Origin of the sequence: Burkholderia cenocepacia, assembly GCF_900446215.1 — a bacterium.
Classification (GTDB): domain Bacteria; phylum Pseudomonadota; class Gammaproteobacteria; order Burkholderiales; family Burkholderiaceae; genus Burkholderia; species Burkholderia cenocepacia.
Genome location: NZ_UAQZ01000012.1, coordinates 681,197 through 792,188, shown reverse-complemented (window position 1 = coordinate 792,188; position 110,992 = coordinate 681,197). Strand labels below are relative to the sequence as shown.

The following is a 110,992-nucleotide window of genomic DNA, read 5'->3' as shown; positions in this document are numbered from 1 at the left end:
GCACCGGCCAGAGCGGCAAAACCTTCGTGACGGCGAAGGTGCGCGCCGCCACCGGCGAGGGCGAATCGCTGTTCGTGAACGTCATCACGTTCAGCACAACCGCGGCCAACGCCCTGCTCGCGCTTGACGACGGCGACTCGGTATCGCTGGCCGGCTCGCTGATGCCGAAGGTATGGACGGACAAGCACGGCGACGCCCGACCAGCGCTCGACATGGTAGCGCACGCGGTGCTGACGGCCTACAACGTGAAGCGGAAGCGCGCCGCCGTGCAGGGCCGCCCATCCGCGCCCGAGACGACGAACGGTGCCGAGCAGGCCGGTCGCATGTACGGCGGAGCGGATGACATGAACGATGATCTGTGAGGTAACCATGAACGGACAACCACGAAAGTGCTGCGCAAACTGCACCTCGTTCGATCAAGCCGAGGGCTGCTGGAACGCCGTGAGCTTCATCGAGCTCAACGGCGAGCGCCGCCGTGCGATGGCCGACGACTGCTGCCACGACCACGAATTCAAACTGCCTGAGTTCCACATCGTCGGCCATCGCCCGCAAGGGGGTAGACATGGCCTGCATTGAACCCGAGGCAGTTGAGCCGCAGCGCCTCGTCCCGCTCGACACGTGGATTTACGAGAACCGCTACATGCAACGGAAGCGGGAGCCGTGACGAGCAAGGGCAATGCATGGCGACTGATCGAACCGGGTTGCACGGAAGCATTGCGGGCCATCCTGACGGATGAGTGCGTGCGCCCAAGCCGCAAGAGGCGTAAGTGATGCCCGCGCACGACGATGCGCGACGCCGGCAGTTCCGCGCCCACTATGCCGAGTGCGAGCGGGTGCGGGCCGAGCGTGAGGCGATCGAGCTCGAGGAACATGAGCGGCTGATACGGGAGGGAACGCGGCGGCGCGCGCCGCCGCCGATGCTTCCGCCGCTCCCATCATTTCCCGATGAGCTGCGCGGTCTCACGTGCGGGGCGAAAACCCGCGCCGGCACGCCCTGCAAACTCACGGCGCTGTACCGCAATGGCCGGTGCAAGCTGCACGGCGGGCTGTCCACCGGGCCGCGCACCGCTGAAGGGAAGGCACGGGCCGCGCTGAACGGGCGAGCGCTGAAACGGAAGCAAACCCCATGAACAGGTGGAAAAAGTTGTCCTGCGCACGTCGCTTAGGTTGCTGGGACGTTGAAGATTCCGCGGCGGCCACTTTCCGGACAGCCTTGCTATTGCGACCGCAAGCCTCCGGCCAGGCGTTTCTTGAGCCCACAAAAAGGCGGCACAACCGCCAGATGTTTGAAAAAGAATCAACGGAAATCAATGCCGGCGGACGGTCATGCGCATACGCAAATCGACATCGCCACCGCCATGCTGACCGGAGCGTCTTGCTCGGATTTCAAATCTGATTTTCCCGAAGCGCTCGAAGCGCTTCTCGTAGCGACGGATCAACTTGATGACACTGGCGTGCTGCTGCTCGACACCTCGCGCGATGATTTCTGACGAAGCGCGTGCCTCTCCTTCGATCGGCACGGCCAGAGGAAACGGAAAATCTTTCGTGGGCCTCTCCCTGCGAAGCGCGGCCCTCGAGTTGCGACCGCGGTATCCGGGCCGGTGTCCACGGAAACCGGGTTTACCACGTGATGGTTACCACCGTTTGGGCCTGTTTTGGGCGGTGCGGTGCGGCGCGACGCCACTCCCACGAGAACGGTGCGTGCGAGCCCCGATGCCGGCACGATCCGCGCCGAATTAAGCCGCGGCCGCGCGTTCGAAACGCCAATCCGCCTTCCCACTCCCTCGAAAGGAACTGCATGACAAAACGTCACGACGCATCATTCTTCGAGCGGCTTACCGCGCCCATGCTTCGTCACCTCCGGTATATCGCCAAGCTGACCCAAGGCGAACACACTGTCGACGACCTGAAAAGCGAAGCCTGGATCATCGCTGAGGAAATCAAGGCTGAACGGGGCGGAGAGGTCGAACCGGAGGACACCGATCTTCAGGAAACTGTCGTCACTCGACTCCACAAGCTGTTCGGCCAATTTGTGAACCGCGCGATGCGTTTTGCCGCGAGGCTGGACCAGGAGGATCAGGACGACGACGGGGACACTCGGGAAAACGCCCTTGCCGCCCGCTTAGCCGGCCCGGCCCACTATGAGCCGCACTCCGCGCTCGAGCGCGAAGAGGAAATCAAGGAAACCGCGCAAATCGTCGCTGCGCAGTTCTCTGAAGCGGTCGCGTACTTCCACATGTTCGACCAGTTCGACGGCGATAGCGCCGCGCTGGCGAACCACTTTGCGGTGAAGGGACGCACGCTACGCACACGTCTCCGGCGGGCAGAAAGGACCGCGCGCAATCAGCCGTCAGTTTTCGACCGGGTAGCAGCTATCCCGCCCGACTTCATGGCGCCCCGCGGTACATGGGGCCGACAGCCTGCCCTCAACCAGTTCCGCCGTATCTGCGGATCCGCTCGCCCTGCGCAGTTGCATCTCTTTCTGCGATTCGGGACGGTGTTTGGGCCGACGACACGCCGCTATGCGGGCCGCGCATCAACCGTGGCGATCGAGGGGTAGCATCGAGAGTCTGGGGGTATTTCTGGGGGTACATTTCAAAGCATAAATGCCTACACCCTTTACTGACGTGGCCTATACGCCACAATTCGAGTGACGCCGCCCCACCAAATTCCGCGCTCGTCGCACGAACCCCGCAAGACGCAAGTCTGCGGGGTTTTTTGTTGCCGACGAAACGCACTCCGATCCCTTCCAAAAAAGCGCCCAGCCACGGGCGGGCCGGGCGGAATGCCGCCGGCGTTCCGGCGACAGGAGGTGACGGATGTTCTGCCGCGCCCGCGGCATCATCGCTTGCGCGGGGCAGCGGCCGGCCCGGCGGTCAGGCGTCGCGCCTGCCCGCACCGGGCGATGTACGACTTAGCTGCCGCGATACAGCGACTTCATTTCTTCCGCGCTGGCCGGGCGCACGCCCATCGCACGCGAACCCGATGCCGATGCGCCCTGTGCCTGCGCACCGTAGCCGCTGACGTCGGCGCCTTGCGCTTGCGCCAGTGCACTGCGCTGCTGCTCCGCGATACGCGCCGTTGCGGCCTGGATCGCTTCCGGATAATGCGGATCTTCGCCACGGGCGGAGTTGTAACCGGCCTGCTGGAGCTGAACCAGTTCGGCACGGACCTGCGCACGGGTGATCGTCGAACCCGACTGGGCGAACGACACGACCGGGGCAACGAGAGCGGCAGCAACGACAACAGCTTGAACGAGCGACTTCATGATGACCTACCTCCAGGTTTGTCTGATTCGGCGGTGAACACGTTGATCAGCGCCGACAAACCGAAGTTTATGTAGGTGGATGCTTAAGAATAAGGCAGGTTTCAGGAAGACATCCTTCCTGATTTACGGGTTAACCCTGAATCACCGTCGATATGGCAATGCGGGCGAACGGTCGCTTGGTCCGTCCCCGCATTGCAGGAAATGCCTGCCCCAAAGCACGAGCCCCGCGAAGCGGCAGGCTTCGCGGGGCTCGAACAAAGCGGAACGGGCGCAATCGGTTGTCAGTTGATCCTGCTGCTGTCCTGAAGACAGGCGCCCCGCCCGGGCGCAAACACACAGCCTGCGCGTTACCGGCTATCCATCGGGCACTTCAGGTTGCAGCCGTTCGGATCGCCCAGGTCCCCCTTGCGGCGCAATGCCGACTTCTTGCTGCCCTGGTATTTCTGCGACGGCGCCGACGCCGCGAAAGGCATCTGCGGATGTTCGTTCAGGCGAAACTGTTCGCTCAGGATCCCGCCGGGCACACCCGGGGAATTCTGCGCGAACGCAAACGGCGAAGCGACGACCAGCAGCCCCGCGGTCAACGCTGCCGCGGCAAGGGGAACGGAAAATTTCATGGCGGATGACGCCTGAACGGCGTGCTTGTTGGAACGTTGATCAAGCGGCAAGCGTAGCGCAAATCCCCCACTGCTGCAGCGCGGTTCGATCGCGTCTTCGTTACCGGGCATTGCCGTCAGACGCGCTCGCGCCGTCGCTGCCGGCCAGCCCGGTCGCGATGCACTCCAGCGCGCCGCACGCGGCCGGATCGTAGCCGTCGAGATGCGCGACCCGTTCGACGAACCGTGCGTCGCGCAGCAGCGCCAGCACGTCGGCGAGCGGCCGCACATCGAGCCGGGCGCGCTCGCAGGCGAAGTAATAGTCCTCGTCGACGACCGGAATGAAGTCCAGCCCGAAATGACGGGCGGCCGGCTCGACACCGAAACCGAGATCGGCCATGCCGCTCGCGACGAACGCCGCGATCGCGGAATGCGTGAGTTCGGCCGACGCATAGCCGTCGATGCGCTCCGGATCGATGCCGATCGCGCGCAACGCGAGATCCAGCAGCATGCGCGTGCCCGACCCCGGCTGGCGATTGACGAAGCGGATGTCGTTGCGTGCCAGATCTGCCAGCCCGCGGACCTGCTTCGGATTGCCGCGCGGGACGAACAACCCCTGCTGGCGGCGCGTCAGATGAATCAGCACGTGGCGCGTGTCGTCGAGCCAGGGCCGGTAGATTTGCGCGCACTGCGCGCGAAACGCGCCGCGCGGCAAATGAAAGCCGGCGAGGTCGCATTCGCCGCGGACGAGCGCCTGCACGGCCTCGACGCTCTCGCGATACTTGATGTCGACGGCCGCCTGCGCATCGACGAGCGCGGAGACGAGCGCCGCGACCGCGTAACCGTGCGACGCATGAATGCGCACGGCGCCATCGCGCTGCGCGAGCCGCCGGTTGAGCTCGCTGGCCACCTCGGCCGCCAGCGTACGCAGGTTCCCGTCGAGGCGGCTGCGCGCCAGACGCTGCGCATCGACGACCGCCTGCCCGAGCGCCGACAGCGTCGAACCCTTGCCGCGTGCGGTTTCGATCAATTCCCCGCCGATGCACGACTCCAGCGCGCGCAGCATGCCCCACGCGTGCCGGTACGACAGTCCCTTCGCTTGCGCGGCCTGTGCAATGCTGCCCGTATCGGCCACGAGCTCCAGCAGCGGCGCGACCTCGGACAGACTGGCCGAGCGGCCTTCCGTGTCGCGTACGGTCAGATACGCGTCGCATTCGATCCGAATCAATTATGCACTCCGATTTCCTATTGCGACCGCGAAATCTTCCGCTTATCGTTGATCAAAATCAATCAGAACGAAGTCCCGATGCGCACTATATGAATTTCGAGCACATATGAGACTTTGGAGGAGCATAACCGATGTCCCCGAATTCCCCTGCGCCCGACGCGCTCGTCGGGCGCCATGCGCGCGCCGGCCGGTCGCTCGTCGCGATCCTGCACGCGATCCAGAACGACGCGGGCTACGTGCCGCCGGGCTGCGTCGCGCCGCTCGCCAAAGCGCTGAACCTGTCGCGCGCGGAAGTGCACGGCGTGCTGACCTACTACCACCATTTCCGCACCGCGCCGCCCGCGCGCGTGACGATCCAGATGTGCCGTGCCGAAGCGTGCCGCAGCATGGGCTGCGAAACGCTCGCCGCTCATGCGGAAGCCCGCACGGGCTGCCGGTTCGATGCCGCGCACGGCGATGCCGCCGCGCCCCACGCGCCGGACGACGTCGCGCTCGAATCGGTCTACTGCCTCGGGCTATGTGCGCAATCGCCGTCGATGACGGTCAACGGCGTGCTCCACGCGAAGGTCACGCCGGAGAAGTTCGACGCGCTGCTGGCCGACGCGGTCGCCCACACGCAGGAGCTGGCATGACGACCCGCATCTACGTTCCGCGCGATTCGTCCGCGCTGGCGCTCGGCGCCGACGCGCTCGCCGCCGCGATCGTGGCCGAAGCCGAACGGCGCGGCGTCGCGATCGAACTGGTTCGCAACGGTTCGCGCGGGCTGCTGTGGCTCGAACCGCTCGTCGAGGTCGGGACGGCCGCGGGCCGCGTCGGCTATGCGAACCTGTCGGCCGCCGACGTGCCGGCCCTGTTCGACGCCAACTGGCTCGACGGCGGCACGCATCCGAGCAGTGTCGGCCTCGTCGACGCACTGCCCTACCTCGCTCGCCAGCAGCGACTCACGTTCGCGCGCATCGGCCTGACCGATCCGCTGTCGATCGACGACTATCTGCAACACGGCGGCCTCGCCGGCCTGAAGAACGCACTGGCGCTCGACGGCGATGCCGCCTGCGAAACGCTGATCGAATCGGGGCTGCGCGGCCGCGGCGGCGCGGCGTTCCCGGCCGGCATCAAGTGGCGTACCGTGCGGCAAGCACGCGCCGCGCAGAAATACATCGTCTGCAACGCGGACGAAGGCGATTCGGGCACGTTCTCCGACCGCCTGCTGATGGAGTGCGATCCGTACTGCCTGATCGAAGGAATGATCATCGCGGGCGTCGCCACCGGCGCGACGGTCGGCTACATCTACGTGCGCAGCGAATACCCGCACGCGATCGCCACGCTCGAAGCCGCGATCGTCCGCGCGCGTGAAGCCGGCTGGCTCGGCGAGCACGTGCTCGGCTCCGCGCATGCGTTCGAGCTGCAGGTCGCGAAAGGCGCGGGCTCGTACGTGTGCGGCGAGGAAACGGCGCTGCTCGAATCGCTGGAGGGCAAGCGCGGCGTCGTGCGCGCGAAGCCGCCGCTGCCCGCGCTCGCGGGCCTGTTCGGCCAGCCGACCGTCATCAACAACGTGATCACGCTCGCGACGGCGCCGGTGATCTTCGCGCGCGGCGCCGCGTTCTATCGCGATTACGGGATGGGCCGCTCGCGCGGCACGCTGCCGTTCCAGCTGGCAGGCAACATCCGTCACGGCGGCCTCGTCGAGCTTGCGTTCGGCGTCACGCTGCGCGAGCTGCTGTTCGACTTCGGCGGCGGCACGGCCAGCGGCCGGCCGGCTCGCGCCGCGCAGGTCGGCGGCCCGCTCGGCACCTACCTGCCCGACCATCAGTGGGACGTGCCGCTCGACTACGAGGCGTACACGGCGATCGGCGCGGTCGTCGGCCACGGCGGCATCGTGCTGCACGACGACACGTCGAATCTCGCCGAGCTGGCCGAATACGCGATGAAGTTCTGCGCGATCGAATCGTGCGGCAAGTGCACGCCGTGCCGGATCGGTTCGACGCGCGGCGTCGAGACGATCGCGCGGATTCGCGACGGCGACACGTCGGAGCGGCAGGTCACGCTGTTGCGCGACCTGTGCGACACGATGCTCGCCGGTTCGCTGTGCGCGATGGGTGGCATGACGCCGTACCCGGTGCTGTCCGCGCTCGACCATTTCCCCGAAGATTTCGGGCTCGCAGCCGGCAAGGATGCCGCGTCGGGCCCGGTCAAGGCTGCGGCCTGACCCAGAAGGAGCCCTGCATGTCCCTCGACACGAACAACGTCCGCCAAGGCGGCTGCGGCTCGGGCCAATGCGCGTGCAAGAGCGCCGCGCAGGCGCGCGCATTCGACCCATTCGACGAAACCGACTACGGCACGCCGCAACGGCATGCCGACACCGACGTCACGCTCGAAATCGACGGCCAGCCGGTCACGGTGCCGGCCGGCACGTCGGTGATGCGCGCGGCGATCGAAGCCGGCGTCAACGTCCCGAAGCTCTGCGCGACCGATTCGCTCGAACCGTTCGGCTCGTGCCGGCTGTGCCTCGTCGAGATCGAAGGCCGGCGCGGCTATCCGGCGTCGTGCACGACGCCCGCCGAGGCCGGCATGAAGGTGCGCACGCAGTCGGACCGGCTGCAGTCGCTGCGCCGCAACGTGATGGAGCTGTACATCTCCGACCATCCGCTCGACTGCCTCACCTGCCCCGCCAACGGCGATTGCGAGCTGCAGGACATGGCCGGCGTGGTCGGACTGCGCGAAGTGCGCTACGGCTTCGATGGCGCGAATCACCTGAAGGACGCGAAGGACGAATCGAATCCGTACTTCACGTACGATCCGTCGAAGTGCATCGTCTGCAACCGCTGCGTGCGCGCGTGCGAGGAAACGCAGGGCACGTTCGCGCTGACGATCGCCGCGCGCGGCTTCGAATCGCGCGTCGCCGCCGGCGAAAGCGAATCGTTCATGGCGTCGGAATGCGTGTCGTGCGGTGCGTGCGTCGCCGCCTGCCCGACGGCCACGCTGCAGGAAAAATCCGTCGTGCAGCTCGGCCAGGCCGAACACTCGGTCGTCACGACCTGCGCGTACTGCGGCGTCGGCTGCTCGTTCAAGGCCGAGATGAAGGGTACGCAGGTCGTGCGCATGACGCCGCACAAGAACGGTCTCGCGAACGAAGGCCACGCCTGCGTGAAGGGACGTTTCGCGTGGGGCTATGCGACGCACAAGGACCGCATCACGAAGCCGATGATCCGCGAGAAGATCACCGACCCGTGGCGCGAAGTGAGCTGGGACGAAGCCCTCACCTACGCGGCGACGCAATTCCGCAAGCTGCAGCAGAAATACGGCCGCGATTCGATCGGCGGCATCACGTCGTCGCGCTGCACGAACGAGGAAACCTATCTCGTGCAGAAGCTCGTGCGCGCCGCGTTCGGCAACAACAACGTCGATACCTGCGCACGCGTGTGCCACTCGCCGACCGGCTATGGCCTCAAGACGACGCTCGGTGAATCGGCCGGCACGCAGACGTTCGCATCGGTCGGTCAGGCCGACGTGATCGTCGTGATGGGCGCGAACCCGACCGACGGCCATCCGGTATTCGGCTCGCGACTGAAACGGCGCGTACGCGAAGGCGCGAAGCTGATCGTGATCGACCCGCGCCGCATCGACGTCGTCGACGGTCCGCACGTGAAGGCCACGCACCACCTGCAGTTGCGCCCGGGCACCAACGTCGCGATCGTCAATGCGCTGGCGCACGTGATCGTCACCGAAGGGCTGGTGGCCGACGCATTCGTCGCCGAGCGGTGCGAGACGCGCGCGTTCGAGCAATGGCGCGACTTCGTCGCGCAGGCCGACAATTCGCCCGAGGCGACCGCCGACGTGACGGGCGTGCCGGCCGAGTTAGTGCGCGAGGCCGCGCGCCTCTATGCGACGGGCGGCAACGCCGCGATCTACTACGGCCTGGGCGTCACCGAACACGCGCAGGGCTCGACGACGGTGATGGGCATCGCCAACCTCGCGATGGCGACCGGCAACGTCGGCCGCGAAGGCGTCGGCGTCAATCCGCTGCGCGGCCAGAACAACGTGCAGGGTTCGTGCGACATGGGCTCGTTCCCGCACGAATTGCCCGGCTACCGGCACATCGGCGACACGGTCGTGCGCACGCAGTTCGAGCAGGCGTGGTCGGCCACGCTGCAGCCGGAGCCGGGGCTGCGCATCCCGAACATGTTCGACGCGGCGCTCGACGGCAGCTTCAAGGGACTCTACTGCCAGGGCGAGGACATCGTCCAGTCGGACCCGAACACGCAGCACGTCGCGGCCGCACTGTCCGCGATGGAATGCATCGTCGTGCAGGACATCTTCCTGAACGAAACCGCGAAATACGCGCACGTGCTGCTGCCGGGCTCGACGTTCCTCGAAAAGGACGGCACGTTCACGAACGCGGAACGCCGGATCTCGCGCGTGCGCAAGGTGATGCCGCCGCTCGCGGGCTACGCGGACTGGGAAGTCACGCTGCTGCTGTCGCAGGCGCTCGGCTACGACATGCACTACACGCATCCGTCGGAAATCATGGACGAGATCGCGCGGCTCACGCCGACCTTCTCGGGCGTGTCGTACGAGAAGCTCGACGCGCTCGGCAGCATTCAATGGCCGTGCAACGAACAGGCGCCGGACGGCACGCCGACCATGCACATCGACACGTTCGTGCGCGGCAAGGGCCGGTTCGTGATCACCAAGTTCATTCCGACGCCGGAGAAGGTCACGCAGCGCTATCCGCTGATCCTGACGACGGGCCGCATCCTGTCGCAATACAACGTCGGCGCGCAGACGCGCCGGACCGAGAACGTTCAGTGGCATGAAGAGGATCGCCTCGAGATCCATCCGCACGACGCGGAAGATCGCGGGATCCGGACCGGCGACTGGGTCGGCATCGAGTCGCGTGCCGGTCAGACCGTGTTGCGCGCGCGGGTGTCCGACCGCATGCAGCCGGGCGTCGTGTACACGACGTTCCACTTCCCTGAATCGGGGGCGAACGTGATCACGACGGACAGTTCCGACTGGGCGACGAACTGCCCCGAATACAAGGTGACGGCCGTGCAGGTGATGCCGGTTGCGCAACCGTCCGACTGGCAGCGCTCGTATGCGCGCTTCAACACGGAGCAGCTCGACCTGCTCGAGCGCCGCGCCGCCGCGCCGGCCGCCGTGACGACAGGCAAGTGAGGCAACCATGGACAACGACCACCTGATCGACATGGCCAACCAGATCGGCGCATTCTTCGAATCGATGCCCGATCGCGACGAAGCGCTGACCGGGATCGCCGAGCATATCCGGCGCTTCTGGGAGCCGCGGATGCGTCGCGCATTCCTCGCCGCGCTCGACGATCCGTCGAGCGAAGCCGGGCAACGCGCGGCGCCGATCGTGCGCGACGCGATCGCCGCGCATCGCGCGGCGCTCGTCCCCGCGGCGGCGCCGGCCTGAGCGCGGCTACGCGGACACCGACATGCCCGCGAACCAGCTTTCGCAGTGGCGCAGCAACGCGTTCGCGTCGGTTGCCGTACGCCCGCGCGCGGCGACATAGCCGTCGGGCCGCAGCAGATAGAACGACGGCCGCGAGCGGCCGTATTCCTGCGCGAGCCCCGCCGCCCCGTCGCCTTCGGCATCGGCGACACGCCACACGCGCACCGCTTCCGGCATGATCCGCTCGAGCCCCTGCACGAGCACCTGCGCGTCGGCCGAGATCGGCGGTACCTCGCCGGCGTCGGTATTCACCGGCTCTTCCAGCAGCAACAGCGTGAAGCTCGCCGGATCGTGAAGATCGTATAGCCGCGCCGTGCCGGGCGCGCGACCGAGCGGCCCGTCGAGCACGTGCACGAGTGCATCGGGCGCGCGTTCGCCGGCGCGCGGGCCGCCGTCGAGCACGCGCTCGAGCGTGAGCGGACTCTTCCGGTACTGCACGCCGAGCTCGCTGACCGTGCGCCTGACCGCGTCGCGCATCGGCCCGAACGACGCCAGCAGCGGCACGACATGATCGCGCAGCAGCTTCATCGCGCCGCGCTCGGCTCCGACGACCTGCGTGACGAAACCGGTCTGCCGCAACACGTCGCGCTCGATCGGGTGGCGCTCCGCGTGATACGTGTCGAGCAATCGCTCGGGCGCGCCTGCACGGAGGACGCGGGCGAGCTTCCAGCCCAGGTTGAACGCCTCCTGGATGCCGGTGTTCATGCCCTGCGCGCCGGCCGGACTGTGGACGTGCGCGGCGTCGCCCGCGAAGAACACGCGGCCGTGACGCAGCCGGTCGACCATCCGGCTGTGCAGGTGGAAATAGGACGACCATGCAAGATCGCTCGGCGCGATCGATGCGCCGACGCGCGCGCGGATGATCGCGTCGCATTCGTCGAGCGACGGCGCCGGCGCGTCAGGCGACGCATCGCTGCCGGGCGGCCGGTCCGCGACGAGCCGGTAACGACCGCCCCCCATCGGAAACAGGCCCGCGATGCCCGCGGATGTCGTAAACAGGCGGATCTCTTCGTCCGGCCAGTCGGGTATCGCCGCGAAATCGGCAAGCAGGAACGTCTGTTCGAACGCATGCCCGGCAAAGCCCAGGCCGAGCAGATGCCTGACCGTGCTGTGCGCGCCGTCGGCCGCAATCAGGTACGACGGCGTGAACGACTCGTCGCGGCCGTCGGCGCGGCGAAGCGTCACGTCGAGCGACGTGCCGCCCGCGTCGCAGGCGGTCAGCGTCGTACCGCGCTCGACGCTCACGCCCATCCCGGCCAGATGCTCGGCGAGCAGCCGCTCGGTGATGCTCTGGTCGAGGAACATCAGATATGGATAGCGCGTTTGCAGCGGATCGAAATCGAGCCGCGCGATCACGCGGCCGTCGGCATGCAGCTCGGCCGCATGCGCGCGATGACCGAGCGCGAGAAACGGCTCGACCGCGCGATGCTGCTCCAGCAGTTCGAGCGTGCGCGCCTGGATGCCGATCGCACGCGAAAACGGCGCGGGCGCGACGAGACGATCGATGATGCGCACCGGCACGTGGGCCCGCGCGAGGCTCATCGCCGCGGCAAGGCCGGTCGGTCCCGCGCCGACGATCAGCACGGGCGGGATATCGGACAGTGTGTCAGCCATGAGGACCTCGATGACACGCGATCATGCAAGTCTACGCCGCTCCGCGTGACGGGGCCATATGCCGACCGGCCGATCCGCGGCCCCGCCGCGCGGTGTGGGAAAATACGCGCTTTCCGCCAGTTTTCGCGTCATGGATTCCGCATTCGACCAGGCGTACGCCGCACACCGTGCGGGCCGCCTCGCCGAGGCCGAGCACGGCTATCGCAACGCGCTCGCCTCCAACCCCGCCGACGCCGACGCGCTGCACCTGTTCGGCGTGCTGCGGCACCAGCAGGGCCAGCACGCCGAGGCGGCCGATCTCGTCGGCCGCGCCGTCGCGCTGCGTCCGGACGATGCGGCGCTGCAGCTCAATCTCGGCAACGCGCTGAAAGCCCTCGGCCGGCTCGACGAAGCGATCGACCGCTTTCGCAACGCGCTGACGCTCGCGCCCGAATTTCCGCTCGCGCACTACAACCTCGGCAACGCGTATGCGGCGCTGCAGCGCCACGACGATGCGATCGACGCCTTCCGCCGCGCGCTGCGGCTCACGCCCGACGACGCGTCGATCCACAACAATCTCGGCAACGCGCTGAACGCGCTCGGCCGCCACGACGACGCGCTCGCCGCGTTCGGTCGCGCGCTCGAGCTCCGGCCCGGGCACGCGGGCGCGCACAACAACCTCGCGATGGCGCTGAACGCGATGGGGCGCGCCGACGATGCGATCGCACACTTCCAGGCCGCGATCGCCGCGCAGCCGCGGTTCGTCGCCGCGCATTTCAATCTCGGCAATACGTTCGATGCGGTCGGCCGGCATGCCGAGGCGGCCGCGGCATTCGAAGCCGCGCTCGCGCTGCATCCGCCGTTTCCGCTCGCGCTGTTCGGGCTCGCGAATGCGCTCTGCGCGCAGGCGCGCCACCGCGACGCGCTGCCCTACTACGAACGCGCCGTCGGGCTCGATCCGTCGTTCGGGCTCGCGTGGCTGAATCTCGGCAACGCGCATCACGCGCTCTGCGCGCACGAGATGGCGCTGCGCGCATACGACCAGGCGCTGCGCGTCGCGCCCGATCTCACGCTCGCGCGGCTGCACCGCGCGGTCACGCTGCTGACGCTGCGCGACTTCACGCGCGGCCTGCCCGCCTACGAAGCGCGCCACGAGACGCCCGGCGCGACGCCGCTCGGCACGCTGCCGCGCTGGCAGGGCGAGCCGATTGCGTCGCGCACGCTGCTGATCCGCGCGGAACAGGGGTTCGGCGACACACTGCAGTTCGTCCGCTTCGTGCCGCTGGTCCGCGCACGCTGCGCGCGCGTCGTCCTCGAAGTCCAGCCGGAGCTCGTCGCGCTGCTGGCGCCGGCCGCGTCGCGCTGGCGCGTGACGCTCGTCGCGCAGGGCGCCGCGAAGCCGCCTGCAGCGGACGTCGCCTGCACGCTGATGAGCCTGCCGTTCCTGCTCGGGCTTCAGCTGGACGACATCGCCGGCTCGCGCTACCTCGACGCCCCCGACGGCGCCCGCCGGCGCTTTCGCGGCTCGCTCGGCGGACAGTCGAAGCGCAAGTTCGGCCTGGCCTGGTCGGGACGCCGCCAGGCGCAGGAAAACCGCTCGATGCCGTTCGACGCGCTCGCGCCGCTGCTCGCGCTGCCGGACATCGACTGGATCGTGCTGCAGCCCGCGCTCGACGACGACGAACGGGCGCGCGTCGACGCGCATCCGCGCGTGCATCGTCTCGACGGCCGGCTGGACGACTTTGCCGATACGGCCGCGCTGATCGAGCGCCTCGACGGCGTCGTCACGATCGACACGGCGGTCGCGCACCTCGCGGGCGCGCTCGGCAAGCCACTGTGGGTCATGTTGCCGTTCGCAGCCGACTGGCGCTGGTTCACCGGCGACGACTGCCCGTGGTATCCGCGGGCCAGGATCGCGCGCCAGCCTGCACCGGGCGCGTGGCGCGACGTGGCGGCCGCGGTGGCCGACCTGCTGCGCGAAGCATGACCGCAAACGAAACAGGGAGCGCATCGCGCTCCCTGTTTCGATGTGATGCGCGGCCGACGCCGCGCGCTAGCCCTGCCGCCGTCAGACCGACTTGTACTGGTTGCGCGCGTCGGCCGTGCGGTACAGCACGAGCGTCGCGATCAAGCCGCAGATCGCGGCCACGCTCAACCACAGCCCCGGCGCCGCCTTGTTGCCCGTCTGGTGGATCAGCAGCGTCGAGATCGCCGGTGTGAAGCCGCCGATCGTCGTGGCCAGGCTGTACGCGAGCGAAAAGCCGGCCGTACGCACGTCGGCCGGCATCACTTCGGTCAACGCGACGACCATCGCCCCGTTGTACGACGCGTACAGGAACGACAGCCACAGCTCGACCGCGAGCAGCCGCAGGAACGACGGATCGCCGACGAGCCACAGCACGGCCGGGTAAGCCGACAGCAGCGTCAGCACGGTGAACGCGATCAGCACCGGGCGGCGGCCGATGCGGTCGGACAACGCACCGGACAGCGGCAGCCACACGAGATTCGAGATCCCGACACAAACGGTCACGACGAGCGCATCGAGCGACGACAGGTGCAGCACTTCCTTGCCGAAGGTCGGCGTATAGGCGGTAATCATGTAGAACGACACCGTCGTCATGATCACCATCCCCATGCCGGCCACCACGACACCCCAGTTGTCGAGCATCGAGCGCATGATCTCGCCCATCGTCGGACGGTGACGCTTCGCCAGGAATTCGTCGGTCTCCTTCAGCGACCGGCGGATCAGGAACAGGAACGGCACGATCAGGCAGCCGATCAGGAACGGAATGCGCCAGCCCCACGCGGTCATTTCCTCGACCGGCAGCGCGCGGTTCAGCACGACACCGACGAACGCGGCGAACACGACGGCCACCTGCTGGCTGCCCGACTGCCACGACGTATAGAACCCCTTGTGCCCCTTCGTCGCGATTTCCGACAGGTAGACCGACACGCCGCCGAGCTCGACGCCCGCCGAAAAGCCCTGCAACAGCCGGCCGAGCAGCACGAGCACCGGCGCGAGCACGCCGATCGTCGCATAGCCCGGTATCGCGGCCACCGTGAGCGTGCCGATCGCCATCAGCCCGAGCGTCAGGATCAGCCCCTTGCGGCGGCCGTGATGGTCGATGTACGCGCCGAGCACGATCGCGCCGACCGGCCGCATCAGGAAACCCGCGCCGAATACCGACAACGACAGCATCAGCGATGCGAAGGCGTTGCCGCTCGGAAAGTACGTTTTCGCGATGGCCGACGCGTAATACCCGTAGACCATGAAGTCGTACATTTCCAGGAAATTGCCGCTGACGACCCGGAATACGGTGCGGACTTTCGATTCCTGCGCGATGGCAGGGGACGCTGTGGACATGTTTTCTCGCTCAGCTCGGATGGCGCGAATACCGCGCCGCATGAATCCGGCGATGCGCGACGCGCCGGGTTGACCCCCGCGCACGGGCATCGCTGCCCGCCGACGGCACGGCGCGTAACGACGCGCCGCCGGCATGATTCGCGAATCATGCCACGCCAGGCCGACATTTGCCTTGTGGCGCGCCCGTCCCGGCTGTCGCGGCACCCACCTCGTACCAGTCGCCCTCAAACGGGCACAAGAATCAGATTGATCTGATCGACCTGCCTTCGCCGGCTGACCACAATGTCACGATTTGCAACGACATTTCCGCGGCGCGCCGGCACGGTTGCCCGTATCGCACGGTGTACCCCTTTCATGACCCCATCGCCCCTCGTCCCGATCGAAGGCGCGCTCGCCCGCCCGCGCGTCAATCCGCTCGATCACGTCCCGCCGTTCGGCCGCGAATGGCGGTTTCTCGGCGCACCCGGCGCACGGCCCGGCAAGCACGGCCTCGCGACCCTGACGACGTCCTGCGTCGATGTCGGCTCGCCGCACCGCGCATGCCGGTGGCAACCGCTACCGGCGGCCGCGCTGCCGGCTTCGGGCGGGCGGGCTGTCGCGCCGGCTGCGGCCCCTGCCCGGCGGTTGCGCCATCCCGCGCGCCGCCCTCGCGACCGGCGCGCGATGTACGCGGTCTGCTGGAGCATCGGCGCGCTCGGCATCATCGGCTGGCTGATCGGCACGTACGACCCGCCTGCGGGTTTCGGGCCCGTGCATGCGATTCAAGCGACCGGCCGTACGTCCGATCACGTCACGACATCGACCGGCTCGATACGTGTCGCCTCGGCACAGCCGGATACATCGACGCGCGTCATGCCGCAGCACAAGATGGCGACGCCCGTCGCGCACACGGTCGAATCACCGCCAGCCAGGCACCGCGTCGCGCTTCGACCGGCAACGCTTCACCCGCAAGCGACGGCCGACGTGCGGCACGTCACGCCTGCTTCACCACGTCGAGCAACCGGCCTGCGCACGACGAAGTCACCGACCCGCACACCGGTCGTGCCGCGGCTCGCTGCGCATCCGACGATTCCGCATCCGCCGATCCCGCGCGACGCGGCCGGCACCGGCACACGCGATCGACTCGCTCCGCCGCCGCGCATCGCCAACACGCGCGATGCACGCGGCTCGCTCGACGATCCGGCCACGTTGATCGCAATGGCGAACGCGCTGCGCGCCACGCAGCCGGCCCGCCCGGCACACCCGAGCGCGGCCGGTTTCGACTGGACGTCGCAACTGTCGCACCGCCGCGTGACCGACACGCCGGACGCGTTCACGCACTGACGCCCGCGCAATAAAAAACCCGGCGAAGATCGCTTCGCCGGGTTTTCGCTCGTCTCGCTCCGTCCGTTCGACGAACCATTACTTGTGCGCGGGCAGCCCCGTCTCGGTCTGTCTCTCGAGTTGCCGCACCTGCTCCTGCAGATCGCGCAACTGCAACTGCGCAGCCCGCTTCTCGACCTGCAGCACCTGCGCCTGCTCCTGCGCCGACTTCTGCCGCTGCGCGACTTCTGCCTGCTGGCTGCGCGCGACGCTCAGATCGGCCTGCAACTGTTGCGCACGATTCGCCTGCAGCGCGATCACGCGCTCGAGAAATGCCTTCTGCGCCTGCAACTCGGTTCGGCGGATCTCGATATCGGCGAGCTGCGCGGTCTGCTGCACGAAGTTCGCGTACACCGTCTCCGCGCGATTCTTTTCCTGCGAACGGATCACGCGCCACAGGTTCTTGTCCTGGAACAGCGCGACGTAATACGTCATCTCGCGCGGATCGAACATCAGGCTCGCGCCGTAGCTGCCGTTGTACGTGGTGCGCATCTCGACGATCCGGCCGTCGTGCAGCATCTGCGTCAGCTCGGCGACGTTGCCTTGTGCGGCGGCGTCCGTCGCGACCGCGCCCGATGCCGCCGATGACGCGCCGCCGCTTAGGCTCGTGACCGCCGGACGCGTGCCGGCAACAGGTGCGCTCGCGTCGGCGGACCAGGCCGCGCCCGCTTGCGCGCAGGCAACCAGCGCAACGATCCACGTTGCGCATCGTGCAGGGGAAAAGTTTCGGAAAACCAACGTCAGACTCCGGCGAACGAATCGGAACTCGCGATTATCGTTCAAAACGAAACGGCCCCATCTCGAATTTATCGGGATGCGGCCGGCCTTCGTGCAACACGGAAAATGCGGCGTGCTACAGACGCGTTTCACGCGCCGCGCGCAGGAACGCATCGAGCAGCGGCGTGCAGTCGAGCAGTTCCGAGCCGCCCGCGCGATGGAACTCCGGATGCCACTGCACGCCGACGACGAACGGCGAGCGCCGATGGCGAATGCCTTCGATGATTCCATCGCCGGCCGATACGGCCTCGATGTTCAGATCGCGGCCGAGATCGCGAATCGCCTGGTGGTGAATCGAGTTGACGATCGCTTCGCTGCGCCCCGGGAACATGCTCGCGAGCGTCGACGAGTCGGGGAAGCGGATCGCGTGACGATGCTGGTCGTAATGCTCGCTCACGTGCGCATTCGCGGTCGGCACGTCGGTGGCGATGTCCTGGTACAACGAGCCGCCGAACGCGACGTTGATCAGCTGGCAGCCGCGACACACGCCGAGCACGGGTTTGCCGGACTCGACGAATTCGTGCAGCAGCTCGAGCTCGTACATGTCGCGCACGCGATCGCCGGGCCATTCGGGACGCGCATCCGACGCCGCGTAGGTCTGCGGCGACACGTCGGCGCCGCCTTGCAGCAGCAGGCCGTCGAGATGCTTCGCGTAATCGCGCAGGCGGATGTTGCTCGGATGGATCATGCCTTGATGGCCGACGGTCGGAATCATGAACACGAGCACGTCGCGCGACATCACCCAGTGAGCGATCGATTCCTCGAGATACTGCAGCGTCTTGCCGCGCAGCCCCTTCGCGCCCGGCTCCGGATGGAAGATCCGCGCCGACACGCCGATGCGCAGCGTGCGCTGCGTGATGCGCTGGCCGGCGCGGTCGAACAGCCGCCGCGCGCGCGCCGCGACGATCCGGCCGAACACCGACCACGGCGTGTCGCTCTGCTTCAGGTAGGCCGGCGGCGCATTCTGCGCGTTCGCGGGCGGCGGCCGCGGCGTGTCGAAATCGGGCTGCGCGCCGAATCCGGGCGGCGGCGCGCCGGGCTTCGGCGGCGCGGCCGCGGCAGCGCCATCGCCTACGGCGCCTGCCGCACCGGGCGCGCCCGGCTCGGACGCGGCCGTGACGGGCGACGCGCCGTCGTCGGCGACGTTGTGCGCGGCGGCCTGCGTGGCCGGCGCATCGGGCGTTTTCTCCGGATCGGGGCGGGGGGAATCGGAAGAAGCGGAAGAGGTGCCGGGCAGACCGGCCGGGGAAGGCGTGGTTTCGCTCATGACGATGGTCTGGTACGTCGCTCGCGCGTATGGATTGACGAAGATTCATTATGCTTCAGTGCACGATCGCGCGGCAAACCTGCAACATCCTGTCGATATTGTTGCAAGTCGGTGGCAAGTCGTGCCGCGGGGCGGCTCCGCTCACGCGCCGGCACCGGCTTTCCCGATATCTTCCGCAGTGGACATCCGTGATATATCACAATAATATCCAGAGATCGTCCACGCCTTCCGAGCCTCCGCGTCATGATCGCGCCCCCTCCGGCCCCGCTGCCGCCGCCCGCATGAGTACGCTGACCGACGTCGCACGCGACCGCCCCGCCGCATCGCCGGCCAGCCTTGCCGAGCGCGCGTACGCGCTGATCCAGCGCGACATCATCACGATGCGCTTGAAGCCGGGCGCCGCGCTCAACGAAGCCGACCTCGTCGCGCGCACCGGGATCGGCCGCACGCCGGTGCACCAGGCCGTGCATCGGCTTGTGCTCGAAGGGTTGCTGTCCGTGATGCCGCGCAAGGGCCTGATGGTGCAGCCGCTGTCGCTCGACGACATCGTCGCGGTGATCGACGTGCGGCGCATCAACGAAGCGCACTGCGCCGAACTCGCCGCGCGCCATGCGACATCCGACGATCTCGCGCACCTGGCCGCGCTGCTCGACGACGGGCAGGCCTGCGTCGACACGCACGACGTCGAAGGCATGATGGAGCTCGACCGCGCGTTTCACCAGACGATCGCCGCGGCCGCGCGCAATGCGGTGCTCGCCGACATCCTGCGCGCGCTGCACGAGCGCTCGCTGCGCTTCTGGTTCGTCACGCTGTCCGAACCGCACCATCTCGCCGACGTCCAGCACGAGCACCGCGCGCTGTTCGACCGGCTGTCCGCCCGCGACGCCGCCGGTGCGCGCGCAGCCGTCGAAAGCCACATCGATTCGTTCCGCTCCACGCTTGTCCAACATCTTCGCCCCTGAGCCGCCATGACCACTTTCACGCCGTTCCCCCCGCTCGCCCAGCTCGCCGCCGACCTCGCCGCCGGCCGGACCACGAGCCGCGCGCTCGTCGACACCGCGCTCGACCGGATCGCCGATCCGGCGGGCCAGGGCGCGGTCGTCTTCACCGAAGTCGATGCCGACAACGCCCGCGCGGCCGCCGACGCGCACGACCGGCTGCGCGCCGCGGGCACCGTGCTGTCGCCGCTCGCGGGCATTCCGGTATCGGTCAAGGACCTGTTCGACGTCGCGGGCCAGGTGACGCGCGCGGGCTCGCGCGTGCTCGACGGCGCACCGGCCGCGCGCACCGATGCGGTCGCCGTCGCGCGGCTCAAGCGCGCGGGCGCGGTGCTGGTCGGCCGCACCAACATGAGCGAATTCGCGTTCTCGGGGCTCGGGCTGAATCCGCACTTCGGCAATCCGCGCTCGCCGTACCACCGCGACGTGCCGGGCGACGCGCGGATTTCGGGCGGCTCGTCGTCGGGGGCGGCCGCGTCGGTCGCCGACGGGATGGCCGCCGTCGCGCTCGGCACCGACACCGGCGGCTCGATCCGCATCCCGGCCGCGCTGTGCGGGCTCACGGGCTTCAAGCCGACCGCGAGCCGGATCCCGACGCAAGGCGGCGTGCCGCTGTCGACGACGCTCGACTCGTTCGGCCCGATCGGCCTCACGGTCGCGTGCTGCGCGCTCGTCGACCGGATGCTGGCGGGGCTCGAGCCGCACGTGCCGGCCGCCCGGCCGCTCGAAGGCGTACGGCTCGGCGTGCTGACGAACTACGTGACGGACGGCGTCGATGCCGATGTCGCGGCCGCGCTCGACACCGCGCTCAAGCATCTGGAAGCCGCCGGCGCGATCGTCACCGAAGTGCGCTTCCCCGCGCTCGACCGGCTGCCGGAGATCAACCGTTTCGGCTTCTCGCCGATCGAGGCGTACGCGTGGCATCGTCCGCTGCTCGCCACGCACCGCGACCAGTACGACCCGCGCGTGCTGACGCGGATCCTGAAGGGCGAACCCGCGAGCGCCGCCGACTATCTCGACCTGCTCGCCGCGCGTGCCGCGATGCTCGACGAAGCCGCGCACACGGTCTGGTCGCGCTTCGACGCGCTCGTCGCGCCGACGGTGCCGGTCGTGCCGCCGCGCATCGCCGAACTCGAAACGGACGACGACGCGTTCACGCGCACCAACGCGCTGATCCTGCGCAACCCGAGCGCGTTCAACTTCCTCGATGCGTGCGGGCTGTCGCTGCCGTGCCATCCGCGCGACGCGGCGCCGGTCGGCCTGATGCTCGCGGCGGCGCCGCATCGCGACGACGCGCTGCTCGCGATCGGCCAGTCGGTCGAGGCCGTGCTGAACACGATCCGCTGACCGCGCCCGCCGATCGTCGGCGGACCGAGCGCGGTGCGGCAGGGTGCCGCACGCGCGCTGTCAGTTTCGTGCCAGACCGTTCGCGCTAAAATCGCGCGATTGTTTTCCGGACCGACCGACGAGGAACCCCGCCGACATGAACGACTACACGCTTGCACTACGCCGCGAACGCCGCCTGCTGATGCTGCTCGGATGGGTGTGCATCGCCCTGCTGGCCGGCGCGCTGTACCTGCAGTACGTGAAGAACGAAGACCCGTGCCCGCTGTGCATCATCCAGCGCTACTTCTTCTGCGCGATCGGGATCTTCGCGTTCCTGGCCGCCGGGATCCGCAACTGGCGCGGCGTCTGGGTGCTCGAGCTGCTGATCGCGATCGCCGCGGCCGGCGGTGTCGGCACGGCCGCACGGCACCTGTCGATCCAGATGAATCCGGGCTTCAGCTGCGGCTTCGACACGCTGCAGCCGATCGTCGACAGCCTGCCGCCCGCGCAGTGGTTCCCCGGCATGTTCAAGGTCGCCGGGCTGTGCGAGACCGTCTACCCGCCGATCTTCGGCATCCTGCTGCCCGGCTGGGCGCTGATCGGCTTCGCCGTGATCCTGGTCGCGGTCGTCGCGAGCCTCTGGCGCCATCGCCGCAAGCTCGCGGGCTGACCGGCCGGCCGCGTTTTGGCCCATGGCCTGCGCGGCCCCGCCGAACGGGCCGCGCGCCGCCGGCAAGTCGTCGCCCGGCTGCAGCCGACGCCTCCGGCGGCCCTGCCCGGCCGCCGCGCGTAAACACCTACCCCGCCGTCGCCTGGATTTCCGGGCGAGCGCGTGTCGCGCGATTGCCGCGCCCCCGCCCCGCCACGCATGCGTTTCGGCCCGATGTGCATGCATCGGTCCCCCGATCCCGCGCGGCGGGCCTATGATCGACATGATCGCCTCCTGATAGCCCGGATCACCGCCCGGCCATGTTCCGGCCGCGTGGCGATGCTATCTTCGGGACTGGATGGCGATCTACGTGCGCGAGGCCAGGCGGTCTCACCGCTCCCTGCGTAACGCGCGCCCGATCCGCAATGTCGACTGGATTCATCATGACAACGCAAACCATCCGCATCCGTCACCCTCATGGCGTCCGCGCGTCCGGCGGCGCCGCACGCGCACGCCGTCAGTCCGCGGCCACCGCACGGCATCGGCCCTGCAGCCGGCCGGCCCCGCTCCCGTCCGTCCTCGTTGCCGCCGCGCCCGCCAGCCCGCGCCGCGTGTCGTGCCGCGTCGTCCCGAACGGAGCGTGCTGATGGAAGCCTGGCTCGGCGATCTGCAGCAACTGCTCGCGCACGGCGAAGCGGCCGTGCTCGTGACGGTCGCGCACACCGACGGCTCCGCGCCGCGCGAAGCCGGCACCAAGATGCTCGTCACGCGCGACACGGCCCGCCATACGATCGGCGGCGGTCATCTGGAATGGAAGGCGATCGAGATCGCGCGGCACCTGCTGAAGGACGGCGCGCACGTGCCGCACGCCCGCCGGCTCGAGCGGCTCGCGCTCGGCCCGAGTCTCGGCCAGTGCTGCGGCGGCGCCGTGGTGCTCGCGTTCGAGCGGCTCGACGTCGGCGATCTCGGCTGGATCATGTCGCTCGCGAAGCGCGTCGCGGCCGGCGCCGCGACCGTGCGTAGCGTATCATTCGGCCCCTCGCCGGGCGCGCCGCTGTTGAGCGAGCCCGAATCGGAAGCCGCGCGTGCCGACTGCCTGCTGTGGGAAACCGGCGGCGTATCGCTGATGACCGAGACGATCGCGCCGTATGCGTTCCCCGTCGTGCTGTTCGGCGCCGGGCACATCGGCACCGCGCTCGTGAAGGTGCTGGCGACGCTGCCGTGCCAGGTGCGCTGGATCGACGGGCCCGATGCGGTGTTCCCGCCGGCCGACGCGCTCGCCGGTATCGGCAACCTCGTGATCGACGCGGCTGCGTCCCCGGCGGACGCGGTCGACGCCGCGCCGCCGCAGTCCTACTTCGTCGTGATGACGCACGACCATGCACTCGATTTCGTGCTGGCCGAGCGCATCCTGCGACGCGGCGACTATGCGTACTTCGGGATGACCGGCTCGCACACGAAGCGCGTGCAGTTCGATCACCGGCTCGCCGCGATCGGCATCGACCCGGCCCAGGTCGCGCGGATGCGCTGCCCGATCGGTGTCGAAGGCATCATCGACAAGGCGCCCGAAGTGATCGCGATCTCGGTGGCCGCGCAGTTGCTGCAGGCCGTCGAGGCGAATGCGTCCGCGCAGGCTTCCCCTACCTACTGACCGACCAAGAACGACGCCATGACCCCGACATTCAAGGACAAGATTGCCCGCGCGCCGAAAGCGGAGCTGCACATCCACATCGAAGGCTCGCTCGAGCCCGAACTGATCTTCGCGCTCGCGCAGCGCAACGGCGTGAAGCTCGCCTACGACTCGATCGATGCGCTGCGCGCCGCGTACGCGTTCACCGACCTGCAATCGTTCCTCGACATCTACTACGCCGGCGCGAGCGTGCTGCTCACCGAGCAGGATTTCTACGACATGACGGCCGCGTACTGCGAACGCGCGCTCGCCGACAACGTCGTCCACACCGAACTGTTCTTCGACCCGCAGACGCACACCGAGCGCGGCGTGCCGATCGAGACGGTCGTCGCGGGCATCGAGCGCGCGCTCGCCGATGCCGAACGACGCGGGCTGTCGAGCAAGCTGATCCTGTGCTTCCTGCGCCACCTGTCGGAAGAGGATGCGCTCGCGACGTTCGAATCCGCGTTGCCGCTGTTCGAACGCTATCGTCATCGCCTGATCGGCGTGGGCCTCGATTCGTCTGAGCTCGGCCATCCGCCGACGAAGTTCGCGCGCGTGTTCGAGAAGGCCCGCGCACTCGGGCTGAAGCTCGTCGCGCATGCGGGCGAGGAAGGCCCGCCCGCCTACATCTACGAAGCGCTCGACGTGCTGAAGGTCGACCGGATCGACCACGGCGTGCGCAGCATCGAGGATGCCGCGCTCGTCGAACGCCTCGCCCGATCGCGCACGGCACTCACCGTCTGCCCGCTGTCGAACCTGAAGCTGTGCGTGTTCGACGACATGGCGAAGCACACGCTGAAGGCGCTGCTCGACCGCGGCGTCGCGGTGACGATCAACTCCGACGATCCGGCCTATTTCGGCGGCTACGTCAATGAAAACTACTTCGCGACGGCCGAAGGGCTGCAACTCACGGATGCCGAAGTCCATGCGGTGATTCGCAACGGCTTCGAGGCGTCGTTCATCGAACCGGCGCAGCGCGACGCACTGTACGCGCGCCTCGACGCGTACTGGCAGGCCGCGTGACGGCCCGCATCGAGGAACGCTAGACAGATGAAACACGGCAACGGCATCCGCTTCGCGCTCACCGGCTCGGCCTGGCGCCGGGCCGGTGGGCTGCGTGCATGCGGCGCGACGGCGCCGTGCGTCGGCGCTTGTGCGCACCGGCCGTCGCGGCTTGCCGTGCCGTTCGCCGCCGCACCGGATGCGGGTGCAACGGCCGCGAGGTGCGCGGGCAACCACTTGCGGGCGGCTTCGGCCGCCACGTTCGCCCATGCCATCGCCGCCGGCCGCGCCGCACGCCGCGTGCCGATGCCGCTCGCGACGCACCGTCCCGCCGCCGTGCTGCGCCGATCGCTTTCTTCTGTTCGCCTTACCTTGATGCAGGACCATTCGTCATGACGCAAACCGCTTTCCGTTCCCAGCTGCTGACCTTCAACGGCGACCCGGCGCAATCGAGCCAGGCCGCGAACCACGAGACCGACGGGCTCCTGATCGTCGACGACGGCAAGGTCGTCGCGGCCGGCCCGTATGCGGCGCTCGCCGCGACGCTCGCGCGCGATGCGGTGGTCCACGACCTGCGCGACAAGCTGATCGTGCCCGGCTTCATCGACACGCACATCCACTATCCGCAGACGGACATGATCGCGTCGCCGGCGCCGGGCCTGTTGCCGTGGCTCGACAAGTACACGTTCCCGACCGAGCGCCAGTTCGGCGACCCCGAGCATGCGCGCGAAGTCGCCGACTTCTTCGTCGACGAACTGCTTGCGTGCGGCACGACGAGCGCACTCGTCTACTGCACGGTGCACAAGCAATCGGCCGATGCGCTGTTCGCCGCAAGCGACGCGCGCGACCTGCGGATGATCGCGGGCAAGGTGCTGATGGACCGCAACTGCCCCGAATTCCTGCGCGACACCGCGCAGTCGGGCTATGACGACAGCGCCGAGCTGATCGACCGCTGGCACGGCAAGGGCCGCCAGATGTACGCGCTCACGCCGCGCTTCGCGCCGACGTCGACCGAGGCGCAGCTCGAGGCGTGCGGCGAACTCGCGCGCCGCCATCCGGACGTGTTCGTGCAAAGCCACGTCGCGGAAAACGTCGACGAGGTGAAATGGGTGGCCGAGCTGTTCCCCGGCCATCGCAGCTATCTCGACATCTACGACCGCTACGGGCTGCTGCGTCCGCGCGCGGTGTACGGTCACTGCATCCACCTCGACGACGAGGATCGCCGCCGGATGGCCGAGACGCGCACCGTCGTCGCGCACTGCCCGACGTCGAACTTCTTCCTCGGCAGCGGGCTGTTCGACTTCGACAAGGCCGGCGAACACGACGTGCCCGTCACGCTCGCGACCGACGTCGGCGGCGGCACGTCGTTCTCGATGCTGCAGACGATGAACGAGGCGCACAAGGTCGCGCGGCTGTCGGGCCACCACCTGACCGCCACGCGGATGTTCTGGCTCGCGACGGCCGGCGCCGCGCAGGCGCTCGACCTCGCCGACACGGTCGGCACGCTCAAGCCGCGCACCGAAGCCGACTTCGTCGTGCTCGATCCGCAGGCGACGCCGCTGCTCGCGCGCCGTACGAAGCGCGCGGAGTCGCTCGAGGAACTGCTGTTCGCGTTCGCGCTGCTCGGCGACGACCGCGCGGTATACCGGACCTACGCGGCCGGCGAACTCGTGCACGAACGCGGCGCCGCGCGCCGCCCGGCCGCCGCGTAACGACCCGCGGCCGGCACGTTCCGACACGCGCGGCAGCTTCGCCGCCGTGCATGTCGGCAATCGAAGCCGCTTCAGTGCGCCGCACGGCGGCCCGGCCGCTTTCCGGCGCGCAACGCGCCGTGCTAGAATGCGCCGCTCATTGGGGAGTAGCCGCTCCGCTCGATGTCCCGCGCCCCCGGCGCGCATCGTGACGGAGGCGTCCGTCAACAGACTTGGCCGTTCGGCCATGGCGGACGCAGCCACGTTGGCCTGGCGAGACCGATGGTTCACTGCGCGCCGCATCAGGGCCCGGCGCGCGGTGGATCGTCGCTCGCACGCACAACAACGGCCCGCGGAACCCCATTCGTGTCTCAAGCCTTCCTGATCTCCACCGGCGCCGTCGCCCTCGCTGAAATCGGCGACAAGACCCAACTGCTTTCCCTCGTGCTGGCCGCGCGCTATCGCAAGCCGGTGCCGATCATTCTCGGCGTGCTCGTCGCGACGCTCGTCAACCATGGTTTCGCCGGCGCGCTCGGCGAATGGCTGGGCGCGCTCGTCACGCCGTCGATCATGCGCTGGGCGCTCGCGTTCTCGTTCATCGCGATGGGGCTGTGGATTCTCGTACCGGACAAGCTCGACGAGGACGAAGCCAATGCGACCCGCTCGCGGCTCGGCGTGTTCGGCGCGACGCTCGTCGCGTTCTTCCTCGCGGAAATGGGCGACAAGACGCAGATCGCGACCGTCGCGCTGGCCGCGCGCTTCCAGGACTACATCGGTGTCGTGGCCGGCACGACGTTCGGGATGATGCTCGCGAACGTGCCGGCGATCCTGCTCGGCGACCGCTTCGCGCACCGTCTGCCGACGAAGCTCGTGCACGGGATCGCAGCCGTGCTGTTCGTCGTGCTCGGCGCGCTGGCGCTGCTGGGTATCGGGGTCTGACGGAAAGGAAAGTGGCCGGCGCGGCCGGGCGGCCGCGCCGGAGTGGATGCCGCTTTACTTCGCGACGGCCGCGCCCGAGGCGGGCGCCGCCGGCACCGCGCGCTCGTTGGCGGCCGGCGCCGCCGGCCCGCCGCGCTTGTCGACCGGCAGCCGAACCGAGCGGACCGCGCCGTTCGACAACGGGAAATCGGCGAGCGCGCTGCGCGCGAGGAACGGCATCGCGTACAGCAGCGTGCCGTTGTCGCCGGTCGTGCGCGCGGACACGTTGTAGACCTCCTTGCCCGTCGCGCGCTCGGTGATGCGGATACCGAGCATGTAGTCGAACACCTGGTACGTCTGCGCGACATAGCCGGCCGGCATCGGCCCCCAGGGCCCCCACGGGCCCCAGGGATTCCACGGCCCGCGCCGCCAGTACGGCCCGGGCGCGAACCACGGATCGTAGTAGACCGGCTGCGGCACCGTCACGAGATCGCTGCCGACCGCATAGGTCAGCCCGACGAGATAGCGGGCCTGCGACTGCGGCACCTGCCGGAACGCGTACGCGGACAGCTCGTTCGCGACGATCGGCTCGTAGGTCGACTGCTCGATGCTGTTCTTCTGCGCGTCCGTGCGCGTGAACGCATAGGTGCGCGTCGCGTCGCTGCCGCTCCAGTCGGAGAAGGCCGTGACCTGGGTGGTCACGTAGCTGGTGCAGCCGGTCAGCAGCGCGACGCACAGCGCCGCCGCCCAGCCCGCACCGCGAAAAATCCAATCGCGTTTCATGTTGATCCTCGTCGATCCGTCACCCGTTCGTCGCACCGCGCGAACCACAACGGGATGCCGATAATACGCGGACTGGCGGAAGCGGTAAAAAGTTCGCCCGACACGCAGCCGCAAGCCTTTGTACAATGGCCCGGTTCGCCTGGCCCGCGCGACGGGCCCGTCCCCCACTCCACCGATCTCGACGACCATGTCCGACAACGCCTCCTCCACCGTGATCCGCCGCGCCGACTACACGCCGCCGGCCTTCCTCATCGATTCCGTCGCACTCGAATTCGATCTCGCGCCGGCCCGCACGATCGTCAGGAATACGATGCGCGTGCGCCGCAATCCGGATGCCGCGCCCGCACCACACCTGGAACTGATGGGCGAGGCGCTCGAATTCCTCGGCGCGCGGCTGGATGGCGCACCGCACGGCGCGGTGCGCGCGCACGAGCACGGGCTGACCGTCGAGAACGTGCCCGAGGCATTCGAGCTGACGCTCGAAAGCGCGTGCGCCCCCGACCAGAATACGACGCTGTCGGGCCTCTACGTGTCGAGCGGCAACTTCTTCACGCAGTGCGAAGCCGAAGGCTTTCGCCGCATCACCTACTTCCTCGACCGCCCCGACGTGATGGCGTCGTACGTCGTCACGTTGCGTGCCGACAAGGCCGCGTACCCGGTGCTGCTGTCGAACGGCAATCTCGTCGATTCGGGCGACCTGCCCGACGGCCGCCACTTCGCGAAATGGGAAGACCCGTTCCGCAAGCCGAGCTATCTGTTCGCGCTGGTCGCGGGCAAGCTCGTCGCGATCGAGGAAACGATCACCACCGGCTCCGGCAAGGAAAAGCTGCTGCAGGTGTGGGTCGAACCGGCCGATCTCGACAAGACGCGTCACGCGATGGATTCGCTGATCCACTCGATCCGCTGGGACGAAAAGCGCTTCGGCCTCGAGCTCGATCTCGACCGCTTCATGATCGTCGCGGTCGGCGACTTCAACATGGGCGCGATGGAGAACAAGGGGCTCAACATCTTCAACACGAAGTACGTGCTGGCGAACCCCGAGACCGCGACCGACACCGATTTCGCGAACATCGAATCGGTGGTCGGCCACGAATACTTCCACAACTGGACCGGCAACCGCGTGACCTGCCGCGACTGGTTCCAGTTGAGCCTGAAGGAAGGCCTGACGGTGTTCCGCGACCAGGAGTTCTCGGCCGACATGGCCGCGGGCGACGCGGTCGAATCGGCGGCCCGCGCGGTCAAGCGCATCGAGGACGTGCGCGTGCTGCGCCAGCTGCAGTTCGCGGAGGACGCCGGCCCGATGGCGCACCCGGTGCGCCCGGAGAGCTACGTCGAGATCAACAACTTCTACACGATGACCGTCTACGAGAAAGGCTCGGAAGTCGTGCGGATGTACCAGACGCTGTTCGGCCGCGACGGCTTCCGCAAGGGGATGGATCTCTACTTCAAGCGCCACGACGGCCACGCGGTGACCTGCGACGACTTCCGTCACGCGATGGCCGACGCGAACGGGCGCGACCTCGCGCAGTTCGAGCGCTGGTACAGCCAGGCCGGCACGCCGCGCGTGTCGGTACGCACCGCGTACGACGCGGCCGCGCGCCGCTATACGATCACCCTCGCGCAGGGCTACGGCGACGCGTCGCCGGCCGCGCGCGAAACGCAGCAAGGGCCGCTCCTGATCCCGTTCGCGATCGGCCTGATCGGCCGCGACGGCCGCGACCTGCCGCTGCGTCTGGACGGCGAAGCCGCCGCATCGGGCACGACGCGCGTGCTCGAGTTCACCGACACCGAGCAGACCTTCACGTTCGTCGACGTGCCGGAAGCGCCGCTGCCGTCGCTGCTGCGCAACTTCTCGTCGCCGGTGATCGTCGAGTACGACTACAGCGACGACGATCTCGCGTTCCTGCTCGCGCACGACAGCGATCCTTTCAACCGCTGGGAGGCCGGCCAGCGCCTCGCGACGCGCGCGCTGCTGACGCTCGCCGCGCGGGCGGCCGCCAACGCGCCGCTCACGCTCGGCGAGAACTTCGTCGCCGCGTTCCGCCGCGTATTGACCGATGAAAGCCTGTCGCCGGCGTTCCGCGAACTCGCGCTGACACTGCCGTCGGAAACCTATCTCGCCGATCAGATGGCCGAGGCCGATCCGGCCGCCGTGCATCGCGCGCGCCAGTTCGTGCGCCGCCAGCTCGCGACCGCGCTGCGCGCCGACTGGCTCGCTACGTACGAGCAGCACCAGACGCCCGGCGCCTACGAGCCGACGCCTGAAGCCTCGGGCCGCCGCGCGCTGAAGAACCTCGCGCTCGCGTATCTGGCCGAACTCGACGATCCGGCCGATGCGGTACGCCTCGCCACGGCCCAGTACGATGCGGCGAACAACATGACCGATCGCGCGGCTGCGCTCGGCGCGCTGCTGTCCGCGGCCGCCGCGGGCGCGAACGGGCCGGCCGAGCACGCGCTCGACGACTTCTACCGCCGCTTCGAGAAGGAAGCGCTCGTGATCGACAAGTGGTTCGCGATGCAGGCGGCGCAACGCGGTACGCCCGCGCAGCCGACGCTCGCGAAGGTGCGCAAGCTGCTCGCGCACCCGGCGTTCAATCTGAAGAATCCGAATCGCGCGCGCTCGCTGATCTTCAGCTTCTGCGCGGCCAATCCCGCGCAATTCCACGCGGCGGACGGTTCGGGCTACGCGTTCTGGGCCGAACAGGTGCTCGCGCTCGACGCGATCAACCCGCAGGTCGCCGCACGCCTCGCGCGCTCGCTCGAACTGTGGCGCCGCTTCACACCGGCGCTGCGCGACCGGATGCGCGAAGCGCTCGAACAGGTCGCGGCCGGCGCGAAATCGCGTGACGTGCGCGAGATCGTCGAGAAGGCGCTCGCGTAACTTGCGCGTTCGACCTGTCGCGTCCGCGCGATCGAGCCGGTGCCGCCTCACGCGGCGCCGGCTTTTTTATTGCACGAGCACGGCTGCAACCGCACGCGCTCGCGGGGTCGGACCGCTCGGGCGGCCTCCGCGGCGAGGCGCACCCCGCCCGGCGTCGCCGCCCGATACCGCGCCGCTTCGGCCACCCGGCCATGTAACCGGACGAAAAAAGCCGGCGGCACCGGAGGCGCGACGGGTAAAATTGCGGCCATTCAAGGATTCTTTGGCCTTTCGGAGTCTGTCATGTCCATTGCCCGCCGCACCACGCTGTCGAAGTTCCTGATCGAACAGCAACGTGAGACCAACAACCTCCCCGCCGACCTGCGCCTGCTGATCGAAGTCGTCGCCCGCGCGTGCAAGGCGATCAGCTACAACGTGTCGAAGGGCGCGCTCGGCGAAGCGCTCGGCACCGCCGGCAGCGAGAACGTCCAGGGCGAAGTGCAGAAGAAGCTCGACATCCTGTCGAACGAGATCCTGCTCGACGCGAACGAATGGGGCGGCAACCTCGCCGCGATGGCGTCGGAAGAAATGGAAACGTTCTTCCCGATCCCGGCGAACTACCCGCGCGGCGAATACCTGCTCGTGTTCGATCCGCTCGACGGCTCGTCGAACATCGACGTGAACGTGTCGATCGGCACGATCTTCTCGGTGCTGCGCTGCCCGGACGGCAAGCAGGCGACCGAGGAATCGTTCCTGCAACCCGGCACGCAGCAGGTCGCGGCCGGCTACGCCGTCTACGGCCCGCAGACGGTGTTCGTGCTGACGACCGGCAACGGCGTGAACTGCTTCACGCTCGACCGCGAAGTCGGCTCGTGGGTGCTCACGCAGAGCAACATGCAGATCCCGGCCGACACGCGCGAATACGCGATCAACGCATCGAACGCGCGCCACTGGTACGACCCGGTCAAGCGCTACGTCGACGAGCTGAACGCCGGCAAGGACGGCCCGCGCGGCGACAACTTCAACATGCGCTGGATCGCGTCGATGGTGGCCGACGTGCACCGGATCCTGAATCGCGGCGGCATCTTCATGTACCCGGCCGACAAGCGCACGCCCGATCGTCCGGGCAAGCTGCGCCTGATGTACGAAGCGAACCCGATGTCGTTCATCGTCGAACAGGCAGGCGGCGCCGCGACGACCGGCACGCAGCGCATCATGGAAGTTCAGCCGACCGGCCTGCACCAGCGCGTGCCCGTGTTCCTCGGTTCGAAGAACGAAGTCGAGCGCGTGACCGGCTATCACGACGAAGCAAAATAATTGCACTGCAGCACTGGACGAGGGTGCGAGACATCAGTACAATCGCGCCTTCGCGATGTGGCCCTAACGGGTTGCATCGCAGTGAAGTGAAAGCGGAAAGTCCGCCGGATCGAGGGTTTCGCGAAGCAGCCGCAGCAAGCTGAAAAAAATTCGCAAAACCTATTGCCAAGATCGCGGATTTCACCATATAATTTCATTTCTCTGCTGCCGGTGTAGCTCAGTTGGTAGAGCAGCGCATTCGTAATGCGAAGGTCGTAGGTTCGACTCCTATCTCCGGCACCAAGACATAAAGGTCTGACAAGCATCGCTTGTCAGACCTTTTCTATTTTCCGGCGCCGAAATCGTGCGCCCGTCCGCTTTCCGACTCACCCTCGTTTGCGGGCATCTCCCGACTCCCGCGCCGCGTCCCGCCGATTACAATCGCCGGACCATTCCGCCCTCTCCCCGCACCATGCGCACCTGGCGTCTCGAGCGACCGACTTTCTCCGCGCAACTGGACGTGTCCCGCGCGACGCGCCTCGTCGCCGCGATCGGCGGCAACGAACCCGACGCGTTCGCCGGCGAAATCCTGAGGCTGTTCGACGATGCACTGTCGATCACGCAGTGCACGATCTTCGCGTACGAGTTCGGCAACCGCCCGCGCACGCTGTCCGTCGCCGATCATCGCGGCGGCCGCTATCTGCGCGACGTCGCCGACACGTACGCGCGACACTTCTACGCACTCGACGGCAACCAGCCGATCGTCTCGGCCGCCCGGCGCGGCACGCACCGGCACGGCGTGCTGCTGCACCAGCAGGCCGGCGACGAAATCGATCACGAAGCGTATCGCGCGGCGTGCTATCGCGGCCCCGACGTATCCGACCGGCTCGCGTTGCTGATGCAGCCCGACGATGCAACCTGGCTGTCGATCAACCTGTATCGCGCGCATCGCAGCGGCGCATTCCAGCCGCGCGAGATCGCGACGATCGAGGCGCTCGCGCCGCTGATCGCGCAGGCCGCCAAGCATCACTACGCGCTGGCCGGCGCGGCGCAGATCGGCATCCCGCAACGCATGCTCGCGCGACTGCGTCATGCGTGCCCGGCATTGTCGAAGCGCGAACTCGACGTGTTGCGCGGCGTGCTCGAAGGCCAGACCGCGCATGACATCGGCGAGACGATGGGCGTAAAGGCGTCGAGCGTCGTGACCTATCAGAAACGCGCGTATCGGCGCCTCGGCATTTCGAGCCAGCGAGAACTGTTCGCGCTGTGCATGCAGCCCTGAAACGCGTCGGCTCGCACCGGGCGTAGCGCGACCGCCGCCGTACCCGAAATGGGGACAACGGCGGCACGACCGGCTTCCATACTGGATCGACCAGCTGCCCACATCGCTTCACCGATGCGGGCACGTCGAACCGGACCACCCTGGAAGCCAACGATGGATATCGACTTCAAGCCCTACCCGTTCGTCGCCGAGCGCCATCCCGCGCATCTGCCGGAGCGTGACGGCGGCATCGACACGCGCCGGCATCGCGTCGCGATCGTCGGCGGCGGCCCCGTGGGCCTCGCCGTCGCGCTCGGCCTCGCGAATCACGGCATCCGCAGCGTGCTGATCGAAGCCGACGATTCGGTCTGCCACGGCAGCCGCGCCATCTGCATCTCGCGCCGCAGCCTCGAGATCGTCGAGCGGCTCGGCGCGCTCGACGATTTCCTGCGCACGGGGCTGCCATGGACCGGCGGCCGCAGTTTCTACCGGCGCGACGAAGTGCTGCATTTCACGATGCCGCAGGACGCGAACCAGAAGCTGCCGCCGATGGTGAATCTCGCGCAATATCACATCGAACAATTCCTGCTCGATGCCGCGCTGCGCCAGCCCGACCTGATCGAGATCCGCTGGCAGACGAAGGTGACCGGCGTGACGCGGCTGCCGGACGGTGTGCGCATCGACGTCGACACGCCGCTCGGCGGCTACGCATTCGATGCCGACTGGGTCGTTGCGTGCGACGGCGGCCGCAGCACGATGCGCGACGCGCTCGGCCTGTCGCTGCGCGGCACGACCTACGAGGGCCGCTACGTGATCGTCGACATCGCGCTCGACAGCGACCGGCCGACCGAACGCCTGGCCTACTTCGATCCGTCGTCGAATCCGGGCTCCACCGTGCTCGTCCACAAGCAGCCCGACAACGTATGGCGGATCGACTACCAGTTGTGTGACGACGAGGATCCCGCAGCGGCCGTGAAGCCGGAGAACGTGATCCCGCGCGTGCAGGACCTGCTCGACATGATGGGCGAGCGCGGCGCGTGGTCGCCCATCTGGATTACGATCTACAAGGCGAACGCGCTGACGCTCGAACGCTACCGGCACGACCGCGTGCTGTTCTGCGGCGATGCCGCGCATCTCGTGCCGATCTTCGGCGTACGCGGCGCGAATTCGGGCATCGACGATGCCGACAATGTCGCGTGGAAGCTCGCGTACGTGATCCGCGGCATCGCGTCGGACGCGCTGCTCGACAGCTACTCGGACGAGCGCGTGTTCGCGGCGCACGAGAACCTGCGCTACGGCACGAAGAGCACCGAGTTCATGGCGCCGCCGTCGTTTGCGTTCGCGCTGATGCGCAAGGCCGTGCTGACGCTCGCGGTCCGGCATCCGGCACTGCGTTCGCTGATCAACCCGCGCCAGACATCGGCCATCGCGTATGCCAGGTCGCCGCTCAACACGGCCGAACGCGACACCTTCGCGGCCGGCCCGGCGCCCGGCACGGTGCTCCCCGAGTGTCCGTTGACGCTGTACGGGGCGCATGGCGACGATACGCACCGCGGCCACCTGACCGATCTCGTCGCGCCGCGCTTCACCGCGTTCTGCTTCACGGCGGACAGCGTGCCCGATCCATCGCTCGCCGCGCTCGAGCCACGCCTGCAGGCAGCGCACATACCGTTCGCGCTCGTCACGCTCGCCCGGCATGCGGCGACCGTGCGGCATCCAGCCTGCCGCGGCCACGACGACGACGGGCGGCTGTTCGACATGTACGGCGCACGCGACGGCACCGTCTATCTCGTGCGTCCGGACGGGCACGTGCTCGGCCGCTGGCACGATGCGCGGGCCGACGACGTGAGCGCCGCACTCGATCGCGCGCTCCATCCGCACGCCTCGATCGAAACCGATCTTCAGGAGACCGCATGATGACGGACACCGAACGCGACACGCTCTACACCGCTCTGTGCCACACGATGACCCGGATCGGTGAAGCCGATGCGTCGCTCTTCCTCGCCCGTTTGGCGCTGCTGTCGATCGAGGCGATCGACGATGCCGCGACCGTCGCGCGGCTGATCGCCGACGCAGCCGATGGACTGCCGGAGGCCACCCTGTCCACGACGACGCACGAGAGATAACGCGTTCGACCGATCAGCCGCAGCGGCGACCCGATTCTTACAAATTCATTTCGCCATGCGTCGCATGCGCACGAATCGTGCCGTACGCAGACAAATCACCTGGAAAATCTGCTTAAGGGTGCATAACATTACTTAACGATTCTGACCCGTCTATCGCGTTACATTGCGTGGGCGGCGCGGCGGTCGCAGCCGCTTTCAACCAGCTTGCGGCGCGCGGCGGCCGGTACGCGGTCATTTCGACTCAACCCAAGGAGAGGACCACCATGACTCATGGCTTGATTATGTGGCTCATCATCGGCGCGATCGCCGGCTGGCTTGCCGGCTTGCTCGTGAAGGGCGGCGGCTTCGGGCTGATCGTCGACATCATCGTCGGGATTGTCGGCGCGGTGATCGGCGGCTGGCTTGCCGGGTTGCTCGGCATCAGCATCGGCAGCGGCTTCATCGGTTCGGTGATCGTCGCGGTCATCGGCGCGGTGATCCTGCTGTTCGTGATCCGGCTATTCAGGCGAGCGGCCTGACGTTTCTCTCCACGCGCCTTCGGGCGCGTTTTCGCATCGGGCCGGCGCGCGGCCGGTTCGCCGCGCGCCGGCCCGATGCGTCACCGCTTCGCGTGCTGCAGCCAGCCGTCGAGCACGTCGGCCGTCAGCAAGCCGCTGCGCGCGTCACGCACGCCCTCGCACCCGATCCACACGGTGCGCGGCATCTCCCCTCGCCATCCCGCATCGAGCGCCGTTCGCAGCCGCTCGGGCATCGGCTCCGCGTTCGCATACTGCGCGACCTGCGGCGGCAGATTCATCTGCGCCAGCGCCTGCGCGATCGCCGCACCGTTGTCGTCGTACGCATCCATCGCGACCATCGCGAGCTGCACGCCCGGATGACGGCGCTGCCACGCGACCAGATGCGCGGCGTTCTCGCGACAGTATCCGCAATCGAGCGACCAGATCTCGACCGCCAGCGGCCGCTCGCGCGCCGCCGCGTACAGGCGCGCGACGTCCGCCGCGCGCAACGGCTGCAATGCACCGCCGCCCGCCCATGCGGGCAGGCTCGCGAGCACGATGCCGAGCCATGCCATCAGCCGCTTCATTGCACTCCCTCCACGGCGATCAGCCGATAGCCGTCGTTGCGCGTGCGCCACGACAGGTAGATGCGGCCCGCATCGTCGAGCAATTGCGGGTTGTCGCTCGCGCCCGCCGTCGACGCGATCACGCGCGGCGCCGACCAGTGCTCGCCGCGGTCATCCGACCGACGCAGCTTGATCTGCATCGTGTCGCCGTCGAACGCCTTCCAAGCGAGCCACACGACGTCGCCGTGCGCGACGAGCGCCGCATGCGACGCCTGCTCGCCGGGCACCGCGGGATTCGCGCCGAATGCCCACGGTGTACCGCGCGGCTGGCCATCGGCGCCGATGCGCGAATAGAACACGTCGGCGCGACCGTCGACGACGCCGAACCACGCCACATGTCGCGTGCCGTCCGGCGTGATCGCGAGCGCCGGCCCGTGTTCGGGGCACGCCTCGACGTGCCAGTTCGAGAACGTCGCGCGTATGGGCAGGACCGGCTCGGACGCCGATACGGGCAGCACCGCGAGCGCGTGATCGCGGATCTGCCCCGGAAACACGTTGCGCCACACGGCCTCGATGCGCCCGGCCGGATCGATCGCCATCGCGATCCGGCAGCATTCGCAGGTGTGGTCGGTCACCTTGCGCTCGGGGTCGAACGACGCGCCGCCGTCGCGTGACACCGCGTAGTAGACGGCCGCGCCTTCGTACGTCTGCCCGGCCGCCTTCGCCGCGACGAGATCACGCTTGTCGATCCATGCGATCGCGATGTTGCCGGCGGGATCGACGGCCATCATGTCGAAGCGGTGCGTGATCGCCTGCCGGTCGCGATGCACGGTCACGGGCACGCTCCACGTCGCGCCGCCGTCGAGCGAGCGCGAGAAGCGCACCATGCCGGTGTACGGCGCATCGAGCGGCATCGACCACGACACGTACACCGCGCGCCCGTCCGGGCTCGTCGCGAGCTTCGGGCGATTCTCGGCGCTCGTGTAGATCGGCTCGGGCATCGCATTGACGGTGACGGGCGCGGACAGCGTGCGCCCGGCGTCGTCGGAATGCGCGACGACGACATGCGCGCCTTCGACCCATGCGACCCACAGCCGATGACGCGTATCGAACGCGGCGCCCGTCGCGAGCGGCTGCTTCTGCTGCGCGGGCGTCGCCTGCATGCTCGTGTGCGCGGCGTGCGGATCGGCGGCTTTCGCCACGCTGGACGCATCATGCGCGCCGGCGGTCGAGAGCGCCGCGAGCCACAGCGCGCAGCCCGCCGCGAACGATCTCACAGCGACCATTTCAGTTCTCCATAGAAAGTGCGGCCCGGATACGGGTGGAACGTGTAGTAGCGGCGGTCCGTCAGGTTGTCGATGCCGGCCGACGCGGTCCAGTGACGATCGAAGCGGTAGCGTGCCTTCAGATCGACGACCGTGAACGAGCTCGTGCCGCCGTAGACGTCCGGATTCACGTCGCTGTTGTCGAGCGTGTTGTACTGGCGGCCCGAGTAGCGCACGCCGACGCTCGCGAGCCAGTGCTCGTCGAAGCGATACGACGCGAGCAGGTTCGCGCGCATGCGCGGAATGCGGGGGAAACGCGACCCGACGTAGGCCGGGTTCGCGGCGTCGGCAAGGATCTGCGCGTTGCTCGCCGACACGTTCGCGTCGAGGTTGAGCCCGCGCAGCCCGACGTTCTCGCCGCTGAACGCGAGCTCGACGCCACGCACGCGCACGCGGTCGACGTTCGAGATGTTGGTGACGGTCGTCGCGCCCGACGCCGTCGTCTGGCTGTAGATCGAATCGCGCAGGTCGCTCTGGAACACGCTGGCGCGCACGACGCCGACGCCCACGTCGCGTTCGGCCGTGAAATCCCAGTCGATCGCCTTTTCGGGCCGCAGGTTCGGGTTGTTGTTGACGATCGCGTTGTTCGAAATCGTGCCCTGGAACAGCTCGCCGACCGTCGGAAACCGCGTGCCGGTCGCGAACGACAGCCGGAAGCGCCAGACCTCCGTCGCGTCCCACTGCAACGCGACTTTCGGCGACAGCGCATTCGCGCTCCGGTCCGCATAGCCGAGCGTGCCTTTCGCATTGCCGAGCGCGCCGCCGTACGCATCCCAGCGCTCGTAGCGCAGCCCGAGCGTCGCGAGCCAGCCCGGCGCGAAGCGCCACGCGTCCTGCCCGAACAGCGCCTGCGTGCGCGTGTCGCCACGATAGACGCTCGCGAGCGACGTGGTCGGCCCGGCCAGCCAGTCGGCGGTGTTATACGTGACGTTGCGCAGGAAGTAGTTGTCGTAGTGATAGCCGAACGTGAACGTATGGCCTTTCACTTCCGGCGCCTCGGCCTTCAGGTCGAGCGTGCGCCAGCCGGTGCCGTCGCCCTGGAACAGCGTGCCTGCCCCACCCTGCACGGTCGAGGCCGCGCGCAGCACGTCGCGCGACACGTCGTACGCGGATACCACGCCCGACAACCGCCAGCCGGAATCGAGCCGGCCGTTCAGCCCGAGCGCGTACAGCCAGTTCTCCTGGTCGCCGCGCTGCGGCGCGAACGCGTTCGGCGCGACGGTCATGTTCTGCCCGCCGATCGACACGTTGCCGCCGTAGACCGGATTGCCCGTCGCATCGCGCAGGAAGGTCTCGCCGTGCTGCCGGTAATGGTTCTCCCAATGCCCGAGCGTCAGCGTCGCATCGACGTGATCGGTGAACGCATAGCCCATCCGGACCGTCTCGTTGAGCTGCTCGGTCCGCTCGATCGTCTGCGCGCCGACGATGGTCCGCGGCTTGCCGTTGGGGCCGATGTCGGTCGCGGCGCCCGTCACGGGCACGGCGGCGCCCAGCCTCGGGTTGTAGGCCGAAGCGGGGCTCGCATACTGCATCGGCTGGCCGTTGTTCTCCAGCCGGTCGAGCGACAGCGCGAACCAGAACCGGCCGACGCGGTTCGCGATCCGCGCGGTCTGATGATTGCCGCCGAGGCTATCGGCAAAGCCGTAGCCGTCGTGGTAGCGCTGCGTGAAAAACTGCGTCGACAGCGACGCCTCGAGCTGTTCCGGGCGGCGCGTGGTGAGCAGCACGGTCGAGCCGATCGAATTGCCCGGATACAGCGCGGAAAAGGGGCCATAGAGCACGTCGACGCGCGCGATGTCGTCGGGCGGAATCAGCGACCAGCGCGGCGGGTACGCGTAGCTCGACCCGAGCAGGTTCGACAGCAGCACGCCGTCGGCATAGACGAGCCCGCGCGCGCTCTGCAGTTCGTTGAAGTCGCGGCCCGCGAAGATGCTGTTGCGGTCACCGATGTAGCGCTTGCGGACCATCAGGTTCGGCGCGTACTTCAGCGCGTCCTCGGTGGTGACGTTGGTGTGCGCATCGATCTGCTCGCGGGTGATCGACGTGACGACGGCCGGCGTATCCGGGTCGACCGGTTGCCGCTGCGCGGTCACGCTGACGGCGCTCAGCGTGTCGCCGGCCGGTGTGGCCGATGCCGCGACACCGGCGGAAGCCGGCGTGGCGATGGCGGAACGATCGGCGCCGCCGCCGCGGGCGGCCTCGGCGCGTGCATCGTCGGTCGAAGCCGCGTGAGCGGCCGGCCATGCGAAAGCGGTCGCGCATGCGAGCGCGAGCCGGCCGCGCGACGGCCGCGCGGCAAAGGTAGACGACATGAGTGAATTCCTGAAAACGTGATCGGACGCCGCCGGACACGGGTGCGCGAGCCGCGCACGAACGACGCGACGCGCGGACCGGGGCCACGGGCGGCTCGCGCGCCACCAGGGCGCGCGGACGACATCAATCAGATCGGGAGGTTTTCAGGCGGGGCGCGCGGCTGCGCGAGACGGATGCCCTTGCGGGGTACATCGGGAACGACCGGCGCGGCCACCCGATACGCGAACGTCCGCACGAAGCCCGGCATCGCGGGCAGGCTCGTGCCCAGCGCGACGTTCGCCGCGAAGCCGGGGCAGTACACGCAGTGCGGGACGCCGGCATGGTCGAACGACGACGTGTCGCGGTCGTCGCCCGCTTGTGCGAGCACGACCTGACGGGCGCCCGCTGCACTGCACAACTCGAGCGTGAGCGCGCCGGAGCCGCTCGACGCGAGACGCGCGTAGCCGACGACGGGCGACAGTACGTTCAGTACCAGCGCCAGCCATACGAGGCCGATCCATCGCGTCGTTCGTCTCATCGCGGTCCAGGAAAAAGTGCGCGCAAGTATAACAAGCGGCCCGATTGTTGCCGATCGTGCAGCGTGCAATACCGGGCATCGCACCGCGCGCCGGAGCGCATGTGCCGTTAATACAACAGAGACAAAATCTAACGATTCGCCGCTGGCATAAATCCGAGCGCGAGGTTGATAATCATTGAACCTGCTGGAGAAACGATCATGGACGAAAGACCCACTCGCATGCCACCGCCCGAGCAAGTGATGAGCCCGGATCCGGAACCCGTCGGCGTGGAATTCCTCGCCGAGCTGCCCGAGCACGTTCGGGCATTCTTCGACGAGCAGCACAAGCTGTACTCGCCGAAGTGAACGTCAGTTCGGTTCTGTAACCGCCACGTGTCGATCATCGCTATCGTGCGGTTCATCCGTGCGCTTCGCGCGCAATTCGCCTCGCACACGGGCCGCAACAGCCTGACGGTGCCGGATCAGCTCGCCTGCTGATTCTCCTGTCGCGACGCTACGCCGCGCGACTGTCTTCGTCTATCCTTCTGGTTTTCCACGTCCGGCCCGCCCGGGTCTCCCGATCGTTCCGATGAAGCAAGCCATTCGTGCCAGCCTCGCTGTCGCCGCGCTCGGCGTCGCCCTCCTTTCGTCTCCGCATCCCGCCCGGGCAGACGGCGACGACACCGCCCTCACCAACATCGTGGCGCTCGCGTCGCAGCGCCTCGCGCTCGCCGAACCGGTCGCGCGCTGGAAATGGGCGAATCACAAGGCCATCGAGGACCGGCCGCGCGAAGCGGCCCTGCTCACGGCGGTCGAACAGCGCGCCGTTCAGGCCGGCATCGATCCCGCGTTCGCCCGTACGTTCTTCGAGGACCAGATCACGGCGAGCAAGGACGTGCAGAATGCACTGTTCGCGACCTGGCGCACGACGCGGCCGCCGGAAGGCACACCGCCCGATCTCGCGACCAGCACGCGGCCGGCGCTCGATCGGCTGACGCAGAAAATGCTGACCGGTCTCGCGCAGGTCGCCCCGCTACGCGCGGCGCCCGATTGCCAGGCGCGGCTCGCGCGCAGCATCGCGAACTGGAAGACGCTCACCCGCTACGATTCCACGCAGACGCAGGCACTCGATACCGCGCTGTCGCACGTCTGCTCCGCCGGCGGAGCCAGCGCGATCGGCTGACGCGCCGTGGCGCTCAATCCGCCGGCGTGAGCGCCATGAGCGGAATCACCTGCAGGCCGCGCGCGAGATGCGTCTGCAGCAGGCGATGGGTGAAGGGTTCGAACACACTGGCCGCCGCGTCGGCCACGAGCCGCGCGGCCGCATCGAGCGATTCCGCCGAACCGAGATAGCACCAGCCGTCGATCACATGAAACAGGCGGCGCTCGCCGTTCGCCTCGAACGCGACGGCGCCTTCGAACGGCCAGGGCGCGCCACCCGCGCGGGTAGCGTCGGCCGTGGGGCGCCGGTTGTACGACGGGCGCAACCGGGCAATCCATTGCGCTTCGGCGAGCATCGCCCCCAGCTCATTGCCGGTCTCGCGCCATTCGACACGGCGCACCTGCTGCGCCAGCCGCATTTCCTTCGACGACCGGCGTTCGCCGGTCAACAGCGCGCGCAGCCGCTGCCGCACGCGCACGCTGCGGCCGACATACAGCGCTTCGTCACGCTCCCCGAACAACGCATACGCGCCGCACCCTGCCGGCGCGGTATCCAGCCACGCCTCGGTCAGATCGCCGCCCAGACGGAAGTGACGCGTCGTCCGCGCGATCTGGTCGCGCAGCCGCTCGAGCGGCACGATCTCGTGCAACTGGCGCCAGAACTGCCAGAGCAGGTCGGCATCGGCCAGCGCCCGGTGGCGCGCGGCCGGAACGAGCCCATGCCGTTCGATCAGCGCATCGAGCCCGTGCCGCGATTCGCGCGGAAACAGCGCGCGCGACAGCCGCACCGTGCAGAGCACATCGGGATTGAAGGTCAGCCCGGCGCGCTCGAACTCGGCGCGCAGGAAACCGCGGTCGAAGCTCGCGTTGTGCGCGACGAACAGCTTCCCGTCGAGCCGCTCGAACAACGCCGGCGCGAGCGACGCGAACGTCGGCGCGTCGCGCACCATCGCGTCGGAGATGCCCGTCAGTTGCTGGATGAACGGCGGGATCGCCTGCCCCGGATTGACGAGACTCGTCCACGTCGACACGCCGAGCGGTCCGATTTCGACCACGCCGATTTCGGTGATGCGGTGGTCGGCGGACGAGCCGCCGGTGGTTTCGAGGTCGACGAAGACGAGCGGCTGTTCGCTGGCGGGATCGGACGGACGGGAATCGGACATGAAAAGACTGGGAAACGATGCTTCCGTGAGTATGCACCGGCGGGCGTACTCGCGGCCAGCCCGGACCGGTTTGCTCCGTCCCCGGAAAACAAAAAGCCCCCGCGATGCGGGGGCCGGACGTGATCGGCGATGCGTGGCGCGTCAGACCGCCTGGATATTCGCTGCCTGCTTGCCTTTCGGGCCGACCTTGACGTCGAACGAGACACGCTGGTTTTCCTTCAGCGTCTTGAAGCCGTCCATCCGGATTTCGGAAAAGTGCGCAAACAAATCTTCACCGCCATTGTCCGACGTAATAAAGCCAAAACCTTTAGCATCGTTAAACCATTTCACGATACCGGTATCCATGTCTTCGTTCCCCACTCGATAAGATCAAAAAAGCTATTTTTATAGCCGTTACCCGAAATCCCGAAACATTGCGCCAGCACCCGCACCAGCACGCCGCCCGAGGACGGAGTGCTGACTTTATAAATTGGACAATCCGGGTGCGTCAAGAAAATTTTTGGCGACCGTTTTATCGAAAAGACGCTAATAGCACTGGAATCGGTACACCATCGCCTTTGATTAATTGATTCGCATCAAAAACCTGTCAATATTACCGGGACCGGATCGCCAATAATCCGGGGCGTGAAATTCCTACCGGGGACAAATCGATTCGGTAAAATCCTCGGGTTTTTTCCGGGTTGCAGAAATGCGGGGACGTTGCGATCCTGAATCAACACCGAAAGGAAGGAGAGGGTCATGTGGCTGGACGGAATCAAGCGCTTCGCGAGCCGGCTCGGACGCGTACGTCGCAAGTCCCGCGCCTTGGCCGAGTCCGCGCGCGAAGCGCCATGCGACACCGAATTCGATATGACGTGGCACGGCGATCACTGGCAGAACCTGCTCGCATCGCCCCTCGACGCCCGTCACTACGTGATGGAAGACTGGACCTATACGCCGCCGCCGATCGAGGCAGAAGAAGCCGTGCCCGCGGGCAAGCGCAAGCGCCGCTCGTACACGCAGTAGCGCACCGGGCAGCAGGGCAAAAAAAAAGCGCGACTGGGAAGTCGCGCCGACAAAGGTTTGGAGATCTTTTCCGTCAACGAAAAAGTCTGCTTCGGAAAGCAGAGATCGCAGTATAACGAGAGAACTACCTTTCATTATCCATGCTCCACACAAACCTCTATTGCCGATGTGTCAATAATCGCGCTATAGCTGCCGCCGCCCGTTGCTGACCGTCTGTCGCAATCGCGCAACGCCCGTTACGTAGTCCTGAGTTCCATTTCATTTCGCTGCACTGCCGCAAACCCTTGCGGAGCAACCGTTTGCGCGCTTTTTTCGATTTTTGCGGATTCCAAAATACATTGTTTCTTAAAGTGCGAGCCGTCCCCGCTTCGCGCCCTCCGTACACTGCACATGGCTTTCTGATAAGCGCACCGCCGTTCTGCGGGACCGGCTACAGCGTCAAGCAAAACACGGCCAGTCCGCCGCAGGTTCGATCGACATCATCCTGTTTGGAGACAGATCCATGAAAAAAACCCTGATCGTCACCGCGTTGTCGGGTGTATTCGTTACCGCAGCCCATGCTCAAAGCAGCGTTACGCTGTACGGCCTGATCGACGCAGGCATCACCTATACGAACAATCAGGGCGGCCACAGCTCGTGGTCCGAACGCAGCGGCCAGATCAACGGGAGCCGCTGGGGTCTGCGCGGCACGGAAGATCTCGGCGGCGGCCTGAAAGCGATCTTCGTGCTGGAAAACGGCTTCAACATCGCCAACGGCACGCTCGGCCAGAATGGCCGCGAGTTCGGCCGCCAGGCATTCGTCGGCCTGTCACAGGAGCAGTTCGGCGCCATCACACTCGGTCGCCAATACGATAGCGTCGTCGACTATATCGGCCCGCTGTCGCTGACCGGCACGCAATTCGGCGGCACCCAGTTTGCCCACCCGTTCGACAACGACAACCTGAACAATTCGTTCCGGATCAACAACGCCGTCAAATATACGAGCGTCAATTTCGGCGGGCTGAAGTTCGGCGCGTTGTACGGCTTCTCGAACAGCAGCCAGTTCTCGAACAACCGTGCATACAGCGCGGGGGTGTCGTACACCTACGCCGGCTTCAATATCGGCGCCGGCTATCTGCAGTTGAACAACGACATCTCGGGGCTCACGTCGGCCGCGGTCACCAACGGCGCCGGCGCGGTGGCAGGCGACAACACGTTCGTCGGCAAGCGTCAGCGCGTGTTCGGCGGTGGCCTGAACTACACGTTCGGTCCGGCAACGGCCGGCTTCGTCTTCACGCAATCGCGCGTGAACCGGGCGCTCGGCATCTCTGCCGGTGCGTCGGGCGTGTCGACCGGCCTGGGTCTCAACGGCACGTTTGCCCGCTTCAACAACTACGAAGTGAACGCGCGCTACGCGCTCACGCCGGCGTTGTCGCTGGCCGGGTCGTACACGTACACCGCGGGCTTCCTGGACGGCCGTCATCCGGGCTGGAATCAGTTCAACCTGCAGACCGACTATGCGCTGTCCAAGCGGACCGACGTGTATGTGCAAGGCGTGTATCAGCGCGTCAGCACGGACGGCCTGGGCATCGGCGCCTATGTCAATGGCCTCGGTGGCGCTTCGTCGAGCAACAAGCAGATCGCCGTGACCGCCGGCCTGCGTCACCGTTTCTGAGCCACCGGCACCGCACCATACACCGGAACGGAAAAGCGCCCCGTCGGGGCGCTTTTTCTTTGCCGTGCCGCACCGTCGACGCTCAGGCGTCGCCCCGTGCCGGATACCGGACGTCGAGTATGTCGATCGGCTGGGGGCCCGCCGGCGTCATCAGCGTGACGGTATCGCCGATCTTCGCCTTGATCAGCGCACGCGCGACCGGCGAAATCCAGCTGACGCAGCCGCGGTCGAGATCGACCTCGTCGATCCCGACGATCGTCACCGTATGATCCTCGCCGTCCGGCGTCTCGTAATCGACCGTCGCGCCGAAAAACACCTGGTCGACATTCTCCTGTCGGCTCGCGTCGACGACTTCCGCGAGGTCGAGCCGCTTCGTCAGGAAGCGGATGCGGCGATCGATCTCGCGAAGCCGCCGCTTGCCGTAGATGTAGTCACCGTTCTCCGACCGGTCACCGTTCGATGCGGCCCACGACACGAGCCGCACGACTTCGGGACGCTCGACGTCGATCAGGTTCAGCAGCTCGTCCCTCAGCCGCTTGTGGCCGGCCGGCGTGATGTAGTTCTTCGCGCCCGCCGGAATCGCGGGTTGAGCCGGGTCGAGATCGTCGTCGTCACCGTCCGACTCTTTGACAAACGCCTTGTTCATGATGCAGATTCAACGTGGATGACTGATCCCCCCAAGGGTACACGAAGGGGGCCGGCCAAGGTCATGCGCCCTAATTCGCGAATAAGGCTTCCCTTTTTATACGACTCTGCTATACTTCCGCTTCTGCGTGCGGCTGTAGCTCAGTTGGATAGAGTACTTGGCTACGAACCAAGGGGTCGTGGGTTCGAATCCTGCCAGCCGCGCCACTTTTTCGAGGGCCTTCCCAACCGAAGGCCCTTTCAGTTCGAAGCAGTAGAAGTTTGTTGTTGCGTGCGGCTGTAGCTCAGTTGGATAGAGTACTTGGCTACGAACCAAGGGGTCGTGGGTTCGAATCCTGCCAGCCGCGCCACTTTTTTGGGGGCCTTCCCATCGCAGAAGGTTCCGACAGTTGAAGCAGTACCGTTTTGCGTGCGGCTGTAGCTCAGTTGGATAGAGTACTTGGCTACGAACCAAGGGGTCGTGGGTTCGAATCCTGCCAGCCGCGCCACCTTAAAAGGGCTTTCCTCCGGGAAAGCCCTTTTTCTTTTTGCGCCCCTCCTTCGTTCGCGCCATCATCCGCACGCCTTGGGCAAAGCACCGGCAACGTCGCGCGCGCTTTCGCCGGCCCCAATGAAAACGGCGGCCATCGGCCGCCGTCCGTCGATCAACGCATTCACCCGCGAGGGTGCGCGTCAGCGTCAGTAATCCTGCCGCTCGCGCTCGATTCGCATCCCGCCGTCATGGCGCGCATGCGCACCGTCGTCAGTCCAGCGCTCGCGCATGATCCGCATCACGTCCGGATTGGTTCTCACGCGCCGCATCACGTTCGCGAGGTGCACGCGGTCGCTGACCTGGATCACGAAGCGCAGCACCGTCGATTCGTGCGTCAGATCCTCGTCCATCGCAATATGGACGATGTTCGCGTCGGCCGACGTGATGTCCGCGGCGACGCGCGCGAAGATGCCCTTCGTATTCTTCACGAGCGCCTTCACCGCGACATCGAACAGACGGCCCGGCTGCGGCGCCCATTCGACGTCGATCCAGCGGCCCGGATCGCGGCGATGGATGCGCTGCGCGACCCGGCAATCCGTCGTATGAATCGCCATGCCCAGACCGATGCCGATGTAACCCATGATCGCATCACCCGGAATCGGCCGGCAGCATGCGGACAACTGCACGGACATCCCTTCGGTGCCGGTGATCACGACCGGCGGCGCATGATGCGCGGGATGCCGCTCGGACTTCGGCAGATCGTCGTCCGCATCGCGGCCGCTCATCAGCACCTCGATGCGCTTGGCCATCACCGCGGCGACGCGACGGCCGAGACCGATATCCGCGAAGATTTCCTGACGGCTCTTGTTGCCCGTCCACTGCACGAGCTTCTCCCACACTTCCGGCTCGACGTCGGCCAGCGCGAGACCATAGCCCTTCAGGCTCTGGTCGACGAGCCGCTCGCCCAGTTGCACGGACTCGTTCAGGCGCATCGTCTTCAGGTAGTGACGGATCGCCGAGCGCGCCTTGCCGGTACGCACGAAGCCCAGCCACGCGGGGTTCGGCTTCGAATACGGCGCGGTGATCACCTCGACGATGTCGCCGCTCTTCAGCTCGGTGCGCAACGGCAGCAGCTCGTTGTTGATCTTCACGGCCACGCACTGGTTGCCGAGATCGCTGTGGATCGAATACGCGAAATCGAGCGCCGTCGCGCCGCGCGGCAGCGCCATGATCTTCGACTTCGGCGTGAACACGTAGACCGCATCGGGGAACAGGTCGATCTTCACGTGCTCGAGGAATTCGCTCGAATCGCCAGCCTCGCTCTGGATGTCGAGCAGCGACTTCAGCCACTGGTGCGCGCGCTTCTGCACGTCGCTGAGATCCGCGCTGCCGTTCTTGTACAGCCAGTGCGCGGCGACCCCCGCCTCGGCGATCTCGTGCATCTTGCGCGTACGCACCTGGAACTCGATCGGCGCGCCGAACGGGCCGACGAGCGTCGTGTGCAGCGACTGATAGCCGTTGATCTTCGGGATCGCGATGTAATCCTTGAACTTGCCGGGCACCGGCTTGTACAGCGCATGCAGCGCGCCGATGCACGTGTAGCAGTCGAGCGGGCTGTCAACGACGACACGGAAGCCGTACACGTCGAGCACCTGCGAGAACGACAACTGCTTGTCGCGCATCTTGCGATAGACGCTGTAGATGGTTTTCTCGCGGCCGGTGATCTCGGCGTCGATCTTCGCGTCGGCCATCGCGCGCTGCGCGGCCTCGAGGATCTTGCTGATCACTTCGCGGCGATTGCCGCGCGCGGCCTTCACGGCTTTCTCGAGCGTCGCGTAGCGATGCGGGTTGAAGTTCGCGAAGCTCATGTCCTGCAGCTCGCGATACGTGTTGTTCAAGCCGAGCCGGTGCGCGATCGGTGCGTAGATGTCGAGCGTTTCCCGCGCGACGCGGCGGCGCTTTTCCATCGGCACCGCGCCGAGCGTACGCATGTTGTGCAGGCGATCGGCGAGCTTGACGAGAATGACGCGCACGTCGCGCGCCATCGCGAGCAGCATCTTGCGGAAGTTTTCCGCCTGCGCTTCCTCGCGGCTGCGGAATTCCATCTTGTCGAGCTTCGACAGGCCGTCGACCAGCTCGGCGACCTTCGGGCCGAATCGCTCGGCCAGCTCGTTCTTGGTCACGCCCTGGTCTTCCATCACGTCGTGCAGCAACGCGGCCATCACGGCCTGCGCGTCGAGCTTCCAGCCGGCGCAGATTTCCGCGACGGCGACGGGATGGGTGATGTAGGGCTCGCCGCTCTGGCGATATTGACCGAGGTGGGCTTCGTCGCTGAAGTGGAACGCCGCCTTGACCTCTTTGATTTCGTCCGGACCGAGATACTCGGCAAGCGCGGCGGTCAGTTTCGCGATCGAAACGACGCCGTGCTTGCGCGGCTGCTCCGGCGTGGCGGTCGGCCCGAACAGATGCCGGAAGGACTGTTCGAGGACCGCGTCGATGTACTGGCGCGCAGGCGACTGGGCCGTGGCTTCGGTGGTCGAATCCGCGGAGGCGGACGATGGGGTGGTGCTCATATTCGCCTCCAGGTCGAGTCGTTGCGCGCGTGGACTACATGGCTGGAACGGGCCGGATGCGCGTTACACCGGCACCTTCTTCAGCATCTCGACGCCGACCTGGCCGGCAGCGATTTCGCGCAGCGCGACGACGGTCGGCTTGTCGCGGCTTTCGATTTTCGGCGTATGGCCTTGCGCGAGCTGCCGCGCGCGATAGGTGGCGGCGAGCGCCAGTTCGAAGCGGTTCGGGATTTGCTTCAGGCAGTCTTCGACGGTAATGCGAGCCATGTTGGTAATTCCTTCTGAATATAGTCCTTATTCTACCTTATGTCCCTCGTGCCCCGCGTCATTCCGCGTGGGGCAGATGGACGCCGAGGTCGATGAACAGCTCCGTGTGTCGCGCGTACTGCGAAGCAAAACGCAGGCGCGTCGCCGCGACGATGCATTCGAGTTCCGCGAGCGCACGCTCGAAATTCTCGTTGATCACCACGTATTCCGCTTCCGACGCGTGCGCGATCTCGCTGCCGGCGGCCAGCAGGCGTCGCGTGATCACGTTCGGTTCATCCTGGCCGCGCTTCTTCAGGCGCTCCTCGAGGGCGTCGAGCGACGGCGGCAGGATGAAGATGCCGACCGCGTTGCGGAACTGCTTCTTCACCTGCAACGCACCCTGCCAGTCGATTTCGAGCAGCACGTCGTGACCGTTCTTCATCTGCTCTTCGATCCAGACGCGCGACGTGCCGTAGTAGTTGCCGTGCACTTCCGCGCTCTCGAGGAATTCGTGCGCCGCGTGACGCGCGCGGAAATCCTCGACGGTCGTGAAGTGGTAGTGCTGGCCGTCCTGCTCGCCCGGGCGCGGCTTGCGCGTCGTGTACGAGATCGACAGGCAGATGTCGCTGTCCTTCGACAGCAGCGCGTTCACGAGCGTCGACTTGCCGGCGCCCGACGGCGCGACGACCATGAACAGGTTGCCGGGATAGACGCCGCCATGCAGCGAATGCGACGCGTGGCCGTCGCGGTTAAGGTCGGTCATGTTGCTGTTACTCCAGGTTTTGCACTTGCTCGCGCATCTGCTCGATCAGCAGCTTCAGCGCCATCGACGCATCGGCGAGTTCCTTCGCCGCCGCCTTCGAGCCGAGCGTGTTCGCTTCGCGATTCAGTTCCTGCATCATGAAGTCGAGACGCTTGCCGACGCGGCCGCCCTTCTCGATCACGTGACGCGTTTCGTTCAGGTGCGCGGTGAGCCGCGACAGCTCTTCCGCGATGTCGATCCGGATCCCGTACATCGTCACTTCCTGACGGATGCGCTCCGCGGCTTCCTCGCGCGTGACGACCGTCGAGCCGCCTTCCGGCGCCGCGAGGCCGAGCGCTTCCTGCAGCCGCTCGACGATCTTCTGCTGATGCTTCGCGATCAGCTCCGGCACGAGCGGCGTGATGCGCGCGACGATCGCCTCCATCTCGGTAACGTTCGACAGCAGCATCGTCGCCAGTTGCGCGCCTTCGCGCGAACGCACGACGACGAGCTCGCCGATCGCTTCCTTGCCGCAGGCGAGCACCGCGTCGCGGATCGCTTCCGCGGACACGCCGCTCTCGGCGAGCACGCCGGGCCAGCGCAGGATTTCGCCCGCGCGCAGGCGGCCGACGCCCGGGAACGAATCGAGCACCGCGCGCTCGAGCTCGGCAAGCTGGCCGAGCGCCGACTGGTTCAGCGCGCCCGCGCCGATGCTCTGCTCGCCGCGCTGCAGGTTGATGCGCACGTCGACCTTGCCGCGCGACAGCTTGTTCATCAGCATTTCGCGCAGCGCGGGTTCGCACGCGCGCACGTCGTCCGGCATCCGGAAATTGAGATCGAGGAAGCGCGAGTTCACGGTGCGCAGTTCGACCGACACGCTGGTGCCGCCGTTGCCGGTGGCCGTCACGAGTTCGCGCGTCGCGCTCGCGTAGCCCGTCATGCTGTAGATCATGGTTCGTCTCGCCGTCTGGTGCCCTCGCGGGCGGGGGGGATATGTCGAGGCGCCCGGCGCGTCGGAAAGCGCGGGGCGGCAAGCGCGCATTATCCCATTTTTGCGGACCACCCCGCCGGGCGCGCCCGCCGTTCGGCGCTAAAATCGGGGTTTCCTCTTCTTCCGCGATTTCCCCATGACGTCTTCCGTTTCCCGCCCGAGCGGCCGCCGCGCCGACGAACTGCGCAAGGTCGCCCTCACGCGCCACTACACGAAACACGCCGAAGGCTCCGTGCTGGTCGAATTCGGCGACACCAAGGTGCTCTGCACCGCGAGCGTCGCCGAGCGCGTGCCCGAATTCCTGCGCGAGCGCGGGCAAGGCTGGCTGACCGCCGAATACGGGATGCTGCCGCGCGCGACCCACACGCGCAGCGACCGTGAAGCCGCGCGCGGCAAGCAGACGGGCCGCACCCAGGAAATTCAGCGCCTGATCGGCCGCGCGCTGCGCGCGGTGTTCGATCTCGAGGCGCTCGGCCCGCGCACCCTCCACATCGACTGCGACGTGATCCAGGCCGACGGCGGCACGCGCACGGCCAGCATCACCGGCGCGTTCGTCGCCGCGCACGACGCCGTGTCGACGCTGATCGCGGCCGGCAAGCTCACGCGCTCGCCGATCACCGATCACGTCGCCGCGATTTCGGTCGGCGTGTACGAAGGCGCACCGGTGCTCGACCTCGACTACGCGGAAGATTCGCGCTGCGACACCGACATGAACGTCGTGATGACGGGCGCGGGCGGCTTCGTCGAAGTCCAGGGCACGGCCGAAGGCGTGCCGTTCTCGCGCGCCGAGATGAATGCGCTGCTCGACCTCGCGCAGGGCGGGATCGCCGAGCTCGTGCAGTTGCAGAAAGACGTCCTGGGTGCGAGCCATGCCTGACGACCGCACCGTCGCGCCGCTGTCGCGCATCGTTCTCGCGTCGAACAACCCGGGCAAGCTGCGCGAATTCACCGCGCTGTTCTCGACGGTCGGCATCGAGATCGTCCCGCAGGGCGACCTCGCGGTGCCCGAGGCGGAAGAGCCGTTCGGCACGTTCATCGAGAACGCGCTGACCAAGGCGCGTCACGCGTCGCGGCTCACCGGGCTGCCGGCGATCGCCGACGATTCGGGCCTGTGCGTGCGCGTGCTGCGCGGCGCGCCGGGCGTCTATTCGGCCCGCTACGCGCAGCGCGCGGGCCGCGACAAGGGCGACGCGGCGAACAACGCGTATCTCGTCGAGCAACTGCGCGGCATCGACGACCGGCGCGCATACTACTGTTGCGTGCTCGCGCTCGTCCGCCATGCGGACGACCCGGAGCCGCTGTTCGCCGAAGGTCGCTGGGCCGGCGAGATCGTCGACACGCCGCGCGGCGAACACGGATTCGGCTACGACCCGTATTTCTACCTGCCGTCGCTCGGCGCGACGGCCGCCGAACTCGAACCCACCGTGAAGAACACGCACAGCCATCGCGCGCTGGCGCTGAAGGCGTTGCTCGCGCGGCTCGCGGAGGAAGCATGACCGTACCCGACACCCATTCGCTGCGGGAGGCCGCATGAGCCAGGCTGCGGAAACCGGCGCGCGCGTCGTCGCGACCTTCACGTCGCCCGGCCAGGTGCGCCTCACGTCGCTGCCACCGCTCGCGCTGTACGTGCATTTCCCGTGGTGCGTGCGCAAGTGCCCGTACTGCGATTTCAACTCGCACGAATGGAAAGGCGAGCGGTTTCCGGAAACCGAGTATCTCGACGCGTTGCGCGCCGATCTCGAGCAGGCGCTGCCGCTCGTGTGGGGCCGGCAGGTGCATACCGTGTTCATCGGCGGCGGCACGCCGAGCCTGCTGTCGGCGGCCGGTCTCGACCGGATGCTGTCCGACGTGCGCGCGCTCTTGCCGCTCGACGCCGATGCCGAGATCACGCTCGAGGCGAATCCGGGCACATTCGAAGCCGCGAAGTTCGCGCAGTTCCGCGCAAGCGGCGTGAACCGCCTGTCGGTCGGCATCCAGAGCTTCAACGAGGGGCATTTGAAGGCGCTCGGCCGGATTCACGACACCGCGCAGGCACGCGCGGCCGTCGAGATCGCCGCGAAGAACTTCGACAACTTCAACCTCGACCTGATGTTCGCATTGCCGAACCAGACGCTCGACGAATGCCGCACCGACATCGAGACCGCGCTGTCGTTCGCGCCGCCGCACCTGTCGCTGTATCACCTGACGCTCGAGCCGAATACGCTGTTCGCGAAGTTCCCGCCGGTGGTCCCCGACGACGACGCGTCAGCCGACATGCAGGAATGGATCCATGCGCGCACGGCCGAAGCCGGCTACGGGCGCTACGAAGTGTCCGCGTACGCGAAGCCGAATCATCAGTGCAAGCACAACCTGAACTACTGGCGCTTCGGCGACTATCTCGGCATCGGCGCGGGCGCCCATACGAAGCTGTCGTTCCCGAACCGGATCCTGCGGCAGGCACGCTACAAGCATCCGGCGACCTTCATCGAGCAGGCGAAGGCCGGCGCGGCCGTGCAGGAAGAGCGCGAAGTCGGCGCGCGCGACCTGCCGTTCGAATTCATGCTGAACACGCTGCGGCTCGTCGAGGGCTTCCCCGTGCACAGCTTCGCGGAACGCACCGGCCTGCCGATGAGCACGATCGAGCCGGCGCTGAAGGAAGCGGAGCGGCGCGGACTGATCACGCGCGATTTCACGCAAATCGCGCCGACGCCGCTTGGCCAGCGTTTCCTCAACGACCTGCAGGAATTGTTCCTGCGCGACGACTGAACGCATGAACGAGGCGGCATTTCGGTTACAATGCCGCCTCGTGTGGAAGCGTGGCCGAGCGGTTTAAGGCACTGGTCTTGAAAACCAGCGACGGGAAACTGTCCGTGAGTTCGAATCTCACCGCTTCCGCCAGGAAGTTCGCCGAACCCCGTCCATTCGCAGAATGACGGGGTTTTTGTTTGTCCGCGCGCGTGCGCCCCGCACTTCCCGACGCGCCCCGCCGGATGCCGTTACAATCCGGCGCTCCGATTCGCGAAACGGGAAATCCACGTCATGAAGCCCTTCCTCGTCTCGTCGCTCGTCGCCGTGCTGGCCGCCGCCAGCATGCATGCAGCGGCCGACACCGCCTCCGGCAGCGACGCGCAGGCGTCGTGCGCGATCGCGTACGTGACCGGCGTCGGCGGCTCGCCGCGCGGCCTGAGCGAATACCTCGCGAGCCCGTCGCCCTACAACTACCTGAAGGACAACGACCTCCAGTGCAAGGTCGGCGACGACGGACGCACGTCGAACTGCACCGGCGTGACCTATCTGCGCAACGAACAGGTCAGCGTGTACGACGATTCCGATCCCGCGACGCTGACCGTCGTGGCGCGCGTGGAGCTCGATCATGGCCAGAAATACCCGGTGATCATCGTCGTGCAGCGCAAGAACGCGCGCTGCAAACAATGACGCAGCGCGGCGCGCGAACCCGTCCATCGGAGCTGCACGCGCGTTCGTGCCGAACCTCGCGCGGCATCTGAGCCACGGGCCCGGCAGCGGCCCGTCGTTGCGTCGCACCGCGCCGGACGCCTCCCGGCCCGCCCCGCCATCGCCTAGAATTCGTTCAACACGGCGACACGAACGCCGCCGCGTATTCGATGCCGCACGCGTCACCCTGCGCGCGGCACACGGAGATCGCCATGACCGACCTGTCGAGCGCGACGGAACCCGTCGATTACGAAGGCTTCGAGATCCATGTCGTGCCGGCCGCGATGCCCGGCAGCGACACGCGCTATACCTACACCGGCTACGTGTGCCATCCGGGCGTGAATCCCGCGCTGCCCGGCCATGCGGTGCCGTTCCACGCGGACGGCGAGGAAAGCTTCGCGAGCCTCGACGAGGCCACCCGCGAAGCCGTGCACATCGGCAAGAGCATCATCGACGGCACGCATCCCGACCTGTCGGTACTGTCGCTCGTCACGCACGGCTTCTGAGCCGGCCGGCATCGCTTGCCAGCGTGCGCGCGGCAAGCCGAGGTTGCCGCATCAGATGACCGCGTCGCCCGGCCGGACGAACGCTGCACGCCATCGCTTTCAATCTTCCAACAGGCGCGTCCACCGCGCACGCTGTCACCTGGCGCGTCACATCGCGATGTGCAAGGTACGACGCGGCACCCGGCCGTCATCATCAGCAATAGCAGCGACCGGTCCCGCGCGTTATGCGTTTCTCCCCATATCGCCGCGCGCCGGTACGCCTATCATTTTTTTATCGTCCCTCCTGGCCATCACCTCATGCGCCCCCTTCTCCGTCCGCGCGTCGCGCGGCTTCGTGTTGCGACGCTGGCCGTCGTCGCCCTGCTTGCCGCGTGCACGATCACGCCGCCCTCGTCGCTACGCTCGGTCCTGACGATTCCGTCGGTCACCCGCAGCGGCAGCCTCGACCAGTATCGCGTCGAGGTTGCCCATCGTGTCGCCGAACGCAATCCGTCCGGCATGCTGCACGGCACACCGCAGGCGATGCTGCGTTCGCTCGTCGTCGTCGCCTTCACCGTCGATGGCAGCGGCCGCGTGGTGAACGCATCCGTCTACCGCAGCAACGGCGACAGCGAAGCGGAAGCGCTCGCGCTCGCGTCGCTGCGCCGCTCGGCACCGCTGCCGGCCCCGCCGTCGCGGCTGCTCGACGGCAACGGCCGGCTCGAACTGATGGAAGGCTGGCTCTTCAACGACGACGGCCACTTCCAGCTGCAAAGCACCGCCTCCGCGCAGGCGCAATCGATCGATTGACGCGCCGCCGCAGCCCGATTGCCGGTGAGCGGCGGCGCTGGCTATAATTTTCCGCACTCGCGCGGCCATCACGCCGCGCGTGCGTTCGCGCGCCCCACCCGGCAAGCGAGCCGACCACGCCGGCACCGGGCGGCGGCGACGTACCCGTCTCCATCGTCGACCGGCGGGTGACGTCCGCGCCACGGCGCGCGTCCACGCCGCCACCGCGTCATCCGCATCATCCTCTGCTCGGCTGCGCCCGGCAGGTCGTCGCCTGCCCGAGCGCACGCTCAGCCGACCGCCCCAACGACAAAACGGAGACATCCATGTCCGCATCCCCCCCGGCCGTTGCACACGCAACCGGTTCGGCCGGCGCCGTCAGCCACCGGCGCATCGTGTTCGCGAGCTTCATCGGCACCGCGATCGAGTTCTACGACTTCTACGTGTACGCGACGGCCGCCGCGCTCGTCATCGGCCCCGTGTTCTTCCCGCACGGCTCCGCGACGGCGCAGGCGCTGTCCGCATTCGTCACGTTCGGCATCGCGTTCATCGCACGCCCGATCGGCTCGTTCCTGTTCGGGCACTTCGGCGACCGTATCGGCCGCAAGTCGACGCTCGTCGCCTCGCTGCTCGTGATGGGCGTGTCCACCACCGCAATCGGCTTCGTGCCCGGCTACGACGCGATCGGCGCGCTCGCGCCGGTGCTGCTGTGCGTGCTGCGCTTCGGTCAGGGGATCGGCCTGGGCGGCGAATGGGGCGGCGCGGCGCTGCTCGCGACCGAGCATGCGCCGCAGGGCAAGCGCGGCTGGTTCGGGATGTTCCCGCAACTGGGGCCGTCGGTCGGCTTCCTGATGTCGAACGGGCTGTTCTTCGCGCTCGCGCTGTCGCTGTCCGACGAGCAGTTCCGCAGCTGGGGCTGGCGCATTCCGTTCCTCGTCAGCGCGGTGCTCGTCGCGCTCGGGCTGTACGTGCGGCTCAAGATCACCGAAACGCCCGCGTTCCAGGCGGCCCTCGAGCGCAACGAGCGCGTGCGCGTGCCGGTCGCGACGCTCGTCACGCAGCACTGGCAGCCGACGCTGCTCGGTGCGCTCGCGATGGTCGTCTGCTACACGCTGTTCTACATCTCGACGGTGTTCTCGCTGTCGTACGGCGTGTCGGCGCTGCATATTCCGCGCCAGAGCTTCCTCGGCCTGCTGTGTTTCGCGGTCGTCTTCATGGGGCTCGCGACGCCGCTGTCCGCATGGGCGTCGGACCGCTTCGGCCGCAAGCCGGTGCTGGTCGTCGGCGCGATCGCCGCGCTGCTGTCGGGGTTCGCGATGGAGCCGCTGCTCGGCAGCGGGTCGATGCCGCTCGTCGCGCTGTTCCTGACGATCGAGCTGTTCCTGATGGGCGTGACGTTCGCACCGATGGGCGCGCTGCTGCCGGAACTGTTCCCGACCAACGTCCGCTATACGGGCGCGGGCGTCGCGTACAACCTCGGCGGGATTCTCGGCGCGTCGATCGCACCGTATATCGCGCAACTGCTGGCTGCGCGCGGCGGCCTGTCGTGGGTCGGCGGTTACGTGTCGGTCGCGGCGGCGATCAGCCTGATCGGCGTACTGCTGATGCGCGAAACGCGCGACGCATCGCTCGTCTGACCCTCCGGGGCGACCCGGGTTGTGCGGCGGCGGGCGATGCCTATACTCGATCCTGGGCGCGTCGTCGCGCGCCCGGTCCCGCCCCGACAAGGAGCCGCCGCGATGAATATCCGCCTCGCCAATGCCGACCTCGTCCTGATCCTCGCGCTCGCGCTGGGTGGCGCGTTGCTGCTCGCGCTGCGGTTCCGGCCAAAGACCTGGCGCGGCCTCGTGTTCGAGGCGCTGCTGGCGAATCTCGCGGCGATCGCCGCCGTCGTCACGGTCGAGGCGCTGCTGGCGTAACTCCGCCCGGCAGCCGTCAGGCTACCGCCCGCACCGGCAACACGTCGTAGACCGGTCCCACGGTATCGATTGCCTTCATCGCGTCGTCCACGCTCGGCGCGGCGCCGGACTCACCGATCGACAGCGCGTGCGGTGCGCCGCCGATGCCGAAGTGGGCGCGCGAGGTGGCCACGAAAATCATCACCGTCGGACGCCGCAGCGCGTGCGACAGATGCACCATCCCCGTATCAACACCGATGACCAGCGCCGCCCGGCTCATCGTCGCGGCGAGTTCGCCCAGCGACATGGCCGGCAGCACGACCGCGCCAGGCGCCTGCATCGCGATCTCCTGCGCGTCGCGGTGCTCGGACGACGAGCCCCATGGCAGCAGCACGCGCAAGCCGCGCGCCATCATCCGGGTAGCCAGTTCAACCCAATGGCCGGTCGGCCATTTCTTGTCGGAATTCGACGTCGCGTGGAACAGCAGCATGAACGGCGCACCCTCGTTAACTGCGGGCGGCAACGTGACGTCGGGCGGTTCGATCCCGTACGAGGCGATACCCTCGGGCGCATAGCCGAGCGCTTCGCCCGCGCTGATGCGCATGCCGTGCCACGCATCGCATGCAGGCTTCGGGCCAAAACGATGCGAATACGCAAAACGCGCCCCTGTCTCGCCGAGATCCGGGGTCCGGTAACCGACGCGGCGCCCGGCGCGCGCCAGCGCCGCAATGATCGCGCTCTTGTAGACGCCGTGCAGATCGATGACCGCGTCGTAGCGGTGCGCACGCAGCGCACCGATCGACGCCGAGATCGCCTTCAGGTCGCCGGCGTTGCGCATTTTCTTGAAGCGGCGCAGCGGCGCGCACAGGACGGTGCTCACTCCCGGATGCCAGCGCACGATCTCCGCACACGATTCGTCCACGGCCCAGTCGACCGACACGCCGGGAAAGGCGCGATGCAGGTCGGCGACGACGGGCAGCGTCTCGACGACGTCGCCGAGCGATGTCACTTTTACGATAAGAATGCGTTTCACGATGTGCGGTATTCCTGACTGGCCATTCGGCATGCTAACGACGGTTGCGGTGCGCATACATTACGTCAACATTACATTTGCAACAAATTGCATCTCTTTTGTGAATTTTTGTCGCGCCTTGCGGGCGTTTGTCGTCCCCGCTGGCATCCGGTTCTTTTTATAATTCATTCTTTGCCTCCGGCCCGAGCCAATGCCGCGCCCCGCCCTTCCCTCGCTGTTCCCCGCCCTCACCCGCCGCTCGCTGCGAATCTGGCGCCAATATGGTGTTTTCTGGCTCGGCGCGATCGTCGTCGGCCTCGCCGCCGTACTGTACGCCCGGTTGATCGACTGGGGCTACGAGACTTTCCGCGCGATGCGCGATCACGCCGTCTGGCTGCCGCTGCTGCTGACGCCGGCGATCGCCGCGATGTCGGTGTGGGTCACGCGCCGTTTCTTCCGCGGCGCCGAGGGCAGCGGCATCCCGCAGGTGATCGCGACGCTGCATGCGCGCCCGAGCGCATTCGGCGCCCGGCTGCTGACGCTGCGCATCCTGTTCGGCAAGATACTGATCTCGTTCCTCGGCATCCTCGGCGGCTTCACGATCGGTCGCGAAGGGCCGACGGTACAGGTCGGCGCGGCGCTGATGTTCAACCTGCGGCGCTTCTACCCGCGCTCGAACGCGCAGATCGAACGCCAGCTGGTGCTGGCCGGCGCGGCGGCCGGGCTGTCGGCCGCATTCAATACGCCGCTCGCCGGCATCGTGTTCGCGATCGAGGAGCTGACCCGCAGCTTCTCCGCGCGCGCCAGCGGCGTATTGATCACCGCGATCATCCTCGCCGGCGTGGTCGCGCTCGGCCTGAACGGCAACTACACGTATTTCGGCACCATCGACACGGGCCTCCATTTCCCGAAACTGCTGGCGGTCGCGGTGCTGGTCACCGCGATCGTGACGGGCATCGCGGGCGGCCTGTTCTGCTGGCTGCTGCTCAACACGGGGCGTTGGCTGCCCGCGCAACTGCTGGGCCTGTATCGCGAGCGGCCGGTCACGTTCGCCGCGCTGTGCGGCTTCGCGATCGCCGTCGTGGGGCTCGTGTCCGGCGGCACGACGTTCGGCAGCGGCTACGCCGAAGCGCGCGGCCTGCTCGACGGCAGCCAGCAGTTGTCGGTGTTCTATCCGTTCCTGAAGATGGTGTCGATGGTCGCGTCGTACCTGCCGGGCATCCCGGGCGGGATCTTCGCGCCGTCGCTGTCGATCGGCGCCGGCTTCGGCAATCTGCTGCATGCGGTGTTCACCAACATGAGCCTGCCGATGCTGATCGCGCTCGCGATGGTCGGCTATCTGGCCGCCGTCACGCAGTCGCCGATCACGTCGTTCGTGATCGTGATGGAAATGATCAACGGTCATGCGCTCGTGATTTCGCTGATGGCGACCGCACTGGTATCGAGCCGCGTCTCGCGCTTTTTCGCGCCGCCGCTCTACGAAACGCTCGCGCAGCGCTATCTCGCGCCGCCCGTCGCGGCCGCCGCACCGGCCGCGGCAACCGCGGCGGCCGCTGCGAGCAACGTGACCGATGTGACCGAACCCCAAGACGCGAACGCGGCCCCTGCCGATCCGCTCGATACGCTGCGCGACGAAGATGGCAGCGAGCCGGCCGCTACTGCGGCAGCCGACAGCGCCGCGCATGCGCCGGCGCCGGCGCCGCACGATGCCGGACCGGCTGCGACCGACGCGAACGGTCCGGCGCAACAGCACGGCCCGCGCGACGCTCAATAGATCACGACGGGCGCCGGCCGGTAGTAGACCGGCCGCGCCGGCACGACGATGCACCCGGCCAGCGTGATCGCGACGAGCACGATGGCGATTGCGGTTCTTTTCATCGCGCGCCTCCATCAGGCCCAGTGGCCACGCGTCCAGAACCAGTTCGGACCGCGCTGGTCCCAATGCCCCGGCACCCATTGCATGCCGACGCGCTCGGTTTCCCAGTGGCCGCCGATCCATACGTAGCGGCCATGATCCCAGCGCCAGTGTCCGCGCTCCCACACATAGCCCACGCGCATGGCCGGTACGACCTCGTAGCGCACGGGCGGTGGCGCATTCGGCGCGACGACGACGATTTCCTCGGTGCGCACGGCAACCGGCTCCGCGATCACCATGCGGCCCTGCGGCGCGACCACGGGCGTGCCGACGAGAATCTCGTCGGCCTGCGCGGCAAACGGGGCGACGACGGCCGACAGGCCCGCGGCGAACAGCGCGAGCGAAACGATACGACGGGAAACGGTAGGGACAGCCATCGGAACCTCCTGGTTGAACAAGTCACGCGAGCGTATTCGTTCAATGCGGGAAGGTCGATTACGGCCGACAGGCGCCGTGTTACGGCGTGCCCGAAAATGCAACAGGGCGTAAGACGCGCACGGCGGCGGACGCCGCCGTGCGGAGGGACACGCGCCAAGCGTCAGGCTTGCGGGATCTCGATCTTCACTTCGAGGACTTCGAGATCGTCCTGGCGCTCGAGGCTCACGCGGATGTCATCGTTCGAAATATGGACGTACTTCGAGATGACCGCGACCAGCTCTTTCTGCAGCGCCGGCAGGTAATCGGCCGGCGGCCGGCCGCCGACCCGCTCGTGCGCGATGATGAGCTGCAGGCGCTCCTTCGCGACCGATGCGGACTTCTTCTTCTCGCCGAGGAGAAACGAAAGGATGGACATGGGCGGCCTCCGTTACTTGCTGCCGAAGAGGCGCTGCAGCAGGCCCGGCTTCTGGTAATCGGTGAAGCGCAGCGGCTTGTCCTCGCCGAGGAAGCGCGAGACGACGTCCTTGTACGCTTCCGCGACGTCGGTGCCGTCGATATGCACGGCCGGCAGACCCTGGTTCGACGCGTGCAGCACGGCTTCCGACTCGGGCACCACGCCGATCAGCTTGATGCGCAGGATCTCGCTGATGTCCTCGAGCGACAGCATCTCGCCTTCGCTCACGCGCTTCGGGCTGTAACGCGTGATCAGCAGGTGTTCCTTGATCGGCTCCTTGCCTTCCGTCGCGCGTTTCGTCTTCGACGACAGGATGCCGAGAATGCGGTCCGAGTCGCGCACCGACGACACTTCCGGGTTCGTGACGATCAGCGCTTCATCGGCGAAGTACATCGCGTGCAGCGCGCCGGCCTCGATACCGGCCGGCGAATCGCAGACGATGTATTCGAAGTCCATCGCGACGAGGTCGTTCAGCACCTTCTCGACGCCGTCGCGCGTCAGCGCATCCTTGTCGCGCGTCTGCGACGCCGGCAGGATGAACAGGTTCTCGCACTTCTTGTCCTTGATCAGCGCCTGGTTCAGGTTCGCTTCGCCCTGGATCACGTTCACGAGGTCATACACGACGCGACGCTCGCAGCCCATGATGAGATCGAGGTTGCGCAGGCCGACGTCGAAGTCGATCACGGCCGTCTTGTGGCCGCGCAGCGCGAGACCCGACGCGAAGCTCGCGCTCGTCGTCGTCTTGCCCACGCCGCCCTTGCCCGAGGTCACCACGATGATTTTTGCCATTTACCCAATACCCTGTGTTCGTCAATGAGAGCCGACCGATCCGGAGCGCACCGCGTGAATCACGTCAGGCGCAGCGGTTCGATCATCAGTTTTTCCTCTTCGAGCCGGATCTGCACCGATTTGCCCAGTACGTCGGCGGGCAGCGGGTTCTCGGTCGTTCGATAGATACCCGCGATCGAAATCAGTTCCGGTTCGAGACACGTGCAGAAAATGCGCGCGTCGTGATTGCCGTGCACGCCCGCGAGGGCGCGGCCGCGCAACGGCGCGTAGATGTGGATATTGCCTTCCGCGATGATTTCCGCGCCGTGACTGACCGGCGCGAGCACCACGAGGTCTCCTTTCGCGTAAATCTGCTGCCCCGAACGCAACGGCCGGTCGATCACCAGCGTCTGGCCTCCGGCCTGCAAGAGCGTCGGCACGGGGTCCGACGACTGTTCGGGCGCCGCTGCGGCTGCCGGAGCGGCGGCGGCCTCGACGGCTAGCACAGCCGCCGGTTCCGCTTCGTCGGCAGGTTTCGCGGCCGGCGCGCGGCGATCGCGCGCCTCCAGCAACGGCAGGCCGGCTTCCCCCGCCCAGCCCTGCGTTGCCAGTGCGACGACGCCCACCGGACGCATCCGCACGTCGTTCAGCATCTGGCGGATGTCCGCGAGCGCGACGCGTTCGCCGTCAGCCAGGCGGCGGACGTCGATCGCGACGACATCGTCGGCGAAAAACTCGGGAGTCGCTTCGAAGCGCTTGACCAGTTCGGTACGCAACGCATCGAGATCGGTCGTCTTCACGGTGAACAGCAACGTATCGACCGATCCGCTGCGCAGCTCGAAGAATGGCGATTTTTTAAGCGACATGGACACTCTGCAAAAAATTTTTGCGTATTTTACAGGCGTCCACGCGTGCGGCCATTATTTTTGGGACTCGGGGTCGCGGCGGCCCGGGCGGACGCGCGACCGGCAGGGGGCAGGCAGGCGGGCGACCGGGCTGTCATCGCGCCGCGCGGCTGGCGTTTCGCGGTCGCGTCAGTGCTTCACCTGCGATACGAACAGCGATTTCATCGCGCCGGGCATCCGGGCGATCGGCGCATGTTCGCCGGTGTTGCCGAAACCCGCGCGCTCGTAGAAGCGGATCGCGTTGCGGTTCGCATCGGCGATCCACGCGTAGACGTCGGTGGCGCCGCGCTCGGCGAGCCACGCGGTGGCCGTCTCCAGCAGCAGCACGCCGCCGCGCAGGTGACGCACCGCGTGCGCGACCCACAGTTCGCTGACGAACGCGCGCCGATCGGGCGTGTTGTCGAAATACGCGCCGATCATGCCGGCCGGATGGCCTTCGGTGTACAGCAGGAAAGTCGTCGACTCGTCGGACACGGCGCGCTGCGCGGCGATCGCCGACGCTGCGTCCGCTTCGACGGTCAGCAATTCGGCCTCCGGCGCTTCGCCGGGCGCGTAGGGCTCACGCAGCGATGCAGCGCGGAGTTCGCGATACACGCCGCCCTGATCGGCAGCGATACGACGAACGGTCAAGGTCGAACTCATGCAGGCACAGCCCCCTTCGGACAGCAAGCTATTAGCTTCAACCGAAAGCGGGGCATGAGTCAAATCGTAATTTTCAAATGGCGGCGCGGATCGAAAGGCAGCAAGTGTCATCAGCGACGACACGCGCCGATCGGTGTGCAGGTGCAGCATCGGTGCATCGACGCAGGCGGTCGGACGGTGAACGTGCCGCCCTCGCTTGGCGCATCGCCTCGTTCTCCTTGCCATGCATGGCCACCCGGTTTCAAGTCGCGCTGAATGGCCGCGCGGCGGCCGTAATGCTGCGTAATATAACCAAACGAAAAACACGCTGTGCCAATCCTTCGTCACCGTCTTTATTGCGACGCAACATTTGTTGCAGCCCCATCACCCGGCATGCGTTCGCCGCGCGCCGGGCCATTCATCCGACGAACGCGACGCTCCGTGCGGGTCGATCCGCCCTCGCCTGCATGTTTCAATCGGCGCGTGTCGGCCCTTCCCGGCGCGCGGTGCGCGCACCCCGCCGTTTGGAGCGCCGCGCCTAGCGCCGGCGTTTGGCAAGCGCGCGCACCGGTCGTATAACAGGCAGAACCGGGCGACGATCCGGAGGCCGCCGCGCACGTCGCGGACCACGAGGATTCGAACAATCTTGCATGCGGCCGCCCGCGGGCCGGCCGACTGGAGGGAGACAATGGCAATGACCGACGAATCGGCTTCGGGCTGGTCGGATGGCAAGCGTTACCTGTGGCTGCTCGGCGCGCTGACGATCACGCTGCCGATCCTCGCTGCACAGCTCGCGCTGTCGACGGGCCTGCATGTGTTCTGGTGGTTCGGCCCGCTGTTCGCGTTCGGCGTGATCCCGATCCTCGACACGCTGATCGGCGACGATCGCGACAATCCGCCCGAGGCCGTCGTGCCGCATCTCGAACGCGAGCGCTATTACCGGTACATCGTCTATCTCGCGACCTTCGTCGAATACGTCGCGTTCTTCATGTGCGTGTGGATCGTCGGCACGCATGCGCTCGCGTGGTACGACTATGTCGGCTTCGCGCTGTCGCTCGGCGCCGCGACCGGGATCTCGATCAATACCGCGCACGAACTCGGGCACAAGACCGACCGCTTCGAACGCTGGCTCGCGAAGATCACGCTCGCGCCGGTCGCGTACGGCCACTTCTACGTCGAGCACAACCGCGGCCATCACGTGCGCGTCGCGACGGCCGAGGATCCGGCGAGCGCGCGCTACGGCGAGTCGTTCTGGGCGTTCCTGCCGCGCACGGTGACCGGCAGCATCCGCTCGGCGTGGCGGCTCGAAAAGGCGCGCCTCGAACGGCTCGGGCAGTCGCCGTGGACCTGGCGCAACGAAGTGCTGCACGCGTGGGCGATGACCGCCGTCGTGTGGGGCATCGCGATCGCGATGGCCGGCAAGGTCGTGATTCCGTTCCTCGTGATCCAGGCCGTCTACGGCGCGTCGCTGCTCGAAGTCGTGAACTACGTCGAGCACTACGGGCTGGGCCGTCGCAAGCTGCCGAGCGGCCGCTACGAACGCTGCACGCCGCAGCATTCGTGGAACAGCAATCACGTCGTCACGAACCTGTTCCTGTACCAGTTGCAGCGACACGCCGACCATCACGCGAATCCGACGCGCTCGTACCAGGCGCTGCGCCACTTCGACGATGCGCCGCAATTGCCGGCCGGCTACGCGACGATGATCCTGTTCGCGTACGTGCCGCCGCTCTGGTATCGCGTGATGAACCCGCGCGTCGTCGCCCACTATCGCGGGGACATGGCGCAGTCGAACATCAAGCCGTCGATCCGCGACAGGGTGCTGGCGCAGTATCCGGCGGCGGCGTGATGGTTCTGTGAGGGCTGCGTAGAAACTGGTGGGCGCACCGGCTGCCGGTTTTGCACGCGTGCGCGGTGCGGCAGCCATGCAACGACTGTCAGGACTTCCGACGACCGGTTCGTCACGGGGCGATGGTGTTCATCATGCAGCCGGGCTGCATCGAAGATGCGACCCGATCCGGGCGCGCCGCCGGCCCAAAACGAAAAACCCCTTGATCCTGCCGGATCAAGGGGCTTCGTATTTTGGCGGAGAGGGTGGGATTCGAACCCACGGTACGGGGAAACCGTACGCCTGATTTCGAGTCAGGTACATTCGACCACTCTGCCACCTCTCCTTCCTTACTGCATTTCGCGGCTGGTCGTTTCCGCGAGAAAAAGATTATAAGACGATCACTTCGCGGCTGACAAGCCCTTTCTGCAAATTTTTTTGCGAGGGCTTCGAAAGACCCGCGTTACGACGTCTGTGCCGGCGCGTCGATCCGCTCCATGCCGCCCATGTACGGACGCAGTACTTCCGGCACCGTGACCGAGCCGTCCGCGTTCTGGTAATTCTCCAGCACCGCGACGAGCGTGCGGCCGACCGCCAGACCCGAACCGTTCAGCGTATGCACGAGCTCCGGCTTGCCCTGCGCGTTGCGGAAGCGCGCCTGCATCCGGCGCGCCTGGAACGCCTCGGTGTTCGAGCAGCTCGAGATCTCGCGATAGGTGTTCTGCGCGGGCAGCCACACCTCGAGGTCGAACGTCTTCGCGGCCGAGAAGCCCATGTCGCCCGTGCACAGCGTGATCACGCGGTACGGCAGGCCGAGCTTCTGCAGGATCGCTTCCGCGTGGCCGACCATCTCGTCGAGCGCCGCGTACGACGTTTCCGGCGCGACGACCTGCACCATCTCGACCTTGTCGAACTGGTGCTGACGGATCATCCCGCGCGTGTCGCGGCCGTACGAACCGGCTTCCGAGCGGAAGCACGGAGAATGCGCGGTGAGCTTGATCGGCAGCGCGGCGCCGTCGACGATCGACTCGCGCACGGTGTTCGTCAGCGAAATCTCGGACGTGGAGATCAGGTATTGCGTGACCGTGTTTTCCGCGCCGCCCTTCTCGACGCGGAACATGTCGTCCGCGAACTTCGGCAACTGGCCCGTGCCGTACAGGATCTCCGGGTTCACGATGTACGGCGTGTACGTTTCGGTATAGCCGTGCTGCTGCGTGTGCGTGTCGATCATGAACTGCGCGAGGGCGCGGTGCAGGCGCGCGATCGGGCCGCGCAGCATCGTGAAGCGCGCACCGGCGAGCTTCGCGCCCGTCTCGAAATCGAGGCCGAGCGGCGTGCCGACGTCGACGTGATCCTTCACCTCGAAGTCGAACTGGCGCGGCGTGCCCCAGCGGCGCACCTCGACGTTGTCGGCCTCGTCCTTGCCGACCGGCACGCTTTCGTGCGCGACGTTCGGCATGCCCAGCATCAGGTCGGACAGGCGCGCCTGGATCTCGCCGAGCTTGGCTTCCGACGCCTTCATGTCGTCGCCGATCCCGCTGACTTCGGCCATCACGGCCGACGTGTCCTCGCCCTTCCCCTTCATCGCGCCGATCTGCTTCGACAGGCTGTTGCGGCGCGCCTGGAGCTCTTCGGTGTGGGTCTGGATCGCGCGGCGTTCCGCTTCGAGTGCGGAGAACGCGGCGACGTCGAGGGTGTAGCCGCGATCGGCGAGGCGCTTGGCGACGCCGTCGAGGTCTTTGCGCAGCAACTGGATGTCGAGCATGGGAGGACTTGGAAAATCGTTGTGTAAGACGGGAATTCTAACGCACCGCGCGGCCGCCACGGCACCGTCCGGACGGACAATGCCGCAAATGGGGCGAGCATGGCAGTATCGCATTGCCGGTCTGCGCGTCGGCGGCCGGCGAATTGCCGCGCGACGCGCCATGGCGGATCGCAAACCGCCCGCGCCGGCTGGCGCCAACCGATTCAGGCGGCGCGCCGGCTCCGTATCACAGCACGCCAGGGAATCCGATGACCATCGAACTCGACAAGGATGTACGCGACCGTGCGATCGCGTCGCTGCAACGTTATTTCACAGAAAACATGGACGAGCCGATCGGCAACATCCAGGCCGGCGCGCTGCTGCATTTCTTCGTCCAGGAAATCGCGCCGGCGATCTACAACCTCGCGATCGCCGACGCGCAGGAGCGCCTGCACGCGCGGATCGCCGAACTCGACATCGAATGCCACGAAGAACCGTTCGAATACTGGAAGCAGCAGCCGGGCCGCAAGCGCTGACGCGTCCGCGAGGCGCAGGCCGAACCGGGCCGCGCGGCCCCGTCAGTCCTTCTTGCCGGCTTCGCGATCGAGCTCGCGCAGCCAGGCGAGCTTCTCGGCGATCTTCGATTCGAGCCCGCGCGGCACCGGCTGATACCAGCGCGGCTCGCGCATCCCGTCCGGCAGGTACGTCTCGCCGGCCGCGTACGCGTTCGGCTCGTCGTGCGCGTAACGATACGCGTGGCCGTAGCCGAGTTCCTTCATCAGCTTGGTCGGCGCATTGCGCAGGTGCACGGGCACCTCGCGCGACTTGTCCTGCTTCACGAACGCCATCGCCTGGTTGAACGCGTTGTAGCCGGCGTTGCTCTTCGCCGCGCACGCGAGATAGATCACGGCCTGCCCGAGCGCAAGTTCGCCTTCCGGCGAGCCGAGCCGTTCGTAGGTCTCGGCCGCGTCGTTCGCCACCTGCAACGCGCGCGGGTCGGCCAGCCCGATGTCTTCCCACGCCATCCGCACGATGCGCCGCGCGAGATACTTCGGATCCGCGCCGCCGTCGATCATCCGGCAGAACCAGTACAGCGCGCCGTCCGGGCTCGAGCCGCGGACCGACTTGTGCAGCGCCGAAATCTGGTCGTAGAAGTTGTCGCCGCCCTTGTCGAAGCGCCGCGCGTTCAGCGTCATCGCGCTGCTGACGAAATCGGCATCGATCGTCGCGACCCCGGCCGACGTCGCCGCCGTCTGCGCCTGTTCGAGCAGGTTCAGGAAGCGGCGCGCGTCGCCGTCCGCGTAGCCGACCAGCGTGTCGATCGCCTTGTCGTCGAACGCGAGGCCGTCGAGCGCGATTTCCTGCGCGCGCTTGAGCAACTGACGCATCTCGTCATCGTTCAACGATTTCAGCACGTACACCTGCGCGCGCGACAGCAACGCCGAATTGACTTCGAAACTCGGGTTTTCGGTCGTCGCGCCGATGAAGGTGACGAGACCCGACTCGACGAACGGCAGCAGCGCGTCCTGCTGCCCCTTGTTGAACCGGTGGATCTCGTCGACGAACAGGATCGTGTGGCGACCGGTGCGGTTCAGCGTGTCCTTCGCCTGCTCCATCGACTCGCGGATGTCCTTCACGCCGCCGAGCACCGCGGACAGCGCGATGAACTCGCAGTCGAACGCGAGCGCGGTGAGCCGCGCGAGCGTCGTCTTGCCGACGCCGGGCGGCCCCCACAGGATCATCGAATGCGGCTTGCCCGATTCGAACGCGAGCCGCAGCGGCTTGCCTTCGCCCAGCAAATGCGTCTGGCCGATCACCTCGGCGAGCGTTTTGGGCCGCAGCGCCTCGGCGAGCGGGCGGCGCGGCTCGACTTGAAACAGGTCGGACATGAACCCTCGCTCCACATCAAACGATAGCGGCCGAACCGGCCGCCGGACCCGACATTATGACAGCCGCGCGAGCGCGCCGCCGGGCCCGGGGGTGCCCACGCCTGTTACCCGCGCCCGGAAACGACACGGGCCTGCCGTCGCCGGCAGGCCCGTTGCAGGAGAACGGCGCGCGGCGCCGGTCAGCCGTTGATCACGTCCGCGCCCTTCGGCACGACGAACTTGAACGTATCGCCCTTCAGCGCCGGGTTCGTCTGGATGTTCGTGAAGGTCAGCAGCGTGACGTTGCCGAACACGTCGTGCAGCTCCATCGCGGCGAGCGTGCCGTTGCGGAAGCCGATACCGATCCGCTGGAACTGCGTGTCCTGCGCCTTCGGCAGCATCTCGAGCCACTCGATGCCGCCCTTCTCGCCGGCATCGCGCAGCGTGTAGTTCTTGTCGAGATCGTTGCTGCCGAACAGGATCGCGGCGGGGCTCGCGCCCAGCGCGCCGTTCAGCTTGCGCTCGGTGACCTGGTTCAGGTCGCGGTCGTACACGTAGAGCTTGTCGCCGTCGGCCTGCAGCACCTGCTGGTACGGCTTCTGGTACGTCCAGATGAACTTGCCCGGACGCGCGAACACGAACGTGCCGCTCGAATTGTCGGTGGGCTTCGGTGCGGCCTGTGCGGCGCTCGCGCCCTTGGCCGGCGCCTTGACGATCTGCTGCGTGAAATCGCCCTTCGCCGAACGCACCTGCGACACGAAGGCCTTCAGTTGCTCGGTGCCGCCCGCGAACGCGTGCGTCGCCGCGAGCATCAGCGATGCGCCGGCGAGCGCCGCGCCGAGCCAGCGCCGCGTCGAACGAAGGAAAGGGACGAACGAAAGTTGCTGCATATTGCGGTTTTCTCCCTGGGTGGCCGGCGCTGCGGGCGCCGCGGACTCATTCCGCGTCGCGCGCCGGCACAAGAATTTCGCGGTTGCCGCTCGACGACATCGCCGACACGAGCCCCGACTGCTCCATCTGCTCGAGCAGCCGCGCCGCGCGGTTGTAGCCGATCCGCAGGTGACGCTGCACGAGCGAGATCGACGCGCGGCGGTTCTTGATGACGATCTCGACCGCCTGGTCGTATAGCGGATCAGACTCGCCGCCGCCTTCGCCGGTTCCCGCGCCGGCCGAGCCCTCGTCGCCGTCGGCGGTGCCGCCTTCGAGCAGGCCCTCGACGTAGTTCGGCTCGCCCTGCTCCTTGAGCTTCTCGACGACGCGATGCACTTCGTCGTCGGCGACGAACGCGCCATGCACGCGCACCGGCAGCCCGGTGCCCGGCGGCAGGTACAGCATGTCGCCCATCCCGAGCAGCGATTCGGCGCCCATCTGGTCGAGAATCGTGCGCGAGTCGATCTTCGACGACACCTGGAACGCGATCCGCGTCGGCACGTTCGCCTTGATCAGGCCGGTAATCACGTCGACCGACGGACGCTGGGTCGCGAGGATCAGGTGGATGCCGGCCGCACGTGCCTTCTGCGCGATCCGCGCGATCAGTTCCTCGACTTTCTTGCCGACGACCATCATCAGGTCGGCCAGCTCGTCGATCACGACGACGATGTTCGGCAGGCGGCCGAGCGGCTCGGGATCTTCCGGCGTCAGGCTGAACGGGTTCGGGATCTTCTCCTCGCGCTTCGCCGCGTCGTCGATCTTGTTGTTGTAGCCCGCGAGGTTGCGCACGCCGAGCTTGCTCATCAGCTTGTAGCGGCGCTCCATCTCCGCGACGGTCCAGTTCAGCGCATGGCCGGCCTGGCGCATGTCGGTGACGACCGGGCACAGCAGGTGCGGAATGCCTTCGTAGACGCTCATTTCGAGCATCTTCGGATCGATCAGGATCAGGCGCACCTGTTCGGCGGTGGCCTTGTACAGCAGCGACAGGATCATCGCGTTGATCCCGACCGACTTGCCCGAGCCGGTCGTACCGGCCACCAGCAGGTGCGGCATCTTCGCGAGATCCGCGCACACCGGCTTGCCGCCGATGTCCTTGCCGAGGCTCAGCGTCAGCGCCGACGACGCGGCCGCATACACCTCGGAGCCGATGATCTCGGACAGGTGCACCGTCTGGCGGCGCTGGTTCGGCAGCTCGAGCGCCATGTAGTTCTTGCCGGGAATCGTCTCGACGACGCGGATCGACACGAGCGACAGCGAACGCGCGAGATCCTTCGCGAGGTTGACGATCTGGCTGCCCTTCACGCCGGTGGCCGGCTCGATCTCGTAGCGCGTGACGACCGGGCCCGGATACGCGGCGACGACGCTCGCCTCGACGCCGAAGTCCTTCAGCTTCTTCTCAATCAGGCGCGACGTGAATTCGAGCGTATCGGCGGAAATCGCTTCCTGCGTCTTCGGCGCGGGGTCGAGCAGCGACACCGGCGGCAGCGTCGAATCGCCCGGCAGGTCGGTAAACAGCGGCACCTGGCGCTCGCGCTCGACGCGCTCGGACTTCGCCGGCGTGACGACCGGCGGCACGATCGTCACCGGCTCGTGGTCCTCGATGCGCACGCGCTCCTCTTCGACCTTGCCTTCGCGGCGCACCGCCGCGGCCTCGCCGAGCTTGCGGTCGCGCTCGGCCTCGCGGCGCAGCTTCGCGACGTTGACGGCGGACAGGATCGCACCGCCGACGCGCTCGGCGACCGACAGCCACGAGAAGCGGAAATACAGCGACAGGCCGATCGCGAGCGCGATCAGCAACAACAGCGTGCCGCCCGTGAAGCCGAACGCATGCGACATCGCGCCCGCGACGGCTTCGCCGACGACGCCGCCCGGTGCACGCGGCAACTGCACCTTCAGCGACCACATGCGCAGCGCCTCGATGCCGTCGCACGCGAGCACGACCAGCACGAACGCAAAGATTTCGGTGAGCCAGCCGATCGGCCGCTCCGGTTCGTCGGGAATCGCCTCGTGGCGCGTGATGCGGCGGTAGTTGACGGCGATGCGCCGCCCGAGCGGCACGATCAGCCAGTAGGCCGACAGGCCGAACAGCAGCAGGATGATGTCGGCCGTCCACGCGCCGACGCGGCCGGCCCAGTTCGAGATGTGATCGACCTGGGCGGCGTGCGTCCAGCTCGGATCGCGCCGGCTGTAGCTCAGCAGGGCCATCACAAGAAAGGCGCAGAGCGCGACCTGGAGAATCCAGCGGATCTCCGTGAGGAGCTTCGACATCCGGTGCGGCAACGCCTGTGCCTGGGCGGAATAAGGAGCTTTTGCCATGAATCCGTATAAAGAGGACGGGCCGTGCGCCCGCCTGTCGTTCGATCGCGCTTATTGTAAACGCTGCACCGCGCCGCCAAGTGTAAATGACGGTTACATCACGGGGACGGAGCGCCGAACCGGCGCCGCCGACGGCCGCAAGCCGGCCGGATGTCCGCGCGTGCGGCAACGCGCCGCCACCCCGGCCGCCTGCCGTCCGGCCCGCGGCCCCGTGTGGGCGAGGCGCCGCGAAACGCTATCGGCACGATTGAAACTCTCGTTCGGCAGCGCAGCAACGGGGCCTTTATAATGCGCGTCTGATACCCATCTACGACGGCATCCCGGTCAATCCCGGATCGTACGGCGAGCCCCACCCCGCCCGCCGCGGCCGCCTTTTACGGATTCGCACATGTCCACGCCCAAACACGCCAAAGTCCTGATTCTCGGTTCCGGCCCCGCCGGCTACACGGCTGCCGTCTACGCGGCACGCGCCAACCTGTCCCCGGTGCTGATCACCGGCATCGCGCAGGGCGGCCAGCTGATGACCACGACCGACGTCGAAAACTGGCCGGCCGACGCGAAAGGCGTGCAGGGTCCGGAGTTGATGGCGCGCTTCCAGGAGCACGCCGAGCGCTTCAACACCGAAATCGTCTTCGACCACATCCACACCGCGAAACTGCACGAAAAGCCGATCCGCCTGATCGGCGACTCGGGCGAGTACACGTGCGATTCGCTGATCATCGCGACCGGCGCGTCCGCCCAGTATCTCGGCCTGCCGTCCGAGGAAGCGTTCATGGGCAAGGGCGTGTCGGCCTGCGCGACCTGCGACGGCTTCTTCTATCGCAACCAGGAAGTCGCGGTGATCGGCGGCGGCAATACGGCCGTCGAGGAAGCGCTTTACCTCACCGGCATCGCGAAGAAGGTCACCGTGATCCACCGCCGCGACAAGTTCCGCGCGGAGCCGATCCTGATCGACCGCCTGCTGGAGAAGCAAAAGGAAGGCGTCGTCGACATCAAGTGGGATCACGTGCTCGACGAGGTGACGGGCGAGGAGTCGGGCGTCACGGGCCTGCGCATCAAGAACGTGAAGACCGGCGCGACGGAAGACCTGCAGGTGCAGGGCGTGTTCGTCGCGATCGGCCACAAGCCGAACACCGACCTGTTCCAGGGCCAGCTGGAGATGAAGGACGGCTACATCCTGACGAAGAGCGGCCTGCAGGGCAATGCGACGTCGACGAGCGTGCCGGGCGTGTTCGCCGCGGGCGACGTGCAGGACAACGTGTACCGCCAGGCGATCACCAGCGCGGGCACGGGTTGCATGGCCGCGCTCGACGCGCAGCGCTACCTCGAAAGCCTGCACGACAAGAAGTAAGCCGGAAGCCTTTTCGCGGCGGGCGCTACAATGGCGTCCGCTGCCGCGAAGCGGGCTCGACCGGAAAGCCGCTGCCGCCGCGCAGCGGCTTTTTTGTGCCCGCGCGCCCAAACGCGCCTGCCCTGTTATCGAATCATGGCGAAGAACCAGCCCCATCCGAGCGATCCCGCGAAGCGGAAGATCGCTGCCCGTCCCGTGACCCCGGCGCCCGAGGCCCCGCCGCCCGCCCTCGATGCGGCCGCGTTGCGCGGCCAGGGCCTCGCGGGCCTCGGCGCGTTGCGCAAGTCGCTGCAAGGCGAAGCCGATCGTCGCGAACGCGCGCGCATCGAAGCCGCGCAGGCCGAGCGCAAGGCGGAAGCCGACGCGAACCTGTTCCGCAACGAAATCGGCGCGATCCGGCCGCTGAACGCGCCGCCGCGCGCGTCGTCCGGCCGCATGCCGCCCGACCCGGTGCCGAAACAGACGCAGCGCGACGAGGAAGCCGTGCTGAACGCGACGCTGTCCGACGAATTCGATCCCGAGACACTGCTCGACAGCGACGACTCGCTGTATTACCACCGCCCCGGCATCAGCCGCGACGTCGTGCGCAAGCTGAGAAGCGGTGCGTGGATCGTGCAGGCGCAGATCGATCTGCACGGGATGCGGCGCGACGAGGCGCGCGATGCGCTCGCCGAATTCATCCGCGAAGCCGGCAAGAAAGGGCTGCGCTGCCTGCGCGTGATCCATGGCAAGGGGCTCGGCTCGATCGGCAAGGAACCCGTGCTGAAGGGCAAGGTGCGCGCATGGCTCGTGCAGAAGGAAGAAGTAATCGCATTCTGCGAGGCGCGCGGCCACGACGGCGGCGCGGGCGCGGTGCTCGTGCTGCTGCAGCCGCACGCGGCGCCGGCCGACCGGGGGCCGCGTGCCGCATCCTAGGCTGACGCTCGCGATCGCGGTACTGGAGGCGATCGCCACGCTGGCCTTCGCGATTTCGGGGTTCATCGAGGCGCGCAAGAACCGTCTCGATTCGGTCGGCACGTTCGTCGTCGCGCTCGCGACCGCGTTCGGCGGCGGCACGCTGCGCGACATCCTGCTCGAGCGCCGGCCGTTCTACTGGGTCGTGCACGACGACTACGTGATCGCGATCTTCGTGCTCGCGCTGTTCGCGCCGTTCGTGCTGCGCATGCTGTCGCGGCTGTCGGCCGAACGGCTGCTGCTGATCGCCGATGCGATCGGGCTCGGCATCTTCAGCATCTCGGGCACGGCGATCGCGCTCGACGCCGAGATGCCGCGCTTCATCGCGGTGATGATGGGCGTGATTACCGGTGTGGTCGGCGGGATCGTCCGCGACGTGCTGTGCAACGACATTCCGCTGATCCTGCGCGATTCGCGGCCGTACGCGACCTGCGCGTTCGTCGGTTGCTGGTTCTACCTGCTGCTCGTGTGGCTGCAGTTCGACTCGGTGTACAGCGTGCTGCTCGCGACCGGCTTCATCCTCGTCGCGCGGCTCGCGACGTTCAAGTTCGACGTGCGGTTGCCGCATTGACCGACGCGTCCGCGGACGCGTCAGCCGCAGCGCCGAAACGAAAAAAGGGGCCGTTCGATACGGCCCCTTTCTGTTTCGTTCAACGCAAGCGCCCGTCACGCGATCCGCTCTTCCGATGCCGGATCGAACAGCACGGCCTTCGACACGTCGAACAGCAGCGACTGCGTCTGCCCCGGCTGCGGATTCGCGGCCGGATGCACGCGGCTCACGATGCGCTTGCCGTTCACCTGCGCGAACACGTGCGTGTCCGGCCCGGTCGGCTCGGTCACGTCGACGCGCACGTCGATCGGCTGCAGGTTCGACGCCTCGCCGTTGTGCGCGTTGCGTGCGTCGGTGATGCGTTCCGGACGCAGGCCCAGGATCACCTCGCGGCCGACGTGCGACTTCAGCTTCGCCGCGTCGAACGGCAGGATCAGCGCGCTGCGCGCGAGGCCCGTGTCGATCTCGAGCGCGATTCCGCCGCCCTGCTCGACCAGCTTGCCGTTGATGAAGTTCATCGGCGGCGCGCCGATGAAGCCCGCGACGAACAGGTTCGACGGCGAATCGTAGATCTCCTGCGGCGCGCCGAACTGCTGGACCACGCCGTCCTTCATCACCGCGATCCGGTCGCCGAGCGTCATCGCCTCGATCTGGTCGTGCGTCACGTAGACGATCGTCGTGCCGAGACGCTGGTGCAGCAGCTTGATTTCCGCGCGCATCTCGATGCGCAGCTTCGCGTCGAGGTTCGACAGCGGTTCGTCGAACAGGAACAGCGACGGATCGCGCGCGAGCGCGCGGCCCATCGCGACGCGCTGCCGCTGGCCGCCCGACAGCTGGCCCGGCTTGCGGTCGAGCAGGTGCTGGATCTGCAGCATCGCCGACACGCGGTCGACGATCTGCTGCTGCTCGCTCTTCGACACCTTGCGGATGTTCAGCCCGAACGAAATGTTCTCGCGCACCGTCATCGACGGATACAGCGCGTACGACTGGAACACCATCGCGATGTCGCGATCCTTCGGCGACAGGTCGTTGACGACCTTGCCGTCGATGCAGATCTCGCCGCTCGTGACGGTCTCGAGCCCGGCGATCATGTTGAGCAGCGTCGATTTCCCGCAGCCCGAGCCGCCGACCAGGATCAGGAACTGTCCGTCCTCGATCTCGATGTCGACACCCTTCAGGACCGGCACCCCGTTCGGGTAGGTCTTGTACACGTCACGGATGGAAAGGCTTGCCATGCTGTGAATCCTCTGTCTCGTCTCGCGCGGCGCGCTCGGGCGCCGCGTCGGGTTCGTTTCGATGCGCCGCGCGTCCTGCGCGGCCGGTTCGTCGTATCGGATGAAGCCGCGCTTACCCCTTCACCGCGCCTGCCGTCAGCCCGCGCACGAAGTAGCGGCCGGCGACGATGTAGACGAGCAGCGTCGGCAGCGCGGCGATGATCGCGCCGGCCATGTCGACGTTGTATTCCTTCACGCCCGTCGACGTGTTGACGAGGTTGTTCAGCGCGACCGTGATCGGCATCGAATCGACGCCGGAGAACACGATCCCGAACAGGAAGTCGTTCCAGATCTGCGTGAATTGCCAGATCAGGCACACCATGAAGATCGGCAGCGACACCGGCAACAGGATCTTCGTGAAGATCGTGAAGAAGCCCGCGCCGTCGATGCGCGCGGCCTTCACGAGTTCGGCCGGCACGCTCACGTAGAAGTTGCGGAAGAACATCGTCGTGAACGCGATCCCGTACACGACGTGCACGAACACGAGGCCCGGAATCGTGTTGGCGAGGCCGAGCATCCCCTGCAGGCGCGCCATCGGCAGCAGGATCACCTGGAACGGAATGAAGCAGCCGACCAGCATCATCGTGAACAGCGCGTCCGCGCCGCGAAAGCGCCAGTGCGTGAGCACGTAGCCGTTGAACGCGCCGATCAGCGACGAGATCAGCACGGCCGGGATCACCATCTGCAGCGAGTTCAGGAAGAACGGCTTCATCCCGTCGCAGCGCACGCCGGTACAGGCGCCGCTCCAGGCCTTCACCCACGGCTCGACGGTCCACGTGGTGGGCGGCGTCAGCAGGTTGCCGGTGCGCAGCTGGTCGAGGTCCTTGAACGACGTCGACAGCATCACGTAGATCGGGAACAGGAAATACAGCGCGAACAGGATCAGTGCCGCATAGATCACTGCCCGGCTGATCGTCATCTTAGGCTGCATTGCGGGTGCTCCTCGATTCCATATACATCAGCGGCACCAGCACCGCGACCACGGTCGCGAGCATCATCACCGAGGACGCCGCGCCGAGCCCGAGCTGGCCGCGGTTGAACGAAAACGTGTACATGAACATGGCCGGCAGCGACGACGACGTGCCCGGGCCGCCCGCAGTCAGCGCGACGACGAGGTCGAAGGTCTTGATCGTGATGTGGCAAAGGATCAGCAGCACCGAGAAGAACACCGGGCGCATGCTCGGGATCACGATCTTGCGGTAGATGGTGGGCAGCGTCGCGCCGTCGACCTGCGCGGCCTTGAAGATCTCGCCGTCGACGCCGCGCAGCCCCGCGAGGAACAGCGCCATCACGAAGCCGGTCGACTGCCACACGGCCGCGATCACCACGCAGAAGATCGCCTTGTCCGGATCGTCGAGCCAGCCGAACGAGAAGCTCGTCCAGCCCCAGTCGTGCATCACCTTCTCGAGGCCGAGGCCCGGGTTCAGGATCCACTGCCACGCGGTGCCGGTGACGATGAACGACAGCGCCATCGGGTACAGGAAGATCGCGCGCAGCGCGCCTTCGTTGCGGATCCGCTGGTCGAGCAGGATCGCGAGGAACAGCCCGAGCCCGACGCAGATCGCGATGAACGGAATCCCGAACCAGCCGAGGTTCGCGGCGGAGGTCCACCACACGTCGTTCTGGAACAGGTCCGTGTAACGGCCGAAGCCGTCGAATTCGTAGTTGGGCAACAGCCGCGAGCGGGTCAGCGACAGATAGCCGGTAATCAGGATGAAGCCGTAGATGAACACCACGGCGATCGCGACGCTCGGCGCGAGCACGAGCTTCGGGATCCAGCGATCGGCGAAGGCCGACATCGGCGACGTACGCCGTGCGGCGGCAGCGCCGGATCCGTTTCCGCTAAGAGGGGCAGCCACTTGATTCGACTCCTGGAACGAGGGCGGCGCAGGCCGGGCCGGCGCCGGGTACGGCACGGACCCGCGGGCGAGCCCGTTTGCTGCACATGCAAAAACGCCCGGCCGATGAAGCGTGTCCGGCCGGGCGCCTGGCGCGCGTTACTTGACCTTCGCGGCCTTCGCGAGCGCGGCGACCGCGCTCTTCGAATCCTGCTGCGAGTTCATGAACTTCGTCACGACGTCGGTGATCGCGCCGGCGGTCGCGTCGCCTTGCGCCATGCCGTGCGCGAGCGACGGCACGAAGCCGCCCGACTTGATCGCGGTCTGCTCGTCGGCATACGACTTCTTCGCGCAGTCGTCGAACTTGTCCATCTTCACGCCGAGACGCACCGGCACCGAGCCCTTCAGCAGGCTGAACTGCTCCTGGAAGTCCGGCGTCATGATCGTCTTCGCGAGCGCGAGCTGGCCCGGCGTCGCGTTCTTCTCGCCCTTCTGCTGGAAGAACACGAACGAATCGACGTTGAACGTGTACGAATTCGCGGTGCCCGGCACCGGCGCGCAGACGTAGTCCTTGCCCGCCTTCTTGCCGGCGTTTTCGAATTCGCCCTTCGCCCAGTCGCCCATGAACTGCATGCCGGCCTTGCCGTTGATGACCATCGCGGTCGCGAGGTTCCAGTCGCGGCCGTTACGGCCGGTGTCGAAGTAGCCCTGGATCTTGCGCACCGTGTCGAACACCGACAGCATCTGCGGCGACGTCAGCGTCGCCTGGTCGAGGTCGACCAGCGCCTTCTTGTAGAACGCCGGGCCCTGCGACAGCACGACGTCTTCCCACAGCGTCAGGTCCTGCCACGGCTGGCCGCCCATCGCGACCGGCTGGATGCCCGCGGCCTTCAGCTTGTCGGCCACCGCGAAGAATTCGGGCCAGGTGGTCGGCACCTTCGCGCCGACCTTGTCGAGCGCGGCCTTGTTGATGTACAGCCAGTTGACGCGGTGCACCGAGAACGGCGCGGCGACCGTATGGCCCTTGTACTTGATGATCTTGTCGATTTCCGGCGGCAGGTTCTGCTTCCAGTCGCCGGCGGCCGAATCGATGTTGACGAGCACGCCCTGGTCAGCCCAGTCCTGGATCAGCGGGCCCTTGATCTGCGCGGCCGACGGGGAATCGCCGCTGATCACCTTGGTCTTCAGCGCGGTCATCGCCGCGGCGCCAGCGCCGCCCGCGACCGCGAAGTCCTTCCACACGTAGCCCTGCTTCTGCAGGTCGTCCTTCAGCACGCCGACGGCCTTCGACTCGCCGCCCGAGGTCCACCAGTGCAGCACGGTTACGTTCTCGGCTGCCTGCGCCGCCACGGCGCCAGCCATCAGACCCGCGGCGCAGAGCGCGCCCATGATCGAGCGAACTTTCATTACTTATCTCCTCCAGACTGAATCAACTCGTGAGGTTCCCCGACGGGGAACCGGCTTCTTGATAAACGACGGGGAAATCGAGCCGCGGGACGCATGCAGCGTACGGGGCCGATGACCGGCCGGGCTCTTACAGAAAGCGTGAATCGAGATTCAACGGCGTGTCTCCTCTTTGTGTTTCTGGCCCACCGCGATGCCGCGGCGCGAGCCCGGGGGCGACGGCGCGCGATGATGCGCTCCGTCAATGTCCGATACCATTCGGCACAAGGCGTTCCCGAAGGCGAAGCTCGCGCAGTTCATCGACCGCACTTCTTTTTTTCTTCACCCAGGTGCTACCCCTTGCGGCGGATTGTAGTTAAACTACAATTCAGTGTCAAAAATATTTTTATCGCACTACGGATCGCTTCCCAGCACCCCCAACACGGCGGAGACACATGCATACCGATTCCAGCTTTACCTTCGTACTTTTCGGCGGCACCGGCGATTTGTCGATGCGCAAGATCCTGCCCGCGCTGTTCGAAGCGCACCGCGCGAACATGCTGGCGGACGGCGGCCGGATCGTGGCCGTCGCGCGGCACGAATCGGATCGGGCAGGCTATCTCGAATGGGTCGATACGCACGTGAAGCCGCATGCGGCGAAGGCGGCCGGCAACGCGTTCGACGACGCGGCATGGAAGTCGTTTCTCGAGCGCATCGAATACGTGAAGCTCGATCTCGGCCGTGCGGAGGACTACGTCGTGCTGCGCGACGCGATCGCATCGCTGCCCGGCATCCGCGTGTTCTATCTCGCGACCGGCCCGTCGCTGTTCGTGCCGATCTGCAAGGCGCTCGCGTCGGTCGGCCTGAACGAAGGCTCGCGCATCGTGCTCGAGAAACCGCTCGGCTACGACCTGAAGTCGTCGAACGCGATCAACGACGCGGTCGGCGAGATCTTCGCGGAAGGCCAGATCTACCGGATCGACCACTACCTCGGCAAGGAGCCGGTACAGAACCTGCTCGCGCTGCGCTTCGGCAACGCGCTGTTCGAGCCACTGTGGCGCCGCGAATGGGTCGAGAGCATCCAGATCACGATCGCGGAAGAGCTCGGCGTCGAGGCGCGCGGCGATTTCTACGACAATACGGGCGCGCTGCGCGACATGGTGCAGAACCACCTGCTGCAGCTGCTGTCGATCGTCGCGATGGAGCCGCCGCACTCGATGGATTCCGACTCGGTGCGTGACGAGAAGCTGCGCGTGCTGCGCGCGCTGAAGCCGGTCGATCCGCGCGACATCGGCAAGGTCGCGGTGCGCGGCCAGTATCATGCGGGCGTGATCAAGGGCGCGCAGGTGCCGGCCTACGCGACCGAGCCGGGCGTGAAGCCCGACAGCCAGACCGAAACCTTCGTCGCGCTGAAGGTCGAGATCGAGAACTGGCGCTGGGCCGGCGTGCCGTTCTTCCTGCGCACCGGCAAGCGTCTGGCCGACCGCGTCGCGGAGATCGTCGTCAACTTCCGCCCGGTGCCGCATTCGGCGCTCGGCCCGACCGCGCTGCGCCCCGGTTCGAACCGTCTCGTGATCCGGCTGCAGCCGAACGAAACGATCCGCCTGTACTGCCTCGCGAAGCAGCCGGGCGAAGGGATGAACCTCGCGAGCGTGCACCTCGACCTCGCGTTCGACCAGTTCTTCAAGGAAGGGCAGATGGAGGCGTACCAGCGCCTGCTGCTCGACGTGATCAACGGCCGGCTCGCCCTGTTCGTGCGGCGCGACGAACAGGAGGCCGCATGGCAGTGGGTCGAGCCGATCCTGAACGAATGGGCGCGCACGCTGAAGCCGCCGAAGCCCTACGCGGCGGGCACGTGGGGGCCGGCCGCGTCGAGCGCGATGCTCGCGCAGCACGACACCTGCTGGCTCGAAGAAGAAAACTGATGCAGACCGTTGCCCCACGATTCGTACGATTTGAACAGACAAAGCAGTCCGGAGGAGATGTGATCGAGATCCACGCTTTCGACACCCAGGAAGCGCAAAGCGAAGCGCTCGCGCGCGCCGTCGGCGACGCGCTGCGCGAGGCGCTCGCCGGCCCCGCGCGCCCGACGCTCGCGGTGTCCGGCGGCACCAGCCCGCGCCCGTTCCTGCACACGCTGTCGCATGCGGCGCTCGACTGGGCCGGCGTCGACGTCACGCTGGTCGACGACCGCTGGGTGCCGGACGACGACGCGGCCAGCAATGCGCAACTCGTGCGCGACACGCTGCTGCAGCACGCGGCGGCCCCTGCCCGCTTCCTGCCGCTCGTCGACACGCGCAGCACGCTCGACGCGCACGTCGCCGCGTTGAACGCGAACCCCGACTACCGCGTGCCGACCGTCGCCGTGCTCGGCATGGGCGAGGACGGCCACACCGCGTCGATCTTCGCCGACGCACCCGAATGGGACCACGCGATCACGACGCCCGAGCGCTTCGTCGCCGTGCATCCGGGCGCGGCGCCGCATGCCCGCGTGAGCTTTTCGCTCGATACGCTCAAGCGCGTCGACCGGCTGTTCCTGCTGATCGCGGGCGCCCGCAAACGCGACGTGCTCGACGCCGCGGCCGCGTCGCTGCAGAAGAACGCGATTTCCCAACTGGCCAACGACAAGGGGACCCAGCTCGATGTCTACTGGTGCGCAAAGTAAGGCGGTCGTCGCGGGTCAGCATGCCGACGGCCCGCGCCTGCTCGCGGACGTCGGCGGCACCAACGCGCGCTTCGCGCTGGAAACCGGCCCCGGCGAGATCACGCAGATCCGCGTCTATCCCGGCGCCGACTATCCGACGCTCACCGACGCGATCCGCAAATACCTGAAGGACGTGAAGATCAGCCGCGTGAACCACGCGGCGATCGCGATCGCCAATCCGGTCGACGGCGACCAGGTCACGATGACCAACCACGACTGGAGCTTCTCGATCGAGGCGACGCGCCGCGCGCTCGGCTTCGACACGCTGCTGGTCGTCAACGACTTCACCGCGCTCGCGATGGCGCTGCCGGGCCTGACCGACGCGCAGCGCGTGCAGATCGGCGGCGGCACGCGCCGCCAGAACAGCGTGATCGGCCTGCTCGGGCCGGGCACCGGGCTCGGCGTGTCGGGGCTGATTCCGGCCGACGACCGCTGGATCGCGCTCGGCAGCGAAGGCGGCCACGCATCGTTCGCGCCGCAGGACGAGCGCGAGGATCTGGTGCTGCAGTACGCGCGCAAGAAGTTTCCGCACGTGTCGTTCGAACGCGTGTGCGCGGGCCCCGGCATGGAGATCATCTATCGCGCGCTCGCCGCGCGCGACAAGAAACGTGTCGCCGCGACCGTCGACACGGTCGAGATCGTCGAGCGCGCGCATGCGGGCGACGCGCTCGCGCTCGAGACGGTCGAATGCTTCTGCGGGATTCTCGGCGCGTTCGCGGGCAGCGTCGCGCTGACGCTCGGCGCGCTCGGCGGCGTGTACATCGGCGGCGGCGTCGCGCTGAAGCTGGGCGAGCTGTTCACGCGCTCGTCGTTCCGCGCACGCTTCGAGGCGAAGGGCCGCTTCACGCACTATCTCGAGAACATCCCGACCTACCTGATCACCGCCGAATACCCGGCGTTCCTCGGCGTGTCGGCGATTCTCGCGGAGCAGTTGTCGAACCGCTCCGGCGGTGCGTCGTCGGCCGTGTTCGAACGGATCCGCCAGATGCGCGACGCGCTGACGCCGGCCGAGCGCCGCGTGGCCGATCTCGCGCTGAACCATCCGCGCTCGATCATCAACGATCCGATCGTCGACATCGCGCGCAAGGCCGACGTGAGCCAGCCGACCGTGATCCGCTTCTGCCGCTCGCTCGGCTGCCAGGGGCTGTCGGACTTCAAGCTGAAGCTCGCCACCGGGCTCACCGGCACGATCCCGATGAGCCACAGCCAGGTGCATCTCGGCGACACGGCCACCGACTTCGGCGCGAAGGTGCTCGACAACACGGTGTCCGCGATCCTGCAACTGCGCGAGCACCTGAATTTCGAGCACGTCGAGAACGCGATCGAGATCCTGAACGGCGCGCGCCGCATCGAGTTCTACGGGCTCGGCAACTCGAACATCGTCGCGCAGGACGCGCACTACAAGTTCTTCCGCTTCGGGATTCCGACGATCGCGTACGGCGACCTGTACATGCAGGCCGCGTCGGCCGCGCTGCTCGGCAAGGGCGACGTGATCGTCGCGGTGTCGAAGTCGGGCCGCGCGCCCGAGCTGCTGCGCGTGCTCGACGTCGCGATGCAGGCCGGCGCGAAGGTGATCGCGATCACGTCGAGCAACACGCCGCTCGCGAAGCGCGCGACCGTCGCGCTCGAGACCGACCACATCGAGATGCGCGAGTCGCAGTTGTCGATGATCTCGCGGATCCTGCATCTGCTGATGATCGACATCCTCGCGGTCGGCGTCGCGATCCGTCGCGCGTCGACGAACGGCGAGCTGCCCGAGGCCGTTGCCCAGGCGAAGGCGCGCGCCAGCGACGACGAAACGGCAGACGTGCTCGACTGGCTGAGCCACGGCGCGTCGCCGGCGGCGAAGGACGTCGCGCGGGACTGACGCATCGCGCGGCGTCCGCCCGCTTCACGCGTCCCGACGAACAACGCCACCGGCGCATCTGAACTGAACCCACGAAGTTGGACGGTTACCGGCTAGGCCGGATGAGGCTGAGTCCTGTATTGCACAGGACTCAGCCCTTTCAGTTTGAGCTTGATGCGCTCGTGATTGTAGTACCGGATGTAGCGCTTCAAGCCGATGCGTAGCTGTTCAATGCTGCTGAAGTGGTTCAAGTAGAAGAACTCGGATTTCAGCGTGCCGAAGAAGCTTTCCATGGCAGCGTTGTCCAGGCAATTGCCTTTACGCGACATGCTTTGCGCCAACGAGCGTTGCTCGAGCATGAGCCGCCAGCCGGGCATTTGATAATGCCAGCCTTGATCAGAGTGCAACATGGGTCTTTCGTCGGGTTGCAGGCGACGCAAAGCCTTGCGCAACATGTCAGTAACCATCTGGAAGGCTGGCCGAGTATGCGTCTGGTACGCGATGATCTCCCCGTTGTACAGATCCAGCACTGGTGACAGATACAGCTTTTGGCCACCTACGCTGAACTCGGTGATGTCGGTAACCCACTTCTCGTTCGGACGGGCGGCATGGAACTGGCGCTGGAGCAGATGCGGGGCCGTCTTGCACGTGTTGCCCCTATACGCACGGTACTTCTTGACCCGCACGCAGGACTTCAACTGCATCTTGCGCATCAGGCGTGCAACCGTCTTGTGGTTAATCATCTGCCCCAGACGGCGCAGCGCCAGCGTGATGCGTCGATAGCCATAGCGCCCCTTGTGCTGCTCGAACAGTGCTCGAATTTTCGCTTTCACACTCGCATGCCGATCGGGAGCGGCCAGCGCCTTGCACTGGTAATAAAACGTGCTGCGAGCCAGTCCGGCCACCCGGAGCAAGCCAGCCAGCGGGAATTGTTGCCTTAGCTCAAGCACTATTTGCGCTTTTTGCGCGGTACAGCCTGCGCCTGAACCAAGGCCCTCAGCTTTTTTAGATACGCGTTCTCCATGCGCAGGTAGTTCAGTTCCTGAAGCAGGTCCTCGCGGGTACGGGTATCCGTGCCATCGGTAGGGTTCAGAGGCTGAGCAGGCGGTGTTTTTGGCATTGCGGTTGGGCGGCGGCCTTTGGGCCTCGGCGCGAGGGCAGTCAAACCACCATCATCATAGCGGCGAGCCCATTCGAGCACCGCGCTCGGATTGCGAATATTGAACCGCGCCGCCGCTTCCTTGCTCGACACGCCATGCTCGCGCATGTGCTGAACAACTTTGAGCCTGAACGCCACATCGTATGAGTTGTACTTCCTACGCACGCCGTCCTTACCATGAGCCTGGTATGTGGCGTACCACTGGGAAACCGTCGAGTGACTCAAGCCATGCGTTCGCGCCACCGCGCGTATGGCTTCCCCCCCGATGCACCGCTTCACTACCGATAGCTTGAACTGCTCGGTATATCTCGCCATGAAAAAACCCCAAAAGTTGGCGTCCAACTTTTGGGGTTCAGTTCACATCGCGCGCGGTGGCGTTTTTCATCGTGCGGCCCGCCGGGCGATGCGGTTCAGGCGCCCGCTTTCACCGGCCGGCCGTGCCAGCGCAGCACGAGATAGCGCCCGGCGAAGCACAGCACGCCGCAAACGCCGATCGTCACGCCCATCGCGAACGGCGTGCCGTCCGCGAGCGCGCCGATCGCGACGCTCGCCAGCGCGCCGAGCGCGAGCTGCATCGCGCCGAACACGGCCGCCGACGCGCCCGCGTTGTGCGGATAGCGGTGCATCAGGTCGGTCGTGCAGTTCGCGGACAGGATCCCGACCACGCCGACGACGAAGAACAGGCACACGACGATCGACCACAGCCCGCCCCACCCCGTCAGCGCGACGAGCGCGACCGCGAGCGACGCGATGCAGCTCACGAGCGACGCGGCCGCGATGATGCGCAGCGAACCGATGCGGCCGACGAGGCGCGTATTCGCGAAGTTGCCGATCATGATCCCGACGACGTTCAGGCCGAACAGCAGCCCGTAGTGCTGCGGCGACACGTGGAAATACTCGATGTACACGAACGGCGTCGCGGTGATGTACGAGAACATCGACGCGAACGCCATCCCGCCGCACAGCATGTGCCCCCATGCGACGGGGTCGGACAGGATGCGCCCGTACGACGCGAACGACGCGAGCACGGCCGCGCTCTTGCGCCGCTCCTTCGGCCAGGTTTCGGGCACGCGCAAGTACGCGGTCGTCGCGCAGATCGCGCCGAACACGGCCAGCACGACGAACACGCCGCGCCAGCCGGAGAAGCGCAGGATCTGGCCGCCGATCAGCGGCGCGAGCAGCGGCCCGACCGCGGTGACGATCGCGACCATCGACAACACCTTCGCCGCGTCGCTCGGCTCGTGCGCGTCACGCGCGATCGCCCGCGCGAGCACCGACGCGGCACCGGCGCCGAGCGCCTGCAGAAAGCGCACGACGATCAGCATGTCGATCGAACCCGACACGAAGCAGCCGATGCTCGCGAGCGTGAACAGCGCGATCCCGCCGAGCAGCACGGGACGGCGGCCCCACGTGTCGGACAGCGGGCCGTACAGCAGCATGCCGATCGAGAAGCCCGCCATGAAGCTGGTCAGCGTGCGCTGCGCGGCGCCGGGGCTCACGGAGAAGCTGTCGGCGATCGACGGCAGGCTCGGCAGGTACATGTCGGTGGCGATCGGCCCGCAGGCCGCGAGCGCGCCGAGCAACAGGATCAGCCGGGCATCGGGCCGGCGCCGGACGACGTGGGACATGGGTATCCGGAATGGGAGCCCGCGCGCATCGGGGCGCGCGTGGCGGTGAAGACGGGAAGCCGCGCCGCAAGCGGCGCGTTCAGGCCCATGATTGTACGCGCAACTTTTTTGCCTGCCTCGGGCCGCGTCCGGCGGCGGGCGCGGCGACGCCCACGCCTGCCGTTTGCCGGACGAACGCGCGGGCGGATTCGATTAAGCTTGCTGCTGCTCGTTTCTCTTGTCTGACCCATTCGACGTACGACCGAACCGATGACCGCTTTCCTGCTGATCTGGAGCCCCAAGAAATGGCCGTGGCCCGAGTTGCCCGACGTCGCCGCGCGCGTGAAGGCCGGCGAGGCCGTGCATGACGTGTGGGGTTGCGGCTTCGCGCGCGGCATCCTGCCGGGCGACCGCGTGTTCCTGCACCGCGTCGCGAAGGAGCCCAAGGGTGTATTCGGCTCCGGCTACGTGACGCGCGCGCCGTACGAGGTGCCCGATCCGTCGACGAAGCGCGGCTACCGGCTGTGCATCGACTTCGTGTACGACTGGCTGGTCGATGCGCACCAGGACGTCGTGATCGCGCGCGACGCGCTGCGCGTTCACCCGTATTCGGTACAGACCTGGGATGCACAGACGTCCGGCACGTCGATCAAGCCGATGGTCGAAGGTCCGCTCGAAAAGCGCTGGGCCGAGTTGACCGGCAAGCGCAAGCCGCCGCGATAGCCGAAAACCGGGTCGAATCCCGCGCGCCTTTTTCGTGCGGCCGATTCCCCCGCGCGCCGAAAGGCCGCAGACCGGCCCGCGGGCCTGCCGTGCGTGTCTCCGGTACAATCGGACGATCGTTCCGCCCAGGCGCCGCGCGGCCCGTGCACAGGCCTCCGCGCCCTTCTCTCGCAGGTTTCGCCCATGTCCAACAATCAGATCCTCTTCGAACGCGCCCAGAAGACCATTCCCGGCGGCGTCAACTCGCCGGTGCGCGCCTTCCGCTCGGTCGGCGGCACGCCGCGCTTCGTCGCGCGCGCGCAAGGCCCGTATTTCTGGGACGCCGACGGCAAGCAGTACATCGACTACATCGGCTCGTGGGGCCCGATGATCGTCGGCCACGTCCATCCGGAAGTGCTGTCGGCCGTGCAGAACGTGCTCGCCGACGGCTTCTCGTTCGGCGCGCCGACCGAAGCCGAGATCGAGATCGCGGAGGAAATCTGCAAGCTCGTGCCGTCGATCGAGCAGGTGCGGATGGTGTCGAGCGGCACCGAGGCGACGATGAGCGCGCTGCGTCTCGCGCGCGGCTTCACGGGCCGCAGCCGCATCGTCAAGTTCGAAGGCTGCTACCACGGCCACGCGGACAGCCTGCTGGTCAAGGCCGGCTCGGGCCTGCTGACGTTCGGCAACCCGACGTCGGCCGGCGTGCCCGCCGACATCGCGAAGCACACGACCGTCCTCGAATACAACAACGTCGCCGCGCTGGAAGAAGCCTTCGGCGCGTTCGGCGACGAGATCGCCGCGGTGATCGTCGAGCCGGTCGCCGGCAACATGAACCTCGTGCGCGGCACGCCCGAATTCCTGAACGCACTGCGCGCGCTGTGCACGAAGCACGGCGCCGTGCTGATCTTCGACGAGGTGATGTGCGGATTCCGCGTCGCGCTCGGCGGCGCGCAGGCGTACTACGGCATCGCGGCCGACCTCACCTGCCTCGGCAAGGTGATCGGCGGCGGGATGCCGGCCGCCGCGTTCGGCGGCCGCCGCGACATCATGGCCCACCTCGCGCCGCTCGGCGGCGTCTACCAGGCCGGCACGCTGTCGGGCAACCCGATCGCGGTCGCCGCGGGCCTGAAGACGCTGCAACTGATCCAGGCGCCCGGCTTCTACGACGCGCTCACCGCGCAGACGAAGCGGCTCACCGACGGCCTCGCGGCGGAAGCGCGCGCGGCCGGCGTGCCGTTCGCGGCCGACTCGATCGGCGCGATGTTCGGCCTGTACTTCGCCGAGCGCGTGCCGACCAGCTTCGCGGAAGTCACGAAGAGCGACATCGCGCGCTTCAACCGCTTCTTCCACCTGATGCTCGACGAGGGCGTGTACTTCGCGCCGTCCGCGTACGAAGCCGGCTTCGTGTCGAGCACGCACGACGACGCGGTAATCGACGCGACGCTCGCGGCCGCGCGCCGCGCGTTCGCGGCCCTCGCCGCCTGACCCGGGGCCGCGCGCATGTTCTCGGATACCGATTTCGCCCACATGCAGCGCGCGCTCGCGCTCGCCGCGCGCGGCATGTACACGACCGCGCCGAATCCGCGCGTCGGCTGCGTGATCGTCAAGGACGGCGACGTGATCGGCGAAGGCTTCACGCAGCCGGCCGGCCAGGACCACGCGGAAGTCCAGGCGCTGAAGGACGCGCGCTCGCGCGGCTACGACGTCGCGGGCTCGACCGTCTACGTGACGCTCGAACCGTGCAGCCATTTCGGCCGCACGCCGCCGTGCGCGAACGCGCTGATCGACGCGCGCGTCGCGAAGGTGGTCGCGGCGATGGAAGACCCGAACCCGCAGGTGTCGGGGCGCGGCCTCGGAATGCTGCGCGACGCCGGCATCGACGTGCGCTGCGGGCTGCTCGCGCATGAGGCCGGCGAACTGAACATCGGCTTCGTGTCGCGGATGACGCGTGGCCGCCCGTGGGTGCGGATGAAGACCGCCGCGTCGCTCGATGGCCGCACCGCACTGCCGTCCGGCGAAAGCCAGTGGATCACCGGCGAGGCCGCGCGCCTCGACGGCCACGCGTGGCGCGCCCGGGCGTGCGCGATCCTCACCGGTATCGGCACCGTGCGCGAGGACAATCCGCTGCTGACCGTGCGCGGTATCGACACGCCGCGTCAGCCGCAACGCATCCTGGTGGACAGCCGCCTCGACCTGCCGCTCGACGCGCGGCTGCTCGAAGGCGCGCCGCTGCTGATCTTCTGCGGCCGGCTCGACGCCGCAGGCGAGGTACGCGCGAACGTGCTGAAGTCGCGCGGCGCGGAAATCGTGCCGCTCGCGAATGCGCACGGCAAGGTCGACCTGCCCGCGATGCTGGCGGCGCTCGGCGCGCGCGGCGTCAACGAGCTGCACGTCGAGGCCGGCCACAAGCTGAACGGTTCGCTGCTGCGCGAGCGGTGCGTCGACGAATTGCTGGTATATCTGGCGCCGAGCCTGCTGGGCGCCGACGCGGCCGGCATGTTCGATCTCGCCGCGCCGGCCAGCCTCGATGCGCGTACCCGGTTGTCGTTCCACGGTATCGAGCGGATCGGCGACGATCTGCGGATCCTCGCGCGTATCGCGCCGCCCGACGCCTCTCACTGAACGGAATCGTCACGATGTTTACCGGAATTGTCGCGGCCGTCGGCCGCATCGAATCGATCGCCCCGCTCGGCACGTCGGCCGACGCCGGTGTGCGCCTGACCGTGCAGGCCGGCGGGCTGGACCTGGCCGATGTCGCGCTCGGCGACAGCATCGCGATCCAGGGCGCATGCATGACGGTGATCGAGAAGACCGACACCACGTTCGACGTCGATGTGTCGCGCGAAAGCCTGAACCGGACGGTCGGCCTCGCGCAACCCGGCGAGGTGAACCTCGAGAAGGCGCTGCGCGCGCACGACCGCCTTGGCGGGCATATCGTATCGGGCCATGTGGACGGACTCGGTACCGTGTCGCGCTTCGCGCCGGTCGGCGAGTCGCACGAACTGCGAATCGTCGCGCCGCGCGAACTCGGCCGCTATCTCGCGTACAAGGGCTCGATCACGGTGAACGGCGTGAGCCTGACAGTGAATGCGGTCGACGATCGCGCGGACGGCTGCGAATTCTCGATCAACCTGATTCCGCATACGGTCGACGTCACGACGCTGCGCCACGTGAAGGCCGGCGACAAGGTCAACCTCGAAGTCGACATGATCGCGCGCTATGTGGAGCGGATGCTGTCGGCGTCGCAGGGCGTGCATCAGGACTGACCGGGCAGCGCCGCCGCGTCCTGTACAGGGAATGACGGCCGACGGTGCGGCCGGCCGCCGCATCAATCGTCGGCGTCGGCCGAGCGGGCCGCGCCGAGCAGGGATCCCGCCCTACTTCGTGCCGTGCCACTCCGTCGCCGGCCATTCGACACGCTTGCATCGGAATCGCGTTCGGTCGATGGCCGTCGGGCCAGCCGACACCTGGCCGAACAGCCAACGACGCGCACGGGTCATGCCGTCGCGCTAAGATGCGTCGACAGCGGTTTCCACGCCGCCACGCACGACGCGCCGCATCGCGGCCGCGCCTCTTCCCACAGGAGTTCGTCCCCATGTCCATCTCGATGTACCAGGCTTCGCTGCCCGTCCTGATCCGCGGCCTCACCAACCTGCAGCACATCCTCGGCAAGGCGCAGGCGCATGCGGCCGAAAAGCAGATCGACCCGTCGGTATTCATCGGCGCACGCCTCTACCCGGACATGCTGCCGCTCGTCCGTCAGGTCTACATCGCGACCGACACGGCGAAGGGCTGCGCCGCGCGGCTAGCCGGCGCCGAGATCCCGAGCTACCCGGACGTCGAGCAGAGCTTCGACGAGCTGCACGCGCGCATCCAGAAGACGATCGACTACCTGAAAAGCTTCGACGCCGCACAGATCGACGGCAGCGAGACGCGCCAGATCGTGCTGAAGATGCGCGTCGGCCCGATCGAGTTCACCGGCCAGTCGTACCTGCTGAACTTCGTGCTGCCCAACTTCTTCTTCCACGTGACGACCGCGTACGACATCCTGCGCCACAGCGGCGTCGAGCTCGGCAAGCTGGACTACCTCGGCGGGCGCAACGAGCAAGCGTGACGCCCGGCCCGCAACCGTCCGCGCCCGCGCGCAGGCCGGCCGCAGCGCTTTCCGGAGCACGCGCGGGCCCCGCGCGGCCCGCGCCAGCCGAAACGCCGTCCGGCTGGCGTAAAATACGCACTTTCCTCTTTCTCGCCCCCTTATGACGCTCGCCTCCACGCTCGACATCATCGCCGAGCTGAAAGCCGGCCGGATGGTGATCCTGGTCGACGAAGAAGACCGCGAAAACGAGGGCGACCTCGTGATCGCCGCCGAATTCGTCACACCGGAAGCGATCAACTTCATGGCCAAGTACGGCCGCGGCCTGGTTTGTCTGACGTTGACGCAGGAACGCTGCAAGCAGCTTCACCTGCCGCTGATGACCTACCGCAACGGCACGCAGTACGGCACCGCGTTCACGGTCAGCATCGAAGCGGCCGAAGGCGTGACGACCGGCATCTCGGCCGCCGACCGGGCGCACACGATCGCCACGGCGGTCGCGCACGACGTGCGCCCCGAGCACATCGTGCAGCCGGGCCACGTGTTCCCGATCCTGGCGCAGCCGGGCGGCGTGCTCGTGCGCGCCGGCCACACCGAGGCCGGCTGCGACTTCACCGCGCTCGCGGGCCTCACGCCGGCCGCGGTGATCTGCGAGATCATCAAGGACGACGGCACGATGGCGCGCCTGCCGGACCTGATCGAATTCGCGAAGGAACACAACCTGAAGATCGGCACGATCGCCGACCTGATCCAGTACCGCAGCCGCACCGAATCGATCATCGAGCGGATCGCCGAGCGCACGATGCAGACCGCGCACGGCACGTTCCGCGCGGTGCTGTACCGCGACCAGCCGAGCGGCTCGCCGCACATCGCGCTGGTGCGCGGCGCCCCGTCGCCTGACGTCGATACGCCGGTGCGCGTGCACGAGCCGCTGTCGGTGCTCGACCTGCTCGAAACGGGCGTGTCGACCCACTCGTGGACGCTCGACGCCGCGATGCGCGACATCGCGGAACGCGATCTCGGCGTGATCGTGCTGCTCAATTGCGGCGATACGAAGGAACACCTGATCGACGTCTTCAAGGCGTTCGACGAGGAAGAAAAGGCCGCTGCGCTCAAGCGCCGGCCGGTCGATTTCAAGACGTTCGGCATCGGCGCGCAGATCCTGCGCGATGTCGGCGTCGGCAAGATGCAGGTGCTGTCGAATCCGCGCAAGCTGGGCAGCATGTCCGGCTACGGCCTCGAAGTCACGGGCTTCATTCCGATGCCCGGCGGCGAAGCCAAGTCCTGCCCGGCGTCCCACGCGTAACCCGCCACGGCGCTTTCGCCCTATAACCGTTCATCCACACCACGGACCAGATCATGGAAATCGGACAATACCAACCGAATCTCGAAGGCGACGGCCTGCGTATCGGCATCGTGCAATCGCGCTTCAACGAACCCGTGTGCAACGGCCTCGCCGACGCGTGCGTCGAAGAACTGGAGCGCCTCGGCGTCACCGGTGAAGACGTGCTGCTCGTATCGGTGCCCGGCGCGCTGGAAATCCCGCTCGCGCTGCAAAAGCTCGCCGAAAGCGGCCAGTTCGACGCGCTGATCGCGCTCGGCGCGGTAATCCGCGGCGAGACCTACCACTTCGAACTCGTGTCGAACGAGAGCGGCGCGGGCATCACCCGCATCGGCCTCGACTTCAACCTGCCGATCGCGAACGCGGTCCTGACCACCGAAAACGACGAGCAGGCCGTCGCGCGCATGACCGAAAAGGGTCGTGACGCCGCACGCGTGGCCGTCGAGATGGCCAACCTGACGATGGCGCTCGATCAGCTCGGCGACGACGAGGACGAAGAGGAAGACGAAGACGACGAAGAGGAGCGCGCATGAAGAAGAGCGCCCGCCGACAATCGCGCGAGCTGGCGACGCAGGGCCTGTATCAGTGGCTGCTGTCGAACGCGCCCTCCGGCGAGATCGACGCGCAACTGCGCGGCGCGCTCGGTTACGACAAGGCTGACAAGGAACTGCTCGAAGCGATCCTGCACGGCGTGATCCGCGAGCATGCGACGCTCGTCGAAGCGCTGGCGCCGTCGCTGGACCGTCCGATCGATCAGCTGTCGCCGGTCGAACGCGCGGTGCTGCTGATCGCGACGTTCGAACTCACGCACCACGTCGAAACGCCGTACCGCGTGATCATCAACGAAGCCGTCGAACTCGCGAAGACGTTCGGCGGCTCCGACGGCTACAAGTACGTGAACGGCGTGCTCGACAAGCTGGCCGCGAAGCTGCGCCCCGCCGAAACGCAGGCGCGTCGCAACGGCTGATACCGTTGGTTGGTCCACGGGCGCGCAAGCGCCCGTTTTTCATTCCTTTCTCCCTCCGCCCTGCCCGCCGATGAATACCACCGCCGATTCGCTCGTCACGCTCGCCGCACGCGTCGACGCGATCCAGCCCTTTCATGTGATGGAACTGATGAAGGAGGCACAGCGGCTCGAGTCCTTGGGGCGCGATGTTATCCACATGGGCATCGGCGAGCCCGATTTCACCGCGCCGGAGCCGGTGGTCGAGGCCGCGGCGGCCGCGCTGCGCCGCGGCGTCACGCAATACACGAGCGCGCTCGGGATTGCGCCGCTGCGCGAGGCGATCGCCGCGCACTATGCACACGCGTACGGCCTCACGATCAGCCCCGAGCGGATCGTCGTGACGGCCGGCGCATCGGCCGCGCTGCTGCTCGCGTGCCTCGCGCTGGTCGGCCGCGACGACGAAGTGCTGATGCCCGACCCGTCATACCCGTGCAACCGGCACTTCGTCGCGGCGGCCGAAGGCCGTCCGGTGCTCGTGCCGAGCGGCCCGGACGCGCGCTTCCAGCTCACCGAGCACGACGTCCGCACGCACTGGAACGACCGCACGCGCGGCGTGCTGCTCGCGTCGCCGTCGAACCCGACCGGCACGTCGCTCGAACCGGACGAACTGAAGCGGATCGTCGAAGCAGTGCGCGCACGCGGCGGCTTCACGATCGTCGACGAGATCTACCAGGGGCTCAGCTACGACGCCGCCCCCGTGTCGGCGCTGTCGTTCGGCGACGACGTGATCACCGTGAACAGCTTCTCGAAGTATTTCAGCATGACCGGCTGGCGGCTCGGCTGGCTCGTCGTGCCGCCCGCCCTCGTCGGCACGTTCGAGAAGCTGTCGCAGAACCTGTTCATCTGCCCGTCCGCCCTCGCGCAACACGCGGCGCTCGCCTGCTTCGAACCGGCCACGCTCGACATCTACGAAACGCGCCGGCTCGAATTCAAGCGCCGCCGCGATTTCATCGCACCGGCGCTCGAGCGGCTCGGCTTTACGGTGCCGGTAATGCCGGACGGCGCGTTCTATGTGTATGCGCATTGCGGCGGCGTCGCCCACCCGGCGGCCGGCGACAGCGCCGCGCTCACGCAGGCGATGCTGCACGACGCAGGCGTGGTGCTGGTGCCGGGCATGGACTTCGGCGTCCATGCCCCGCGCGACTATATCCGCCTGTCGTATGCGACGGCCTACTCGCGGCTCGAAGAGGCCGTCGACCGGCTCGCGACGCTGTTCGGCGAGCATTGACGCCGCGGCGAGCACGCCGGCCGCTTCCCGCACCGCAAAAGAAAAAGGCACCCGAATCGGGTGCCTTTTCTTCATCTGCGCTTCATCTGCGCCAGCCGGAGCCGCACGGAACGCGACGTTACGCGCCGAGCTCCGAATGATCGCCGTGCGACTGCTTCGCGGTATCGACGCTCGCGTCGTCCTGCGGGGCCGCTTCCTTCGGCGCTGCCTTGACCGTCGTCGCGCCGTCGAGCGTCGCATGCACGCGCTTCGCGCCGCCTGCCGCGGCCGTCACGGCTGCGGCGGTGACGATCGGCTTCGCGGGTTGCGCGGGCGCCTGCGGTGCGTTGATCGGTACGCTGCGGCCACGCGCGACGTCGCGCAGGCGGCCGCGCTCGGCCATCACCTTCGAACCGTAGCCGTTGTCGTCGGGATTCGTCGAGCCGTTGTACAGGCGCAGGCCGTTCGCGAGCGAGCCGCCGCGCGCGATGCAGTCCTTCAGCACGAGTGCGCCGACCTGCAGGTTCGCGAGCGGTTGCAGTGCGGTGTCGGTGCCGCCGAAATACTCGAACTTGTCGGAATGGACCTTCGACATCACCTGCATCAGGCCCTTCGCGCCGACGCCGCTTTCGGCGTACGGGTTGAAGCCCGACTCGATCGCCATCACGGACAGCAGCAGCAGCGGATCGAGGCCGACGTCACGACCGGTCTGGAACGCCGCCTTGACGAGCTGGCCGAGCGGCTCCTGGGCGACGCGGTAACGGCGCGACAAATACGTGGCGACGAGCGCCTGTTCGCGGTTCGACGCGAGCGCGCGATCGTCGCGGGCATCGGCCGCCACGCGCTGGATCGGAATCAGCTTGGCCAGTGCGACCGGCGACGGGCCGTTGCGGGCCGGATCGGACGCATCACCCTGGACGCCTTGCGCGGCGGCTTCCGGTGCGACATCGAGGCCGACCGCAAGCGCATCCGTTTCGGGCGCGTCGTCCTGCTGCGGCTGCGCACCGGCAGGCGCGAAGTTCGGCAGCGGATGGCCGGACAGCAGACGGGCCGGACCAGCCTGCACGGCCGCGGATACGACCGGCATCAGCTTCGCGGCGAGCGTGCCGCGGACGGTTGGCAGCAGCCACAGTGCAAGCGCAACCGCGACAGCGAAACAGCCGACAACGCTGAATAGATGGTGACTGACACGCGTCCCGCGACGCAGCAAGTTGCGCACGATTTGCGCATGCTGCTCAGTGGGACGCCACGATAACCAAGCGTTCATTCAGATCATCTCCCATGAACATGACTCGTGCGGCTCGCTCAGCTCGATGGCGAGACAGAAAACGCGCCGCGGAATCACGACGCCGCACGCCTTGGTTGGGACGCGCAAGCATCGGGGAAACGGTATAAGTACCGTTCGAGGCCACGGTGTAAGAGGGCCGGCGCCTTCGCACACTGGGCGAGGCGGGCATACGCGGTGGCACCCACGCAAAAAACCAGCGTCTGGTGGCGCTGGCTGGGACTACGACAAAGGCCGTCGAAGACGCCGTGCAGGATTCGGCGGACGGTGACGCGCTGCGTCAAAGATCGGTGATTGGCGGCTCGAAGCCTTTTACCCTGCAACCAATGTGAGCGGATTCTAGCAGGGTTTTATAGATCGTCAACACTATAAAACCTCGAAATTATAACAAAAAGTAATTTAAAACCCCTCTTCAGAACGCAAGCCCCGTGCCGTAGGGGGTTTGCGCGCGGTCGACTTTTTTCTCCGCCGGGCGGTCGCGCGGCTGCCCGGGTAAAATCGTCGGTCGATTCGGGGTCGCAGCCGGCCGCTGCGCCCGCCCATCGCTGCCCGTGCATACGGGCGGCCCGGACCTTCTTCATGAAATACAAAGACTTACGCGATTTCATTCAGCGCCTCGAGGCGCTCGGCGAACTGCGGCGCGTCACGCAACCCGTGTCGCCCGTGCTCGAAATGACCGAGCTGTGCGACCGCGTGCTGCGCGCCGGCGGCCCCGCGCTGCTGTTCAACGCGCCGCCCGGCAATGCATTCCCGGTGCTCGGCAACCTGTTCGGCACGCCGCGCCGCGTCGCGCTCGGGATGGGCGTCGATGCGGGCGACGATGCCGCGCTCGGCTCGCTGCGCGACCTCGGGCGCCTGCTGTCCGCGCTGAAGGAGCCTGATCCGCCGAAGAGCCTGAAGGATGCCGGCAAGCTGCTGTCGCTCGCGAAGGCCGTGTGGGACATGGCGCCGAAGTCGGTGTCGTCGCCGCCGTGCCAGGAGATCGTCTGGGAAGGCGCCGACGTCGACCTGAACAAGCTGCCGATCCAGACCTGCTGGCCCGGCGATGCGGGGCCGCTCGTCACGTGGGGCCTGACGGTCACGCGCGGGCCGAACAAGTCGCGCCAGAACCTCGGCATCTACCGCCAACAGTTGATCGGCCGCAACAAGCTGATCATGCGCTGGCTCGCGCACCGCGGCGGCGCGCTCGATTTCCGCGAGTTCGCGCTGCAAAATCCGGGCAAGCCGTATCCGGTCGCGGTCGTGCTCGGCGCCGATCCGGCCACCACGCTCGGCGCGGTGACGCCGGTGCCCGATTCGCTGTCCGAGTATCAGTTCGCCGGCCTGCTGCGCGGCAGTCGCACGGAGCTCGCGAAGTGCCTGACGCCCGGCGTCGACACGCTGCAGGTGCCCGCGCGCGCGGAGATCGTGCTCGAAGGCTTCATTCATCCGCAGGACGGCGCCCCTGCCCCCGCTCCGGCCGGCGCGCCGCCGCGCCCGGCCGGCAACGCGGCGGCCGCGTACGAGCACGCGCTCGAAGGGCCGTACGGCGACCACACCGGCTATTACAACGAGCAGGAGTGGTTTCCGGTGTTCACCGTCGAGCGCATCACGATGCGCCGCGACGCGATCTACCATTCGACCTACACGGGCAAGCCGCCCGACGAACCCGCGGTGCTCGGCGTCGCGCTCAACGAGGTGTTCGTGCCGCTGCTGCAGAAGCAGTTCACGGAAATCACCGACTTCTACCTGCCGCCCGAAGGCTGCAGCTACCGGATGGCCATCGTCCAGATGAAGAAGAGCTACGCGGGCCATGCCAAGCGCGTGATGTTCGGCGTGTGGAGCTTCCTGCGGCAGTTCATGTATACGAAGTTCATCGTGGTCGTCGACGAGGACGTGAACATCCGCGACTGGAAGGAAGTGATCTGGGCGATCACGACGCGCGTCGACCCCGTGCGCGACACTGTGATGGTCGACAGCACGCCGATCGATTATCTCGACTTCGCGTCGCCGGTGGCCGGACTCGGCTCGAAGATGGGGCTCGACGCGACCAACAAGTGGCCGGGCGAAACCAGCCGCGAATGGGGCCGCCCGATCGAGATGGACGCGGCCGTGAAGGCGCGTGTCGACCGGCTGTGGCAGAAGATCGGCCTCTGACGCCAGGCGACCGGCGCCCGCCGGCTCGCGCATCGCAATCGCCGCAAGCACCCAGAAGATGAGCTTTCCGCCCGCCTCCATGCTGTCCGACGGATTCTTTCTGTCGCTATCGTTGTGTCTCGACATCGGCCTCGTGAACGTCGCGATGCTGTCGCTCACGCTATCGCACGGCTTCCGGCCGGGCTTCTGGCTCGGCCTCGGGTCGTGCGTCGGCGATCTCGTCTATGCGGCGCTCGCGCTCGCGGGAATGGCCGTGCTGCTGCAGTTCGAACCCGTGCGCTGGATCGTGTGGATCGGCGGCGGCGCGGTGCTGCTGTTCCTCACATGGAAGATGGCGCGTGAAGCGCTGACGCCGGTCAAGGCGGCCAGCGACGAAGCAGACGACGCCCCCCAGCCGCGGGCGAGCGCGCGGCGCAGCTTTCTGCGCGGGATGCTGCTCGCGATGTCGTCGCCGAGCGCGATCCTGTGGTTCGCGGCGGTCGGCGGCGCGCTGATCGCGAAAGCCGGTGCGACCACCCCGGCGACCGCGTCGGTGTTCCTGTCGGGCTTCTTCCTCGGCGGCCTCGCATGGACGCTGTTCATGTGCACGCTCGCGAGCCAGGGCCGCAAGCGCGCGGGCGCCGGGCTGATGCGGGCCTGCCACATCGCGTCCGCGCTGCTGTTCGCGTACTTCTCGTACAGCGTGATCGTCGGCGGCTACCGCGACCTGATCGTGCACGCGGTGTAATCGCGGCCGCCCTGCGCGAGCCGGGCACGGTATCGCAGCCCCCAAAGAAAAACGGCGCAGCGCCCCTCGCGGGACGTTGCGCCGTTTTGCCACGCGCGGTCAGGCCGCGCGGGACGAATCAGCGACGCCAGTAGCCGTGATGGCCCCAGCCGCCATAACCATGGCGCCAGTACGGGCGACCGTAGTAACCGCCGACGACCACGGCGGGCGGCGGCGCATAGTAGGCCGGCGCGGGCGCGTAGTACACGGGCGGCGGCGGCGGCGCGTAGTACACGGGCGGCGGCGGTGCATAGACGGGATACGCGGGTGCGACCGGGATACCGATGCCGACCCCGATCGACACGTGAGCCTGCGCGGCGCTTGCGGCACCCAGGCCCAGCGCGGCGGCGGCGATGAACGGAATGAGCTTTTTCACTTCGATTCTCCTGCTGGAGCGGTATTTTAGGCGCTCCTGTCGGCAACGGCGGGCATGCACGTCGCATGCAAGCAATGTAGCGAAAACCCGCCCCGCGCGTATCGTGCATTTGTTGCAAATTGCAATTGCACGCGGCCGGAGCCGCCGCGCGGCGCGGCGCCCGGTGCGGGCGATGACCCTTGCGGGTCGCGCGATTCCGTCCGAGGAGTCGGTTCGCAACACGACGGCCGGTCAGTCTTACCGGATCCGGCGCGTGCAACCGGCCGGCATGCGTAATGAACGATTACAAATTCGAGACAAGATGCCGACGTTTCAAGCGGGAGCAGGCGCGCGCCATTTTGGGGTCGGATTCCATGATCCTGATGCCGCTGCGATATCGGCCGTCAGCCTGCGTAGAGATCGCCGCGCCTACCGGTAATTCATACATGCGACCGCTCCGCAACCGGCCTTCCACGATACCGCCGTCATTCCTGCGATACTGGCGGTTGCTTCGTTTTTGCTTACATCCGCTGCCATGCCCCTTCCGGACCCACCCCGCCTCGGCTTCATCGGCGCCGGCCGCCTCGCGCGCTGTGTCGCGCAGCGCTTCGCGCAGGCCGGCTTCCCGGTCGTCGCGATCGCGAGCCGCACACCCGCGTCGGCCGCCGGCCTCGCCGCGCGCATCGACGGCTGCCGCGCGGTCGACACCGCGCAGCAGGTGGTCGACGCCGCCGACCTGATCTTCCTGACGACGCCCGACGATCATCTCGCGTCGAGCGCCGCCGCACTGCGCTTCGACGCATCGCGCGCCGCCAGTCAGGCGCTCGTCCATTGCAGCGGCGCGTCGGCGGTCGCGCTGCTCGATCCGGCGAAGCAGCAAGGCGCGGCCACCGGCGGCTTTCATCCGCTCTATCTGTTCGGCGGCACCGACGCCGACCTCGCGCGCATCGACGGCTGCTCGGTCACGATCGAAGCGGACGGCGCGCTGCACGCGGCGCTGATGCGACTTGCCGCCGCACTCGGCTGCCATCCGCTGTCGATCCCGGCCGGCGGCCGGATGCTGTATCACGCGGCCGCGCACTACGCGGCGAGCTTCGCGCTGTGCGGGCTGTCGGAAGCGGTCGAGCTGTGGCGCGGCCTCGGGTTCGACGAGGACGCCGCGCTGCGTGCGCTGTTGCCGATGCTCGCCGGCACGATCGAGACCGCGCGCGACAAGGGGCTCGCGAATGCGCTGTCGGGCCCGGTGTCGCGCGGCGACACGGGCATCGTCGAGCGCCAGCTGGCGCTGCTCGAGGCGCGCGGCGGCGATCACGCGGCGCTGTATGCGCTGCTGACGCGCCGCGCGGTTGCGCTCGCGGCGAAGCGCGCGACGCCGCCGGCGTCGTTGCCGGCGCTGGCCGAAGCTGTCGAAACCTCGCTCGCACGGGTGGCCGCGCGCCCCTCCCCGTCGCGCGACGAGGCGTGATAAGGTGTCGGCCGATGCGCCGCCAACCGGCGTTGGCGGCCGCACGCTACTGACTGTATAAAAAGGATGCCAACGATGTTCGGCGAGATCGCCCGTTTTCTGCTCAACACCGTCTTCACGCTATTCGGCGCCGCGCTGATCCTGCGCGTCTGGATGCAGGCCGTCCGCGTGCCGCCGTACAACCCCGTCACGCAAGCCGTGCTGCAGGCGACCAACTGGCTCGTGCTGCCGCTGCGCCGCGTGATCGCGGGCGTACGCGGCATCGACTGGGCCAGCGTCGTCGCCGCGCTGCTCACCGCGCTCGTCTACGTCGTGCTGATGGTCGTGATGGCCGGCTTCGATCCGGCCGCCGTGATCGCGACGCTCGTCGTGGTCGCGCTGCTCACCGTCGTGAAGTGGGCGCTCAACCTCGTGATCTGGATGACGATCCTGATGGCGCTGCTGTCGTGGCTCAACCCGCGCTCGCCGGCGATGCCGATCCTCTACCAGCTCACCGCGCCGTTCCTGAACCCGCTGCGCCGCGTGATCCCGAATCTCGGCGGCATCGACCTGTCGCCGATCCTGCTGTTCGTGATCGTGCAGGTGCTGCTGATGATCGTCACGCGCGCCGCCGTGTCGCTGACGATGTTCGGCATCTGATCGGCGCGGCGCCCTACGCCGCCGGCCCCTGCGCCGGCGGTGCGCCGAGCGTGTCGATCACGCCGAACTGCGCGGGCATCATCGCGTAGCACACCCGCACTTTCTCGCGCGACAGCCGCTGGAGCAGCCGCTGCGCTTCGTCCTCGGTGACGATGAATTCCACCTCGACCGCCAGCGAACCCTGCAGCTCGAAGAAGCGATCCTCGTGCAGCACGCGATGCTGGCCGAAACCGGCCATCGCGCGAAACGCGGAACCGCCCGCGACGCCCATCCGGTTCGCCTCTTCCAGCAGCCATTCCCACAGCGGCTTCCAGTGCAGCCGGTGCTGCTCGTGCACATAGAAGCGCAACAAGACCCTGTCCATCGCTCCCTCCGATGGCGGCCCCGCTCAGGCCGCAGCCAGCCACGCGCGCGCGGTCCACATGCCGAGCGCCGTCAGCGCGAACGATCCAGTCAAGTGTAGGGCAGCCACCGCCAACGCCCATCCGAATTCGCCCTCGAGCGCGTGCGTCATCACTTCGACCGAATAGGTCGAGAACGTCGTGAGACCGCCGAGAAAGCCCGTGATCACGAACAGCCGCCACTCCGGCGGCAACCCGACGCGAACCGTGAATACGACCGCAGCCACGCCGATCACGTAGCCGCCGAGCAGGTTCGCCGCGAGCGTGCCGAGCGGCACCGCGGGAAAGAACGCGTTGAGCGTGAGGCTCAGGCACCAGCGCAGCAACGCGCCGAGCCCGGCGCCGACGAAGATCGCGACGATCGAATAGAACAAGGGCACTCCTCACTGACGGCGCCGCGCGGCGGACGCGGCCTACGCTGAACTGTATGCGGAATCGCGCCGCACTGGCAATGCCGGCGGCCCGAACCGGCAGGCAGCGCGCCGGCGCTCGTGCAGGCGCTCGTCGCGCGGCCGCAATCGCGCGACGTCGGCCAATCGATACGAGGCGCGGTGCTCAGCCGCCGCGCCACGCGCAATCGAGCGCGTTCAGCGTCGCCAGCGCACCGCCCTTCAGCCCGATCACGTCCGCGCGGCGCGCATGCGCTTCGCGCGCGTTGATGCGGATCACGTCGGCACCGAGCCGTTCGCTCAGCAGGCGCACGGTCGGAATCGCGGTGCCCGCGCCGATCTCGACCACGGCGACACGCCCCGCCTGCGCGATCCAGTCTTCCAGCGTGCGCTCCTGCGCGCCGTAGCGCGCACCGAGCCAGCCGGTGTCGCCGAACATCAGGATGTTCGGCCGCGCGAGCCCGCCGCAGTGCGGGCAGCGCGGCATGTCGCCCACCAGGCGGCACGTCGCTTCGTCGACCACCGGCACGAACGGCGCCGCGCTCCACGTGTCGTCCGTGCACGGTCGCAGGCACTGCATCGCATGAATCGAACCGTGAATCTCGACGATGCGCGCCGGATCGAAGCCGGCTTTCTGGAACTGGCCGTCGACGTTGCTCGTCAGCACGAAGCCGCCGTTCGGCATCGCGTCGATCCAGCGACGCAGGATCGCGAAGCCCGCGTGCGGCACCGTCGCGCGGTAGAGCGCGAGACGGTGCCCGTAGAACCCCCATGCGAGCGGCGCACGCGCACGAAACGCGTGCGGCGACGCGATCTCGTGGAACTCGAAACGCTCGTGGCGCAGTGCCGGATACGCACGCCAGAAACCGTCCGTACCGCGAAAATCGGGCAGCCCGGAATCGACGCCGATGCCCGCGCCGGCCGTGACGAGCAAGGCGTCGGCGCGCGCGAGCGCGTCGACGGCGGACGCGACGAGAGCGGCGGGAAGCGACGCGGCGGCGGCGTCGGAATCGGCGGGATCGGAAAACGGCATGATGGAGAAGCGGTGGCGTCAAACGTTGCGCGAGTGGCGTCGCGATCATACGCCGGTTCGGGCGTCGCGCAGCATCGACCCAGCAATCGCGTGACGCCGCGCGCGTACGGCTACCGGCAGTGCGACCGCCGGCTGTCCGCAAGCACCGCACCGGCGATGCCGCGACCCGGCGCCCACGCTTGCTCAGTCAGCCGCACCGTCCTGCGCGACCGGCATCTCGTCGACCGAGAAATAGACCGGCTTGCCGAGTTGCCGCGCCAGCGCCACGTCCGTATCCGCGCCGCGCGACGCGCCGTCGATGCGCAGCACCGCATCGCAGCGGCGCAGCAACCGGTGCGCGGCCGGATACAGGAACGTTTCGCCGATCGCGTCGCCGACCTGCGTCGACCCGGCCGCGGCCGCGAGCGGCAACGACAGCCATTCGCCGATCATCGGCACGTGCCCGCGGCGATACACGGCGAGCGCTGCCGTTTCCAGCCGGTGCAGGTTCGCGGCGATGCGCGCGGGGTCGCCGTCCGTGCCGCTGCGATAAGGGCCGGCGACCAGCACGAGTTGCGGCGTCATGCGGCGCGTGCGCCAGCGGTTTCCCGCAGCGCGACGTACTGGAGCAGCATGATCGTCTTCGCATCGACGATCTCGCCGCGCTCGACCGCGTCCAGCGCCGCCTGCAGCGGCATCTCGACGACCTCCAGATCCTCGCCCTCTGCCGCGACGCCGCCGCCCGCGCCGGTGCGCAGCGACGCATCGTATTCGCCGACGAAGAAATGCAGCTTCTCGGTCACGGAACCCGGGCTCATGAACGCCTCGAACACCTTGCGCACGCCGCGCACGCGGTAGCCGGTCTCTTCCTCGGCTTCCGCGCGGATGCGCGCTTCGGGCGTGGCGTCGTCGAGCAGCCCGGCGGCCGCTTCGAGCAGCATGCCGTCGTGCCCGCTCACGAACGCCGGCATCCGGAACTGCCGTGTCAGCAGCACGTCGCCCGTCTCGGCATGACGGAGCAGGATCGTCGCGCCGTTGCCGCGATCGTAGGTCTCGCGGCTCAGGCGCTGCCACGTTCCGTCGCGGCGCAGGAAATCGAACGTCACCTTCCGCAGCACATACCAGTCGTCGGACAGCACCGTCGTATCGACGATGCGCACCCGCTCCCGCGTTGCAGCCATTGCAGCCTCCGGTTCGACAAAGGACGGCGCCCATGGTAACGTGCAGATTCGTGCAATTTCAAGAATTTTCGTGCAATCACGATGCTGACGACGCAACGCAAGAAAGCGATCCTCGATGCGCTCGCGCGCGACGGCCAGGTACTGGCCGCCGAGCTGAGCGTGCAATTCGGTGTATCCGAAGACACGGTGCGCCGCGACCTGCGCGAACTCGCGGCCGAAGGACTGCTGCAGCGCGTGCATGGCGGCGCGCTGCCGGCGTCGCCGGCCATCGCTCCGTTCGCACAGCGCGAGGCGCTCGAAGCCAAGGAGAAGCGGCGCATCGCACGGCGAGCCGCGCAGATGATCGCGCCCGGGCAGGTGGCGATCGTCGACGGCGGCACGACCTCCGCGCTGCTCGTCAGCCAACTGCCGACCGACCTGCGCGCGACGATCGTCACGCACAGCCCGAGCGTCGCGGTTGCGGTGGCCGCGCATCCGTCGATCGACGTGATCCTGATCGGCGGGCGGCTCTACAAGCACTCGATCGTCGCGGTCGGCGCGGCGGCGATGGAAGGCATCGCGCGCATCCATGCGGACCTGTACTTCATGGGCGTCACGGGCGTGCATCCGGTCGCCGGCCTGAGCACCGGCGATTTCGAGGAAGCGGCGATCAAGCGCGCGCTGGCCGAACGCGCGGCCGAGACGGTGGTGCTCGCGTCGCAGTCGAAACTGCGTGCGGCGTCGCAGTTCGTGATCGGTGACATCACGCTCGCGCAGACGGTCGTCGTCGAACAGGAAACCGACGCTGCACTGACGAAGCCGATCGAGGCCGCGGGCGTGACGGTGGTGTGCGCGTAGCGCGCGGTACAGGCGGGCCGCCCGCGCAATCGAACTGCGAATGCGTCGACGCGGTGCGTGATCGATACGCGCGCGTTCAGGCGCGACCGCTGATCGCCCCCGGCGTGCGCATACTCGGCGGCGCATAACGCGTGCCGCCATCGTCACACCGAAACCCCGCCGGTCCGCCTAAATCCCGCGAAACGCCGGCGCGCGGCGTTCCGCGAACGCACGCAGTCCTTCGTCGAAATCCGCGCCTTCGCACGCGTGCCGGCGCAACTCGGCGATCCGTTCGAACGCATCGGCCGGCAACGGCCGCGCATCCTGCAGCACGCGCAACTGCTCCTTCACCGCGTGCACCGCGAGCGGCGCCTTCGCGGCGATCGTGCGCGCGACGTCGAGTGCCGCGTCGTCGACCTCGCCGGCGTCTGCCAGCCGGTTCACGAGCCCGTGATGCGCGGCGCATTCCGCATCGAGCGGCTGCGCGCAGAAGAACATCTCCTTCAGCACATGGATCGGCAGGTTGTCGTAGAAGCGCAGCAGGCCGCTCGTCGAATACGGCAGGCCGATGTTCGCCGGCGTCATCGCGAAGCGTGCGTCGCGCGCCGCCACGACGAGATCGCAGCTCATCACCAGATCGACCGCCCCGCCCCATGCCGACCCCGCCACCGCCGCGATCACCGCGCCGGGATAGGTCCGCACGCGCCGCAGCGCGCGTTCGAGCGGCTTGCCGTACGCGAGCGGATCGCGGTCGTCGGCCAGCTCGCGCAGGTCGTGCCCCGCGCTCCACACGTCGCCGCTGCCGTCGTTCGACAGGATCACGACGGGCGGCGGACGGCGTGCGGCCAGCGCATCGAGGTGCGCAACGAGCGCATCGAGCAACGGTGCGTCGAGCGCATGCCGTCGCGCCGGATTCGCGAACCGCACGCGCGCGATCCGCTCGCCGATCAGGTCCACCGTCACGGTCGACGCCGCGTCGTGTTTCGTCATGTCGGTCATTGCACGGCCTCCGCCACCGCATCCGCCTGGAAGATCGCGCGCGCGGCCAGCAGTGCGTCGATCGCCTCGTCGCCGTAGCCGGCTTCGCGCAGCACGTCGACCGTATGCTCGCCGAGCAGCGGCGGCGCATGGCGCGTGCGCGGCGCCGGCACGTCGTCGCCCATCCCGCCGAGCGGCGTGACGACCTGGCGCAGCGTACCGAGCGTCGGATGCGCGACCGGCTCGACCAGCCCGCAATGCGCGAGCTGCGGATCGTCGAACACTTCGTCGAGCGTATGGATCGGCCCGGCCGGCAGCCCGGCCTCGACGAACCGCTGCGTCCAGTCGCGCTTGCCGCGCGTGCGCAGCCGGTTTTCGAGCAGCGCCTTGAGTTCATCGCGATGCGCGACGCGCGCGTCGTTGGTCGCGAAGCGCGGATCGTTCGGCAGCTCGGGCAGATCCAGCAACTGGCACAGCCGCAACCACATGTCGGTCGTGATCGGCGCGAGATTGAGCGGGCCGTCGGCCGTCTCGAACACGCCGTACGGCGCGATCACCGCATGCGCATTGCCGGTGCGGCGCGGCACGTCGCCGAGGCTCAGGTAGCGTTGTCCGTGCACGCTCAGCAACGCAACGAGGCTTTCGAGCAGCGACGTGCCGACATGCTGGCCGCGCCCGGTACGCTCGCGCTCGAACAGCGCGGCCATCACGCCGGTCGCGACCCACATCCCCGAGCTGAGATCGCCGATCGCGGTGCCCGTGCGGGTCGGCTCGCCGTCCGGGAAGCCGGTGACGCTCATCAGCCCCGCATAGCCCTGCGCGATCTGGTCGAAGCCCGGCCAGGCGCGCAGCGGGCCGCGCGGGCCGAACGCGGTGACGCTGCCCATCACGAGCCGCGGGTCGCGCGCGCTCAGCGCTTCGTAGCCGAGCCCCATCGCGCCCATCGTGCCGGCCTTGAAATTCTCGATCACGACGTCGGCCTGCGCGATCAGCCGCCGCACGACGTCGAGGCCGGCCGGCTGCCGGAAGTCCACGCAGATGCCGCGCTTGTTGCGGTTGCAGGACAGGTAGTACGTGCTCACGCCGCGATCGAACGGCCCCCACGCGCGGCTCATGTCGCCGTGCGGCCCCGACTCGACCTTGATCACGTCGGCGCCGAGATCGGCGAGCACCATCGAGCAGAACGGCCCCGACAGCGCGCGACTCAGATCGACGACCCTGATTCCTGTTAATGCCTGCATTCCGGACTCCTGATAGGGATGACGAGATGTGTGTTGTTTGCGAACGACTGCCGCGCGCCGTTCATTCGGGCAGCGTCTGATGCCGCGTTTCGACCGCGAACGGCAGGATCAGGATGCCGAGTCCGAACACGGCCGCGGTCCAGGCGACCGGCACGCCGAGCGATCCGTAACCGTGTATCGCCGCGCCGAGCAGGAAGTTCACGCCCGCGCCGATGAAGCGGCCGACCGACGCGTTGAACGCGAACGCGGTGGCCCGCACGCGCGTCGGATATTGCTCGGGCAGCCACAGCGAGAAGATCGCGAAGTTGCCGCCGAAGAAGCCGAGGAACGCGAGCGACACCATGAAGGCCGCGAGCCCGTTCGGCTGGTAGAACGCCCAGCCGAACGCGAACACGATCGAGCCGGCCATCCCCGCAAAATACACGCCGAGCGCGGTACGCCGGCCGAGCCGTTCCGACAGCCACGGCGCCGCCAGGCAGCCGGCGATCGTCGCGCACGACAGGATCGCCGCGCCGATCGACGCAAGCCGCAATGCGCCGACGTGATCGATGCCCGCGCGCGCCGCCAGCGTGGTGACCGCGCTCGCCTCGTAGACGGAGCCGGCCCACAGCCCGACGATCGCGACGCCGACGAGGCTCGCGCTCGTCAGCGTGCGGCGCAGGAACGCCGGCGCGAAGATCTCGCGCAGCGGATGCGCGCGCCGCGTGTCGGCCACGTCGCCGTCGCGCGCATCGTGCCGGCGCCACTGCCCCGGCTCTTTCACGCGCATCACCGTGAACACCGCGAGCAGCGCGGGCGCCAGCCCGCACAGGAACATCGCGCGCCAGCCGTAGGTCGCGCCGATCGTGTAGTTCAGGCAGGCCGCGATGAAGAAGCCGAAGTAGTAGCCCGTCTGCAGGTAGCCGGCGCCCATCTTGCGGCGGTCTTCCGGCCAGCTCTCGGCGACGTAGGTGCCGGCGAGCGCCCATTCGCCGCCGACGCCGATCCCGGCGATCAAGCGGCACGCGGCCAGCGCCCACACGTCGTGCACGAACGCGGCCGCGCCGGTGAACACCGAATAGATCAGGATGCTCGCGGCGAGCGTGCGCACGCGGCCGAAGCGGTCGGCGAGCGGCCCCCAGATGAACGACAGCCCCCAGCCGATCAGGAATAGCGCGAACAGGATCGAGCCGTACATCCCGAGGTTCGCGGGCGTCGCCGCGATGCCGGAGGCCGGCAGCAATTCGGTCAGCGCGGGAATCAGCACGAGCGCGTAGATCACCGAATCCACGCCGTCGAGCACCCAGCCCGCGTACACGGCCCAGAAACCCTTGACCTGCTCGCGCGTGAGCGGCGTGCGCCGCGGCTTCGCGCCGGCCGCCGGCGCGTCGATCGCCTTGAACATCTTCGTCTCCTTGCCGGCGGGGCCGGCTCCGTCGCCGCGTCCGGTCCGGGATGGCCGGCAGTCGGGCTCTTTTGTGAGACGAGTATAGAAACACCATCGATCGCTGAAAAATATGATATTCATCTTATTCGATCGGATTGGCTTATGGCTCGAAACGCGCGTGAATCGGGGAGACGGCGGCGATGGACTTGAGACAGTTGCGCTATTTCGTGAAGGTCGTCGAATGCGGCAACGTCACGCATGCGAGCGAGGCGCTGCACGTCGCGCAGCCGGCGGTGAGCCAGCAGATGCGCAATCTCGAGCAGGATCTCGGGATGCAGCTGCTCGAACGGAGCGTGCGCGGCGTCGCGCCGACCGCCGCCGGCCGCACGCTGTACCAGCACGCGCTCGAACTGCTGCGCCAGGCCGACGGCATGCGCGAGCTGCTGCGCCGCGACGCCGATACGCCGCAGGGCCGCGTGACCGTCGGCATGCCGTCGAGCACCGCGCGCGTGCTGGCCATTCCGCTCGCCCGCGCGGTGCGCGACCGCTTTCCCGGCATCATGCTGGAGCTGATCGAAGCGCCGAGCGCCGATCTCGACACGCTGCTCGAGCGCGCGCGGCTCGATCTCGCGATCGTCGTCGATGCGGTCGATACGCGCGGGATCGCGACCCACCGGCTGCTGACGGAAACGCTGTACCTGATCACGTGGCCCGAATTCCCGGTGCCGGACGACCCCGTGCCGCTCGACGCGATCGCGCGGATGCCGCTCGTGCTGCCGAGCGCGCCGAACACGATCCGCAACCGCGTCGACTGGGCGATGCGCGAGGCCGGCCTGTCGTATGAGATCAGCTTCGAGGCAAGTTCGACCGGGCTGCTGTTCGCGGCCGTGATGGCGCAGCTCGGCGTGACGATCCTGCCGTGGACGGCCGCGCACGTCGAGATCGAGGAGCGCAAGCTGAAGCTGTCGACGGTCGCGCACCGGCTGTTCGCGCGCGACCTGTCGCTGTGCTGGCACGACACGGCGCTCGTCAGCAACGCGGTGCAGAAGGTGAAGGGTGAAATCGTCCGGCTGTTCGACACGCTCGGGCAGCGGCCGGAATGGGCGGCCGGCCGGGCATTGACAACGCCCCCCAGCGCCCCTTAACGTGGCTCCATCGTAACCATCACCGGTTCAGCTTAAGAGGTTGTCGGCCCGCTCGTGCTCGACACCTCTGCCTTCCTCGAAGGCCTGCTGCTTGGC

108 protein-coding genes, 6 tRNA genes and 1 riboswitch (2 of these 115 cut by a window edge) are annotated in these 110,992 nt (G+C 67.5%); of the genes, 68 read left to right on the top strand and 46 right to left on the bottom strand.

The features are described from left to right. The 5 genes from DTA15_RS21160 to DTA15_RS21145 form a co-directional block, all read left to right on the top strand. Positions 1 to 362: the 3' portion of a single-stranded DNA-binding protein gene (locus tag DTA15_RS21160; RefSeq protein ID WP_006486916.1), read on the top strand. It extends 49 nt beyond the left edge of the window; the window shows 362 of its 411 coding nt (coding positions 50–411); the start codon falls outside the window, past its left edge; the stop codon is at positions 360 to 362. 79 nt (positions 363 to 441) lie between these two features. Next, complete coding sequence (locus DTA15_RS39155) at positions 442 to 576, top strand: hypothetical protein (RefSeq protein ID WP_006493725.1); 135 nt, start codon at positions 442 to 444, stop codon at positions 574 to 576. A gap of 194 nt (positions 577 to 770) precedes the next feature. Then, positions 771 to 1,130: an HGGxSTG domain-containing protein gene (locus tag DTA15_RS39150; RefSeq protein ID WP_227743202.1), complete on the top strand. Its 360-nt coding sequence runs from the start codon at positions 771 to 773 to the stop codon at positions 1,128 to 1,130. A 120-nt stretch (positions 1,131 to 1,250) separates the two neighbouring features. Next, positions 1,251 to 1,490, top strand: coding sequence for a hypothetical protein (locus DTA15_RS21150; RefSeq protein ID WP_227743201.1), 240 nt, complete (start codon positions 1,251 to 1,253; stop codon positions 1,488 to 1,490). Between the two features lie 308 nt (positions 1,491 to 1,798). Beyond that, positions 1,799 to 2,560 carry a hypothetical protein gene (locus tag DTA15_RS21145; protein WP_006486949.1) on the top strand — a complete coding sequence of 254 codons (762 nt, stop codon included), beginning with the start codon at positions 1,799 to 1,801 and terminating at the stop codon, positions 2,558 to 2,560. A gap of 354 nt (positions 2,561 to 2,914) precedes the next feature. Here DTA15_RS21145 and DTA15_RS21140 read toward each other — a convergent pair whose 3' ends face one another. From DTA15_RS21140 to DTA15_RS21130, 3 genes are all read right to left on the bottom strand, one after another. Beyond that, positions 2,915 to 3,268, bottom strand: a complete 354-nt coding sequence (locus tag DTA15_RS21140; protein WP_006486887.1) for a DUF4148 domain-containing protein — start codon at positions 3,266 to 3,268, stop codon at positions 2,915 to 2,917. 347 nt (positions 3,269 to 3,615) lie between these two features. Then, positions 3,616 to 3,885 carry a hypothetical protein gene (locus DTA15_RS21135; RefSeq protein ID WP_006486884.1) on the bottom strand — a complete coding sequence of 90 codons (270 nt, stop codon included), beginning with the start codon at positions 3,883 to 3,885 and terminating at the stop codon, positions 3,616 to 3,618. Between the two features lie 100 nt (positions 3,886 to 3,985). Continuing rightward, positions 3,986 to 5,092, bottom strand: coding sequence for a substrate-binding domain-containing protein (locus DTA15_RS21130; protein ID WP_006486953.1), 1,107 nt, complete (start codon positions 5,090 to 5,092; stop codon positions 3,986 to 3,988). A gap of 131 nt (positions 5,093 to 5,223) precedes the next feature. Between DTA15_RS21130 and DTA15_RS21125 the strand changes: the two genes are divergently transcribed. The 4 genes from DTA15_RS21125 to DTA15_RS21110 are packed head-to-tail and all read left to right on the top strand — an operon-like array spanning position 5,224 to position 10,526. Beyond that, positions 5,224 to 5,724: an NAD(P)H-dependent oxidoreductase subunit E gene (locus tag DTA15_RS21125; RefSeq protein WP_006486926.1), complete on the top strand. Its 501-nt coding sequence runs from the start codon at positions 5,224 to 5,226 to the stop codon at positions 5,722 to 5,724. Beyond that, on the top strand, positions 5,721 to 7,298 hold the full coding sequence (locus DTA15_RS21120; protein ID WP_006486862.1) for a formate dehydrogenase beta subunit: 1,578 nt from the start codon (positions 5,721 to 5,723) through the stop codon (positions 7,296 to 7,298). The genes DTA15_RS21125 and DTA15_RS21120 overlap by 4 nt, the downstream gene beginning before the upstream one ends. 17 nt (positions 7,299 to 7,315) lie before the next feature. Further along, the gene (gene fdhF / locus DTA15_RS21115) at positions 7,316 to 10,267 is read left to right on the top strand and encodes a formate dehydrogenase subunit alpha (RefSeq protein WP_006486891.1); all 2,952 of its coding nucleotides are present in this window, start codon (positions 7,316 to 7,318) and stop codon (positions 10,265 to 10,267) included. A 7-nt stretch (positions 10,268 to 10,274) separates the two neighbouring features. Then, positions 10,275 to 10,526 (top strand): formate dehydrogenase subunit delta, encoded by a 252-nt coding sequence (locus DTA15_RS21110; RefSeq protein ID WP_006486928.1) that lies wholly within the window; start codon positions 10,275 to 10,277, stop codon positions 10,524 to 10,526. A 6-nt stretch (positions 10,527 to 10,532) separates the two neighbouring features. Here DTA15_RS21110 and DTA15_RS21105 read toward each other — a convergent pair whose 3' ends face one another. Continuing rightward, positions 10,533 to 12,179, bottom strand: coding sequence for an FAD-dependent monooxygenase (locus DTA15_RS21105; RefSeq protein ID WP_006486889.1), 1,647 nt, complete (start codon positions 12,177 to 12,179; stop codon positions 10,533 to 10,535). A gap of 130 nt (positions 12,180 to 12,309) precedes the next feature. Here DTA15_RS21105 and DTA15_RS21100 point away from each other — a divergent pair, with 130 nt between their 5' ends. Further along, the gene (locus tag DTA15_RS21100; RefSeq protein ID WP_006486867.1) at positions 12,310 to 14,145 is read left to right on the top strand and encodes a tetratricopeptide repeat protein; all 1,836 of its coding nucleotides are present in this window, start codon (positions 12,310 to 12,312) and stop codon (positions 14,143 to 14,145) included. A gap of 81 nt (positions 14,146 to 14,226) precedes the next feature. Here the strand turns inward: DTA15_RS21100 and DTA15_RS21095 are convergent, their stop codons facing one another. Beyond that, positions 14,227 to 15,522: an MFS transporter gene (locus DTA15_RS21095; protein WP_006486945.1), complete on the bottom strand. Its 1,296-nt coding sequence runs from the start codon at positions 15,520 to 15,522 to the stop codon at positions 14,227 to 14,229. A gap of 354 nt (positions 15,523 to 15,876) precedes the next feature. Here DTA15_RS21095 and DTA15_RS21090 point away from each other — a divergent pair, with 354 nt between their 5' ends. Continuing rightward, positions 15,877 to 16,845, top strand: coding sequence for a hypothetical protein (locus tag DTA15_RS21090; RefSeq protein ID WP_012492878.1), 969 nt, complete (start codon positions 15,877 to 15,879; stop codon positions 16,843 to 16,845). Positions 16,846 to 16,923: 78 nt separating this feature from the next. Here the strand turns inward: DTA15_RS21090 and DTA15_RS21085 are convergent, their stop codons facing one another. Beyond that, complete coding sequence (locus DTA15_RS21085) at positions 16,924 to 17,622, bottom strand: DUF2968 domain-containing protein (RefSeq protein ID WP_006485520.1); 699 nt, start codon at positions 17,620 to 17,622, stop codon at positions 16,924 to 16,926. A gap of 115 nt (positions 17,623 to 17,737) precedes the next feature. Next, positions 17,738 to 18,928, bottom strand: a complete 1,191-nt coding sequence (locus DTA15_RS21080) for a gamma-glutamyl-gamma-aminobutyrate hydrolase (RefSeq protein ID WP_012492879.1) — start codon at positions 18,926 to 18,928, stop codon at positions 17,738 to 17,740. A 281-nt stretch (positions 18,929 to 19,209) separates the two neighbouring features. Between DTA15_RS21080 and DTA15_RS21070 the strand changes: the two genes are divergently transcribed. The 8 genes from DTA15_RS21070 (at position 19,210) to DTA15_RS21030 (ending at position 27,205) form a co-directional block, all read left to right on the top strand. Continuing rightward, positions 19,210 to 19,890 (top strand): GntR family transcriptional regulator, encoded by a 681-nt coding sequence (locus tag DTA15_RS21070; RefSeq protein WP_006491806.1) that lies wholly within the window; start codon positions 19,210 to 19,212, stop codon positions 19,888 to 19,890. A gap of 6 nt (positions 19,891 to 19,896) precedes the next feature. After that, positions 19,897 to 21,273: an amidase gene (locus DTA15_RS21065; RefSeq protein WP_006496559.1), complete on the top strand. Its 1,377-nt coding sequence runs from the start codon at positions 19,897 to 19,899 to the stop codon at positions 21,271 to 21,273. Between the two features lie 136 nt (positions 21,274 to 21,409). Continuing rightward, on the top strand, positions 21,410 to 21,922 hold the full coding sequence (locus DTA15_RS21060; protein ID WP_006489750.1) for a disulfide bond formation protein B: 513 nt from the start codon (positions 21,410 to 21,412) through the stop codon (positions 21,920 to 21,922). A 625-nt stretch (positions 21,923 to 22,547) separates the two neighbouring features. Then, on the top strand, positions 22,548 to 23,552 hold the full coding sequence (gene xdhC, locus DTA15_RS21055) for a xanthine dehydrogenase accessory protein XdhC (RefSeq protein WP_006482042.1): 1,005 nt from the start codon (positions 22,548 to 22,550) through the stop codon (positions 23,550 to 23,552). An 18-nt stretch (positions 23,553 to 23,570) separates the two neighbouring features. Then, positions 23,571 to 24,596: an adenosine deaminase gene (locus tag DTA15_RS21050; protein WP_006482041.1), complete on the top strand. Its 1,026-nt coding sequence runs from the start codon at positions 23,571 to 23,573 to the stop codon at positions 24,594 to 24,596. Positions 24,597 to 24,623: 27 nt separating this feature from the next. After that, positions 24,624 to 24,971 carry a hypothetical protein gene (locus tag DTA15_RS38880; RefSeq protein WP_034178293.1) on the top strand — a complete coding sequence of 116 codons (348 nt, stop codon included), beginning with the start codon at positions 24,624 to 24,626 and terminating at the stop codon, positions 24,969 to 24,971. Next, complete coding sequence (gene guaD / locus DTA15_RS21040) at positions 24,968 to 26,287, top strand: guanine deaminase (protein ID WP_006482043.1); 1,320 nt, start codon at positions 24,968 to 24,970, stop codon at positions 26,285 to 26,287. Before DTA15_RS38880 ends, guaD begins: the two co-directional genes overlap by 4 nt. Before the next feature lie 122 nt (positions 26,288 to 26,409). Beyond that, positions 26,410 to 26,538, top strand: a riboswitch (yybP-ykoY riboswitch). Positions 26,539 to 26,632: 94 nt separating this feature from the next. Then, positions 26,633 to 27,205: a TMEM165/GDT1 family protein gene (locus tag DTA15_RS21030; RefSeq protein WP_006482044.1), complete on the top strand. Its 573-nt coding sequence runs from the start codon at positions 26,633 to 26,635 to the stop codon at positions 27,203 to 27,205. Positions 27,206 to 27,259: 54 nt separating this feature from the next. Here DTA15_RS21030 and DTA15_RS21025 read toward each other — a convergent pair whose 3' ends face one another. Then, complete coding sequence (locus DTA15_RS21025) at positions 27,260 to 27,967, bottom strand: DUF4136 domain-containing protein (protein ID WP_012492880.1); 708 nt, start codon at positions 27,965 to 27,967, stop codon at positions 27,260 to 27,262. 187 nt (positions 27,968 to 28,154) lie between these two features. Between DTA15_RS21025 and pepN the strand changes: the two genes are divergently transcribed. The 7 genes from pepN (at position 28,155) to DTA15_RS20990 (ending at position 36,028) form a co-directional block, all read left to right on the top strand. Next, positions 28,155 to 30,848 carry an aminopeptidase N gene (gene pepN / locus DTA15_RS21020; RefSeq protein WP_006485724.1) on the top strand — a complete coding sequence of 898 codons (2,694 nt, stop codon included), beginning with the start codon at positions 28,155 to 28,157 and terminating at the stop codon, positions 30,846 to 30,848. A gap of 282 nt (positions 30,849 to 31,130) precedes the next feature. Continuing rightward, entirely contained in the window at positions 31,131 to 32,144 is a 1,014-nt protein-coding gene (locus DTA15_RS21015) for a class 1 fructose-bisphosphatase (RefSeq protein WP_006485729.1), read from the top strand. A gap of 206 nt (positions 32,145 to 32,350) precedes the next feature. Beyond that, positions 32,351 to 32,426, top strand: a tRNA-Thr gene (locus tag DTA15_RS21010). Between the two features lie 169 nt (positions 32,427 to 32,595). Next, on the top strand, positions 32,596 to 33,405 hold the full coding sequence (locus DTA15_RS21005) for a helix-turn-helix transcriptional regulator (protein WP_006485728.1): 810 nt from the start codon (positions 32,596 to 32,598) through the stop codon (positions 33,403 to 33,405). Positions 33,406 to 33,558: 153 nt separating this feature from the next. Then, positions 33,559 to 35,301: an FAD-dependent oxidoreductase gene (locus DTA15_RS21000; protein ID WP_006485723.1), complete on the top strand. Its 1,743-nt coding sequence runs from the start codon at positions 33,559 to 33,561 to the stop codon at positions 35,299 to 35,301. Further along, positions 35,298 to 35,510: a hypothetical protein gene (locus DTA15_RS20995; RefSeq protein ID WP_006485726.1), complete on the top strand. Its 213-nt coding sequence runs from the start codon at positions 35,298 to 35,300 to the stop codon at positions 35,508 to 35,510. The genes DTA15_RS21000 and DTA15_RS20995 overlap by 4 nt, the downstream gene beginning before the upstream one ends. 263 nt (positions 35,511 to 35,773) lie before the next feature. After that, entirely contained in the window at positions 35,774 to 36,028 is a 255-nt protein-coding gene (locus DTA15_RS20990) for a GlsB/YeaQ/YmgE family stress response membrane protein (RefSeq protein ID WP_006476609.1), read from the top strand. 80 nt (positions 36,029 to 36,108) lie between these two features. On the opposite strand, the gene DTA15_RS20985 is transcribed toward DTA15_RS20990, so the two are convergent. From DTA15_RS20985 to DTA15_RS20970, 4 genes are all read right to left on the bottom strand, one after another. Next, positions 36,109 to 36,594, bottom strand: coding sequence for a TlpA family protein disulfide reductase (locus DTA15_RS20985; protein WP_006485730.1), 486 nt, complete (start codon positions 36,592 to 36,594; stop codon positions 36,109 to 36,111). Then, the gene (locus DTA15_RS20980; RefSeq protein ID WP_012492882.1) at positions 36,591 to 37,859 is read right to left on the bottom strand and encodes a sialidase family protein; all 1,269 of its coding nucleotides are present in this window, start codon (positions 37,857 to 37,859) and stop codon (positions 36,591 to 36,593) included. The genes DTA15_RS20985 and DTA15_RS20980 overlap by 4 nt, the downstream gene beginning before the upstream one ends. Further along, positions 37,847 to 40,210 carry a TonB-dependent receptor gene (locus tag DTA15_RS20975; RefSeq protein ID WP_006494161.1) on the bottom strand — a complete coding sequence of 788 codons (2,364 nt, stop codon included), beginning with the start codon at positions 40,208 to 40,210 and terminating at the stop codon, positions 37,847 to 37,849. The genes DTA15_RS20980 and DTA15_RS20975 overlap by 13 nt, the downstream gene beginning before the upstream one ends. A gap of 128 nt (positions 40,211 to 40,338) precedes the next feature. Continuing rightward, positions 40,339 to 40,728 carry a DUF2946 domain-containing protein gene (locus DTA15_RS20970; protein WP_006486673.1) on the bottom strand — a complete coding sequence of 130 codons (390 nt, stop codon included), beginning with the start codon at positions 40,726 to 40,728 and terminating at the stop codon, positions 40,339 to 40,341. A 198-nt stretch (positions 40,729 to 40,926) separates the two neighbouring features. Here DTA15_RS20970 and DTA15_RS38640 point away from each other — a divergent pair, with 198 nt between their 5' ends. Together DTA15_RS38640 and DTA15_RS20965 are read left to right on the top strand one after the other, a co-directional pair. Next, entirely contained in the window at positions 40,927 to 41,073 is a 147-nt protein-coding gene (locus tag DTA15_RS38640; protein ID WP_009690993.1) for a hypothetical protein, read from the top strand. A 223-nt stretch (positions 41,074 to 41,296) separates the two neighbouring features. Further along, a complete protein-coding gene (locus DTA15_RS20965) occupies positions 41,297 to 41,890 on the top strand; it encodes a chorismate mutase (protein WP_006486628.1) in 594 nt (197 codons plus the stop codon). Positions 41,891 to 41,903: 13 nt separating this feature from the next. Here the strand turns inward: DTA15_RS20965 and DTA15_RS20960 are convergent, their stop codons facing one another. After that, the gene (locus DTA15_RS20960) at positions 41,904 to 43,031 is read right to left on the bottom strand and encodes an exonuclease domain-containing protein (protein WP_006486657.1); all 1,128 of its coding nucleotides are present in this window, start codon (positions 43,029 to 43,031) and stop codon (positions 41,904 to 41,906) included. A 141-nt stretch (positions 43,032 to 43,172) separates the two neighbouring features. Beyond that, positions 43,173 to 43,376, bottom strand: a complete 204-nt coding sequence (locus DTA15_RS20955; protein ID WP_006476615.1) for a cold-shock protein — start codon at positions 43,374 to 43,376, stop codon at positions 43,173 to 43,175. A gap of 393 nt (positions 43,377 to 43,769) precedes the next feature. Between DTA15_RS20955 and DTA15_RS20950 the strand changes: the two genes are divergently transcribed. Both DTA15_RS20950 and DTA15_RS20945 read left to right on the top strand, forming a co-directional pair. Next, on the top strand, positions 43,770 to 44,036 hold the full coding sequence (locus DTA15_RS20950; protein ID WP_006486644.1) for a hypothetical protein: 267 nt from the start codon (positions 43,770 to 43,772) through the stop codon (positions 44,034 to 44,036). A 502-nt stretch (positions 44,037 to 44,538) separates the two neighbouring features. Continuing rightward, a complete protein-coding gene (locus DTA15_RS20945) occupies positions 44,539 to 45,690 on the top strand; it encodes a porin (protein ID WP_006486676.1) in 1,152 nt (383 codons plus the stop codon). 82 nt (positions 45,691 to 45,772) lie between these two features. Here DTA15_RS20945 and greB read toward each other — a convergent pair whose 3' ends face one another. Further along, entirely contained in the window at positions 45,773 to 46,336 is a 564-nt protein-coding gene (gene greB / locus DTA15_RS20940) for a transcription elongation factor GreB (RefSeq protein WP_006486618.1), read from the bottom strand. A gap of 129 nt (positions 46,337 to 46,465) precedes the next feature. On the opposite strand from greB, the gene DTA15_RS20935 reads away from it, so the two are divergent. The 3 genes from DTA15_RS20935 (at position 46,466) to DTA15_RS20925 (ending at position 46,823) form a co-directional block, all read left to right on the top strand. After that, a tRNA-Arg gene (locus tag DTA15_RS20935) sits at positions 46,466 to 46,542 on the top strand. A 66-nt stretch (positions 46,543 to 46,608) separates the two neighbouring features. Next, a tRNA-Arg gene (locus DTA15_RS20930) sits at positions 46,609 to 46,685 on the top strand. Between the two features lie 61 nt (positions 46,686 to 46,746). Further along, positions 46,747 to 46,823, top strand: a tRNA-Arg gene (locus DTA15_RS20925). A 190-nt stretch (positions 46,824 to 47,013) separates the two neighbouring features. On the opposite strand, the gene DTA15_RS20920 is transcribed toward DTA15_RS20925, so the two are convergent. From DTA15_RS20920 to DTA15_RS20905, 4 genes are all read right to left on the bottom strand, one after another. Then, the gene (locus DTA15_RS20920; RefSeq protein ID WP_006486667.1) at positions 47,014 to 49,380 is read right to left on the bottom strand and encodes a RelA/SpoT family protein; all 2,367 of its coding nucleotides are present in this window, start codon (positions 49,378 to 49,380) and stop codon (positions 47,014 to 47,016) included. A 63-nt stretch (positions 49,381 to 49,443) separates the two neighbouring features. After that, entirely contained in the window at positions 49,444 to 49,647 is a 204-nt protein-coding gene (rpoZ, locus tag DTA15_RS20915; protein ID WP_006025620.1) for a DNA-directed RNA polymerase subunit omega, read from the bottom strand. 58 nt (positions 49,648 to 49,705) lie between these two features. Continuing rightward, positions 49,706 to 50,389: a guanylate kinase gene (gene gmk / locus DTA15_RS20910; protein ID WP_006486663.1), complete on the bottom strand. Its 684-nt coding sequence runs from the start codon at positions 50,387 to 50,389 to the stop codon at positions 49,706 to 49,708. Positions 50,390 to 50,396: 7 nt separating this feature from the next. Next, on the bottom strand, positions 50,397 to 51,320 hold the full coding sequence (locus DTA15_RS20905; RefSeq protein WP_006486665.1) for a YicC/YloC family endoribonuclease: 924 nt from the start codon (positions 51,318 to 51,320) through the stop codon (positions 50,397 to 50,399). Positions 51,321 to 51,495: 175 nt separating this feature from the next. Between DTA15_RS20905 and rph the strand changes: the two genes are divergently transcribed. The 9 genes from rph (at position 51,496) to DTA15_RS20855 (ending at position 57,984) form a co-directional block, all read left to right on the top strand. Continuing rightward, positions 51,496 to 52,236, top strand: coding sequence for a ribonuclease PH (gene rph / locus DTA15_RS20900; RefSeq protein ID WP_006486647.1), 741 nt, complete (start codon positions 51,496 to 51,498; stop codon positions 52,234 to 52,236). Next, a complete protein-coding gene (gene rdgB, locus DTA15_RS20895) occupies positions 52,229 to 52,855 on the top strand; it encodes an RdgB/HAM1 family non-canonical purine NTP pyrophosphatase (RefSeq protein WP_006486636.1) in 627 nt (208 codons plus the stop codon). The genes rph and rdgB overlap by 8 nt, the downstream gene beginning before the upstream one ends. Before the next feature lie 34 nt (positions 52,856 to 52,889). Then, entirely contained in the window at positions 52,890 to 54,104 is a 1,215-nt protein-coding gene (hemW, locus tag DTA15_RS20890; RefSeq protein ID WP_006486659.1) for a radical SAM family heme chaperone HemW, read from the top strand. 44 nt (positions 54,105 to 54,148) lie between these two features. Continuing rightward, positions 54,149 to 54,236 (top strand) — tRNA-Ser (locus tag DTA15_RS20885). Positions 54,237 to 54,377: 141 nt separating this feature from the next. Next, positions 54,378 to 54,773, top strand: a complete 396-nt coding sequence (locus DTA15_RS20880; protein ID WP_006486642.1) for a hypothetical protein — start codon at positions 54,378 to 54,380, stop codon at positions 54,771 to 54,773. A 230-nt stretch (positions 54,774 to 55,003) separates the two neighbouring features. Further along, positions 55,004 to 55,297, top strand: a complete 294-nt coding sequence (locus tag DTA15_RS20875) for a hypothetical protein (protein ID WP_006486651.1) — start codon at positions 55,004 to 55,006, stop codon at positions 55,295 to 55,297. Positions 55,298 to 55,594: 297 nt separating this feature from the next. After that, positions 55,595 to 56,086, top strand: coding sequence for an energy transducer TonB family protein (locus tag DTA15_RS20870; RefSeq protein ID WP_006486614.1), 492 nt, complete (start codon positions 55,595 to 55,597; stop codon positions 56,084 to 56,086). A gap of 305 nt (positions 56,087 to 56,391) precedes the next feature. Continuing rightward, positions 56,392 to 57,702, top strand: a complete 1,311-nt coding sequence (locus DTA15_RS20860; protein WP_006486616.1) for an MFS transporter — start codon at positions 56,392 to 56,394, stop codon at positions 57,700 to 57,702. A gap of 102 nt (positions 57,703 to 57,804) precedes the next feature. Then, positions 57,805 to 57,984, top strand: a complete 180-nt coding sequence (locus DTA15_RS20855; protein WP_006486620.1) for a hypothetical protein — start codon at positions 57,805 to 57,807, stop codon at positions 57,982 to 57,984. Positions 57,985 to 58,000: 16 nt separating this feature from the next. Here DTA15_RS20855 and waaC read toward each other — a convergent pair whose 3' ends face one another. Continuing rightward, positions 58,001 to 58,996 carry a lipopolysaccharide heptosyltransferase I gene (gene waaC / locus DTA15_RS20850; protein WP_006486655.1) on the bottom strand — a complete coding sequence of 332 codons (996 nt, stop codon included), beginning with the start codon at positions 58,994 to 58,996 and terminating at the stop codon, positions 58,001 to 58,003. Between the two features lie 190 nt (positions 58,997 to 59,186). Here waaC and DTA15_RS20845 point away from each other — a divergent pair, with 190 nt between their 5' ends. After that, positions 59,187 to 60,749 (top strand): chloride channel protein, encoded by a 1,563-nt coding sequence (locus tag DTA15_RS20845; protein ID WP_006486634.1) that lies wholly within the window; start codon positions 59,187 to 59,189, stop codon positions 60,747 to 60,749. Between the two features lie 116 nt (positions 60,750 to 60,865). On the opposite strand, the gene DTA15_RS20840 is transcribed toward DTA15_RS20845, so the two are convergent. The 5 genes from DTA15_RS20840 to DTA15_RS20820 form a co-directional block, all read right to left on the bottom strand. Continuing rightward, the gene (locus DTA15_RS20840; protein ID WP_006486632.1) at positions 60,866 to 61,267 is read right to left on the bottom strand and encodes a YXWGXW repeat-containing protein; all 402 of its coding nucleotides are present in this window, start codon (positions 61,265 to 61,267) and stop codon (positions 60,866 to 60,868) included. Between the two features lie 161 nt (positions 61,268 to 61,428). Then, on the bottom strand, positions 61,429 to 61,683 hold the full coding sequence (gene minE / locus DTA15_RS20835; RefSeq protein ID WP_006486661.1) for a cell division topological specificity factor MinE: 255 nt from the start codon (positions 61,681 to 61,683) through the stop codon (positions 61,429 to 61,431). A 12-nt stretch (positions 61,684 to 61,695) separates the two neighbouring features. Then, positions 61,696 to 62,511 (bottom strand): septum site-determining protein MinD, encoded by an 816-nt coding sequence (gene minD, locus DTA15_RS20830; RefSeq protein ID WP_006486674.1) that lies wholly within the window; start codon positions 62,509 to 62,511, stop codon positions 61,696 to 61,698. Between the two features lie 59 nt (positions 62,512 to 62,570). Continuing rightward, positions 62,571 to 63,356, bottom strand: a complete 786-nt coding sequence (minC, locus tag DTA15_RS20825; protein WP_006486623.1) for a septum site-determining protein MinC — start codon at positions 63,354 to 63,356, stop codon at positions 62,571 to 62,573. 168 nt (positions 63,357 to 63,524) lie between these two features. Next, positions 63,525 to 64,148, bottom strand: coding sequence for a GNAT family N-acetyltransferase (locus DTA15_RS20820; protein WP_226244688.1), 624 nt, complete (start codon positions 64,146 to 64,148; stop codon positions 63,525 to 63,527). Between the two features lie 556 nt (positions 64,149 to 64,704). Between DTA15_RS20820 and DTA15_RS20810 the strand changes: the two genes are divergently transcribed. Then, a complete protein-coding gene (locus DTA15_RS20810; RefSeq protein WP_006496590.1) occupies positions 64,705 to 65,865 on the top strand; it encodes an alkane 1-monooxygenase in 1,161 nt (386 codons plus the stop codon). Positions 65,866 to 66,099: 234 nt separating this feature from the next. Here DTA15_RS20810 and DTA15_RS20805 read toward each other — a convergent pair. Continuing rightward, positions 66,100 to 66,190: transfer RNA gene (locus DTA15_RS20805), tRNA-Ser, on the bottom strand. A 117-nt stretch (positions 66,191 to 66,307) separates the two neighbouring features. Further along, complete coding sequence (gene serS / locus DTA15_RS20800; RefSeq protein ID WP_006486625.1) at positions 66,308 to 67,609, bottom strand: serine--tRNA ligase; 1,302 nt, start codon at positions 67,607 to 67,609, stop codon at positions 66,308 to 66,310. A 248-nt stretch (positions 67,610 to 67,857) separates the two neighbouring features. Between serS and DTA15_RS20795 the strand changes: the two genes are divergently transcribed. After that, positions 67,858 to 68,124, top strand: a complete 267-nt coding sequence (locus DTA15_RS20795) for a DUF2164 domain-containing protein (RefSeq protein ID WP_006486638.1) — start codon at positions 67,858 to 67,860, stop codon at positions 68,122 to 68,124. Positions 68,125 to 68,166: 42 nt separating this feature from the next. Here DTA15_RS20795 and DTA15_RS20790 read toward each other — a convergent pair whose 3' ends face one another. From DTA15_RS20790 to DTA15_RS20780, 3 genes are all read right to left on the bottom strand, one after another. After that, entirely contained in the window at positions 68,167 to 69,477 is a 1,311-nt protein-coding gene (locus DTA15_RS20790) for a replication-associated recombination protein A (RefSeq protein ID WP_006486630.1), read from the bottom strand. Positions 69,478 to 69,656: 179 nt separating this feature from the next. After that, the gene (gene lolA / locus DTA15_RS20785) at positions 69,657 to 70,346 is read right to left on the bottom strand and encodes an outer membrane lipoprotein chaperone LolA (protein WP_006486626.1); all 690 of its coding nucleotides are present in this window, start codon (positions 70,344 to 70,346) and stop codon (positions 69,657 to 69,659) included. Between the two features lie 46 nt (positions 70,347 to 70,392). After that, the gene (locus tag DTA15_RS20780; protein ID WP_006486612.1) at positions 70,393 to 72,702 is read right to left on the bottom strand and encodes a DNA translocase FtsK; all 2,310 of its coding nucleotides are present in this window, start codon (positions 72,700 to 72,702) and stop codon (positions 70,393 to 70,395) included. Between the two features lie 388 nt (positions 72,703 to 73,090). On the opposite strand from DTA15_RS20780, the gene trxB reads away from it, so the two are divergent. The 3 genes from trxB (at position 73,091) to DTA15_RS20765 (ending at position 75,578) form a co-directional block, all read left to right on the top strand. Then, positions 73,091 to 74,053, top strand: a complete 963-nt coding sequence (trxB, locus tag DTA15_RS20775) for a thioredoxin-disulfide reductase (protein ID WP_006491171.1) — start codon at positions 73,091 to 73,093, stop codon at positions 74,051 to 74,053. Positions 74,054 to 74,188: 135 nt separating this feature from the next. Continuing rightward, the gene (locus tag DTA15_RS20770; RefSeq protein ID WP_006491169.1) at positions 74,189 to 74,968 is read left to right on the top strand and encodes a Smr/MutS family protein; all 780 of its coding nucleotides are present in this window, start codon (positions 74,189 to 74,191) and stop codon (positions 74,966 to 74,968) included. Continuing rightward, positions 74,955 to 75,578, top strand: coding sequence for a trimeric intracellular cation channel family protein (locus tag DTA15_RS20765; protein ID WP_006491172.1), 624 nt, complete (start codon positions 74,955 to 74,957; stop codon positions 75,576 to 75,578). The genes DTA15_RS20770 and DTA15_RS20765 overlap by 14 nt, the downstream gene beginning before the upstream one ends. A gap of 95 nt (positions 75,579 to 75,673) precedes the next feature. On the opposite strand, the gene DTA15_RS20760 is transcribed toward DTA15_RS20765, so the two are convergent. From DTA15_RS20760 to DTA15_RS20745, 4 genes are all read right to left on the bottom strand, one after another. After that, a complete protein-coding gene (locus DTA15_RS20760) occupies positions 75,674 to 76,792 on the bottom strand; it encodes an ABC transporter ATP-binding protein (protein WP_006491167.1) in 1,119 nt (372 codons plus the stop codon). A 112-nt stretch (positions 76,793 to 76,904) separates the two neighbouring features. Next, entirely contained in the window at positions 76,905 to 77,762 is an 858-nt protein-coding gene (locus DTA15_RS20755; RefSeq protein WP_006496594.1) for a carbohydrate ABC transporter permease, read from the bottom strand. After that, positions 77,752 to 78,690 (bottom strand): carbohydrate ABC transporter permease, encoded by a 939-nt coding sequence (locus tag DTA15_RS20750; RefSeq protein ID WP_011544827.1) that lies wholly within the window; start codon positions 78,688 to 78,690, stop codon positions 77,752 to 77,754. The genes DTA15_RS20755 and DTA15_RS20750 overlap by 11 nt, the downstream gene beginning before the upstream one ends. Before the next feature lie 138 nt (positions 78,691 to 78,828). After that, complete coding sequence (locus tag DTA15_RS20745; RefSeq protein ID WP_006491170.1) at positions 78,829 to 80,076, bottom strand: ABC transporter substrate-binding protein; 1,248 nt, start codon at positions 80,074 to 80,076, stop codon at positions 78,829 to 78,831. A 431-nt stretch (positions 80,077 to 80,507) separates the two neighbouring features. Between DTA15_RS20745 and zwf the strand changes: the two genes are divergently transcribed. From zwf to DTA15_RS20730, 3 genes are read left to right on the top strand one after another with little or no spacing between them, the layout of a single operon-like run. Continuing rightward, positions 80,508 to 81,977 carry a glucose-6-phosphate dehydrogenase gene (gene zwf / locus DTA15_RS20740; RefSeq protein ID WP_006491174.1) on the top strand — a complete coding sequence of 490 codons (1,470 nt, stop codon included), beginning with the start codon at positions 80,508 to 80,510 and terminating at the stop codon, positions 81,975 to 81,977. A 59-nt stretch (positions 81,978 to 82,036) separates the two neighbouring features. After that, positions 82,037 to 82,717, top strand: coding sequence for a 6-phosphogluconolactonase (gene pgl / locus DTA15_RS20735; RefSeq protein ID WP_006494162.1), 681 nt, complete (start codon positions 82,037 to 82,039; stop codon positions 82,715 to 82,717). After that, a complete protein-coding gene (locus tag DTA15_RS20730; protein WP_006484254.1) occupies positions 82,695 to 84,623 on the top strand; it encodes a bifunctional transcriptional regulator/glucokinase in 1,929 nt (642 codons plus the stop codon). Before pgl ends, DTA15_RS20730 begins: the two co-directional genes overlap by 23 nt. Positions 84,624 to 84,715: 92 nt before the next feature. Here DTA15_RS20730 and DTA15_RS20725 read toward each other — a convergent pair. Together DTA15_RS20725 and DTA15_RS20720 are read right to left on the bottom strand one after the other, a co-directional pair. Next, positions 84,716 to 86,076, bottom strand: a protein-coding gene (locus tag DTA15_RS20725) for an IS3-like element ISBcen9 family transposase (RefSeq protein WP_085964362.1) whose coding sequence is annotated in 2 segments (ribosomal slippage) — positions 84,716 to 85,611 and positions 85,611 to 86,076 — 1,362 coding nt in all. Because the reading frame shifts where the segments join, the coding sequence is not laid out codon by codon here. Positions 86,077 to 86,171: 95 nt separating this feature from the next. Next, complete coding sequence (locus tag DTA15_RS20720) at positions 86,172 to 87,389, bottom strand: Bcr/CflA family multidrug efflux MFS transporter (protein ID WP_006484253.1); 1,218 nt, start codon at positions 87,387 to 87,389, stop codon at positions 86,172 to 86,174. A gap of 249 nt (positions 87,390 to 87,638) precedes the next feature. Between DTA15_RS20720 and DTA15_RS20710 the strand changes: the two genes are divergently transcribed. The 9 genes from DTA15_RS20710 (at position 87,639) to DTA15_RS20670 (ending at position 95,742) form a co-directional block, all read left to right on the top strand. Then, positions 87,639 to 88,091, top strand: a complete 453-nt coding sequence (locus DTA15_RS20710; RefSeq protein WP_006484248.1) for a hypothetical protein — start codon at positions 87,639 to 87,641, stop codon at positions 88,089 to 88,091. A 183-nt stretch (positions 88,092 to 88,274) separates the two neighbouring features. Then, a complete protein-coding gene (gene hemL, locus DTA15_RS20705; RefSeq protein WP_006484243.1) occupies positions 88,275 to 89,558 on the top strand; it encodes a glutamate-1-semialdehyde 2,1-aminomutase in 1,284 nt (427 codons plus the stop codon). Positions 89,559 to 89,573: 15 nt separating this feature from the next. Next, complete coding sequence (ribD, locus tag DTA15_RS20700; RefSeq protein ID WP_006484247.1) at positions 89,574 to 90,695, top strand: bifunctional diaminohydroxyphosphoribosylaminopyrimidine deaminase/5-amino-6-(5-phosphoribosylamino)uracil reductase RibD; 1,122 nt, start codon at positions 89,574 to 89,576, stop codon at positions 90,693 to 90,695. A gap of 14 nt (positions 90,696 to 90,709) precedes the next feature. Further along, positions 90,710 to 91,339, top strand: coding sequence for a riboflavin synthase (locus tag DTA15_RS20695; RefSeq protein ID WP_006484245.1), 630 nt, complete (start codon positions 90,710 to 90,712; stop codon positions 91,337 to 91,339). Positions 91,340 to 91,668: 329 nt separating this feature from the next. Further along, positions 91,669 to 92,187, top strand: coding sequence for a DUF1993 domain-containing protein (locus tag DTA15_RS20690; RefSeq protein ID WP_006484244.1), 519 nt, complete (start codon positions 91,669 to 91,671; stop codon positions 92,185 to 92,187). A gap of 142 nt (positions 92,188 to 92,329) precedes the next feature. Then, complete coding sequence (gene ribBA, locus DTA15_RS20685; protein ID WP_006484241.1) at positions 92,330 to 93,472, top strand: bifunctional 3,4-dihydroxy-2-butanone-4-phosphate synthase/GTP cyclohydrolase II; 1,143 nt, start codon at positions 92,330 to 92,332, stop codon at positions 93,470 to 93,472. 53 nt (positions 93,473 to 93,525) lie between these two features. Beyond that, a complete protein-coding gene (gene ribH / locus DTA15_RS20680; RefSeq protein ID WP_006476661.1) occupies positions 93,526 to 94,041 on the top strand; it encodes a 6,7-dimethyl-8-ribityllumazine synthase in 516 nt (171 codons plus the stop codon). Further along, positions 94,038 to 94,475, top strand: a complete 438-nt coding sequence (gene nusB / locus DTA15_RS20675) for a transcription antitermination factor NusB (protein ID WP_006476662.1) — start codon at positions 94,038 to 94,040, stop codon at positions 94,473 to 94,475. Before ribH ends, nusB begins: the two co-directional genes overlap by 4 nt. A 70-nt stretch (positions 94,476 to 94,545) precedes the next feature. After that, positions 94,546 to 95,742: a pyridoxal phosphate-dependent aminotransferase gene (locus DTA15_RS20670; RefSeq protein WP_006484249.1), complete on the top strand. Its 1,197-nt coding sequence runs from the start codon at positions 94,546 to 94,548 to the stop codon at positions 95,740 to 95,742. A gap of 118 nt (positions 95,743 to 95,860) precedes the next feature. Here the strand turns inward: DTA15_RS20670 and DTA15_RS20665 are convergent, their stop codons facing one another. Further along, on the bottom strand, positions 95,861 to 96,988 hold the full coding sequence (locus tag DTA15_RS20665; protein ID WP_006484250.1) for a lytic transglycosylase domain-containing protein: 1,128 nt from the start codon (positions 96,986 to 96,988) through the stop codon (positions 95,861 to 95,863). Positions 96,989 to 97,585: 597 nt separating this feature from the next. Here DTA15_RS20665 and DTA15_RS20660 point away from each other — a divergent pair. Next, positions 97,586 to 99,142, top strand: a complete 1,557-nt coding sequence (locus tag DTA15_RS20660; protein ID WP_012492885.1) for a UbiD family decarboxylase — start codon at positions 97,586 to 97,588, stop codon at positions 99,140 to 99,142. Between the two features lie 58 nt (positions 99,143 to 99,200). After that, positions 99,201 to 99,869: a LysE family translocator gene (locus tag DTA15_RS20655; protein WP_012492886.1), complete on the top strand. Its 669-nt coding sequence runs from the start codon at positions 99,201 to 99,203 to the stop codon at positions 99,867 to 99,869. 118 nt (positions 99,870 to 99,987) lie between these two features. Here DTA15_RS20655 and DTA15_RS20650 read toward each other — a convergent pair whose 3' ends face one another. After that, positions 99,988 to 100,284, bottom strand: a complete 297-nt coding sequence (locus DTA15_RS20650; RefSeq protein ID WP_006488565.1) for a hypothetical protein — start codon at positions 100,282 to 100,284, stop codon at positions 99,988 to 99,990. On the opposite strand from DTA15_RS20650, the gene DTA15_RS38635 reads away from it, so the two are divergent. The 3 genes from DTA15_RS38635 to DTA15_RS20635 all read left to right on the top strand — a co-directional run bounded on the left by DTA15_RS38635 (position 100,271) and on the right by DTA15_RS20635 (position 102,367). Beyond that, positions 100,271 to 100,702: a hypothetical protein gene (locus DTA15_RS38635; RefSeq protein WP_154317700.1), complete on the top strand. Its 432-nt coding sequence runs from the start codon at positions 100,271 to 100,273 to the stop codon at positions 100,700 to 100,702. The two genes, DTA15_RS20650 and DTA15_RS38635, sit on opposite strands and share 14 nt — an antisense overlap. Before the next feature lie 96 nt (positions 100,703 to 100,798). After that, positions 100,799 to 101,728, top strand: coding sequence for a Rossmann-like and DUF2520 domain-containing protein (locus tag DTA15_RS20640; protein WP_006488556.1), 930 nt, complete (start codon positions 100,799 to 100,801; stop codon positions 101,726 to 101,728). Between the two features lie 75 nt (positions 101,729 to 101,803). Next, positions 101,804 to 102,367, top strand: a complete 564-nt coding sequence (locus DTA15_RS20635; RefSeq protein WP_006488584.1) for a YggT family protein — start codon at positions 101,804 to 101,806, stop codon at positions 102,365 to 102,367. A gap of 13 nt (positions 102,368 to 102,380) precedes the next feature. On the opposite strand, the gene DTA15_RS20630 is transcribed toward DTA15_RS20635, so the two are convergent. The 5 genes from DTA15_RS20630 to DTA15_RS20605 form a co-directional block, all read right to left on the bottom strand. Continuing rightward, on the bottom strand, positions 102,381 to 102,731 hold the full coding sequence (locus tag DTA15_RS20630) for a DUF190 domain-containing protein (RefSeq protein ID WP_006488568.1): 351 nt from the start codon (positions 102,729 to 102,731) through the stop codon (positions 102,381 to 102,383). A gap of 24 nt (positions 102,732 to 102,755) precedes the next feature. After that, positions 102,756 to 103,142, bottom strand: coding sequence for a fluoride efflux transporter CrcB (gene crcB / locus DTA15_RS20625; protein WP_006488542.1), 387 nt, complete (start codon positions 103,140 to 103,142; stop codon positions 102,756 to 102,758). A gap of 181 nt (positions 103,143 to 103,323) precedes the next feature. After that, positions 103,324 to 104,190, bottom strand: coding sequence for an SIR2 family NAD-dependent protein deacylase (locus DTA15_RS20615; protein ID WP_006488578.1), 867 nt, complete (start codon positions 104,188 to 104,190; stop codon positions 103,324 to 103,326). A gap of 183 nt (positions 104,191 to 104,373) precedes the next feature. Further along, positions 104,374 to 104,754, bottom strand: coding sequence for an NUDIX hydrolase (locus tag DTA15_RS20610; protein ID WP_006488572.1), 381 nt, complete (start codon positions 104,752 to 104,754; stop codon positions 104,374 to 104,376). Next, positions 104,751 to 105,350 carry an NUDIX domain-containing protein gene (locus tag DTA15_RS20605; RefSeq protein ID WP_006496610.1) on the bottom strand — a complete coding sequence of 200 codons (600 nt, stop codon included), beginning with the start codon at positions 105,348 to 105,350 and terminating at the stop codon, positions 104,751 to 104,753. The genes DTA15_RS20610 and DTA15_RS20605 overlap by 4 nt, the downstream gene beginning before the upstream one ends. An 81-nt stretch (positions 105,351 to 105,431) precedes the next feature. Between DTA15_RS20605 and DTA15_RS20600 the strand changes: the two genes are divergently transcribed. Then, positions 105,432 to 106,187, top strand: a complete 756-nt coding sequence (locus DTA15_RS20600) for a DeoR/GlpR family DNA-binding transcription regulator (protein WP_006488580.1) — start codon at positions 105,432 to 105,434, stop codon at positions 106,185 to 106,187. A 168-nt stretch (positions 106,188 to 106,355) separates the two neighbouring features. Here the strand turns inward: DTA15_RS20600 and scpB are convergent, their stop codons facing one another. From scpB to DTA15_RS20585, 3 genes are all read right to left on the bottom strand, one after another. After that, positions 106,356 to 107,165 carry a methylmalonyl-CoA decarboxylase gene (gene scpB, locus DTA15_RS20595; protein ID WP_006488537.1) on the bottom strand — a complete coding sequence of 270 codons (810 nt, stop codon included), beginning with the start codon at positions 107,163 to 107,165 and terminating at the stop codon, positions 106,356 to 106,358. Then, entirely contained in the window at positions 107,162 to 108,385 is a 1,224-nt protein-coding gene (locus tag DTA15_RS20590) for a CaiB/BaiF CoA transferase family protein (protein ID WP_006488563.1), read from the bottom strand. Before DTA15_RS20590 ends, scpB begins: the two co-directional genes overlap by 4 nt. Positions 108,386 to 108,446: 61 nt before the next feature. After that, complete coding sequence (locus DTA15_RS20585; RefSeq protein WP_006488552.1) at positions 108,447 to 109,769, bottom strand: MFS transporter; 1,323 nt, start codon at positions 109,767 to 109,769, stop codon at positions 108,447 to 108,449. Between the two features lie 182 nt (positions 109,770 to 109,951). On the opposite strand from DTA15_RS20585, the gene DTA15_RS20580 reads away from it, so the two are divergent. Continuing rightward, positions 109,952 to 110,896, top strand: coding sequence for a LysR substrate-binding domain-containing protein (locus tag DTA15_RS20580; RefSeq protein ID WP_006488570.1), 945 nt, complete (start codon positions 109,952 to 109,954; stop codon positions 110,894 to 110,896). A 54-nt stretch (positions 110,897 to 110,950) separates the two neighbouring features. Continuing rightward, positions 110,951 to 110,992, top strand: partial view of a LysE/ArgO family amino acid transporter gene (locus tag DTA15_RS20575; protein WP_006488548.1) — the 5' portion only. It continues 585 nt past the right edge of the window; the window shows 42 of its 627 coding nt (coding positions 1–42); its start codon is at positions 110,951 to 110,953; the stop codon falls past the right edge of the window.

Excerpts from the sequence above, each read along its gene's own strand:
- DTA15_RS39150 (WP_227743202.1), top strand. The coding sequence starts at position 771 with ATGCCCGCGCACGACGATGCGCGACGCCGGCAGTTCCGCGCCCACTAT.
- DTA15_RS21145 (WP_006486949.1), top strand. The coding sequence starts at position 1,799 with ATGACAAAACGTCACGACGCATCATTCTTCGAGCGGCTTACCGCGCCC.
- DTA15_RS21140 (WP_006486887.1), bottom strand. The coding sequence starts at position 3,268 with ATGAAGTCGCTCGTTCAAGCTGTTGTCGTTGCTGCCGCTCTCGTTGCC.
- DTA15_RS21135 (WP_006486884.1), bottom strand. The coding sequence starts at position 3,885 with ATGAAATTTTCCGTTCCCCTTGCCGCGGCAGCGTTGACCGCGGGGCTG.
- DTA15_RS21125 (WP_006486926.1), top strand. The coding sequence starts at position 5,224 with ATGTCCCCGAATTCCCCTGCGCCCGACGCGCTCGTCGGGCGCCATGCG.
- DTA15_RS21120 (WP_006486862.1), top strand. The coding sequence starts at position 5,721 with ATGACGACCCGCATCTACGTTCCGCGCGATTCGTCCGCGCTGGCGCTC.
- fdhF (WP_006486891.1), top strand. The coding sequence starts at position 7,316 with ATGTCCCTCGACACGAACAACGTCCGCCAAGGCGGCTGCGGCTCGGGC.
- DTA15_RS21110 (WP_006486928.1), top strand. The coding sequence starts at position 10,275 with ATGGACAACGACCACCTGATCGACATGGCCAACCAGATCGGCGCATTC.
- DTA15_RS21105 (WP_006486889.1), bottom strand. The coding sequence starts at position 12,179 with ATGGCTGACACACTGTCCGATATCCCGCCCGTGCTGATCGTCGGCGCG.
- DTA15_RS21100 (WP_006486867.1), top strand. The coding sequence starts at position 12,310 with ATGGATTCCGCATTCGACCAGGCGTACGCCGCACACCGTGCGGGCCGC.
- DTA15_RS21095 (WP_006486945.1), bottom strand. The coding sequence starts at position 15,522 with ATGTCCACAGCGTCCCCTGCCATCGCGCAGGAATCGAAAGTCCGCACC.
- DTA15_RS21090 (WP_012492878.1), top strand. The coding sequence starts at position 15,877 with ATGACCCCATCGCCCCTCGTCCCGATCGAAGGCGCGCTCGCCCGCCCG.
- DTA15_RS21080 (WP_012492879.1), bottom strand. The coding sequence starts at position 18,928 with ATGAGCGAAACCACGCCTTCCCCGGCCGGTCTGCCCGGCACCTCTTCC.
- DTA15_RS21070 (WP_006491806.1), top strand. The coding sequence starts at position 19,210 with ATGAGTACGCTGACCGACGTCGCACGCGACCGCCCCGCCGCATCGCCG.
- DTA15_RS21065 (WP_006496559.1), top strand. The coding sequence starts at position 19,897 with ATGACCACTTTCACGCCGTTCCCCCCGCTCGCCCAGCTCGCCGCCGAC.
- DTA15_RS21060 (WP_006489750.1), top strand. The coding sequence starts at position 21,410 with ATGAACGACTACACGCTTGCACTACGCCGCGAACGCCGCCTGCTGATG.
- xdhC (WP_006482042.1), top strand. The coding sequence starts at position 22,548 with ATGGAAGCCTGGCTCGGCGATCTGCAGCAACTGCTCGCGCACGGCGAA.
- DTA15_RS21050 (WP_006482041.1), top strand. The coding sequence starts at position 23,571 with ATGACCCCGACATTCAAGGACAAGATTGCCCGCGCGCCGAAAGCGGAG.
- DTA15_RS38880 (WP_034178293.1), top strand. The coding sequence starts at position 24,624 with ATGAAACACGGCAACGGCATCCGCTTCGCGCTCACCGGCTCGGCCTGG.
- guaD (WP_006482043.1), top strand. The coding sequence starts at position 24,968 with ATGACGCAAACCGCTTTCCGTTCCCAGCTGCTGACCTTCAACGGCGAC.
- DTA15_RS21025 (WP_012492880.1), bottom strand. The coding sequence starts at position 27,967 with ATGAAACGCGATTGGATTTTTCGCGGTGCGGGCTGGGCGGCGGCGCTG.
- pepN (WP_006485724.1), top strand. The coding sequence starts at position 28,155 with ATGTCCGACAACGCCTCCTCCACCGTGATCCGCCGCGCCGACTACACG.
- DTA15_RS21015 (WP_006485729.1), top strand. The coding sequence starts at position 31,131 with ATGTCCATTGCCCGCCGCACCACGCTGTCGAAGTTCCTGATCGAACAG.
- DTA15_RS21005 (WP_006485728.1), top strand. The coding sequence starts at position 32,596 with ATGCGCACCTGGCGTCTCGAGCGACCGACTTTCTCCGCGCAACTGGAC.
- DTA15_RS21000 (WP_006485723.1), top strand. The coding sequence starts at position 33,559 with ATGGATATCGACTTCAAGCCCTACCCGTTCGTCGCCGAGCGCCATCCC.
- DTA15_RS20995 (WP_006485726.1), top strand. The coding sequence starts at position 35,298 with ATGATGACGGACACCGAACGCGACACGCTCTACACCGCTCTGTGCCAC.
- DTA15_RS20990 (WP_006476609.1), top strand. The coding sequence starts at position 35,774 with ATGACTCATGGCTTGATTATGTGGCTCATCATCGGCGCGATCGCCGGC.
- DTA15_RS20985 (WP_006485730.1), bottom strand. The coding sequence starts at position 36,594 with ATGAAGCGGCTGATGGCATGGCTCGGCATCGTGCTCGCGAGCCTGCCC.
- DTA15_RS20980 (WP_012492882.1), bottom strand. The coding sequence starts at position 37,859 with ATGGTCGCTGTGAGATCGTTCGCGGCGGGCTGCGCGCTGTGGCTCGCG.
- DTA15_RS20975 (WP_006494161.1), bottom strand. The coding sequence starts at position 40,210 with ATGTCGTCTACCTTTGCCGCGCGGCCGTCGCGCGGCCGGCTCGCGCTC.
- DTA15_RS20970 (WP_006486673.1), bottom strand. The coding sequence starts at position 40,728 with ATGAGACGAACGACGCGATGGATCGGCCTCGTATGGCTGGCGCTGGTA.
- DTA15_RS38640 (WP_009690993.1), top strand. The coding sequence starts at position 40,927 with ATGGACGAAAGACCCACTCGCATGCCACCGCCCGAGCAAGTGATGAGC.
- DTA15_RS20965 (WP_006486628.1), top strand. The coding sequence starts at position 41,297 with ATGAAGCAAGCCATTCGTGCCAGCCTCGCTGTCGCCGCGCTCGGCGTC.
- DTA15_RS20960 (WP_006486657.1), bottom strand. The coding sequence starts at position 43,031 with ATGTCCGATTCCCGTCCGTCCGATCCCGCCAGCGAACAGCCGCTCGTC.
- DTA15_RS20955 (WP_006476615.1), bottom strand. The coding sequence starts at position 43,376 with ATGGATACCGGTATCGTGAAATGGTTTAACGATGCTAAAGGTTTTGGC.
- DTA15_RS20950 (WP_006486644.1), top strand. The coding sequence starts at position 43,770 with ATGTGGCTGGACGGAATCAAGCGCTTCGCGAGCCGGCTCGGACGCGTA.
- DTA15_RS20945 (WP_006486676.1), top strand. The coding sequence starts at position 44,539 with ATGAAAAAAACCCTGATCGTCACCGCGTTGTCGGGTGTATTCGTTACC.
- greB (WP_006486618.1), bottom strand. The coding sequence starts at position 46,336 with ATGAACAAGGCGTTTGTCAAAGAGTCGGACGGTGACGACGACGATCTC.
- DTA15_RS20920 (WP_006486667.1), bottom strand. The coding sequence starts at position 49,380 with ATGAGCACCACCCCATCGTCCGCCTCCGCGGATTCGACCACCGAAGCC.
- rpoZ (WP_006025620.1), bottom strand. The coding sequence starts at position 49,647 with ATGGCTCGCATTACCGTCGAAGACTGCCTGAAGCAAATCCCGAACCGC.
- gmk (WP_006486663.1), bottom strand. The coding sequence starts at position 50,389 with ATGACCGACCTTAACCGCGACGGCCACGCGTCGCATTCGCTGCATGGC.
- DTA15_RS20905 (WP_006486665.1), bottom strand. The coding sequence starts at position 51,320 with ATGATCTACAGCATGACGGGCTACGCGAGCGCGACGCGCGAACTCGTG.
- rph (WP_006486647.1), top strand. The coding sequence starts at position 51,496 with ATGACGTCTTCCGTTTCCCGCCCGAGCGGCCGCCGCGCCGACGAACTG.
- rdgB (WP_006486636.1), top strand. The coding sequence starts at position 52,229 with ATGCCTGACGACCGCACCGTCGCGCCGCTGTCGCGCATCGTTCTCGCG.
- hemW (WP_006486659.1), top strand. The coding sequence starts at position 52,890 with ATGAGCCAGGCTGCGGAAACCGGCGCGCGCGTCGTCGCGACCTTCACG.
- DTA15_RS20880 (WP_006486642.1), top strand. The coding sequence starts at position 54,378 with ATGAAGCCCTTCCTCGTCTCGTCGCTCGTCGCCGTGCTGGCCGCCGCC.
- DTA15_RS20875 (WP_006486651.1), top strand. The coding sequence starts at position 55,004 with ATGACCGACCTGTCGAGCGCGACGGAACCCGTCGATTACGAAGGCTTC.
- DTA15_RS20870 (WP_006486614.1), top strand. The coding sequence starts at position 55,595 with ATGCGCCCCCTTCTCCGTCCGCGCGTCGCGCGGCTTCGTGTTGCGACG.
- DTA15_RS20860 (WP_006486616.1), top strand. The coding sequence starts at position 56,392 with ATGTCCGCATCCCCCCCGGCCGTTGCACACGCAACCGGTTCGGCCGGC.
- DTA15_RS20855 (WP_006486620.1), top strand. The coding sequence starts at position 57,805 with ATGAATATCCGCCTCGCCAATGCCGACCTCGTCCTGATCCTCGCGCTC.
- DTA15_RS20845 (WP_006486634.1), top strand. The coding sequence starts at position 59,187 with ATGCCGCGCCCCGCCCTTCCCTCGCTGTTCCCCGCCCTCACCCGCCGC.
- DTA15_RS20840 (WP_006486632.1), bottom strand. The coding sequence starts at position 61,267 with ATGGCTGTCCCTACCGTTTCCCGTCGTATCGTTTCGCTCGCGCTGTTC.
- minE (WP_006486661.1), bottom strand. The coding sequence starts at position 61,683 with ATGTCCATCCTTTCGTTTCTCCTCGGCGAGAAGAAGAAGTCCGCATCG.
- minD (WP_006486674.1), bottom strand. The coding sequence starts at position 62,511 with ATGGCAAAAATCATCGTGGTGACCTCGGGCAAGGGCGGCGTGGGCAAG.
- minC (WP_006486623.1), bottom strand. The coding sequence starts at position 63,356 with ATGTCGCTTAAAAAATCGCCATTCTTCGAGCTGCGCAGCGGATCGGTC.
- DTA15_RS20820 (WP_226244688.1), bottom strand. The coding sequence starts at position 64,148 with ATGACACTTGCTGCCTTTCGATCCGCGCCGCCATTTGAAAATTACGAT.
- DTA15_RS20810 (WP_006496590.1), top strand. The coding sequence starts at position 64,705 with ATGGCAATGACCGACGAATCGGCTTCGGGCTGGTCGGATGGCAAGCGT.
- serS (WP_006486625.1), bottom strand. The coding sequence starts at position 67,609 with ATGCTCGACATCCAGTTGCTGCGCAAAGACCTCGACGGCGTCGCCAAG.
- DTA15_RS20795 (WP_006486638.1), top strand. The coding sequence starts at position 67,858 with ATGACCATCGAACTCGACAAGGATGTACGCGACCGTGCGATCGCGTCG.
- DTA15_RS20790 (WP_006486630.1), bottom strand. The coding sequence starts at position 69,477 with ATGTCCGACCTGTTTCAAGTCGAGCCGCGCCGCCCGCTCGCCGAGGCG.
- lolA (WP_006486626.1), bottom strand. The coding sequence starts at position 70,346 with ATGCAGCAACTTTCGTTCGTCCCTTTCCTTCGTTCGACGCGGCGCTGG.
- DTA15_RS20780 (WP_006486612.1), bottom strand. The coding sequence starts at position 72,702 with ATGGCAAAAGCTCCTTATTCCGCCCAGGCACAGGCGTTGCCGCACCGG.
- trxB (WP_006491171.1), top strand. The coding sequence starts at position 73,091 with ATGTCCACGCCCAAACACGCCAAAGTCCTGATTCTCGGTTCCGGCCCC.
- DTA15_RS20770 (WP_006491169.1), top strand. The coding sequence starts at position 74,189 with ATGGCGAAGAACCAGCCCCATCCGAGCGATCCCGCGAAGCGGAAGATC.
- DTA15_RS20760 (WP_006491167.1), bottom strand. The coding sequence starts at position 76,792 with ATGGCAAGCCTTTCCATCCGTGACGTGTACAAGACCTACCCGAACGGG.
- DTA15_RS20755 (WP_006496594.1), bottom strand. The coding sequence starts at position 77,762 with ATGCAGCCTAAGATGACGATCAGCCGGGCAGTGATCTATGCGGCACTG.
- DTA15_RS20745 (WP_006491170.1), bottom strand. The coding sequence starts at position 80,076 with ATGAAAGTTCGCTCGATCATGGGCGCGCTCTGCGCCGCGGGTCTGATG.
- zwf (WP_006491174.1), top strand. The coding sequence starts at position 80,508 with ATGCATACCGATTCCAGCTTTACCTTCGTACTTTTCGGCGGCACCGGC.
- DTA15_RS20730 (WP_006484254.1), top strand. The coding sequence starts at position 82,695 with ATGTCTACTGGTGCGCAAAGTAAGGCGGTCGTCGCGGGTCAGCATGCC.
- DTA15_RS20720 (WP_006484253.1), bottom strand. The coding sequence starts at position 87,389 with ATGTCCCACGTCGTCCGGCGCCGGCCCGATGCCCGGCTGATCCTGTTG.
- DTA15_RS20710 (WP_006484248.1), top strand. The coding sequence starts at position 87,639 with ATGACCGCTTTCCTGCTGATCTGGAGCCCCAAGAAATGGCCGTGGCCC.
- hemL (WP_006484243.1), top strand. The coding sequence starts at position 88,275 with ATGTCCAACAATCAGATCCTCTTCGAACGCGCCCAGAAGACCATTCCC.
- ribD (WP_006484247.1), top strand. The coding sequence starts at position 89,574 with ATGTTCTCGGATACCGATTTCGCCCACATGCAGCGCGCGCTCGCGCTC.
- DTA15_RS20695 (WP_006484245.1), top strand. The coding sequence starts at position 90,710 with ATGTTTACCGGAATTGTCGCGGCCGTCGGCCGCATCGAATCGATCGCC.
- DTA15_RS20690 (WP_006484244.1), top strand. The coding sequence starts at position 91,669 with ATGTCCATCTCGATGTACCAGGCTTCGCTGCCCGTCCTGATCCGCGGC.
- ribBA (WP_006484241.1), top strand. The coding sequence starts at position 92,330 with ATGACGCTCGCCTCCACGCTCGACATCATCGCCGAGCTGAAAGCCGGC.
- ribH (WP_006476661.1), top strand. The coding sequence starts at position 93,526 with ATGGAAATCGGACAATACCAACCGAATCTCGAAGGCGACGGCCTGCGT.
- nusB (WP_006476662.1), top strand. The coding sequence starts at position 94,038 with ATGAAGAAGAGCGCCCGCCGACAATCGCGCGAGCTGGCGACGCAGGGC.
- DTA15_RS20670 (WP_006484249.1), top strand. The coding sequence starts at position 94,546 with ATGAATACCACCGCCGATTCGCTCGTCACGCTCGCCGCACGCGTCGAC.
- DTA15_RS20665 (WP_006484250.1), bottom strand. The coding sequence starts at position 96,988 with ATGAACGCTTGGTTATCGTGGCGTCCCACTGAGCAGCATGCGCAAATC.
- DTA15_RS20660 (WP_012492885.1), top strand. The coding sequence starts at position 97,586 with ATGAAATACAAAGACTTACGCGATTTCATTCAGCGCCTCGAGGCGCTC.
- DTA15_RS20655 (WP_012492886.1), top strand. The coding sequence starts at position 99,201 with ATGAGCTTTCCGCCCGCCTCCATGCTGTCCGACGGATTCTTTCTGTCG.
- DTA15_RS38635 (WP_154317700.1), top strand. The coding sequence starts at position 100,271 with ATGAGCTTTTTCACTTCGATTCTCCTGCTGGAGCGGTATTTTAGGCGC.
- DTA15_RS20640 (WP_006488556.1), top strand. The coding sequence starts at position 100,799 with ATGCCCCTTCCGGACCCACCCCGCCTCGGCTTCATCGGCGCCGGCCGC.
- DTA15_RS20635 (WP_006488584.1), top strand. The coding sequence starts at position 101,804 with ATGTTCGGCGAGATCGCCCGTTTTCTGCTCAACACCGTCTTCACGCTA.
- DTA15_RS20630 (WP_006488568.1), bottom strand. The coding sequence starts at position 102,731 with ATGGACAGGGTCTTGTTGCGCTTCTATGTGCACGAGCAGCACCGGCTG.
- DTA15_RS20615 (WP_006488578.1), bottom strand. The coding sequence starts at position 104,190 with ATGCCGTTTTCCGATCCCGCCGATTCCGACGCCGCCGCCGCGTCGCTT.
- DTA15_RS20610 (WP_006488572.1), bottom strand. The coding sequence starts at position 104,754 with ATGACGCCGCAACTCGTGCTGGTCGCCGGCCCTTATCGCAGCGGCACG.
- DTA15_RS20605 (WP_006496610.1), bottom strand. The coding sequence starts at position 105,350 with ATGGCTGCAACGCGGGAGCGGGTGCGCATCGTCGATACGACGGTGCTG.
- DTA15_RS20600 (WP_006488580.1), top strand. The coding sequence starts at position 105,432 with ATGCTGACGACGCAACGCAAGAAAGCGATCCTCGATGCGCTCGCGCGC.
- scpB (WP_006488537.1), bottom strand. The coding sequence starts at position 107,165 with ATGACCGACATGACGAAACACGACGCGGCGTCGACCGTGACGGTGGAC.
- DTA15_RS20590 (WP_006488563.1), bottom strand. The coding sequence starts at position 108,385 with ATGCAGGCATTAACAGGAATCAGGGTCGTCGATCTGAGTCGCGCGCTG.
- DTA15_RS20585 (WP_006488552.1), bottom strand. The coding sequence starts at position 109,769 with ATGTTCAAGGCGATCGACGCGCCGGCGGCCGGCGCGAAGCCGCGGCGC.
- DTA15_RS20580 (WP_006488570.1), top strand. The coding sequence starts at position 109,952 with ATGGACTTGAGACAGTTGCGCTATTTCGTGAAGGTCGTCGAATGCGGC.